78 protein-coding genes and 2 pseudogenes (1 of these 80 only partly in view) are annotated in these 99,904 nt (G+C 65.7%); 36 read left to right on the top strand and 44 right to left on the bottom strand.

The annotated features are described in order from the left end of the window. From C454_RS00780 to C454_RS00800, 5 genes are all read left to right on the top strand, one after another. Window positions 1-1,280: the 3' portion of a DUF1349 domain-containing protein gene (locus C454_RS00780; RefSeq protein ID WP_004971562.1), read on the top strand. It extends 820 nt beyond the left edge of the window; only the last 1,280 of its 2,100 coding nucleotides appear in the window; its start codon lies beyond the left edge, outside the window; its stop codon occupies window positions 1,278-1,280. A gap of 99 nt (window positions 1,281-1,379) precedes the next feature. Further along, complete coding sequence (locus tag C454_RS00785; RefSeq protein WP_004971564.1) at window positions 1,380-2,486, top strand: Gfo/Idh/MocA family protein; 1,107 nt, start codon at window positions 1,380-1,382, stop codon at window positions 2,484-2,486. Window positions 2,487-2,589: 103 nt separating this feature from the next. Next, a complete protein-coding gene (locus C454_RS00790) occupies window positions 2,590-3,357 on the top strand; it encodes an IclR family transcriptional regulator (protein WP_004971565.1) in 768 nt (255 codons plus the stop codon). A 693-nt stretch (window positions 3,358-4,050) separates the two neighbouring features. Beyond that, window positions 4,051-4,227: a hypothetical protein gene (locus tag C454_RS00795; protein ID WP_231608354.1), complete on the top strand. Its 177-nt coding sequence runs from the start codon at window positions 4,051-4,053 to the stop codon at window positions 4,225-4,227. Window positions 4,228-4,332: 105 nt separating this feature from the next. Beyond that, complete coding sequence (locus tag C454_RS00800; RefSeq protein WP_004971569.1) at window positions 4,333-4,734, top strand: hypothetical protein; 402 nt, start codon at window positions 4,333-4,335, stop codon at window positions 4,732-4,734. Between the two features lie 29 nt (window positions 4,735-4,763). Here the strand turns inward: C454_RS00800 and C454_RS00805 are convergent, their stop codons facing one another. From C454_RS00805 to C454_RS00825, 5 genes are all read right to left on the bottom strand, one after another. After that, a complete protein-coding gene (locus C454_RS00805; protein WP_004971570.1) occupies window positions 4,764-5,897 on the bottom strand; it encodes an ABC transporter ATP-binding protein in 1,134 nt (377 codons plus the stop codon). Window positions 5,898-5,907: 10 nt separating this feature from the next. Continuing rightward, on the bottom strand, window positions 5,908-6,774 hold the full coding sequence (locus C454_RS00810) for a carbohydrate ABC transporter permease (protein WP_004971572.1): 867 nt from the start codon (window positions 6,772-6,774) through the stop codon (window positions 5,908-5,910). A gap of 4 nt (window positions 6,775-6,778) precedes the next feature. After that, a complete protein-coding gene (locus C454_RS00815; RefSeq protein ID WP_049904871.1) occupies window positions 6,779-7,672 on the bottom strand; it encodes a carbohydrate ABC transporter permease in 894 nt (297 codons plus the stop codon). A gap of 22 nt (window positions 7,673-7,694) precedes the next feature. Then, window positions 7,695-9,119 carry an ABC transporter substrate-binding protein gene (locus C454_RS00820; RefSeq protein ID WP_004971577.1) on the bottom strand — a complete coding sequence of 475 codons (1,425 nt, stop codon included), beginning with the start codon at window positions 9,117-9,119 and terminating at the stop codon, window positions 7,695-7,697. 176 nt (window positions 9,120-9,295) lie between these two features. Further along, window positions 9,296-9,973 (bottom strand): glycerophosphodiester phosphodiesterase, encoded by a 678-nt coding sequence (locus C454_RS00825; RefSeq protein WP_004971579.1) that lies wholly within the window; start codon window positions 9,971-9,973, stop codon window positions 9,296-9,298. Between the two features lie 114 nt (window positions 9,974-10,087). Between C454_RS00825 and C454_RS00830 the strand changes: the two genes are divergently transcribed. Further along, complete coding sequence (locus tag C454_RS00830; protein ID WP_004971582.1) at window positions 10,088-10,852, top strand: inositol monophosphatase family protein; 765 nt, start codon at window positions 10,088-10,090, stop codon at window positions 10,850-10,852. A gap of 75 nt (window positions 10,853-10,927) precedes the next feature. Here the strand turns inward: C454_RS00830 and bioB are convergent, their stop codons facing one another. Next, the gene (gene bioB / locus C454_RS00835; protein WP_004971583.1) at window positions 10,928-11,986 is read right to left on the bottom strand and encodes a biotin synthase BioB; all 1,059 of its coding nucleotides are present in this window, start codon (window positions 11,984-11,986) and stop codon (window positions 10,928-10,930) included. Between the two features lie 140 nt (window positions 11,987-12,126). On the opposite strand from bioB, the gene C454_RS00840 reads away from it, so the two are divergent. From C454_RS00840 to C454_RS00850, 3 genes are all read left to right on the top strand, one after another. After that, on the top strand, window positions 12,127-14,259 hold the full coding sequence (locus tag C454_RS00840; protein WP_004971585.1) for a beta-glucosidase family protein: 2,133 nt from the start codon (window positions 12,127-12,129) through the stop codon (window positions 14,257-14,259). A gap of 205 nt (window positions 14,260-14,464) precedes the next feature. Continuing rightward, on the top strand, window positions 14,465-15,085 hold the full coding sequence (locus C454_RS00845) for a phage tail protein (RefSeq protein WP_004971587.1): 621 nt from the start codon (window positions 14,465-14,467) through the stop codon (window positions 15,083-15,085). Beyond that, window positions 15,082-15,609: a phage tail protein gene (locus C454_RS00850; RefSeq protein ID WP_004971588.1), complete on the top strand. Its 528-nt coding sequence runs from the start codon at window positions 15,082-15,084 to the stop codon at window positions 15,607-15,609. Before C454_RS00845 ends, C454_RS00850 begins: the two co-directional genes overlap by 4 nt. Window positions 15,610-15,631: 22 nt before the next feature. Here C454_RS00850 and C454_RS00855 read toward each other — a convergent pair whose 3' ends face one another. After that, on the bottom strand, window positions 15,632-15,829 hold the full coding sequence (locus C454_RS00855) for a hypothetical protein (protein WP_004971590.1): 198 nt from the start codon (window positions 15,827-15,829) through the stop codon (window positions 15,632-15,634). Window positions 15,830-15,981: 152 nt separating this feature from the next. Between C454_RS00855 and C454_RS00860 the strand changes: the two genes are divergently transcribed. Next, window positions 15,982-16,476 (top strand): TRAM domain-containing protein, encoded by a 495-nt coding sequence (locus C454_RS00860; RefSeq protein ID WP_004971593.1) that lies wholly within the window; start codon window positions 15,982-15,984, stop codon window positions 16,474-16,476. Between the two features lie 848 nt (window positions 16,477-17,324). On the opposite strand, the gene C454_RS00870 is transcribed toward C454_RS00860, so the two are convergent. The 8 genes from C454_RS00870 to C454_RS00905 form a co-directional block, all read right to left on the bottom strand. Next, window positions 17,325-18,353 carry a transcription initiation factor IIB gene (locus tag C454_RS00870; RefSeq protein WP_004971598.1) on the bottom strand — a complete coding sequence of 343 codons (1,029 nt, stop codon included), beginning with the start codon at window positions 18,351-18,353 and terminating at the stop codon, window positions 17,325-17,327. Window positions 18,354-18,454: 101 nt separating this feature from the next. After that, window positions 18,455-19,627 carry an ABC transporter permease gene (locus C454_RS00875; protein WP_004971600.1) on the bottom strand — a complete coding sequence of 391 codons (1,173 nt, stop codon included), beginning with the start codon at window positions 19,625-19,627 and terminating at the stop codon, window positions 18,455-18,457. Window positions 19,628-19,649: 22 nt separating this feature from the next. Further along, window positions 19,650-20,846 (bottom strand): ABC transporter permease, encoded by a 1,197-nt coding sequence (locus tag C454_RS00880; RefSeq protein WP_004971603.1) that lies wholly within the window; start codon window positions 20,844-20,846, stop codon window positions 19,650-19,652. Between the two features lie 49 nt (window positions 20,847-20,895). Beyond that, window positions 20,896-21,687: an ABC transporter ATP-binding protein gene (locus tag C454_RS00885; RefSeq protein WP_004971605.1), complete on the bottom strand. Its 792-nt coding sequence runs from the start codon at window positions 21,685-21,687 to the stop codon at window positions 20,896-20,898. Between the two features lie 6 nt (window positions 21,688-21,693). Beyond that, entirely contained in the window at window positions 21,694-22,878 is a 1,185-nt protein-coding gene (locus C454_RS00890) for a COG1361 family protein (protein WP_004971607.1), read from the bottom strand. A 232-nt stretch (window positions 22,879-23,110) separates the two neighbouring features. Next, on the bottom strand, window positions 23,111-23,416 hold the full coding sequence (locus C454_RS00895) for an SUI1 family translation initiation factor (protein WP_004971609.1): 306 nt from the start codon (window positions 23,414-23,416) through the stop codon (window positions 23,111-23,113). A gap of 97 nt (window positions 23,417-23,513) precedes the next feature. After that, window positions 23,514-24,287 carry a helix-turn-helix domain-containing protein gene (locus C454_RS00900; protein ID WP_004971611.1) on the bottom strand — a complete coding sequence of 258 codons (774 nt, stop codon included), beginning with the start codon at window positions 24,285-24,287 and terminating at the stop codon, window positions 23,514-23,516. 124 nt (window positions 24,288-24,411) lie between these two features. Continuing rightward, complete coding sequence (locus C454_RS00905) at window positions 24,412-25,989, bottom strand: helix-turn-helix transcriptional regulator (RefSeq protein WP_004971613.1); 1,578 nt, start codon at window positions 25,987-25,989, stop codon at window positions 24,412-24,414. 443 nt (window positions 25,990-26,432) lie between these two features. Here C454_RS00905 and C454_RS00910 point away from each other — a divergent pair, with 443 nt between their 5' ends. From C454_RS00910 to C454_RS20600, 3 genes are all read left to right on the top strand, one after another. After that, window positions 26,433-26,804, top strand: coding sequence for a hypothetical protein (locus tag C454_RS00910; protein ID WP_004971614.1), 372 nt, complete (start codon window positions 26,433-26,435; stop codon window positions 26,802-26,804). 373 nt (window positions 26,805-27,177) lie between these two features. Beyond that, window positions 27,178-27,795, top strand: a complete 618-nt coding sequence (locus C454_RS00915; protein WP_004971616.1) for a class I SAM-dependent methyltransferase — start codon at window positions 27,178-27,180, stop codon at window positions 27,793-27,795. A 117-nt stretch (window positions 27,796-27,912) separates the two neighbouring features. After that, window positions 27,913-28,074 (top strand): hypothetical protein, encoded by a 162-nt coding sequence (locus C454_RS20600; RefSeq protein ID WP_004971617.1) that lies wholly within the window; start codon window positions 27,913-27,915, stop codon window positions 28,072-28,074. Window positions 28,075-28,170: 96 nt separating this feature from the next. Here the strand turns inward: C454_RS20600 and C454_RS00920 are convergent, their stop codons facing one another. Beyond that, entirely contained in the window at window positions 28,171-29,172 is a 1,002-nt protein-coding gene (locus C454_RS00920; RefSeq protein ID WP_004971619.1) for an outer membrane protein assembly factor BamB family protein, read from the bottom strand. Between the two features lie 444 nt (window positions 29,173-29,616). Between C454_RS00920 and C454_RS00925 the strand changes: the two genes are divergently transcribed. After that, window positions 29,617-31,635, top strand: a complete 2,019-nt coding sequence (locus C454_RS00925; RefSeq protein ID WP_152421505.1) for a histidine kinase N-terminal 7TM domain-containing protein — start codon at window positions 29,617-29,619, stop codon at window positions 31,633-31,635. 37 nt (window positions 31,636-31,672) lie between these two features. On the opposite strand, the gene C454_RS00930 is transcribed toward C454_RS00925, so the two are convergent. Next, window positions 31,673-32,461, bottom strand: coding sequence for a helix-turn-helix transcriptional regulator (locus C454_RS00930; protein WP_004971626.1), 789 nt, complete (start codon window positions 32,459-32,461; stop codon window positions 31,673-31,675). A 196-nt stretch (window positions 32,462-32,657) separates the two neighbouring features. Between C454_RS00930 and C454_RS00935 the strand changes: the two genes are divergently transcribed. Beyond that, window positions 32,658-33,632, top strand: a complete 975-nt coding sequence (locus C454_RS00935; RefSeq protein ID WP_004971629.1) for a DMT family transporter — start codon at window positions 32,658-32,660, stop codon at window positions 33,630-33,632. A gap of 258 nt (window positions 33,633-33,890) precedes the next feature. Here the strand turns inward: C454_RS00935 and C454_RS00940 are convergent, their stop codons facing one another. Genes C454_RS00940 through C454_RS00950 form a run of 3 tightly spaced genes read right to left on the bottom strand, consistent with a single transcriptional unit; the run spans window position 33,891 to window position 36,416 of the window. Beyond that, entirely contained in the window at window positions 33,891-34,289 is a 399-nt protein-coding gene (locus C454_RS00940; RefSeq protein WP_004971631.1) for a hypothetical protein, read from the bottom strand. Then, complete coding sequence (locus tag C454_RS00945; RefSeq protein ID WP_004971632.1) at window positions 34,277-34,651, bottom strand: hypothetical protein; 375 nt, start codon at window positions 34,649-34,651, stop codon at window positions 34,277-34,279. The genes C454_RS00940 and C454_RS00945 overlap by 13 nt, the downstream gene beginning before the upstream one ends. Before the next feature lie 58 nt (window positions 34,652-34,709). Then, entirely contained in the window at window positions 34,710-36,416 is a 1,707-nt protein-coding gene (locus C454_RS00950) for a histidine kinase N-terminal 7TM domain-containing protein (RefSeq protein WP_049904872.1), read from the bottom strand. 202 nt (window positions 36,417-36,618) lie between these two features. Here C454_RS00950 and C454_RS00955 point away from each other — a divergent pair, with 202 nt between their 5' ends. From C454_RS00955 to C454_RS00975, 5 genes are all read left to right on the top strand, one after another. Next, the gene (locus tag C454_RS00955; RefSeq protein WP_004971635.1) at window positions 36,619-38,604 is read left to right on the top strand and encodes a helix-turn-helix domain-containing protein; all 1,986 of its coding nucleotides are present in this window, start codon (window positions 36,619-36,621) and stop codon (window positions 38,602-38,604) included. Between the two features lie 226 nt (window positions 38,605-38,830). Further along, window positions 38,831-39,454, top strand: coding sequence for a TasA family protein (locus C454_RS00960; protein WP_049904882.1), 624 nt, complete (start codon window positions 38,831-38,833; stop codon window positions 39,452-39,454). A gap of 105 nt (window positions 39,455-39,559) precedes the next feature. After that, a complete protein-coding gene (locus C454_RS00965) occupies window positions 39,560-41,014 on the top strand; it encodes a TasA family protein (protein ID WP_004971641.1) in 1,455 nt (484 codons plus the stop codon). Between the two features lie 3 nt (window positions 41,015-41,017). Beyond that, window positions 41,018-41,836: a signal peptidase I gene (locus tag C454_RS00970; RefSeq protein ID WP_004971643.1), complete on the top strand. Its 819-nt coding sequence runs from the start codon at window positions 41,018-41,020 to the stop codon at window positions 41,834-41,836. Window positions 41,837-41,843: 7 nt separating this feature from the next. Beyond that, window positions 41,844-43,697 (top strand): hypothetical protein, encoded by a 1,854-nt coding sequence (locus C454_RS00975; protein WP_004971645.1) that lies wholly within the window; start codon window positions 41,844-41,846, stop codon window positions 43,695-43,697. A gap of 26 nt (window positions 43,698-43,723) precedes the next feature. Here the strand turns inward: C454_RS00975 and C454_RS00980 are convergent, their stop codons facing one another. Continuing rightward, entirely contained in the window at window positions 43,724-44,080 is a 357-nt protein-coding gene (locus C454_RS00980) for a hypothetical protein (RefSeq protein WP_049904883.1), read from the bottom strand. 66 nt (window positions 44,081-44,146) lie between these two features. Beyond that, complete coding sequence (locus C454_RS00985) at window positions 44,147-45,169, bottom strand: LLM class flavin-dependent oxidoreductase (protein WP_004971649.1); 1,023 nt, start codon at window positions 45,167-45,169, stop codon at window positions 44,147-44,149. Between the two features lie 345 nt (window positions 45,170-45,514). On the opposite strand from C454_RS00985, the gene C454_RS00990 reads away from it, so the two are divergent. Both C454_RS00990 and gdhB read left to right on the top strand, forming a co-directional pair. Beyond that, window positions 45,515-46,693: a M24 family metallopeptidase gene (locus C454_RS00990; RefSeq protein WP_004971650.1), complete on the top strand. Its 1,179-nt coding sequence runs from the start codon at window positions 45,515-45,517 to the stop codon at window positions 46,691-46,693. A gap of 26 nt (window positions 46,694-46,719) precedes the next feature. After that, entirely contained in the window at window positions 46,720-48,027 is a 1,308-nt protein-coding gene (gene gdhB, locus C454_RS00995; RefSeq protein WP_004971653.1) for a glutamate dehydrogenase GdhB, read from the top strand. A gap of 82 nt (window positions 48,028-48,109) precedes the next feature. Here gdhB and C454_RS01000 read toward each other — a convergent pair whose 3' ends face one another. Together C454_RS01000 and C454_RS01005 are read right to left on the bottom strand one after the other, a co-directional pair. Continuing rightward, window positions 48,110-51,244: an FAD-binding and (Fe-S)-binding domain-containing protein gene (locus tag C454_RS01000; RefSeq protein ID WP_004971656.1), complete on the bottom strand. Its 3,135-nt coding sequence runs from the start codon at window positions 51,242-51,244 to the stop codon at window positions 48,110-48,112. A 6-nt stretch (window positions 51,245-51,250) separates the two neighbouring features. Further along, window positions 51,251-52,219: a D-2-hydroxyacid dehydrogenase gene (locus C454_RS01005; RefSeq protein ID WP_004971658.1), complete on the bottom strand. Its 969-nt coding sequence runs from the start codon at window positions 52,217-52,219 to the stop codon at window positions 51,251-51,253. 129 nt (window positions 52,220-52,348) lie between these two features. Here C454_RS01005 and C454_RS01010 point away from each other — a divergent pair, with 129 nt between their 5' ends. Continuing rightward, a complete protein-coding gene (locus C454_RS01010) occupies window positions 52,349-53,656 on the top strand; it encodes an amidohydrolase (protein WP_004971660.1) in 1,308 nt (435 codons plus the stop codon). Next, window positions 53,653-54,951, top strand: a complete 1,299-nt coding sequence (locus C454_RS01015) for a threonine ammonia-lyase (RefSeq protein WP_004971663.1) — start codon at window positions 53,653-53,655, stop codon at window positions 54,949-54,951. Before C454_RS01010 ends, C454_RS01015 begins: the two co-directional genes overlap by 4 nt. 75 nt (window positions 54,952-55,026) lie before the next feature. Here the strand turns inward: C454_RS01015 and C454_RS01020 are convergent, their stop codons facing one another. Continuing rightward, window positions 55,027-56,385: an aminotransferase class III-fold pyridoxal phosphate-dependent enzyme gene (locus C454_RS01020; RefSeq protein WP_004971664.1), complete on the bottom strand. Its 1,359-nt coding sequence runs from the start codon at window positions 56,383-56,385 to the stop codon at window positions 55,027-55,029. 186 nt (window positions 56,386-56,571) lie between these two features. Continuing rightward, window positions 56,572-58,206, bottom strand: a complete 1,635-nt coding sequence (locus tag C454_RS01025; RefSeq protein ID WP_004971666.1) for a BCCT family transporter — start codon at window positions 58,204-58,206, stop codon at window positions 56,572-56,574. 441 nt (window positions 58,207-58,647) lie between these two features. Between C454_RS01025 and C454_RS01030 the strand changes: the two genes are divergently transcribed. Then, entirely contained in the window at window positions 58,648-59,301 is a 654-nt protein-coding gene (locus C454_RS01030) for a hypothetical protein (protein WP_004971668.1), read from the top strand. A 63-nt stretch (window positions 59,302-59,364) separates the two neighbouring features. Here the strand turns inward: C454_RS01030 and C454_RS01035 are convergent, their stop codons facing one another. Next, entirely contained in the window at window positions 59,365-59,751 is a 387-nt protein-coding gene (locus C454_RS01035; RefSeq protein WP_004971670.1) for a Rid family detoxifying hydrolase, read from the bottom strand. 18 nt (window positions 59,752-59,769) lie between these two features. Beyond that, a complete protein-coding gene (locus C454_RS01040; protein ID WP_004971673.1) occupies window positions 59,770-61,149 on the bottom strand; it encodes an aspartate aminotransferase family protein in 1,380 nt (459 codons plus the stop codon). 158 nt (window positions 61,150-61,307) lie between these two features. On the opposite strand from C454_RS01040, the gene C454_RS01045 reads away from it, so the two are divergent. After that, window positions 61,308-62,975: an aldehyde ferredoxin oxidoreductase family protein gene (locus C454_RS01045; RefSeq protein WP_004971675.1), complete on the top strand. Its 1,668-nt coding sequence runs from the start codon at window positions 61,308-61,310 to the stop codon at window positions 62,973-62,975. A gap of 68 nt (window positions 62,976-63,043) precedes the next feature. Here C454_RS01045 and C454_RS01050 read toward each other — a convergent pair whose 3' ends face one another. The 3 genes from C454_RS01050 to C454_RS01060 all read right to left on the bottom strand — a co-directional run bounded on the left by C454_RS01050 (window position 63,044) and on the right by C454_RS01060 (window position 66,485). Next, a complete protein-coding gene (locus tag C454_RS01050; protein ID WP_049904874.1) occupies window positions 63,044-63,841 on the bottom strand; it encodes an IclR family transcriptional regulator in 798 nt (265 codons plus the stop codon). A gap of 656 nt (window positions 63,842-64,497) precedes the next feature. Continuing rightward, the gene (locus C454_RS01055; protein ID WP_004971678.1) at window positions 64,498-65,301 is read right to left on the bottom strand and encodes an inositol monophosphatase family protein; all 804 of its coding nucleotides are present in this window, start codon (window positions 65,299-65,301) and stop codon (window positions 64,498-64,500) included. Window positions 65,302-66,038: 737 nt separating this feature from the next. Beyond that, the gene (locus C454_RS01060) at window positions 66,039-66,485 is read right to left on the bottom strand and encodes a universal stress protein (RefSeq protein WP_004971680.1); all 447 of its coding nucleotides are present in this window, start codon (window positions 66,483-66,485) and stop codon (window positions 66,039-66,041) included. Between the two features lie 153 nt (window positions 66,486-66,638). On the opposite strand from C454_RS01060, the gene C454_RS01065 reads away from it, so the two are divergent. Beyond that, complete coding sequence (locus C454_RS01065) at window positions 66,639-68,033, top strand: GntP family permease (RefSeq protein WP_049904875.1); 1,395 nt, start codon at window positions 66,639-66,641, stop codon at window positions 68,031-68,033. Between the two features lie 72 nt (window positions 68,034-68,105). Then, window positions 68,106-68,231: a hypothetical protein gene (locus tag C454_RS21095; RefSeq protein ID WP_269433872.1), complete on the top strand. Its 126-nt coding sequence runs from the start codon at window positions 68,106-68,108 to the stop codon at window positions 68,229-68,231. Window positions 68,232-68,249: 18 nt separating this feature from the next. Here the strand turns inward: C454_RS21095 and C454_RS01070 are convergent, their stop codons facing one another. The 3 genes and pseudogenes from C454_RS01070 to C454_RS01080 all read right to left on the bottom strand — a co-directional run bounded on the left by C454_RS01070 (window position 68,250) and on the right by C454_RS01080 (window position 75,007). After that, window positions 68,250-69,128 (bottom strand): RICIN domain-containing protein, encoded by an 879-nt coding sequence (locus C454_RS01070; protein ID WP_338072486.1) that lies wholly within the window; start codon window positions 69,126-69,128, stop codon window positions 68,250-68,252. Window positions 69,129-69,136: 8 nt separating this feature from the next. Then, window positions 69,137-69,919 (bottom strand): annotated as a pseudogene (locus C454_RS01075) (family 43 glycosylhydrolase); the annotation flags it as partial. A 243-nt stretch (window positions 69,920-70,162) separates the two neighbouring features. Continuing rightward, window positions 70,163-75,007 (bottom strand): glycoside hydrolase family 2 TIM barrel-domain containing protein, encoded by a 4,845-nt coding sequence (locus C454_RS01080; protein ID WP_152421504.1) that lies wholly within the window; start codon window positions 75,005-75,007, stop codon window positions 70,163-70,165. Window positions 75,008-75,393: 386 nt separating this feature from the next. Between C454_RS01080 and C454_RS01085 the strand changes: the two genes are divergently transcribed. Next, on the top strand, window positions 75,394-76,947 hold the full coding sequence (locus C454_RS01085; RefSeq protein WP_239639844.1) for a family 43 glycosylhydrolase: 1,554 nt from the start codon (window positions 75,394-75,396) through the stop codon (window positions 76,945-76,947). A gap of 1,238 nt (window positions 76,948-78,185) precedes the next feature. Then, window positions 78,186-78,797, top strand: a complete 612-nt coding sequence (locus C454_RS01090) for a molybdenum cofactor guanylyltransferase (RefSeq protein ID WP_049904886.1) — start codon at window positions 78,186-78,188, stop codon at window positions 78,795-78,797. Here the strand turns inward: C454_RS01090 and yqeC are convergent. Then, window positions 78,794-79,525 carry a selenium cofactor biosynthesis protein YqeC gene (yqeC, locus tag C454_RS01095; protein WP_004971690.1) on the bottom strand — a complete coding sequence of 244 codons (732 nt, stop codon included), beginning with the start codon at window positions 79,523-79,525 and terminating at the stop codon, window positions 78,794-78,796. The two genes, C454_RS01090 and yqeC, sit on opposite strands and share 4 nt — an antisense overlap. Before the next feature lie 51 nt (window positions 79,526-79,576). Beyond that, window positions 79,577-81,331: an aldehyde ferredoxin oxidoreductase family protein gene (locus C454_RS01100; RefSeq protein ID WP_004971693.1), complete on the bottom strand. Its 1,755-nt coding sequence runs from the start codon at window positions 81,329-81,331 to the stop codon at window positions 79,577-79,579. Window positions 81,332-81,609: 278 nt separating this feature from the next. Here C454_RS01100 and C454_RS01105 point away from each other — a divergent pair, with 278 nt between their 5' ends. Beyond that, entirely contained in the window at window positions 81,610-82,749 is a 1,140-nt protein-coding gene (locus tag C454_RS01105; RefSeq protein WP_049904887.1) for a CobW family GTP-binding protein, read from the top strand. Here C454_RS01105 and C454_RS20605 read toward each other — a convergent pair whose 3' ends face one another. The 3 genes from C454_RS20605 to C454_RS01115 all read right to left on the bottom strand — a co-directional run bounded on the left by C454_RS20605 (window position 82,750) and on the right by C454_RS01115 (window position 84,784). Then, window positions 82,750-82,911: a hypothetical protein gene (locus tag C454_RS20605; RefSeq protein ID WP_004971696.1), complete on the bottom strand. Its 162-nt coding sequence runs from the start codon at window positions 82,909-82,911 to the stop codon at window positions 82,750-82,752. It abuts the gene before it with no gap. Window positions 82,912-82,979: 68 nt separating this feature from the next. Beyond that, window positions 82,980-84,137 (bottom strand): glutathione-independent formaldehyde dehydrogenase, encoded by a 1,158-nt coding sequence (locus tag C454_RS01110; RefSeq protein WP_004971697.1) that lies wholly within the window; start codon window positions 84,135-84,137, stop codon window positions 82,980-82,982. 371 nt (window positions 84,138-84,508) lie between these two features. Further along, window positions 84,509-84,784, bottom strand: a complete 276-nt coding sequence (locus C454_RS01115) for a hypothetical protein (protein WP_004971699.1) — start codon at window positions 84,782-84,784, stop codon at window positions 84,509-84,511. Between the two features lie 202 nt (window positions 84,785-84,986). Between C454_RS01115 and C454_RS01120 the strand changes: the two genes are divergently transcribed. The 4 genes from C454_RS01120 to C454_RS01135 all read left to right on the top strand — a co-directional run bounded on the left by C454_RS01120 (window position 84,987) and on the right by C454_RS01135 (window position 94,354). Further along, window positions 84,987-86,507: an NADH-ubiquinone oxidoreductase-F iron-sulfur binding region domain-containing protein gene (locus tag C454_RS01120; RefSeq protein ID WP_049904876.1), complete on the top strand. Its 1,521-nt coding sequence runs from the start codon at window positions 84,987-84,989 to the stop codon at window positions 86,505-86,507. After that, window positions 86,504-89,830: a formate dehydrogenase subunit alpha gene (fdhF, locus tag C454_RS01125; RefSeq protein ID WP_004971702.1), complete on the top strand. Its 3,327-nt coding sequence runs from the start codon at window positions 86,504-86,506 to the stop codon at window positions 89,828-89,830. Before C454_RS01120 ends, fdhF begins: the two co-directional genes overlap by 4 nt. Before the next feature lie 1,575 nt (window positions 89,831-91,405). After that, complete coding sequence (locus C454_RS01130; RefSeq protein ID WP_004971704.1) at window positions 91,406-92,941, top strand: alpha-N-arabinofuranosidase; 1,536 nt, start codon at window positions 91,406-91,408, stop codon at window positions 92,939-92,941. Between the two features lie 78 nt (window positions 92,942-93,019). Next, window positions 93,020-94,354, top strand: coding sequence for a sialidase family protein (locus C454_RS01135; protein ID WP_004971706.1), 1,335 nt, complete (start codon window positions 93,020-93,022; stop codon window positions 94,352-94,354). A 2-nt stretch (window positions 94,355-94,356) separates the two neighbouring features. Here the strand turns inward: C454_RS01135 and C454_RS01140 are convergent, their stop codons facing one another. The 4 genes from C454_RS01140 to C454_RS01155 form a co-directional block, all read right to left on the bottom strand. Continuing rightward, window positions 94,357-95,067, bottom strand: a complete 711-nt coding sequence (locus tag C454_RS01140) for a hypothetical protein (RefSeq protein WP_004971709.1) — start codon at window positions 95,065-95,067, stop codon at window positions 94,357-94,359. Continuing rightward, window positions 95,064-95,939, bottom strand: coding sequence for a carbohydrate ABC transporter permease (locus C454_RS01145; RefSeq protein WP_004971711.1), 876 nt, complete (start codon window positions 95,937-95,939; stop codon window positions 95,064-95,066). Before C454_RS01145 ends, C454_RS01140 begins: the two co-directional genes overlap by 4 nt. Beyond that, complete coding sequence (locus tag C454_RS01150; RefSeq protein ID WP_004971713.1) at window positions 95,932-96,807, bottom strand: carbohydrate ABC transporter permease; 876 nt, start codon at window positions 96,805-96,807, stop codon at window positions 95,932-95,934. The genes C454_RS01145 and C454_RS01150 overlap by 8 nt, the downstream gene beginning before the upstream one ends. Before the next feature lie 63 nt (window positions 96,808-96,870). Next, window positions 96,871-98,250 carry an ABC transporter substrate-binding protein gene (locus C454_RS01155; RefSeq protein ID WP_004971714.1) on the bottom strand — a complete coding sequence of 460 codons (1,380 nt, stop codon included), beginning with the start codon at window positions 98,248-98,250 and terminating at the stop codon, window positions 96,871-96,873. A 206-nt stretch (window positions 98,251-98,456) separates the two neighbouring features. Between C454_RS01155 and C454_RS01160 the strand changes: the two genes are divergently transcribed. Beyond that, window positions 98,457-99,593 carry an ABC transporter ATP-binding protein gene (locus tag C454_RS01160; protein WP_081605168.1) on the top strand — a complete coding sequence of 379 codons (1,137 nt, stop codon included), beginning with the start codon at window positions 98,457-98,459 and terminating at the stop codon, window positions 99,591-99,593. 181 nt (window positions 99,594-99,774) lie between these two features. Here C454_RS01160 and C454_RS21210 read toward each other — a convergent pair. Next, window positions 99,775-99,904, bottom strand: a pseudogene (locus C454_RS21210) (fumarylacetoacetate hydrolase family protein); the annotation flags it as partial.

Here is a 99,904-nt window from a genome sequence, read left to right on the forward strand (position 1 = left end):
TCGACGCCGACGACCTGACGCGGCGTCGCTACTACGAGGTTCGCGCGGTGGCGGACACGGCCGACGGCGACACCGCTCGGGGCTCGGTGTCCACGTTCAACACGCCGAACCCGTCGAACAGCAAGGTTCCGGCCCACGCCGGCCCGGACAGCGCGTCCCACTTCGGTCCGAGCGACGGGTTCGCCGAGGCCGCACCGTGGCTCGACGACGACACCCCGGTCATCGTGATAACCGAGCCGACCCGCCGCCAACTCGAAAAGGCGGTCACCATCGATGGCGAGCGACTGGTCGTCTTCGAGACCAGCGGAACGATCGACCTCGGCGTGCGCGACCTCCCGATTCCGTACGACAAGTGCTACATCGCGGGCCAGACCGCGCCCTCGCCGGGGGTCACGTTAGTCAAGGGTCGGGTGAATATCGGGGCGAGCGACTGCGTCCTCCAGCACGTTCGAGTCCGACTCGGCGACGCGGGCATCGAGGACGCGACCGAGGACTGGGCGCTCGACACGGTCAACACGGCCGACGAGACGACGAACAACGTCATCGACCACGTCTCCGCCTCGTGGAGCGTCGACGAGTGCCTCTCGGTCGGCTACGAGACCGCGGAGACGACCGTCTCGAACTGTCTCGTCGCCGAGGCGCTCGACGACTCGGTCCACCCGAAGGGCGAACACGGCTACGGGTCGCTCATCGGTAACGACGCGAAGAACGTCGCCATGCTGGGGAACGTCTGGGCGTTCAACACCGACCGCCATCCCAGACTCAAGGAGGGAACCGAGAGCGTCGTCGTCAACAACGTGATGTACGACTTCGAAGACGGCACCTGGCTTGACCCCGACACCGAGGCGAGCATCGTCGGCAACGCCTACCTTCGACCCAACTCGGACAAGGCGAACGTCTTCACCGAGGACGACGTGGACACCGCCGTGGCGTACCTCGAAGACAACCTCACCGACGGCGACGTGCCGATGGTCGACGAGAACGTGACTGTCGTCGATGAACGGCCGCTGTGGCCCGACGGACTGACGGCGATGTCGTCGGCCCGGACGCTCGACCACGACCTCGCGAACGTCGGCGCGCGCCCGGCCGACCGGACGGCGACCGACGAGCGAATCCTCGAAAACGTCGAAGCCGGGGAGAGCTACCTCGTCGACAGTCAGGAACAGGTCGGCGGCTACCCGGACCTTCCGGTCAACAGCCACGAGCTGAACGTCCCCAACGGCGGGACTCGCCCGTGGCTCCGGTCGTGGTCTCGTCGGGTCGAGACACCGTCACACTAACCGCACGGGGCCGACGCACCGTCTGTCACCGCATCGTCCGCCGACGACTATCTTGCTTGTATCCGCACATTTTTAAATCATTTTCGGTGAACTACGTGTATGGGTACGAATATCGGATACATCGGTATCGACCACCACCACCGGGACCCCTACTTCGCGGTCGCGAGCGAGTTGGACGCGACGATTACCGCGGTCTGCGAGCCCGGCCGGCGGGTCGACGTGGAGAACATCGCGGCGATGGACGACCGGCCCGACGAAATCACGACCGAGGGACAGGACATGGCGGACCTCGTCGGCGGCGCGGCGGTCTACGAGGACCCGCACGAACTCGTCTCCGACGCCGACGTCGACGTGGCGTGGATAACCTACCGGAGCGACGAGACGCCGGCAATCATCGAGAGCGCCGTCGAGAACGGCGTTCACGTCGTCAGCGAGAAACCCATCGCTCGGACCGCCGCGGACCTCGAAGACATCGCCGAGCGGGCCAACGAGCTCGGCGTCACCGTCTCGCCGACGATGTACTACCGGCGCAACCCCGTCGCGATGGCGCTCCGCGACCGAGTTTCGGAGGGCTTCTTCGGCGACGTGTGGACGCTGGACGGCCGCTTCAACGCCAGCCAGCTCTCCTACCGGGACACCGACCACTACCTCTACGACCGGGAGACGAGTCGCGGCGGCGCGCTCCAGTGGATCGGCCCGCACTGGGTCGACGTGATGCCGTGGATTCTCGACGACCCCATCGCGCGGGTGAACGCCCGGTTCCACGACGCGGTCGAGGCGGACGTGGAAGCGGGGGCCGTCCTCCAGTTCGAGACCGAAAGCGGGACGCTCGGGACGTACCACACCGGCTACTACCTGAGCGACCGCGGCAAGGACACGCACCTCGGGCTCTACGGCACCGAGGGACAGGCGCTGACGCCGCTGCACCACGACTCGCTGCAGCACGAACCGACGGTCCCCCTCGACATCACCTCGGAACACCCCGACTGGACCGCCGCGCCCAAGCGGACCGTCGAGTTCGAGTTCACCTACGACCGGTTCCCGGCGTGGGGCGACTTCGTGCAGGACTACTTCGAGGACTACTTCGCGGGCTACGAGACCGGCGACGTGCCCGCGACGGTCGACGACGCCGTGCAACTGCTGCGCGTCCTCGATGCGGCCTACGAGTCCGGCGAGCGCGGCGGCTGGGTCGAAGTCGAGGGGTGAACGCGCTCGACGCCGCCGCGCCCGCCGGGCCACCCTGCGCCGCGGGGTCGACCAGCCGTTCGGCTATCCTGAACTTTAAATATATAGCCGAAAATATTGAGTCATGCCAACGGATGACTCGCCCAAGACGCTCCGGACGACCGCCACCTCGATAGAGATTCTGAAGCAACTCGAAGCGATAGACGGCGCGCGAGTCTCCGAAATCGCCGAGCGGATGGACAAGCCCAAGAGCACGATTCACGGCCACCTCGCGACGCTCAAGCAGGAGCAGTTCGTCATCAAGGAGGGTGATTTCTACTTCATCGGCCCGGAACTGCTCCGACTGGGGAACCAAGTCCGGACGCGGGAGCCGGCGTTCGTTCTCGCGCGGCAGTTCACGGAGCGACTGTTCGAAGAGACCCGCCTCCGGTCGATTTTCACCGTCGAGATGGGGGGAAAGGCCGTCTTCCTGCACACCGCGTCGGGGAGTAAGATGGGGTGGTCCCACGAGCAACTCGGCAACCGACTGTTCCTGCACAACACCGCCGTCGGAAAGGCGATTCTCGCGGAACTCCCGGAGCCGCGCATCGAACAGATAGTCGACCGGTGGGGCCTCCCGCAGGAGACGGAAAACACCACCACCGACCGCGAGGCGCTGTTCGAGGAGTTAGAGCGCGTCCGCGACCAGGGCTACGCCGTCAACCGCGCCGAGAACTTCAACGAACTCTACGCTATCGGCGTCGCCGCGACGCGCCGCTCGGGCGACGTTATCGGCGGGTTCAGCGTCACGGGGCCGGCCCACTCGGTGACCGGCGAGGACAGGAAAGCCGAGCTCGCGCACACGGTCAAAGACATCGTCAGCGAGTTCGAACTGGAACTCGCGCTCGCGTGACTCGGGCGGGACCGACCCGGGTCGCTCGCCGCCGCCGACCGCTCTCCGGCCGTTCGGGACTGTCGAACATTATATACTCGCGATAGTTACAGCCGCTCTCCCCGCTGGATTATTACTGCGAATCAACAAATTACGCTCGTACGTCTGTAATATATTTTCGTAACGCGCCGCCGTGCTGAGCGAGCGTTCGGACGCAGTGACTGCACGTGCTCGATTACGCCCGGCGCAATTTCACTATCGGATAATTTACTTATTAATATTCCTATCAGAATCCAGTAATTTCTGAACACCGAGGCGTTATCTATCGACTCGCGTCCGACGGCATCCGAGAAACCACTACTCGGTCGCTGAAACGGCGAAGGCTAGCAGATAACCCGCCCGGACCGATTTTCGGCTCGGGCTCTCGGCACCGGTCGACACTGCCCCGAACCGCCACGGCTCGGCTCGCCACCGAGAACAATCCGTGAACGCCGAATAAACGGTCATTACGGCTCGTTCGTCTCTCTTCGTTGTCTCCCTGTACTTCGGAACCACGAATCGAGGTTCGAGATATCGTCTCGTGAAATAACACTTCTATATGTATATCGAATATTTTACTATTATTTCGGTGTCCGCTCTCGGAATCCGCCGTGTTCGCTCGACGGCCGCCACCTTTTCTTCCGAGGAGTCGTTACCACCGATGCTATGGGCGTGATGAGCAAGCTTCGACGGCTGCTCGGCCTCGTAGAGGGACACGAAGACGACGTCGCCAAACAGATCGGAAAGCGAACGAAGGTGAGCGAGGAGAAGGCGAAGAAAGGCATCGAGAAGGCGACTGACGCGGTCGAAAGCGGTTCTGACGGCGGCTCGGGAGACCGGAGTAGCTACTGACCGACGGTGGCGTGACGAGCCGTGATGGGCGGCCGGCCGGGAGGGTGCCCGCACCTGCACGCGTTTCGGCGAACCACTCATACCGTTCGGCCGCACACACGGGTTATGCCCGAATCTCGCACGCCGTCGCTCGACGGACGAGTCTTCAAATCGGTCGCCAACGCCGAGGGCGGCGACGTCGGCGGCGACACCTACTTCTGGTTCGACCAGTCCGACGACCTGATTCACGCGACGTACCGCGGCGGAACCGTCAGGTTGGGCCACCTCGTCGGCCTCCGCCTCGACGACACGCTCGACTTCCGGTACTCCCACGTCACCGAGGACGGGACGACCGCGACCGGCCACTCGACCGACCGCATCGAGCGACTGGACGACGGTCGCCTCCGTCTCCACGAGGACTGGTCGTGGGACTCGAAACCGGGCTCCGGGACGAGCGTCCTCGAAGAGCTCACCGACGAGGAGCGGACGGGGCTGGACCTGTCGCCTGACTCCTTCGACGGACGGTAGTGACGGGGCCCGTGCCTGCCTCGCCCTCGTCAATCAGCTAGGGCGCTCTCAGTCACCTGCTCGGGTACTGACGAGTGGTACACGGCGTCTCCGTCCGAATCGAACAGGTGGAGTCGGTCCGTATCGACGGCGAGTTCGACGATGTCGCCGGCCGCAATTCGGCTCCGCGGCTCGACCTTGACTCGAATCTCCTCGTCGCCGAGGCGACAGTGCAAAAGCAGTAGCTCTCCGAGCGGTTCGGTGACCGTCACCTCGGCGGTGAACGACTCTGACGCCGCGGCACGGTTCGAGACGAGGGACACGTCTTCGGGCCTGACCCCGAGCGTGAGTCCGTCGTCGTCGATGCCGTCGAGTCCGGAGCCGGCGGGAAGTGTGAGCGAAAGCCCCGGTGCCGTTGCGACGTGTTCATCTCCTCGCTGTCGGACCGACGCGGGGATAAAGTTCATCGCGGGCTCGCCGACGAACCCCGCGACGAACTGGTTCGACGGGTAGTCGTACAGCTCCTGGGGGGCAGCGACCTGCTGGAGCCTCCCGTCTTCGAGCACGGCGACCCTGTCGCCGAGCGTCATCGCCTCCGTCTGGTCGTGGGTGACGTAGACGGTCGTCGTTTCGAGGTCGCGGTGGAGCTTGAGCAACTCGGCGCGCATCTGGACCCGCAGTTTCGCGTCGAGGTTCGAAAGCGGCTCGTCCATCAGGAACACGTCCGGTTCGCGGACGAGCGCGCGGCCGATAGCGACTCGCTGTCGCTCCCCGCCCGAGAGTTCCTTCGGTTTCCGGTCGCGGAGATGCGCGATGTCGAGCGTCTCGGTGGCCTCTTCGACGCGTCGCTCGATTTCGTCGCCGGAGAACTCGCTCGCAGACTTCATGCCGAACTTCATGTTCTCGGCCGCCGTCATATGGGGGTACAGCGCGTAGTTCTGAAACACCATTGCGATGCTTCGGTCCTTCGGCGGTACCTCGTTGACGACGCGGTCGCCGATGGCGATAGAGCCGTCCGTCACCGATTCGAGGCCGGCGAGCATCCGGAGCGTCGTCGATTTCCCGCACCCCGAGGGGCCGACGACGACGAGGAACTCGCCGTCGTCTATTTCGAGGTCGATACCCTTCACGGCGCGCACGTCGTCGTACGTCTTCCGCAGGTTCTGAATCGTGATGTCTGACATGGTGAGTTCGCTATTTCTGTTGGATGGTGAGTGTCCGCAGGAGCGGCCGGTGAAGCACGATGAGCACGACGAGCGGCGGGAGCAACGCGAGGACCGCGCCAGCCATGATGAGCCCCCACTGCGTCAGCCCCGCCTGCGCGGAACCCTGGAGGTACCGAATCCCGACCTGGACGACCTGACTGCTCTTGTCGGTCACGACGACCAGCGGCCAGAGGAACTGGTTCCACGTGTAGATGAACGTGATAACGCACACCCCGGCTATCATCCCCCTCGACATCGGGATGAGCACCCTGAACAGGAAGGTGAGCGGCCCGACGCCGTCGAGGCGTGCGACCTCGACGAGCGAGGCCGAGATTCCCATGAACTGCTGGCGAAAGAGGAAGACGGCCGTCGCGCTCGCGACGTACGGCCCGGTCAACGCCAGGAGAGAGTTCGTCCAGCCGAGGTCGGCCATCAACTGGAACAGCGGGACGATTCGAACCGGCACCGGCAACAACAGCGTCAGCAGGATGAACATGAACACCGCCCGCTCGTACGGGAAGCGGTAGTAGACGAGCGCGAGCGCCGCGAACAACGAGAGCGTGACCTTGCCGACGACGACGATGACGCTCATCACGAACGAGTTCAGCATGTACGTGCTGAAGTCGTAGTTCACGAGCGCGTCCGAGTAGTTCGAAAGCCCCTTCGACCCGAGGCCGAGGTTCGTCACCTGATACACCTCCGTCGTCGACTGCGTGCTCATGATAACCGCGAGCAACAGCGGCGACGCCATCAGGAGAATCGAGAAGACGATGCCGCCGTGCAGCAGCACGTCGTCGGGTAGTCGGTGGACGAGCCGTCTCGCGTCGATGTTCGTGGTGTCTGTTTCTGTTGCCATCTCGTTATCCTCCGTACCGCCCGTACCCCGACGCGAACCGAAGCTGGAGGTACATCAGAATCGACACGACGACGAACAGAATCACGGACTGCGCGGACGCCAGCCCGAGGCTGTTGAACTGGAAGGCGTCGCGGTAGAGCTTGAATATCAGGAAGTTCGTGGCGTCGCTGGGACCGCCGCTCGTCATCAGGTCCACGAGCGGGAACGTCGAGAAGAACGCGTATATCGTGTTCATGATGACGAGGAACGTCATGGTCGGTGCGATCATCGGCACGTACACCTTGTACAGCATCCTGAACCGACCGACACCGTCGATACGGGCGTTCTCAGTCAGTATCTCGGGGATGTTGTTCAGCGCGGCGACGATGAAGATGATGTTGTAGCCGAGCTGCTTCCAGACCGCGACGACCGCGAGTATCGCAAACGCCTGCGGGCCGTCGTTGAACCAGTCCAGCGTAAAGGGCGTCAGAAGTTCGAGGTAGTGGGTGAAGATGCCGAGGTTCGGGTGCAGGATGAAGTTCAGGAGAATCGCGGCGACCGCCGGCGGGAGCGCGTACGGCCAAATCGCGGCGACGAGATACACGGACGACCGGACGTCGACGGAGAATATCAGGTAGCCTATCAGCAGCGAGACGCCGAGCGTTCCGAAGACGACGACCGCCGCGAACGCGACCGTGATGAGGAAGCTGTACCGGTAGACGTCCGAGGTGAGCAGGCTGACGAAGTTCCCGAGCCCGGTCCACGTCTGTCGCTGTCCGAGAAACAGCGTCTCGTAGAGGCTGAGCCGGAACGTCTCGAGCGCGGGGTAGTACAGGAACGCGACGAGGACCGCCGCCGTCGGGAGTAACAACAGCGCCGCCTGAAGCGTCGAATCGTACGGTTTTGTGGCAGTAGACATGTAAATAACGTGTCGGGGGAGCCTACTCGCTCCCGTCGTAGTTGCCGTTGTAGCCGGCGAGCGCCTCGCCGACCTGCGTGTCCATCCGCGACAGCCCCTCCTCGACGCCGAGTTGGTCGTTGATGATGCTGACCGATATCTCCTCGTTGATGGACCGGGTCTTGGGGAAGACGCCCATCACCGCGCCGCGCGTCGCGGGCGTATCCTCGGTGTCCTGAAGCTGGTCGAACGCCGTGCTGAAGTTGGGGTTGTTCTCGAACCAGCCGTCGTTCGTGAGCTGGTCGATGGCGCTCTGCCGAACCGGGAAATAGCCGCTGTTGCGGTGCCAGCGCGCCTGTTGTTCGGTCTGCGTGACGTAGGCGATGAACTCGCCCGCGGCCTGCTTCTTCTCGTCGGCGAGGGCGTCGGGAACCCACAGCGACCCCCCGCCGATGACGACGCCGGTGTTCGCGCCGTCGGGGGTCGGAAGGTAGCCGGAACCGAGTTCGAAGCCGTTCTCCTTCGCCCCGGACTGCATCGAGACGATGTTCGACGTGGAGTCCCACAGCATCGGCACCTTCTGGGTGAGAAACGCCTGCCGCGCCTCTCCCCACGCCTCGATACCGGGGTTGAGATAGAGCCCGTCTTGGGCCATCTGCTTCCACCAGGAGTAGACGCTACGCCCCGCCTCGGAGTTGAAGAACGTCTGGTCGGGGCGACCGGCGCGGCCGTTTTCCTGGTTCACGAGCACCTGGTCCTGCTTCGCGAACTGCTGTTCGATCTGCATCCACGTGTGGTTCGGCCAGCTGATTCCGCTTTCCATGGCGGTCTGGTCGACGATGGTCTGTGCGGCCTGCCGGACTTCCGCGAGGCTCCGCGGCGGGCTTTCGGGGTCGAGTCCGGCCGCCTCGAACGCGCTCTTGTTGTACAGCATGATGGTGTTCGAGGAGTTGAACGGCATCGAGTTCAGCGTCCCGTCCATGCGGTAGTAGTTCAAGACCGACGGCAGGAAGTCGTCGAGGTCGATTTTGTCTTCCGGGAGAATCTCCTCGACCGGCGTGAACGAACCGCTGTCGAGCGCGAGTCGCGTCCCGACCTCGAATATCTGGACGATTCCCGGCGGGTCGCCGGCCCGCGACGCTTGCAGCGACTGATTGAGGTTCTGTCGGTAACCGCCGTTGTTGACCGCCTCGATGGTGATTCCGTCGTGCTGTTGTGAGAACTCGCTGGCCATGTCTTCCAGCGTCTGGCCGAGTTCACCCCCGAAGATATGCCAGAACGAGACGCTCACGTCTTGTGCGCCGGACGAGCCGGCCGTCGTTCCCGACTGTTCGGCGCTCCCGCCCCCGGTCTGGGTGGGTGAGTCGCCTCCGCCGGAACAGCCCGCGAGTCCCGCGACGCCGACGGCCCCCGCCGTTGCGAGGAATCCGCGCCGACTGGTTGTGCGTCCGATAGCTCGGTTCGTCATTTCGGCTCGCCCGCCGTCAGGGCCATTTCCAGGCATGTACCGGAACATATCCGAACACATAATTTAAATTTTACCATTATATCCCAAATAATTAGACATATGTTGTTCTCTGGTGTGGCTCGTACCGCTCTGATTGGGGTATAAAAATCTCGGCGGCACCGAGCGTCGAGTCGGAATCACGGACGCGGCTCCGTGGTGACGACGTCCCATCGGTCGACGGTGAGGGCGTCGACGCCGACCGACCGGAGGGTCGTCGCAGTCGGTTCGTCGTCGACGGTCCACGCGTCGACGAGCAGCCCGGCGTCGTGCGCGCGCTCGACGAGGTCCGACGAGGTGCAGAGCTCGTGTTCGACGTGAACGAACTCGCAGCCCCGCTCGGTCGCCCACGCCAACTCCGCGGAAACGTCGTCGTGGAACGAGTAGCCGATATCAGCCGCTGACGGCGTCCCCAGGGCGACGCCGACCGCTTCGCGCGACGGGGACGAAAAGACGACCCGCTCGTCGAGTCGCTCGACGGCCGCTAAGGCGTCTTCGACGAGCCCCGGGTCGCGGGTATCGAGGTTCATGCCGGTGCCCGCGGGCCACTCGTCGACCACCCGCTCGAAGCGCGGAATCGTCGCTTCCGACCCGCCGACTCGAAGCGCCGTGAGGTCGTCGACGGCGGTTTCGGCGAGTTTCCCCGCGACCGTCGTCAGCCGCGACAGGTCGTCGTCGTGAAACGCCACCAGCTCCCCCGAGCCACAGCGCATCACGTCCACCTCGACGAGGTCGACGTGGGGTGCGGACTGCTTGACCGCGGGAATTGTGTTCTCTGGATACTGGCCCGCACAGCCTCGATGCCCGATAGTGAGCATACGACACGTCGCCGACAGTTACTTATCAACCATGCTATGATATCCCCGTACTGAACAGATCACTATTGAGACAACATAGCAGCCACAATATACGAGCCCCGACCAAACCGGTGTATGGGTGACGACCGCTACCTGTGGACCGCGATTCGGGCGGCTGAGGTCGCCGGCGACGAGCTACGGGCCCGATTCGAGTCGGGTTCACGCGAGCGGTCCCGCGGCCCCCCGGCGGACGAGGCCGCCGAAGAGCGCATCATCGAAGTGATATCAACCGCGTTTCCGGACGACAACGTCGTCTCCGAGGAGTGCTCTCCGGAGTTCCGCCCGAAGCCGCGTTGGGTCATCGACCCGCTCGACGGGACGGTCAATTTCCACAACGGCGTGCCGCACTTCTCCGTCTCCGTCATGTACGAGGGTGCGACACGGCCCGACGTCGGCGTCGTCAACTACGTCCCGGCGGACCAGCTGTACGTCGCGGTCGAGGGCGAAGGCGCGTTCGTCAACGGACGGGAACTCTCGGTCTCGAACGCCGCGGAGCTGTCGGACGCGCTCGTCGTGACCGGATTCGACTCGCTGGCCCGAGCGAACGGCGACGGCGCGTATCTCGAAGCGCTCTGCGAGTCGACGCAGGGCGTTCGCCGGATGGGGTCGGCCGCCGCGGAGTTGGCGCTCGTCGCCGCCGGCCGCTTCGACGTGTACTTCGAGCAGAACCTCGATATGTGGGACACGCGGACCGGCCCGCTCCTCGTCCGCGAGGCCGGCGGCGAGGTGACGCACGTCGAAGCGATAGACGACGTGACCGGCGACACCGTCGTCGCGTCCAATCAGGACCTCCACCGGCAGGTCATCTCGCTCATGTCTCGGCACAGCGCCCTCGGGTGAGCGACGCGTCTCGGACTGGTGGTCTGGACGTTTGGCAGCCCGGCAGTTTGGCGATTCGGCGGTTCGTCCGCCCCCTCAGTCGTCTCCCGACTCCCGGCGCTTGACTGTCTCCGGGTCGAAGTCGTTGACCGCGCGGTTCGGTTCGAGGCCCGCCCGCTCGACCACTTCGATGTCGGCCGCCGGCGATTGCCCGTCGGTCGTGAGGTAGTCGCCGGTGAGGATGCCGTCCGCCCCGGCCTCGAACGGCAGGTGTTGCTCGTCGGGCGCGAGGTTGACCTCTCGCCCGCCGGTCAAGCGGACGCGCGCGTCGGGGTGGAGCAGTCGGTAGACCGCGACGGTCTTGACGAGTTCCGTCGTCGTGATGTCGGCGTGGTCGGCGTCGCCGAGCGGCGTCCCGGAGACGGGATTGAGCACGTTCACCGGGAGCGATTCGACGCCGACTTTCTGGAGTTCGATAGCGGCGTCGACGCGGTCGGCCGGCGTCTCGCCCATCCCGAGGATGACGCCGGCACAGAGGTCCATCCCCGCGTCTTTGGCCCGGCGGAGCGTCACGAGTCGGTCCTCGAAGTCGTGGGTCCCGACCACCTCGTCGAAGTACCGCGGCGAGGTTTCGATGTTGTGGTTGTAGTGATTCACGCCCTCGTCGGCGAGGATTCGCGCTTCCTCCTCGGTGAGCAGGCCGAGCGAGGCGTCGACTTCGACGCTCGTCTCGTCGCGGACGAGTCGAATCGCCTCCAGCACCTCCGCCCACTCGTCGGGCCGGCGTTCCTTCGAGACGCCCTTCTCGGCGACGACGATGCCGAACCGCTGTGCGCCGTCGCGTTCGGCCCGCCGCGCGGCGTCCAACACCGCCTCCGGCCCGAGAAAGCCGTGCGTTTCGACGCCGGTGTCGAAGTGCGCCGACTGCGCGCAGAAGCCGCAGTCCTCGGCGCAGTCGCCGGCCTTCGCGTTGACGATGGAGCAGGCGTCGACGGTCCCGTCGGAGCGGACGGAACGGACGTAGTCGGCCCCCGCCGCGAGGGGCTCGACCGGCTGCGCGATGAGCGCTACCCCGTCGGTCCGGTCGAGTTCCTCGCCGCCGAGCACTCGCCGCACCGCGTCGTCGACAGTCGGGTTCCCAGTCTCGTAAACCATATCTTATTTCTAAGTTGACGAGTTCAAAAACCCGTTGCCTCGTCGACATTCACCCCCCGGTCGTCGGCTCCCCGACGAGGTGCCTGCCCCGCTGGCATCATAACACTATTCGAGCCACTGACGAAACTCGTACTAGTTCTATGGCTCTCTCGGACACCGACGTCGCCGACGTGGTCGACTCGCTCTCCCTCGACGAGAAGTGCTCGCTCGTTTACGGTGCGGTCGACCCCGAGGGGACGGCGACGGGCTACGTCCCCGGCGTCCCCCGACTCGACATCCCCGAACTTCGCCTCGCCGACGGGCCGCTCGGGATTCGCATCCCCGGTCGCTCGTCGACCGCGTTTCCGGCTTCCATCGCCGTGGCGTCGACGTTCGACCCCGAACTCGCGCGGCGACAGGGCGTCGCGATGGCCCGCGAGGCCAAAGCCAGCGGCCAGCACGCGGTTCTCGGCCCCGGACTGAACCTCGTTCGCGTCCCCAACTGCGGGCGCAACTTCGAGTACTACTCCGAGGACCCGGTCGTGACGGCCGATTTCGCCGCCGCGGCCGTGGAGGGACTCCAGTCGGAGGACGTCATCGCCACGCCGAAGCACTACGTCGCCAACAACCAGGAGACGAAGCGACTCGTCGTCAGCGCCGAGGTCGGCGAGCGGGCGCTCCGAGAGCTCTATCTCCCCGGGTTCGAGGCGGCCGTCGAGGCGGGCGCGGGCTCGGTCATGACCGCGTACAACCGCGTCAACGGGACGCACATGAGCGACCACCGGCGGCTCGTCACCGAGGTACTGAAAGACGAGTGGGGCTTCGACGGCTACGTCGTCTCCGACTGGTTCGGCACCGCGAGCGCCGTCGGCGCGGCCACCGCCGGCCTCGACCTCGAAATGCCGGGCATCTCGCTCGAAGCGCTCCACGAGGCGTTCGGGATCGACCCCGACACCGAGATGCTTGAGGAGGGAGACGACGAGAGCATCCCGGCCGGCGAGACCACGACGCCCAAGTTCGCGACCGAACTGAAATCCGCGGTCGAGTCCGGCGCGGTCCCGGCCGACCGCCTCGACGACATGGTCGCGAGAATCCTCGGGCAGATGGCCCGCATCGGCCTCTTCGACGGCGAGTGGGGCGACGGCGGCGCGCTCGACACGCCCGACCACCGCGACCTCGCCGAGACGCTCGCCGCCCGCGGGACCGTCCTCCTGAAGAACGACGACGGGGCGCTCCCGCTCTCTGACGACGCCGACGTCGCGCTCGTCGGCCCCGGCGTCGCGGAGGCGATGCTCGGCGGCGGCGGCTCCTCCGAAGTCACCCCCGCCCGCGAGGTCTCGGCGCTCGAAGGAATCCGCGCCCGAACCGACGGCGCGGTCGCGTTCGAACCCGGCGTCGAACGCGTCGTCACGCCTTCGTTCTTCGACGACGAGAGCGCGGACGCCGCGGGTGACACCGACGACTTCCCCGGCGGGAAGACGCCCGACATCGACGCGGCGGCCGACTGCGCCCGCGAGGCCGACGTCGCGGTCGTCGTCGTCAGGGACGCGACCACGGAGGGCGCGGACCGCGAGACGCTCCGACTCCCCGGCGGACAGGACGAACTCGTCGAGGCCGTCGCCGACGCCGCCGACCGAACCGTCGTCGTCGTCCAGTCCGGCGGCCCGGTCGAACTGCCGTGGCGCGACTCGGTCGACGCCGTCGTCGAGTCGTGGTACCCCGGACAGGCCGACGGCGACGCGCTTGCGTCGGTCCTCTACGGTGACGCCGACCCCTCGGGCCGTCTCCCGGTCACGTTCGCACCCGAGGACTCGTACCCCACGAACGCCGAGGAACGATTCCCGGGCGTCGACGACGAGGCGCGGTACGACGAGGGCGTCTTCGTCGGCTACCGGCACTTCGACGCCGCTGGCTCGGACGGCGAGCCGACCTACCCCTTCGGCCACGGGCTCTCGTATGCGACCTTCGAGTACGGCGAGGCGGAGGTGCGCGGCGACGACGCGGTCGCGGTCGAGGTGACGAACGCGTCCGACCGCGACGGGAGAGAGGTCGTGCAGGCGTACGTCCGGCCGCCGACCGTCGCGGGCGTCGAGCGCCCGACGCGAGAACTCGCCGGCTACGCGGCCGTCGAACTCGCCGCCGACGTGACCGAGACGGTCGAACTCTCGCTGTCCGAGCACGCGTTCCGCAGATACGACGACTCCGAAGGGTGGACCGTCGATGCGGGTGAGTACGTCGTGGAGGTCGGTCGCTCGTCCCGCGATGTCCGAGCCGAGACGACGGTGTCGCGGTAGGCCGTCGGCACTCGGCGGCGAACTCCCGTGGAGCGTTCGTCCCCGTTGAGTGGCTCTTGTGCGCTGTCCCGTGGGTTTTCGCACGTAGGGTACACGTTCATTAGCCGCCCCCACGAGTCTCGATTGCTATGTTCTCACGTGCCAATACCTTGCGGACCGCCGCGGCCCGGTCGTCGGCGCTCGTTTTCCTCGGAGGTCGCTGACGATGGCCACTCGGACAGACCCGTACCGACAGCTACGGTTCATCCTCGAAATTGGTGGACTCGTGACCTCCGGCTTCAGCCGCTGTGACCTCCCGTCGGCGACCTCCGCGGTCGTCGAGTACCGCGAGGGGGTGGACCCGCCGACGCCGCGGAAACTCCCCGGTCTGAACGAGTACGGGCCGCTCGTGCTCGAAGTCGGTGTGACCGACCGGTCGCTCGAACTGTCCGAGTGGCGGACGCTCGTCGAGCAGGGCAAGATGGCCGAAGCCCGGCGCGACGCCGCGGTCGTGCTGCTGGACGCGACCGGGAACCCCGCCGCTCGCTGGGTTTTCCGCGAGGCGTGGCCCTCGCGGTACGACGCGCCCCGGTTGGACGCGATGACCTCCGAAGTCGCCGTCGAGCGCCTCGTCGTCGTCCACGAGGGGTTCGCTCGCATCGCGGTCGAAACCGGTGACGACGAGGACGAAGAGAGTGAGAGCGACGGCGGTACCGAGAGCGACGGCAGCTCGACCCCGTCGCTCCCGGACCTCGACTTCCCGGTCGGCGAGGGACTGCCGCAGGGAATCGACGAACCGCGACTGAAGACGAGCCGCGCCGGCGACGAGGGGCCCGACGAGACGTGACCGCGGCCGAGTCGAACCCCTACGGCGCACACCGCTTTCGGGTTCGGTGCGACGCGCTCCCGAAACTGGGGTTCTCGGAGGTGCGCGGGCTCTCGGTGGCGGTCGAGCAGCCGACCAGTGGTGAGCCGCGGTCCGAATCGCCGCCGTCCGAGACCGACCGCCTCGACCGCCGGGGCCGACACCCGCGGAAGCGACCGACTCCGCGACCGCGGCCACGGTCGCCGCCGAACCGAGCGACCAGTTCACCGCCGCTCGAACTCTGCCGAGGCGTCACCGACGACCGGTCGCTGTGGGCGTGGTTCCGAGCCTGGGTCGACGGCGAGACGACCCCGCAGGACGTTCGCATCTGCCTGCTCGATGCGACCGGCGAGCCGGTTCGCGGGTGGGTCTGCCGGGCGGCGACGCCGGTCAGGTGGACCGGGCCGCACCTCGTCGCCGACGCGGCCGCCGTGGCGACGGAGTCGCTCGAACTGACCCACGAGGGAATCGACGCCCTCGCCGACCTCGACGAGTGCGCCGACTGAACTGGCGGGCTCGCGCGCCGGCTCACGGAGCGGCGTCGCTCGGCTCCATAGCCGTCTGCTCGTCGTCGGACGCCAGCATCGCCTCGTGCTTGCCGCGGTAGTACAGCCACCCGAAGACGAGCAGCGTCAGTGGAAAGAACACGAGGGCGACGAGCGCGGCCGGCGGGAACAGGACGAACAGCGCGAACGTCTGCCACGAAACGAGCGTGTCGCGTGCCATACTCGAAATTCAAACCACGTTGTCATGTGTCTTCGGGCGCGCCCGAGGTCCGTCACAAGCCGGGTCTCGGTCGGTTCCACTGGTCTCTGTTGCCCGATACGAGTGCGGTATTTTCACCACCTTTTATTTGGTTTGACGCGAAGTAGGGGGAAGTGACTGATATCTCAGATTCTCTTCGGCTCCTTTTCGAGACTTCGGTCGAGCGAGACGGCGACCGTTACGTGGTGTCGATTCCGAGCGAACTCGTCGAAAGCGGGTCGATTTCGACGGAGGAACTGTACCGCGTCGCGCTGTTGACGAGTCCGGGCACCGCGTCGACGGCCGAGGTTTCGGCCGAACCGACGGCAGCGAAGACGACCGACGGCCGCGGCATCAGTTCGGACGGCGAGCGGGAACCGGAGGCCTCGGCGTCGGATTCCCGCGAGGCGCGTTCACAGCCGCGAAAACCGCCCGTCGCGGAGGGCGACGTCCGAGCCGTCATCATCGACACGCTCGGCGACCAGGGCGACGGCATCGCGAAGGTCGAACGCGGATTCGTCATCATCGTCCCCGGCACGGAGCCCGGCGACCGCGTCGAGGTCGAAATCACCGACGTGAAACAGACCGTCGCGTTCGCGGAACCGGTCGACGGCGCGGGCGCCAACTGACCCGTCGAGACCGACCGCGGCTTTCGCCCCGCGACGTTGGCATATTCCAACCGGGCTCCCATTAGGTTCTGAGCCGTAGCCGTCGGTACCGCCACATGTCCGAACGAACGCTCCGTCACGCCTCTTCTCCACGTGACGACACACGAACCGAGTCCCCCCGAGCCGACCGCCCGGCGTTCGAATCGAGCGGCGACGCCGACGCCGACGCTGACGGCGGCCCAGACGCGCGGGCGCAGTCGACGCCCGCGAACCGATGGCGCTCGACCGTCCGACAGGGAATCGCGCTGTGGGCGCTCATCGCGGTCGGCTGGGNTGTGACGACACACGAACCGAGTCCCCCCGAGCCGACCGCCCGGCGTTCGAATCGAGCGCGAGCGGCGACGCCGACGCCGACGCTGACGGCGGCCCAGACGCGCGGGCGCAGTCGACGCCCGCGAACCGATGGCGCTCGACCGTCCGACAGGGAATCGCGCTGTGGGCGCTCATCGCGGTCGGCTGGGTGATTCTCCCTGCCGACCACCCGGTGCAGATTGCTATCGCCGTCAGCGGCGTATACGCCTCGTTTCTCCTGCCGACGGCGCTCTACTTCGACTTCCGAGAGCGACGCGCCGAGTCGAACGCCGTAACCTTCCGTGAGGTCGCACGCGCGTTCGCCGCCCGCGCCCGCTGCGCCCTGCCGGGACGTCGCGGTGCGACTCGCTCGTCGTGTCCGTGCAATCGCTGACGGGTCCGAGAACGTTACCGCGTCCTCGCGGTCGAGCCCCAACGGTCCGAACGCGCCGGCTGAAAACGAACCGGACCGAATCGAATCGAAGAGAAAAGCGGCTTTTAGCGCCCGAAACTCCGCGTTACGCGGTCGAACCCACGGTCATCTCGCCCGACTTCTGGGTCGCTTCGAGGAGCTCGCGGTAGCGGTTCCTGATGGTCACCTCGCTGATGTCGGTCACGTCGCTCACCTCGGACTGCGTCAGTTCCTCGTCGGCGAGCAGTCCGCCGGCGTAGATGGCCGCCGCCGCGAGGCCGACGGGGCTCTTGCCGCTGTGGATGCCCTGTCGCTTCGCGTTGTCGAGGAGCGACCGAGCGCGGCGCTCCACGTCGTCGGTCACGTCGAGTTCGGAGACGAACCGCGGGAGGTACTGCGCCGGGTCCGCCGGCTTCATGTCCAGGCCCAGTTCGCGGGAGACGTAGCGGTACGTCCGCGTGAGCTCCATCTTGTCGACGCGGGAGACGCGCCGGACCTCGTCGAGGGAGCGCGGAACGCCGGCCTGTCGGGCCGCGGCGTAGATGGCGGCCGTGGCGACGCCCTCGATGGAGCGGCCGGGGAGCAGGTCGTCGTCGAGCGCGCGGCGGTAGATGACCGAGGCGGTCTCGCGGACGGTGTCCGGAAGCCCGAGCGCCGAGCCCATCCGCTCGACCTCACCGAGCGCCTGCTTGAGATTGCGCTCCTTCGAATCTCGGGTGCGGAACCGCTCGTTCCACGTGCGCAGTCGCTGCATCTTCTGGCGCTGTCCCGACGACAGGGAGTTGCCGTAGGCGTCTTTGTTCTGCCAGCCGATGTTGGTCGACAGCCCCTTGTCGTGCATCATGTTCGTCGTCGGCGACCCGACGCGGGACTTCTGGTCGCGCTCCGCGGCGTCGAACGCGCGCCACTCCGGGCCGCGGTCGATTTCGTCCTCGCGGAGGATTTCGCCCGTCTCGGGGTCGACCCACTCGCCGTGTTGCTCGTCGTAGACGAGGTCGGTCCGGTCTGCGACCGCCGCCTCGGACGACTCGGCCTCGTCTTCGTCGCGCTCGTCGCCGGACCGTCGGGCCTCTGGCTCCGCCGTCGGTGCCGACTCGTCCCGCATCGAACGCCAGTCGACGTGTTTCGTGTCCATTGAGTATCGGTCTATTCCGTATCGAGGGTAATGGGCCCTCGGTTGGAATGTGCCAAACACCGTCGATTCGAGGCACTGCGGCCGGAAACGATTCCGACCGCTCAGCCCCGGAGCGCGTCGATAGGCCGCTCGTTCGCCGCCCGCCATGCGGGGTACGCGCCGGCGAGCAGGCTGGTCAGGATGCCGAACCCGACCGCCCCGGCCAAGTACAGGAGCGCCGACTGCGTGAAGGCGAAGGGGTCGCCGAGGAACAGCGCGTTCGCCACCATCGCCACGACAACGGCGATGGCGAGTCCGACCGCCGAGCCGAGCGCGCCCAGAAGCACCGCCTCGACGAGGAGAATCCGGACGATATCGACCTTGCCGTAGCCGACCGCCCGCAGGACGCCGATCTCCTCGCGGCGCTTGATGACGGCCATCAGCATCGTGTTCGCAATCGAGACGCCGGCGACGAGAAGCGAGATGGAGCCGAGGCCCGCGAGGAACGCGTTGATACCGTTCACGAGCGTCTTGAGCAGGCGGACGAGCGAGGTGAGTTCGAACACCAACAGCCTGTCTTTCCGGTCGTTGAAGCGGTCCCGGAGCGCCTCGGCGACGGCTTCGGCCCTGTCCGTCGACTCCGTCATCACCTCGACACGGCTGTACTGTCGGTCCCCGGTCTCCTCGATGGGGAGGAACAGCCCGCCCCCTCCGAACGACTGGCTCTCGACGAGTACCGCGACGACGCGGTAGGTGTGTTCGGTCTCGACGGTTCCGCTCGCCGTCTCCGTCTCGGAGACGAGTTTGAGGCGCTCGCCGAGTTCGACGCCGCGGTCGGCCGCGAACTCGTGGGAGACGACGACGCTCTGCCGCCAGTTGTCGGGGATTCCGCCCCGTTCGACCTCGTGTAACTGTCTGGGGTCGTCGATGTAGGTGACTGACACCCCGTCGCGGGTGCCGTCGCTCGTTATCAGCTCCATGCTGCCGGGTTCCGTCGCCACGACCGCGGCCGCCCCGACCGTCTCGTCTATCGCTTTGACGTCCTCTCTGTCGAAGTGCGACGCTTCCATGTCGGCCCCCGGCGAGACGTAGACGCTCGTCGCGCCCTGGGCTTGGATGCTCTGCAGTTGGCTCTGCTTGAACGCCGCGCCGCCCGCGCCGATTGCGCCGATTGCGACGACGCCGATGAGTATCGAGGCCGCCGCGAGTATCGACCGGACCTTCGCCCGCGAGATGTTCCGACGGGCGATGACGAGCCGCGGGAACCGCCCGGCGATTCGGTGGCGCAGGCTCATCGTCTCTCGCCCCACGTTCGCGTCATTCTAACGCCTCCACGGGCCGCTTGTTCGCGGATTTCCACGCGGGGTAGACGCCGGCGAAAAGCGACGTGAGGACGCCGAACAGCGCCCCGAGACCGACGTATCGAAGCCCCGCGGCCGTGAACGCCAGCGGGTCCCCGACGAGGAACTGGTTGAGCCCCATCCCGATGCCGAGCGCGAGCGGGACGCCGATTGCGGCACCGACGAGCCCGAGGATGGTCGCCTCGGCGAGAAGCAGGCTCACGACCGCCCGCTTGGGATAGCCGACCGCCCGCATGACGCCGATTTCGCGCTCGCGCTCTATCGCCGTCATCAACATCGTGTTCGCGATGGTGACCGCGGCGACGAGGAGCGAAATCGAGCCGACGCCGATGAGGAACTGGTTTATCATCTCGAACGTCTGCCCGAAGCGCTCCCGCTGTTCTTGGACCTCCGAGACGGCGATGGTCCGCCGCCGGGTGTTGAACTCCGTTTCGAGGCTCTCGGCCGCCTCGTCTATCGACGCCGTCTGCGGGTCGACTCTGACGATGACCGAACCGTACTCCGACTCGGAGTCTTCGAGCTGGCTGAGGCGGTCGAACGGGAGGAACACCGAGCGGTCGGCCTGTAGCTGGTCGGCGAACCCCTGCGGTTCGAGCACCGCAGCGACGCGGAACGTCCGCTCGAAGCTCCCGTTTATCGTCACCGTCAGCTGGTCGCCCGTCTCCACGTCGTTGTTGTCGGCGAACCGGGAGCCGACGACGACCTGCTGTCGCCAGCTATCGGGTATCGACCCCGATTGCGCCTCGTAGAACGTCCCGAGGGCCGCCAGTCCCTTCACCTGCGCCGAGGGGGAGGTCTCTCCCGACGACGTGCGGACGACGGTGTCCCAGCGCTGGATGACGGGGTGTACCGTCGCGCCCGAGGTCACCTGTCGCATTCGACTGACGTCCTTGTCCGAGATGCCGCCGACGATGTCTCCGTCGTCGTTCTGGTAGTAGACGGGGCTGACGGTGGCGGTCCCGCCGAACCCCTCGTACGCCTCCATCTGGTCCTGTTTGAACGCCTCGCCGCCCGCGCCGATGGTCCCGATGGCGACGACGCCGATGACGATGGCGACGACGGCCAGCGTGGTTCGCGCGCTGGCGCGCGACAGGTTCCGGCGGGCCAGTACGACCGTCGGGAACCGGGCGGTCACCCGGCGGAGCCAACTCACGGGGACGCACCTCGAACAAGAACGGCTCGCGGCCGCCGCTTCGAGACGCTCACGCTCCGTGCCCCCCGTCAGCAGCCGTCTCGCCCGCGTCCTCGATGACGCCGTCGACGAGGTTCACCACGCGGTCGGCCTCCTCGGCGACGTAGGCGTCGTGGGTGACCGTGACGATGGCCACGTCCTCCTCGGCTCGGAGTTCGTCGAACAGGGCGAGAATTTCGTCGCCGGTGTCGCGGTCGAGGTTCCCCGTCGGCTCGTCGGCCAACAGGAGCGCGGGGTCGTTGATGAGCGACCGCGCGATGGCGACGCGCTGTTTCTGTCCCCCCGACAGCTCGTCGGGGTAGTGGTCGAGCCGGTCGCCGAGACCGACCCGCCGAAGCAGTGTTTTCGCTCGCTCGCGCGTCTTCACCGGGGTCTTGTCGAGCATCCGCGGCATCTCGACGTTCTCCAGCGCCGTCAGCGTCGGAATCAGGTAGAAGCTCTGGAACACGAAGCCGATGGCGCGCTTCCGCTTTCGGGTTCGGTCCGCGTCGGAGAACGTCGACACGTCCTGTCCCCGAAGGCTGACCGCGCCGTCGGTCGGCACGTCGAGGAGGCCCAGCAGGTTGAGGAGCGTGGACTTCCCGCTCCCCGAGGGGCCGACGATGGCGACGAAATCGGACGGCGCGATGCCGAAATCGATGCCTTTCAGCGCCCGGACGGTCTGGGTCCCCGTCTGGTACTCCTTCGTGACGTCTTCGCCGCGGAGTATCAGGTCGCCGCCGCCCGCGGCGTCACCCGGTCGGTCCCCGCGGGCGGTCTCCGTCGGCTTCGCCCCCTCGGAGTCGGAGGTTTCCCATGTCATCTGTCGTCAGCTCCGCCAGCGATAGACGACCGCACCCACGAGGAGGACCGCGGCGGCGCCGCCCACCGGGAGGAGCGGGAACCCGCCGGACCCCGAGTCCGGCACGGGGCGACGCATCATCTGACGGTCGACGCTGACCGACGTGGTGACCGACTTCTCGACGCCGCCGACGCTGTACCGAACCTCGACGGGAACCGAAGAGACGTTGCCCTGTGCGGCGGTTCGGAGGGTGAACGACGAGAAGTCGCTCCCGTCGATGCTCCCGATGAAGTAGTTGCTTCGCTCGACGCTCGACGAGTCCGCGACGGAGACGACGACTCCCTCGACGGCGTCAGAGCCGACGTTCCCGGCGGTCGCCGAGATTTCGAGCGCGCCCCCGGCCTGCGTCGCCTGCACGTCGGTCAGGATGACCTGTCCGGGGTTCGTCGGAGAGCTAAACGCGGGGAGATACGTGCGGGTGAGTTCGTGTTTCTCGCCGCGGTTCGAGTACTGGAGCGTCACGTTCACCGGGTACGACCCGGCCTCGTCGACCCGCGCGGGGAAGGTGAACGTCGTGGCGTTGCCCGCCTCCAGCCGCGGATTCACGCGCTCGGTGACGCTGAAGTTCACCTCCGACGACGAGGAGACGACCCGCAGTTGTCGAATGTCCTCGGTGAGTCCGTTCGAGACGGTGACGTTCACGGAGCGAGTGGCACCGGGAACGGCCTCCTCGGTCGAGAGCTCGATCTGCGGGCGGGAGACCTCCTTCACGTCGACGGTCACCGGGTACCGAACCCGGACGTGCGAGCCGTCGTTCTGTCTGCCGACGAGCACGACGCGGAGGTTTTTCGACCCGGGCTCGTCGAACGAGACGGCGACCGGGATGGTGATGCTCGACCCGATGGTTATCGTTCCCACGTCTTCGATGCGCGCGATGTCGGTGGGGCTTCCCTGTCGGCGGACGTAGACGTCGGTGACGTCGACGACGCTCGGGCTGTTCTCGCCGTTCCGAATCGTCACTTCGAGGTCGGTCTGTTCGCCGGGCGTCGGCTCCGCCGGCGCGACCGCCACGTCGGAGATTCCGATGTGCGCCTCGGCCGCCTTCGCCGGCCCCGTCGCCAGCGGAACCGTGACCGCAGAGAGCACGACGACCGCGACGAAGAGCCACGAGAGAACCGAGCCGACGCCGTCGTTCGGTTCCCGCGGACTCATCCGTTTCTCCTCACACGATAATGTTGTTTTGTTGCCACCATTGGCTAGTCGGACTGACCAGCCCCACATAAGTTCCTTGGTTTACATGTCTGTTGCCGAACCAGTCTTCCTGCTGGGTTGACACTCGGTCGCTTCCCGAGAAAAACGCGGCCGGGGTGGCGCGAGGTGAGGTGCAGTGAGGTGCAGTAAGGTCAGGTAAGGTGGTGGCGACTTCGACGGGCGACGCTCGGAATCAGGTCTCGACGCCGAAGCCCTCGTCGCGGAGCGCGGCTTCGAGGCGCTCGCCGTGTTCGCCCTGTAGCTCGATGCGCCCGTCGTCGGTCACGGTCCCGCCGACCGCGAGCCGTCGCTTCAGGGTCGACGCGAGGGCGTCCAGTTCGTCGGTCGGGAGGTCGAGGCCGTCGACCACCGTCACGGGCTTACCGTACCGTCGGGTGTCGACGCGAATCGACGCGCGCTGGTCCGCCCGCGCGAGGTCGTCGCCGATTCCGAGGTCGTCCGGCAGGCCGGTGATGTCGCTGAAAGTGTCCTTTCCCACGTATTCGAGTACGCGTCCGCGGCGTATCAGGGTGTGGTTGGAATGTTCCAACTCCTCTGTGAGCGCGTCCCGCGAGGTGGTCGCCCCGATTCGTCGGTCACGCGCTCGCTTCGAGCTTTTCGGGGTCGACGCGCTCTTCGACCTCGGTGCCGAGCGTGCCGGTGACGAACTGCCGGGCCAGCCACGCCTCGGCGCGGGTCAGGCGGTACTGGAGCGTCGAGTTCGGGATGTCGAGTTCCTCGGAAATCTCTTGGACGGTGTGCTGGCGCGGCGTCTCGTAGTAGCCGAACTCGACGGCGGCTTCGAGCGCCGCCTGCTGTTCCGGTGGGAGGCCGTCGGCGGAGACGCCCTCTTCGAGCCAGCATTCGGGTTCGCTGATGCGCTGGACGCTCAGCGAGAGGCCGTCGCTGAGGCTGTCTTTGACCTCCTCGTAAATCTCGCTCACCGTGTCGTCGTCGGAGATGAGCAGTCGCCACTGGTTTTGGGCCCCTCGGCGCTCGGCCTGCATCAGGAGACCGTCGCCGATGTGCTTCGCGGCGACGTGCGGAATCGACTGAATCCCGTCGCCCTCCTCGCGGCAGGAGTAGACGATGCGCCCGTTGGGCGTCTCCGAGAGCACCTCGTAGTCCCACTCGACGACCGGCGCGCCGCACATCCCGAGGACGCCGTTGCACCGGGTGGCCTGTTCGATGACCTCGTCGAACGCTTCGAGCGCCTCCGTCGGCCCGGTGAGGCGGTCGAGTCGCCACATCGACTCGCTCGTGGCGTGTATCGCCATGGTCTTGGAGTGTAAGTCCGGGTTCTCGATGAAGAGGTCCATCACCTCGTCGGCACCCCGCTCGTACTCGACGGTGAAGACGAATTCGCGCATTGGATTCGAGGTAGTCGCCGAAGACCTATAGCCTTGGTTGGTATGTTCCAACCTCAGTTCGCCGCCCGGGACCGCGGGCTCGGGGCCCGAACTTCGGTCGCTCGCCCCGCTCAGGACTCTCGAATCAGGACTCGTCGAACGGCGACCGGGCGTGTTCGGGCACGTTCTCGGGGCGGGCGATGAGGTTCTCCCGGCCGAGGTTTATCTTGGCGACGCTGCCCTCGTCGGCCATCCGCGAGAGGACGCGGCTCACTTTCGACTTCGACCAGCCCGTTCCCTCGACGACCTTCGACTGCCGGAGTTGACCGCCGTTGTCGTCGAGGAGTTTGAGAATGCGCGTCTCGTCGTCGAGGAGTTCCTCCGGGCCGGGATAGGCGTCGGCGGTCGGCTCCGGGCGAACCGGGCCGTCGCTCCCGCCCGTTTGGACTGCGTCCGCCGCCGCCCCGTCGCGCCGGCCGCCGGTGCGGTCGGTCGCGCGCGAGCGAACGTCCGACAGCAGCGCCCGCACGTCGCTTCCGCGGACTCGCGCGCCGACGGCGACCAGGACGACCGCGACGGCCGCGACCGCGAGGACGAGTAGCCAGCCGTCGCCGCCGAGCCCCAGCGACCCGACGACCGACCCCGGCGCGGCGTTCGGGTCCGACCCCGCTTCGACCTCCGCGCCGTCTCCGCGCCCGTCGCCGTCGGTGTCGCCGCGGTTCGGGTCGGTCCCGAGGACGTTGACCTCGCGGCCGTCGTCGAGACCGTCGCCGTCGGTGTCGGCCTCGGTCGGGTTCGTCTCGTATCGGTTGACTTCGGGGCCGTCTTCGAGTCCGTCGCCGTCGGTGTCGGCGGCGGTCGGGTCCGTCTCGTGGACGTTGACCTCGGGCCCGTCTTCGAGGCCGTCGCCGTCGGTGTCGGCCTCGGTCGGATTCGTCTCGTAATCGTTGACTTCCGCGCCGTCGTCGAGTCCGTCGCCGTCGGTGTCGGCGGTCGTCGGGTCCGTGCCGTGGGTCGTCACTTCCGCGCCGTCGTCGAGGCCGTCGCCGTCGGTGTCGGTTTCGGTCGGATTGCTCCCCTGCTCGTTGACCTCGACGCCGTCGCTGAGTTCGTCCCCGTCGGTGTCCGTGTTCGTCGGGTCGGTCTCGTAGCGGTTCACCTCCTCGCCGTCGGGCACGCCGTCGGTATCGGTGTCGGCGACGAGCACGTCCGTACCGCGGTCGAGTTCGTCCCGGTTGCCGAGGCCGTCGCCGTCGGCGTCCCCGGCCGGCGCGAGCACCGTGATGCCGTGGCTCGCCTGCGCGACCGGCTCGCCGCCCCCGCCGGGTCTGACGACGGCGGTCAAAGTTCGGTCGCCGGTCGCGTTCACCGGCCACGTCGTGAAGCCGAACTCGACGCGCCGCTCGTCGCTCGCGTTCGCCCCCGCGCTCCCGAGCGGTTCGCACGCCAACAGCATCGTCGAGCCGTCGTCGAGGTCGGTCTGTAGGCAGACCTCGTAGTCGTCGCTGTCGGATGCGACGGCCACCGAAACCGTCGACGGCTGCCACGAGGCGACGTACGTCCGGCCGTTCTCGGTCGCGACGACGCCCGCGCCGGCGTGGTCGACCGCACCCACCTCGACGCCGTCCGCCGCGGCGACGGCGACCGGTGAGAGGCCTGCCGCGACGACGAGCAACGTCGCGACGAGCGCCCACCCGACCCGCGAGACGCGTTTGACTGGCATGTGTTCGTTCCTTATCTGTCGACTCTGCTAGTGTATAATGTTTTGTTTATCTGTTCATTGGGTATTTTTGCAACTCTTTTGAAAGTCAATTTGCCGAGAATGTTCCCAAATAGTGAATTATGTGCCGGTCGTCGCGGTGCGGACGCGGCGTCGGTCTCGGCCGTCGTCGCTGAGATTCACGGGCGCGTCTCTCGCCTCTCGACGGGCCTCGGTCGCCGCTTGTCGCCGCTCGCACTCGCGCCTTGTCGTCTCTCGCCCGGTCGCCCCTCTGACGTGAGGTAACCGACGTACAGAACCGCTTTCGTCGGCGCTCGCCGCGCCGGAAAACGTTCCGTTAATCCGACTGAAACGGTCGAAACGGTCAGGCGAAACGGTTGCTCGGGAGAGAACGGTCGGGACGACTCTTCCCCATTATCATCCGCCGAGCGATACTGCTGACTGCGATGCGCGAAACCCTCACTCGACGGCAGTTCGGTGCCGGAGTCGCCGCGGCGACCGTCGCCCTCGCCGGCTGTACGGACACGGGCGGGAGCGGCGGCCCGGTGAACGGGACGAACGGTACGGACGCCGAACCCGCGGTCGGCGGCACCGAGACGACCGCAGAGACCGGTGGTGTCGAAGCGACAACCGAAGACGAGACCACGACGGAAGAAACGACGATGGAAACCACCGAGACGACGACGATGGAGACGACCGACTCGTCGCTCGACAACTCGACGACGGCGAACGAGACGGCCGAAAACGAGACCACGGCGAACGAGACATCGACGAACGAGACGACCGAAAACGAAACGACGACCGACGACTCGGCGTGACGGCCGCGGTCGACCCGATGACCCGCTGACGCCCGCGTCGCGACCGAGGCACGGCACGCTCGACTGGTACACCCGACTGCTCGTGCCCGCACCGGCGCTCACCCTCTCCAGCCCTCCACGGCACACTCGGACCCGGTCCCCCCGCGGGACATCCGAATCCCCCTGACGCACCCCCCAAACTCGGTCCCCCTGACGCAGCCCTTCGCCCGTGCCCTCCAGCACGCCTTCACCGCGCCCTCCAGCACGCCTTCACCGCGCCCTCCAGCGCACCCAACCCAGTCGGAGTCACCCGATTTTCGGAACGTCCCTCACACGTCGTACACGGCGGCGCGCACTCCGCGGAACATTTACCCGCCCGTTCGCTACTCGGGGTATGGACGCAGACGACAACCACCGCGGATGGGCCGAGCGCTCCGGCGACTTCTCGCCGGAGTACTACGCCCAAATCGGCCCGAACGAGGTCAGCGAGACGCTCGCGACCGTGTTCGAGCACTACGCGGCGGAAGACGCGTCGGTTCTCGAACTCGGCTGTAGTTCCGGTCGCCACCTCGCACACCTCCGCGACCGCGGCTACGAGGACCTCACCGGCATCGACATCAACGACGACTCCTTCGAGGTGATGGCCGAGTACTTCCCCGAACTCGTCGACACCGGCACGTTCCTCACCGGCGCAATCGAGGACCTGCTCCCCGACTTCCCCGACGACAAGTTCGACGTTATCTACTCCGTCGAGACGCTCCAGCACGTCCACCCCGACGACACGTGGGTGTTCGAGGAAATCGCCCGCGTCTCGTCGGACCTCGTGATAACCGCCGAGAACGAGGGTAACGGACCGACTCGCGGACGCTCCGGCTCGGAGGTGAGCTACGTCAACGACGACTTCCCGCTGTATCACCGCAACTGGAAAGACGAGTTCTCCGACCTCGGCCTCGCGCAGCTCCTCTGCGAACCGGGCAAGCGCGACACGGTTCGCGTCTTTCGGGTTCTCTAACACTGTCGCCGTCGCCCCCGTCTCAGCGGCCGATACCGCGCCATCGACAGCCCTCCTCTCGCTCTTGTCGCACTCACAAATTGTTTCAATGAAGCCGGCGAACTGAGCGTGCTGACCATGTACACGATGTCCAGCGACGACTTCAGCGTTCACCTGCGCGACTGCGACGAGGCCGGCTCCGGGATTCCAATCACCAGCCTCCCGGACGAAGTCACCTCTCTGGACGACCTGCCGTGTTCCTGCTGGGACGAGTTCGACTCGTTCGACGAACTCGAGTGACGGCCGGGGCGCGAGGGCATCGTTCGGTCGTGGTTTCGGACGCCGACGCACCGCGCGCTCGGCGGGGCTCGTTTTGACGGCGACGGTTCCTGTGAGTCACGAGTCCGGCGAGAGCGCCCAGAGCGTCCCCTCGACCGTCTGTGCAAACGCCTGCGTCCCGGCCGCGCCGAGGAGATAGCCGTCCGCCGAGAGCGTCGTCTCGAACGGGTGGAAAAACGACGCGCCGCGAGACCACCGAATCCGGCCCGCGCGGGTCCCGACGACGAACGCCTCGTCGGTCGAGGCGGTTCGCTCGACCGGGCTGTCGAAGCGGACTTCGTACCGCTCCGAGCCGTCCCGAACCGCGAGTTCGTACAGCGTCCCGAAGGTGTCCGACGGCGGTTCGTCCGTCCCCTCGGCGACCAGAACCGTCGAGCCCCGCTCGTGGACGCCGACCACCTGCGCGCCGGCCCCGAACGAGGTGCGCCACCGGAGCGACCCGTCGGCCGCGTCGAGCATGGCGATGTCGCCGCCGCCACCGGCGTAGACGCTATCGCCGGCCGGAATCGGCCCCACGTCGGCCCAGCCCCAGCGGTCCGGTCGCCACGCCCACCGGAGGCTCCCGTCCTCGGGGGCCATCGCGAAGACGCCCTCGTCGTCGCCGTAGTAGACCGCTCGCTCGTCGGCGAACAGTTGGTCCTGCGGGGCGACGACGACGGTGAAGCCGACGCCGTCGACCGCCGATTGTTCCCAGCGGACCGCGCCGTCGTCGGTCGCAAGCGCCGCGAGCGTCCCGTTCGCCGCGTAGAGAGTGTCGCCCGCGATGGCCATCGCAGAGCCGATGTTCCCGACGGTCTGGGACCACCGTTGATTCCCGTCCGCGGCGTCGAACGCGTAGATTCGCCCGCGGCCCGACCCGAGTCGCTCGCCCGCGTACACCGACCCGCCGTCGGCGAGCAAGCCCGTCGGCCGGCCGAAATCGATGTCCCACAGGCGCTCGCCGCTCTCTCGGTCGAACGCGACGACTCGCCCCTCGTCGATGTCGCCGTCCCGATGGCCGATGACGGCGACGACCCCGTCGGTGGTTGCCGGCGGCGAGAGGACGCTCGGTTCGGGCACGGAGGCGGACCAGTCCGTCCCGTCGGGCGACCGGAACTGTCGGAGCGACGAACAGCCGGCGAGTCCACTTGCGAGGGCGGTGCCAGCGGCGGCGAGAAACGCGCGACGCGACGAGGAGCCGGAATCGGAGGAAACACGAGATGGAGGTGACGAAGGCGAGGGCATACGTCGGCTTCTCGCAGGTCGCCGATAGGTATTGTGGGTCGGCTGATGGGGCGACGACAGGGCAGCATCCCGGCGATGCGTCTCTACAACTGGCCGAGGTCGAGCGACTCCACCGCTTCGATAACTTCTGTGGTGATTGTGTAATCTCCTCTCTGAGCATCTGAATGCGCTTATTTCCGGATTTTACAATCCATATATCATATAATATATGGAAAGCTTCTAAGTATTCAAATATAGTATTATAACTGAATAACTGTGGATACTATCGCATCCCCTCCGGTGCTTGTCCTCCTCTTGGCGGGGGCGATGTCTATCGGTATCGCAAGTATCGGGTGGAAGTTCCGCAGTGAGTTTATCGGGAAGTGGTTCATCGGCATGACGCTGAGCGCCGGGTTGTGGTCGCTGTTCGAAGCCGCATTTCTCCTCTCTCACTCACGTCCCATGTTGACCGCCTGGTACACTCTCATCTGGATAGCCTACGAGTTCACGATTTTCTTTACGGCGTTGTTCGTCTTCGAAATCGCGGGCTACGAGCAGTGGGTCTCTCGACGAACTGCGGTTTTGTTCGGGGTCTGGCCCGCGTTCACCATCGTCGGAGCGGTGACCAACGGACTGGGAGTACACTCGCTCATCTGGCACTCCTTCTCGGTCACTGGTTTCGCTGGCGGCACTTTGAGAGACGTCTCCTACGGACCCTGGTTCTGGGGTGACTTGACGTATGCCCTCCTCGTAATCGGACTCCTGATATCTCTCCTCGGTATTCACGCCGTTCGAAGCAGTCAAATATACCGAAAACAGGCACTCGTTCTACTCGTGGGAATCGCCATCCCCGCCGCCGTCGAGGTGGTTTATCTGTTGGTTCCGTTCTGGCCCACGACTCCGGTTCCGATTTCGTTCGCCGCGACTTCGGTGCTGTTCGCAATCGGGCTGTCCCGCTATCGAATCCTCGATATCGTTCCGATTGCTCGCCACCTCGTCATCGAACGGATGGCCGACCCGGTCCTCGTGGTCGACCGACAAGACAGACTCGTCGACCTGAACCCGGCCGCGAGGGCGCTGTTCTCCACCTCGCCGTCGGTGGTTGGGTCGTCGGTGCGTGAGGCGCTCGGCTCGGAGACTGCTCGTGCGCTCTGTGACGGCCGAGAACTCCGCGTCACCGACCAACACGACGAACCGCATCACTTCGAAGTGGACACCGCCACCGTAACCGACGGACGGGGAATCGTCCGGGGGACGCTCCACATCCTTCACGATATTACCGAGCGGCGCGTTCGCGAACGGTGGTTCCGCGCCCTCACGGAAAACGCGTCTGACCTCATCTTCGTGACCGACGCCGACGGGTCTATCAGTTACATGAGTGACTCTGCCAGACAGACGCTGCGCGTCGGCACCGACGCGTCCGAACCGGAAACCCTCTACGACTACCTGCATCCTGCGGACTGCGACCTCGCTCGCGAGGCGTTTGAGAGGGTTCGCGAACAGCCCACGGCGGATACCACCGTCGAGCTTCGGTTCCACAGCGCGGCCCGCGGGTGGCGCGCCTTTAGCGTCCGGTGCCGGAACCTCCTCGATGATTCGGTTGTGGGGGGTGTCGTCGTGAACGCCCACGACATCGCGGAACGGAAGAAGCACGAACAGCAACTAGAGGAGTTCGCGTCGGTCGTCTCTCACGACCTCCGAAATCCGTTGAACGTTGCGAACGGGTTCCTCGACATCGTCAAAGAGTCAGCGGGCGAACCGAACCCAGAAGATATCGAGCGCATCGAACGGGCCCACGAGAGAATGAACGAGATAATCACGGACGTTCTCGCGGTCGCTCGGGGCAGTAAGAAGGTCGAAGCACTCGAACCGGTGTCTCTCGACACGGTGGCATCGGCGGCGTGGACGAACGTCGACACCAAGTCGGGATCGCTCGAAGTCGTGGGAGACACGTCGTTCGAGGCCGACCGGACTCGGCTTCTTCAGTTGCTAGAGAACTTGTTCCGCAACGCCGTGGAACACGGCGGTGACGGGGTGACTGTCACCGTCGGCGCAACTGCCGATGGGTTCTACGTCGAGGACGACGGCCCCGGCGTCCCACCCGAAACACGTCCCAGACTCTTCGAGTCCGGCTACACGACGACCACGAACGGGACCGGCTTCGGCCTCGCAATCGTCCGCGCTGTCGCCGAAGCTCACGATTGGACGGTCGCCTACGAGGACGGCCAGACCGGTGGCGCGAGGTTCGTCGTCCGAGGCGTCCAGTCACTGCCTCGACCCGTTCGGGAGCCCAACGCGTCCTCGTCCGACGAATCGTGACCGCTGGTGGACTTCGAATCGGCGTGCGTACCGGTTGTTACAGGCGGTCGAGGTCGAGCGGCTCCGCCGCCTCCCAGTAGCGCTCGAACAGCTCGTCGGCCCACGCGAGCACTTCGGGTTCGGTCACGTCGATAGAGGCTTGGAGGATGCCGTTGTCGTCGCGGAGGAACAGGTGGACGGTCGCGTCGGCGATGGTCGCGGCCATCGGAATCGGCTCGTCGGTGATGCGGACGGCGGCCGCGTCGGCGTCGAGGAGGTCGCGGAGCTGTTCGCGCAGTTGGGAGTCGTGGGCGAGCGCGTCGATGGCGTCCGCCGAGAAGACGCCCTCGAACCGCTGGTCGCCGGCGGCGGTCCGCTCCCTGACGATGTCGAGGTTCTGCTCGTTGAACGCGTAGGAGAAGATGCGCACGTCCTCGGCCTCGCTCAGGAGGGACACCGCGCGCTTGACGGGCGCGTTCGGCCGGACCTGACTCGGCGTGGTAATCGTGGCCCCGGTGAGGTGTTCGAGGTCGAACGTGATGGCGTCGGTCGGGAGCCACTCGACGACCGGCCGGAGTTTGGCGTCGGTGTCGAGGATGTCGACGAGGCCGTCGAATCCCCGCGAGACGAGTTCGCCGGTCACCGTCGCCCGGTACGCGCCGTCCTCGCGGACGAGCCACGACCGGTCTTCGAAGTCGCTGAGAATCCGGCCCATCGTCGGCTGCGACGCCCCGGTCCGCTCGACCAACTCGCGCCGGGAGTGCGGCCGCTCGGCGAGGTATCTGAGCGCGTCGACGCGGTTCTGCGAGAGCGCGAGGAACTCTATTTCGTCCAGTGCCGACTCCATGCGACGGGGTTGTACTCGCCTCGGTAAACCTCTTTCGCGTCGTGAAAGAATTTCATATCCTGAATCACGCTCGCCGGCCGCGGACTTTTCTTGCCGTGAATTGATTTCTGAATCAAAATATACGTGGTGAAGTCGTACGTGTATCCAAGATGCGTTCACTTCACTCTGCGTTCGGTCTCTCGGTCGGAGGTGCGGAATGGTGACGGCGGCGCGCCGGCGATTCGTCCTGTTCGCGTTGACGGCGCTCTTCTTCGGCGGGACGTTCGTCGCCGCGAAGGCGGGCCTCGACTACCTCCCGCCGCTCCTGTTCGTCGCCCTCCGGTTCGACATCGCGGCGGTGTTGCTCGTCGGCTACGTCGTCGCGACCCGGCCGCGCGCCGAACTGCTCCCGCGGTCCGTCCGCGACGTGGTCGGCATCCTCGCCACCGGCGTGTTCGTCATCGGCCTCGCCAACGCACTCCTGTTCGTCGGACAGGAGCACGTCTCCAGCGGCGTCGGCTCGATTATCTTCAGCCTCAACCCGATTCTGACGCCCGTGTTCGCCATGGCGCTCCTCGCCGACGAACGACTCTCCACCCGGGGCGCGTTCGGGATGCTCATCGGCCTCCTCGGCGTCGGCCTCGTCGTCGGCGTCGACCCCGCGAACCTGCTCGGCGGCGAGGCGCTCTGGAAGGGCGTCGTCTTCCTCGGCGCGGTCAGCGGCGCGCTCGGGACGGTCCTCATCCGGTGGGCCGACACGTCGCTTTCGAGCACCGTCCGCACGGCGTGGGCGCTCCCCGTCAGCGCGGCGCTCACCCACGGCATGAGCGTCGCCTCCGGCGAGTCGTTCGCCGCGGCCACGTGGTCGCCGACGGCCCTCCTCGCGCTCGCCTACGTCGGCGTCTTCGCCGGCGCGGTGGCCTACCTCACCTACTTCGGCTTCCTCGACGATGTGGGCCCGATTCGCGGCAACCTCGTCTTCTACGCCGTGCCCATCGTCGCGACGCTCGGGGGGACGGTGCTCCTCGGCGAGTCGATTTCGACGCTCACCGTCGTCGGCTTCGCGACCATCTTCACCGGTTTCGCCGTCCTCGCGACGGAATCGCTCCTCGGCGAGGTCGCGCGCGTCTACGGGAAAATCGAGTCTCGCGTGGTCAGTCTCGTCGGGCACGGGGCTCCGGGACGCGACTGAGTCGCGGACGGGTCACTCGCGGAAGTAGGACTGAGAGGGGTAGAGATGTAGGGGCGGACCCATCGGGCGGCAGTCCGAGGGGGCAGGGTCGGAGTACCGTTGGCACGGGATGGGCCGCCTGCCTGAGATGTTATGTCACCTGTCCGTCGACCAGACAGCGTCGAGCGGACACGTGAGAGTTGTCTGCCACCTAAGTAGTCTTTCTGGCCCGGTTCTCAAAAACGGCCGACTGCGTCGGCTTTCACCCGTCCGTCCGTGCTATCGATACGAGAGCGCGACCGCTCCGAGCGCGGAAATCAGACAGAAGTGTCCGACGCCGACGAGGAACAACGCGTTCGAACTGGACGTGTCGACGACGACGAACGCCGCAAACGCCGCGATAGCGAGGACGAACAGGACACCCCCGAGATAGCGGTCGTACCGCGGGTCGTAGTCGATTTCGGCCAGACGCAGGAGCGGTCCCGGCTCGGGCGGCTCGTCGCTCCGAGCGTCGCGGACTTTCCCGCGAAGGTGCAGAAGCACCATGCCGGTCGCGCTGGTCCAGACGGCCCCGCCCGCGAGGTCGACCTGCGGGTCGTCGAAGGCGACGACGAGTCCCACGACGAGCGACGCGACGGCTATCGCCCCTGACACGGTCGTCTCGCTCAGCCTCGCCATTCGAAATCGAGCCGGAGATGGCTCGTTCCGTGTCGGTAGTTGTACGCCTCGACGACGACGCCGAGCGCCGAGAGGACGGCGAGGACGCCCCACAGGAGATTCGACAGCGCGCCGCTGGCGTACCCGCCGGCGAACAGGAGCGTCGTGTACACCGCGGAGGCGAGCGGGAAGATTGGATGCTCGCGGACGGCGTCGACTGCGCCGGCGAACATGTAGACGAGCGTGAGCAGTCCCATGACCGCGAGCGCCGGACTGACCGACTCGTCGGTGAGAGACAGTAGAGCGACGAGCACGACGGCGACGACCGCGAAAACGGCCAGTCGCCACCGGCTGACACCGACGTGGAGAACGGCGGAGGGCATTCCACTCATATCTCTCTGCTGACCTTTTGAGTGTTGGGACTGTGCGGTCGTCCCGCTCTCAGGCCCTCCGCAGGCGGACGACGAAAACCGCGCCGCGGGGGTCGTTGTCCTCGACCCACACGTCGCCGCCGTAGCCGCTCACGATGGTGTCGACGAGGTAGAGTCCGAGGCCGGTTCCGGGGCTTTCGAGGCCCTTCTCGCCGCGGCCGAACACCACCTCTTTTCGGGCGTCGGGGATGCCCGGTCCGTTGTCGGCGATTCGGACGAGCGCCTCGCCGTCCCGGACCTCGACCGACACGTCGATTTCGGTCGGGTCGGCGTCGTTGTGCCGCACCGCGTTCGTGAGGAGATTGCGGAAGACGGTCCCCAGCATGTCGTCGGCCACGACGGTCACGTCCGGCGGCTCGCCGGGGAGCGAGACCGCGGCCTCGGACGTTCCGTCGCGAACCGCGCTCGCCTCGGCCCACAGCGGCCCGGCGAGCGTCGTCGGCCGGTTCGTCTCCTCGTCGTCGAGCATCGTCGCCATGAGGTTCCGGGCGTTCTCGGTGAGTTCGGTTGCGTGCTCGCCGTTCCTGATTATCGTGTCGAGGCGCTCGCGAACCACGTCGTCGTCGACCGACTCCTCGACCAACTGGGCGTTGCCGAGGATGACGGCCATGTCGTTTCGGATGTCGTGGCGGATTATCTGGTTGAGCAGGGTGAGCTTCTCGTTCTGGGAGAGAATCGTCTGCTTTTGTCGGTGTAGCTCGGTCACGTCGCGGAGGACGATGACCCACCCGATGGTCTGGTCGCCCCGTTCGAGCCGCTGGGACCGGGCGCTGAGGTACACCGTCTCGCCGTCCGCTCGCGTGGTTTCCACGCTGTCGTTGCTCTCGGTCGTCAGGTCGAGGTCCGGCGAGACCCCCGTGAGCGGGTCGCCGACGGCCGCGCCGAAGCGCTCCAACAGCGCCGCGCCGCGGTCGTTGACGTGGACGATTCGCTCGTCGGCGTCGAGGACGAACACCCCGTCGGGCGACTCCTCCATCGCGGTCGTGTAGGCGATGGGCGGCAGGTCGAGAAACCGGTAGCGGAAGAGCGCGACGCCGATGGCGGCCGACGTGACGGCCGCCGAAGTTGGCACGAGGTTCACGCCGTCGCTACTGAACGGGGGAACTCCGAGCGTGGCGCAGGCCACGAAAGCGAACGGGGCGACGAGGCCGACGCTCACCAGCACCGCCTGCGGGATGTACGGCCGGCCGAGCCGAACCGCCTCGTAGAGGATGAGCGCGATGGCCAGCACGGAGAGCACCGCGTTGTAGAGCAACTGCAACACCACGTGGCCGAGGCCGACGTCGACCCGCATGACGACGACGCCGTTCGTCTCGACGAGGCGCGTCCCCTCGATGGCGAGGTCGTGGGGATTCGCGAACAGGAGCGCCAGAAAGACCACCGGAACGGCCATGAGCGCCGCGACCACCCCGGGCGTGACTCGGCGAATCCGGTCGGTGTGAAGGAGCGTAAAGAGGAGCGCGAGCGCGCCGAGCGGCGCGACGCCGAAGTAGAGAAACCGGTAGAAAAGCAGCTTCAGCGACGGGTCGGTCTGTAGGAGTTTGAGTGCCGAAAACCCGGTCCAGAGGACGAGCCCGACGTTCACGGCGAAGAACGCGCCGAGGTCGGACGACCGCCCGTGGTGCCGCATGTGCCGAAGGCTGTAGACTCCCAACAGGGCCGAGGTAATCATCGCAAAGAGGGTCGGCAGCGCGAAGACGGTGTATTGCCACCCCATCTCTCACCGCCCCCAAGCGCCGCTCGCGTCCATCGGTGCGTGTTCTGTTCCCGCTCTGGTATTTAGATGTACTTGTTCGGAAGCCGGTTCCCGCCTCGATGTCTGCGTAAACGGTCTTTTTGTTCCCAGTTTCTTCGATTTCCTCGGGCTCGTCACCCGAACTGTTTATGCCGGTCGATGCGTCACGGACGGCCGAACCGCCGTGACCGAGACGACAGACGAGACGAGCGCGGACCCCGCAACGGTCCTCCTCGTCGACGACAACCGCGACTGGCTGACGCTCGTCGTGCAGCGACTCCGCGAGGAGGCGCCCGACTTCGACGTTCGGGCGGCCAACAGCGTCGACGGGGCGCTCGACCGCCTCACCGACGACGTCGAGTGCGTCGTCAGCGACTACTACATGCCCGGACGAACTGGCATCGAACTGCTGGCGGCGGTCCGCGAAGACCGACCGGACCTCCCGTTTCTCCTCTTTACCGGCGCCGGAAACGAGGGGCTCGCCAGCAGCGCGCTGTCGGCCGGCGCGGACGACTACATCGTCAAGACGAGCGTCGCCGAGAGCGCCGCGGCGCTCACCACGCGCGTCCGAACGGCCGTCGACAAGCACCGGACGGAGCGCGCGCTCGCGGAGAGCGAAGCGCGCTACCGGACGCTCGTCGAGAACGTCCGCGACGCCATCTTCGTCGCCCGCGACGGCGGCGTCGTCCTCGTCAACGATGCGGCGACGACGCTCACCGGCTACGACCGCGCGGCGCTCCTCGCCGGCGACATCGTCGAGACGGTCGTCCACCCGGACGACCGGGTCCGCGTCCGCGACGCGCTCGACCTGTCGGCCCCGCAGTCGCTCGACATCCGCATCCGCACCCGAAACGGCGAGACCCGCCACTGCATCCTCGACGTGGATCACGTCGTCGACGACGGCCTGCCCGGCAGTATCGGCGTCCTCCGCGACATCACGGCGCAGGTCCACCATCAGCGCCGACTCGAACGCGAGCGCGACACGAAGGAGGCGATTCGCGAGATTCTCGTCCGACAGTCCTCGCGGGTGGAGGTCGCGGAGGCGTTCTGCCGGTACATCGGGAGCGACCCCGACACCGCCGTGGCGTGGGTTGGCGAGCGGACCGCCGGCGGCGGACTCGACCCGCTCGCGGTCGAAGGTGACGGGTCGTACCTCCGGGCCGCCGGCGTTCTCGACGCCGACGCGGCCGCGCGGCGCGACTCGACCGAACCGAGCCTGACCGCCTTCCGCGAGGGAGGAACAGCCGTTCGCACAGTCGGCGCAGAAGCGTCACGCCCCGGGACCCCCGACGCCGATTCCGACCGGCGCTGGGTCGAGGCCGCGTCCGCGGCCGGAATCGAAACCGCGGTCGCAGTCTCGCTCCGACACGGCGGCGTCGACTACGGCGTCCTCGGCGTCTACCGCCGCGGTGACGACGACGACCGCGAGCGCCGACGGCTCGAAGAACTGGCGGAGACGCTCGGGTACGCCCTCAGCACCGCCGAGAGCCGGGAGGCGCTCGTGGCCGACGAGGTCGTCCGCGTCCGACTCAGCGTCCGCGACGACGGCGCGGGGGTTCTGGCGGTCGGCGACGCCCTCGGTCGGGACGCGGAACTCGTCGTCCACACGGTGTTGCCCCGCGGCGACAGCGAGCGCTACTTCGTGACGGTTCGCGGGGCGACCGAGGCCGCGGTGACCGACGCGCTGGCGAGCCTCGACGGCGTGACGCCCGGCGGCGTGGCGGCCGAGGACGAGGTTGTCAGGGCGCAGTTCGACACGGCCGCGCCCTCTCTCGGGACGGCTATCGCCGACGCGGGCGGCGTCCTCCATCGCGTCGTCGTGGCCGACGGCGAGGCGACGGTCGTCGTCGACCTCCCCCGGCGGCGACCGGCCGGCCCGTTCGTCGAGGCGCTCGCGGCCGGGTTCGACAGCGTCGTCATGACCGCGCGGAACCACCGCTCCGTCGAGTCCGATATCGGGGCCAGCGTGTTGGCCGGACTCACCGACCGACAGCGCGAGTCGCTCGAAGTCGCGTACCGAACGGGCTACTTCGAACGTCCGAAGCGCCGCAGCGCCGCCGAGGTCGCCGAGGCCATCGGCGTCTCGCGGTCGACGTTCACCCAACACCTCAGGGCGGCCCAGCGGAAGGTCTTCGCCGAGCTGTTCGACGGCGAGCCCGGCGACGCGTAGCCGAGCCGAGCTGAGCCGAGTCGAGCCGAGTCGAGTCGAGCATCACAGTCGACCTCGGCCGGACGACCCCGTGTCGAGGGCTATCACGTCACCCGGTTTTTGCCGGATACCGCATAGTGGTGGTATCGGATTATTCCCGCCTAATCGAGTAGCTATCTCTGAAGGTCACCCCACCCAGAACGTCACGGAAGGGAGTGGGTGTATGGTGGGCCGCACGGAGAAACCGATGCCAGAGAAAGTATTCAAACTCACACGACGCCGCGCCCTCGGGGGACTCCTCACGATTGGTGCGGGAAGCGCCGCAGCCGGAGTGGGCACGTTCGCCCTCTTCAACGACACCGAATCGAGCACCGAGAACACGCTCCAGGCGGGGACGCTGAGCCTCGCCGACGGAGCCAGTTCCGCGAGCTTCAGCGCCACGGGCCTCGCGCCCGGCGACGAGACCGACACCTTCGAGGTGGACCTCGAAAACGACGGGACGCTCGACGGGAGCCTCGACATCGACCTCGCGCTGACCGAAAACGACAGCGACGCCACGGCCGGCGACGACGGCGACGCGGACGCCTCGGTGGCGGACCTCGCGGGCGTCCTCGACGTGACGACGTTCGAAGTCGGGAGCCTCGACGTGCTCGCCGACCGCTTCGGCGGGTCGGCCACCCTCGCGGACGTCGTCGACAACAACAGCGGCGAGGACGACGACTCCAACGTCCGAGACATCGCGCTCGCGTCCGGCGAGACCAAGACGTTCTCGTTCGCGCTGGAGATGCAGGAGAGCGCCGGCAACGAGTTCCAGGCCGACGGCCTCGACGTCCAGTTCGACTTCGAGCTGAACCAGCGGGACAGCCAGTAACCACACCCGCGTTCGCGGGCGACGCAGACGACGCGACCCGGTCGCAGCCGACCGAGTTCACCTCTTTCGTCCCGACCCGCCGGACGCACTCACCGACGCCACTCGATGCCGAAACAGACACCAACGCTGACGCTCACCCGACGCCGGTTCCTCGGCGGCCTCTTCACGATTAGCGCCGGGAGCGCCGCGGCGGGCGTCGGCACGTACTCGGCGTTTTCCGACTCCGAGCGCGCCGACGCGTCGTTCGGCGTCGGCACGCTCGACCTGACGGTCGACGGCGACGACGAGCGACTCACGTTCCTCGAAGAGTCCGGTCTCGCACCCGGCGACAGCGGCACCGCGTCGGTGACGCTCCGCAACCGCGGGTCGCTCGCGGGCTTCCTCGACATCGACGTGCTCGGCGTCACCGACGACGAGAACGGCCAGTCGGAGCCCCCGTCGCAGAACGACCCCCGCGTCGGCGACGGCGAACTCGCGCAGACGCTCGAAGTCCGCGCGTGGCTCGAAGCCCCAGACGGGTCGAAGACGTTCCTCTGCGGCAGTTCCGACTACGCGACCCTCGACTCGATTTTCGTCGCGGACGAGACGTTCGACCTCGACTACGAACTCGGCCCCGGCGAGTCCGTCGAGTTCGTCATCGCGTGGCGGCTCCCGGCGAGCGCCGGCAACGAGGTCGCCTCGGACGTCGCGGGCGTCGACCTCCGGTTCGCGCTCGACCAGCGGGCCGACGACGACGGCGACGCGACTTGCGAGGTCGACGACGATGACGACGATGACGACGATGACGACGATGACGACGACTCGGCGTCCGGCTCCGGCGACGCCCGAACCGCGATGGGCGGGTGGGACTGGGCGACGCTCGCCCGCTACGGCGACCCCGACGACGGCTCCGTTCACGGCAACTCGGAGCCCGAGAACTACGAAGTCGCGGTGCTGAAGCGCGCCGGAAGCTCCGAGACCCGCGTCCACAAGCAGAACGGCCACTGGCAGCACGCGTGGACCTCGGGACGGACCGAGTCGTTCCGCGTCGACTTCGACGGCAGCAAGGTGACGATGACCGTCGGCGGCACCGAGTACCCGGACAAGAACGGGCGGAAGGCGCAGGGCGTCGGCGCGGACGACGTGGTCGCGCTCGGCGTCACGGTCTCCGCCTCGGCCGCCGGGTCGTCGGTCGCGGTCTCGGACCTCGAACTCTCCGCGGACGGAGAGACGAGCGCCCTCGCCGACGTCTCGGTCGACGCGACCGGCACGAGCCACGTCCGCATCGACCGCGAGATTGACGGCTCGTTCTCGCTCACGGGGACGCTCCGGTTCTCGTGGGACGCTGACGAGGATATCGACCCCGACGACCTCGTGGTTCGGGTCGACGTCAAGACGGGCGACGATGACGGCGACGACGGTCACCACGACGACGGAGATGGCGACGATGACGATCACGGTCACGACGGTGACGGTGGCTCCGACAGCGATGACGACGAGGACGACGAGAACGACGAAGACAGTGATGGTGTTGACGATGAAGCGGATGATGACGACGGAGACGACGATGGAGACGACTGACCGATGAACTGGTCCCGTCTCGCCGCGGCGGCTCGCGTTCTCGGCGGCGTCGTCCTCCTCGTCGCCGTCGCCCTCGTCGTCGTGCTCGCCGCCCCGCAGGTATTCGGCGCTGAGGCCAGCTACACCGTCCTCTCGGGGAGCATGTCGCCGACGTTCGACGCCGGCGACGTGGTGGTCGTCCGCGACGTTCCGCCCACGGACATCTCGGAGGGTGATATCATCACCTACCGGGAGGCCGGTAGCGCCATCACCGACGAGCGGACCGACCGCGTGACCCACCGGGTCGTCGCGGTGGACCGAAGCGGCGACAGTCCGGTGTTCCGGACGAAGGGCGACGCCAACGAGGACGTCGACTCGGACCCCGTCGCGGCCGACCGCGTGGTCGGGAGCGTCTGGTTCCACGTGCCGTACCTCGGACTCGCCTCGCAGTTCGCCCAGTCGAAACTCGGCTTGGTCCTGTTCGTCATCCTCCCCGGCGCGCTCCTCGTCGTGACCGAACTCTACTCGCTGTACACTGACGCGCTGGTCGAGGTCGACGGCGACGAGTCCGACGCCGACGAGCGCGCCGGCCACGACGGTTCGCCCGGCGAAGGGGCCGGTATCGACGCCGGCTACGTCAGCGCCTCGGACGGCGGCGTCACGCTCTACCCGGAGCGGACGGGGGTCCGCCTCTCGGACCCCGTCGCCGTCGTCGAATCGTCTCCCTCGTCTTCGGTCTCCGACCCCTCGACCGACGATATCGAGTGGGTGACCGACCCTGCCGACCGCGATGCGGCGGCGACGGCGGCCGACGAGACGCCCGCATCCGAGGACGGGCGGTGATTCCCTCGTGAGCGGCCCGGACGACGCGGACGCGCTCGACTGGACTCCGGAGCGGTCGCCCGAACTGATTCTCGCCGACGCGACCCGGTGCCGCCGCCTCGTCGACGAGGCGGAAGCCGACCGCGACGCGAACGACTGTGACACGGACGACTTCGACGAGGTCGACTTCGAGCGCCTCGAACGCGGCGACCGCGTCCTCTGTCTCCCCGGCGAGCGCCTGCCCGTTCACGGGGTCGTCCGAGAGGTTCGCCGCTGGGACTCGCGGTCGGCGTCGTTCCTCGATGACGCCGCCCCGGCGACCATCGAGCGTACTTCAATCGACGAGGACGACGGCCCGCGAACCGACGAGCGCCCGGTCGCCGTCGGCGACGAGGTCGAAGCCGGCGACCGACCCACCGAGACGGCGCTGGTGGTCGAGTACCGCCCGCCGCGAGCGGGTCTGCTCCCGATTCCGCTGTCGCTCGCCTCGCTCTTTTCGGCGAAACTTCTCGGCACGCTCTCGCCGCGACTCTCTCACGTCCTCGGCCGACTGGTCATCGTCTTCGTGGTTGTCGGCATCGTGCTGGTCGGAACCGGCTTGGCCGCCCCCGGAAGCATCGACCGCTTCCTCGACGACAGCGGCATCAACGACGCGCTCTCCGACCTCCGAGGTGACGGTGACCCCGAGCCGTCGCCGCCGGAGGTTACCGTGACGCCTCCCTCGCCGACGCCGGACGCCCCGCCCGACGAGACGAACCAGTCCGGCGACACGCCGACACCAACACCCACGCCGACCACGAGTGCGACGCCCACGCCGACCACGACGACGGACCCCGAATCGACGGAGACGCCCACGCCCACGCCGACGAATACTCCCGAGCCGACCACTACGGCGCGCTCTACGGGCGGCGGGGGTGGAGGCGGTGGCGGCTCCGGTGGCGCCAGCCAAACGACGACCACGACCACGGCCGTATCGTCGCCCGCGCCCGACCCGACGCTGACGGTCGAGGCCGCCGACCCGCCGACGGTCCGAAGCGCCGACGGAACGGCCGGGACGCTCAGCGGCCCCGTGACCGGGTCGCTCTCGTGGACCGGTGCGGTCGACAGCGTGGTTCTCGTGGTGAACACGTGGGCACCGGACGACGGCTGGCAGGAGGAGCGACGCGTCACCATCCGGGGGTCGAGTCCCGTGGACGTCGCCGACGCGCTCGGCTCCGACGTGACCTACGCCGACGGCGACCGAACCGCGGGCTTCGCCGCCAGCGACGACGGCGAGACAGCCGTCACGACTGGCTACGTCTCCGTGACGGCGGTGTTCTTCCGCGGCTCGACCGAGGTCGCCCGAACCGAGGAGACCGCGTCGTTCGACGTGACCGTCGAGAACACCGCCGGGAGCGCCCCGGAGGGCGTCGACCTCGAACTCGGCTCCGGCGGGGCCGGCGTCTCGCTTCTCGACACGCAGTCGGTCGCGCCCGGCACCGCGGGCAACTCGACGGGGACGCTCGCTAACCGCGGCCGCGACCCCGGCACGCTGACGCTGGCGTCGATGCCCTTCGAATCCGCTGAAAACGGCCGCTCAGGCCCCGAACTGTCGGTCGATTCGACGGGTGGAGCCGACGAGGGCGAACTCCACGAGGCGCTCGCCGTCCGGCTTCGCGTCGAGCGGGCGAACGGGTCGAGCACCTACGTACTCGGCGACGAGACGACGTATCTCGACTTCGCCGAGGTGTGGAACGAGTCCGTCGCGCTCGGCCGACTCGACGGCGGGGAATCCCTGTCGCTCGTCGTCGAGTGGCGGATTCGGGAGTCGGCAGGCAACGAGATACAGACCGACAGCGTCGACGTGGAGTTCGTCTTCACGCTCGAACAGGCGACCGACTGAGCGCTCCTCAACCCGTTTTCAGCTGTTCACCCGACGAAGAGTCTGAGGTTGAACGCCGTGGCGAACGCCCCGATGACGGAGAGCGTGACCGGCGGCAGGTAGTACAGCACCTTATCGCCCACGCGAGCGCCGTAGACGCAGATTCCGAGACAGAGGAAGAAGACCGCGAGCTTCGGGAGGACGAGCCCCCAATGGCCGAGGGCGTCCGTGCTCGCCACGAGGAGGGCGTTCGCCTCGTCGAAGCGGCGCTCGTAGTAGAGAATCGTCAGCGTCGTGACGATGTCGCCGACGCCGTAGGTCGCGAGCGCGATGAGCCAGAGGAGTGAGAACTCCCTCGCGTCGAAGGGCGTGTCCGTGAGTCGAAGATACCGTACGCGTGACACACCCTCCATTTCGGGGACCGCAATATGAATCGTCCGGGGCGATAGACTGTCGCGGAAGCTGACGCGTCAGACGAGTCCGACGCCCTCGGCGAGCAGTTCGTGCGAGCGGAGGCCGTCTTCGTGGTCGCCGACGACGTGCTGAATCATCATCTCGTCGGCCCCGACGCGCTCGGCGAGCTGGTCCAACAGCCCCGAAACCGTCTCGGGACTGCCGGAGATCGCCCGCGGCCACTCCTTCGCCCCGAGGGTCGCGGGCGTGGGTTCGGGGACGCCGCCGAGTTCGTCTATCGCCTCCTCGACGGTCGGTCTCGTGCCGACCTCGCCGCGACGCATCCGCTTGTACGTCGCCTCGGCCACCGCGCGGAGTCGCGCCGCCTCCTCGTCGGTCTCGGCGCAGACGGCGTTCACCGCGACCATCCCGTGGGGTTCGTCGATGCCGCCGTCCAGTGGCGACGCCCGGAAGCTCTCTCGGTACTCCTCGAAGGAGTGGACGGCGAACTGCGGTCTGATGAAGCCCGCGAAGCAGTAGGGCAATCCGAGTTCGCCCGCGATGGTCGCGCTCGACGGACTCGACCCGAGCACCCACGGGACCGGCGGGTCGCCGTTGCCTCGCGGAATTTCGAGGTCGGCGTAGGGGTGCTCGTCGGGGTAGTCGTCGTAGAGGTGGTTGACGACGGCCTCGACCTTCTCGGCGTGGTCGCCGTCGGGGTCCTCGACGTGCCGGTCCGTCCCGAGCGCCTGGTCCGATGCGGGCGACCCGTTCGCCCGGCCGAGCCCAGCGTCGATGCGGCCGGGGGCGAGTCCGTCGAGCGCGCCGAACTGCTCTGCGACCTTGAACGGGCTGTAGTGGTTGAGCAACACCGCGCCGGAGCCGAGCCGAATCGAGTCGGTCTCCGCGGCGAGGTGGCCGAGCAACACCTCGGGCGTCGTTCCCGCGAGGGTGCTCGCCATGCCGTGGTGCTCGGCGACCCAGAAGCGCGAGTAACCCAGTCGCTCGGCTTGCGCGGCGGCCTCGACGGTGTTCGCGTAGGCGTCGGTCGCGGTCCCGCCTCGCGGAACCGGGGAGAGGTCGACGATAGAGAGGTCCATACCCCGCCTCCGAGACTGCGAGGAATAACGATTGGGCTCCCAGCAGATGCGTACTGTTCTCGGTGAGTCGGAGGCACATTAGTATTGCTTGTCTAACACTTCACTGACTGTTTGAATATTCTGGTAATTTTGAATAATCTAGATTATCTAGGAAATTGAATGCTCTAGAGCGTTCTACTTAGTATATCTGTGAAAATGGTGTCTGCGGTCATTTGAGCCGACAACCAATCTTGTTTTATCTATACACTATCCTCGTCTCCTACGCCGTCGGCGTACACAGAATCCGTGACCATTGTCCACAAAAAATTTTTACGGGCCCTATCCGATGGTTCGATAGAGGTTCCCATGCCAAGAGCCGTATTCGACAGCGCCGAGTACGACAGACGCATCGCCCGGACCAAAGAGCGGATGGCCGAACGCGGGCTGGACGCGCTCTTCGTGAGCGACCCCGCGAACATGAACTATCTCACCGGCTACGACGGGTGGTCGTTCTACGTCCATCAGGGGGTCGTGGTCACGCGGGACCGCGACGAACCCGTGTGGGTCGGTCGCGACATGGACGCCAACGGCGCTCGCGCGACAACCACGTTGAGCGAGGAGAGCATCCGGCCGTACAGCGACGACCACGTGCAGTCGCCCCACGACCTCCACCCGATGGACTTCGTCGCGGCCGTGCTGGAGGACCTCGGCGTCGGCGACGCGCGCGTCGGCCTCGAGATGGACGCCTACTACTTCACCGCGAAGTCCTACACGCGCCTGCAGCAGAACCTCCCCGAGGCGAGTTTCGAGGACACGACGCTCCTCGTGAACCGCGTGCGCATCAAGAAGTCCGACGCCGAACTCGACTACATGCGCGAGGCGGCCCGCATCTCCGAGAACGCGATGCAGGCCGGCCTCGACGTCATCGAGGAGGGCGTCCCCGAGTACGAGGCCGCAGAGGCCATCTACTCGGCGCTCATCGAGGGAACCGACGACTACGGCGGCGACTACCCGTCTATCGTCCCGCTGATGCCCTCGGGCGACCACACGGGGACGCCGCACCTCACGTGGACCGACCGCGAGTTCGAGGACGGCGACCCGGTCATCATCGAACTCTCCGGCTGTCGGCACCGCTACCACTCGCCGCTCGCCCGGACGACGTTCGTCGGCGACCCCCCGGAAGAGCTGTCCCGGCGGGCCGACATCGTCGTCGAGGGGATGGAAGCCGCCCTCGACGCGGTCGAACCCGGCGTGACCTGCGAGGCCGTCGAGAAGGCGTGGCGCGACACCATCGCCGAGTACGGCATCGAGAAGAAAGACCGCATCGGCTACTCGATGGGCCTCGGCTACCCGCCGGACTGGGGCGAGCACACCGCGAGCCTCCGCCCCGGCGACGAGACCGTCCTCGAAGAGAACATGACGTTCCACACCATCCCCGGCCTCTGGTTCGACGACTTCGGCGTCGAACTCAGCGAGACGTTCGTCGTCACGGCCGACGGGGCGGAGCCGCTGGCCGACTTCCCCCGCCGGCTATTCACAACTTAATTATGACTCCGGGTCACAGCCCTCATATGATGACCGAAGATGGCAAAAATCGAAACGGCGAAGCGGTCGCCGACGGCGGCTCGGAGTCAGAACCCGAATCGGCGCTGGCGACGGCGCGCAGACAGCTCGAACGCGCGGCGAGCCACGCCGACGTCGACGACGGCGTCGTCGCGCGCCTGAAGCACCCGACGCGGGTCCAGCAGGTCTCGGTCCCGCTCCGCCGCGACGACGGCTCGCTCGACGTGTTCACCGGCTTCCGCGCCCAGCACGACGACGTGCGCGGGCCGTACAAGGGCGGCCTCCGCTACCACCCGGAAGTGACCGCCGACGAGTGCATCGGGCTCTCGATGTGGATGACCTGGAAGTGCGCCGTGATGGACCTCCCGTTCGGCGGCGGCAAGGGCGGCGTCGCGGTCGACCCCAAGACGCTCTCCGACGAGGAGCGCGAGCGACTCACGCGACGGTTCGCCGAGGAGATTCGGAACGTCGTCGGGCCGAAGAAGGACGTTCCCGCGCCCGACATGGGAACCGGTCCGCAGGAGATGGCGTGGTTCATGGACGCCTACTCGATGCAGCAGGGCGAGACGACGCCCGGCGTCGTGACGGGCAAGCCGCCGGTCATCGGCGGCTCCTACGGCCGCGAGGAGGCCCCCGGTCGCTCCGTCGCCATCGTCACCCGCGAAGCCATCGACTTCTACGACTGGGACATCGAAGACACCACCGTCGCGGTCCAAGGGTTCGGGTCCGTCGGCGCGAACGCCGCCCGCCTCCTCGACGAGTGGGGCGCGAAGGTGGTCGCCGTCTCCGACGTGGACGGCGCGATTTACGACCCCGACGGCCTCGACACGCAGGACGTCGAGGGTCACGACGAGCGCCCCGGCATGGTGTCGGGCTACGACGCCCCCGAGTCGCTCACGAACGAGGAACTGCTCGAACTCGACGTGGACGTGCTCATCCCGGCGGCCATCGGGAACGTCATCACGACCGAAAACGTCGACGCCATCTCGGCGGACATGGTCGTCGAGGGCGCGAACGGGCCGACGACGTTCGCGGCCGACGCCGTCCTCGAAGAGCGCGAGATTCCCGTGGTCCCCGACATCCTCGCCAACGCCGGCGGCGTGACGGTCTCGTACTTCGAGTGGCTGCAGGACATCAACCGCCGCCAGTGGTCGCTCGAACGCGTCCACGAGGAACTCGAAGCCGAGATGCTCAAGGCGTGGAACGCGGTCCGCGAACACGTCGAAGAGCGCGACCTGACGTGGCGCGACGCGGCGTACGTCGTCGCGCTCTCCCGCATCGGCGGCGCGAAGGAGACGCGGGGCCTCTGGCCCTGAACGGCTGAGCGTCGAGCGAAATTCGAAGCGACCCGCGACCTGAGGGCCGCGGCGCGGCCCGTTTTCTTTTTCGGCGCGCTTCTCAGTCAGCGACCGCTTCGGCGACCTTCTCTATCGGGTGCGGCGGGTCGTCGGCCGCGCCGTCCATGTCTTCGAGTTGGGTCCGACAGGACGCGCCGGGCGCGACGACCGTGTCGCCGCGGCTCTCGCCGATTTGGTCCGAGAGGATGTCGCCGATGGCCTTCGACAGCGAGTGGTGTTCGGCCTCGTAGCCGAAGCTCCCGGCCATGCCGCAACAGCCGGAATCGAGCGGGTCCACGTCGTAGCCGGCGCGCCGGAGGACGCCCACCGCGTGGTGGTCCTTGCGCGTCGCCTTCTGGTGACAGTGGCCGTGGTACGTCAGCGTCTCGGCCGACGCTGAGGCGTCGATGTTTTCCACGAGGCACTTCGCGTCGAGGTACTCCATGATGCCGTAGGTCTCGGCGGCGACGGTCTCGGCCGCGTCGCTCGAAAGCAGGTCGAGGTAGTCCGACTGGAACATGACCGCGTCCGAGGGCTCGACGAGCACGACGCTCCAGCCGGCTTCGACGCGGGGCGCGAGCGCGTCGACGTTCGTCTCGGCGCGCGCCCGCGACCGGTCGAGGAAGCCCTTCGAGTGGGCCGGGCGGCCGGTGGCGGTCACGTCGTCCGGAATCGAGACGTGGACGTTCGCGGCTTCGAGCACGCGAATCGCGGCCTTCCCCGCGTCGGGGTGGTTGTAGTTGGTGTAGCTGTCGGGGAACACGAGCACCTTGTCGGTGGCCTCGGCCTCGGGGACGCGAGCGCCGCCCCGCGCCTCGAACCAGTCTTCCAGCGATTCGCGGTGGAACGTCGGGAGCGACCGCTCTCTGGCGATGCCGACGGTCTTCTCCATGACCGTCCGCGCGCCCGGCACCTTCGCCGCCCAGTTCGAAAGCGGAGCGAGCCGCGAGCCCAACGCGTTCAGCCGGTCCACCTCGGCGAACAGGCGGTCTCGGAGAGTCGCGCCGTGAGACTGGTGGTGGGCGTGTTCGACCTCGGCTTTGAGCTTCGCCATGTCCACCTCGCTGGGGCAGTCGCGGGCGCAGCCCTTACAGCCGACACAGAGGTCCAGCACCTCGCGCATGAACTCGGTGTCCGTCGCGTCGGCGTCGAGGTCGCCGCTCATGGCCTGCCGGAGCATGTTGGCGCGACCGCGGGTCGACAGCCCCTCTTCCTCCGTGGCGCGGTAGGTCGGACACATCACGCCGCCGGTGGTCGACTGGGCGCCCCGACAGCCGCCGCAGCCGTGGCAGAGTTCCGCCATCCCCTGAAAGCCGTTTTCGGTGTCCCACTCGAGTTCGGGGTCGAAGCCGGCGTCGAACTCGTAGTCGGGGTCGAACCGGAGATTCTCGGTCATCGACACGTCGCCGCAGACCTGCCCCGGATTGAGGAGCCAGTCGGGGTCGAACGCGGTCTTGAGGTCGCGGAAGGCGTTCCAGAGGCGGTCGCCGTACAGTTTGCGGTTCCACTGGGTCCGCGCGCGGCCGTCGCCGTGTTCGCCCGACACCGACCCGCCGGCCTCGACGACGAAGTCCGTCACCTCGTCGGCGATGGTCTCGAACGAGTCGAGGCCGTCGAGCGTCTTCGTGTTGACGAGCGGGCGGACGTGCAGCACGCCCGGGCCCGCGTGGGCGTAGAAACTCGTGTTGGCGTCGTGGTCGTCGATGACCTCGCGGAACCGCTCGACGTAGCCCGGCAGTTCGTCGGCCGGCACGGCGCAGTCCTCGATGAAGGAGATGTGTTTCTCGTCGGTCGTCCGCGAGAGCAGGATGGGTGCGGCGGCCTTGCGCATCTCCCAGAGCCCCGCGCGGGCCGCCTCGTCGTGGGCTTCCAGCGCGTCGAACGCGCGGGCGTCGTCGGCGACGCCGACGCCGTCGGATGGGGTCGTTTCCGGCGTCACCGAGGGTGCGCGGGCCGTCAGCAGGTCGGCGACTTTCCGCCGGCCGTCCGCGTCGGAGTCGGCGTAGAACTCGACCAGCAGGGCCGCGCGGGTCCCGTCGGGGAGCGACGCGGCCACGTCGTGGAACTCAGCGGTGTCGAGCGCGAGGTCGATGAGCACGTCGTCGATGAGTTCGACCGCCGCCGGGTCGTGGTCGAGGATGGGGGCCACGTCGGCGGCGGCGTCGAACACGTCCTCGTAGGTGAGGAGCGCGACGGCCTTCGTCTCCGGGAGCGGTTCGAGCGAGACGGTCGCCTCGGTCACGACGGCGAGGGTCCCCTCGCTCCCGGCGAGCAGACGCGCGAGGTTCACGGTCCCCGACTCGCAGTCCGGGTCGGTTCCGGTCCCGTCGGCCAGCGGGCGCTCCCCGCGGGCCTCATCGACCAGCGCGTCGAGGTTGTAGCCGGAGACGTTGCGCTTGAGGTCCGGGTAGCGGGCGTCTATCTCCTCGCGTTCCTCGTCGAGCACGCGGACGACCTCGGCGTAGATTCGAGGGAGAAGCGGACTCTCCGGGCCGTCGGCCCCCCACGCGTCGCTCTCGGCGTCGGCCTTCTCCCGGAGTTCGGCCACGCGCACCTCGCCGAAGCGGTGGACGCTCCCGTCGGCGAGGACGACCTCGCACTCCTCGACGTAGTAGTCGGTCTTACCGTACTTCAGGGAGTGCGCGCCGGTGGAGTTGTTACCGATAGCGCCCCCGAGGACGCTCCGGTCGCCCGCGGCGGGGTCCGGGCCGAACGTGAGACCATGGTCGGCCGCGGAGTTATTGAGGTCCGCGAGCGTGACCCCGGCCTGCGCGGTCGCCGTCGCCGCCTCGGCGTCCACCGACTTGACCCCGTCCATGTGCCGCGAGAGGTCGAGGACGACCGCCTCGTTGACGGCCTGTCCGGCGAGGCTCGTGCCGCCGCCGCGGGGGAGGACGGGAATCTCGCGGTCGGCGCAGTACTCCACGACGGCCGCCACGTCGGCGGTCGAGGTCGGCATGACGACGCCGACGGGGAGCACCTCGTACGCCGAGGCGTCGGTCGCGTACAGCTGTCGGGTGTACTCGTCGAACCGCACGCCGCCGTCGACGAGGCGTTCGAGGTCGCTCACGAGCGCCTCGCGGTCGGTGTCGCCGCCGACGTAGTCGTAGTCGGCGCGCGGGTCGTCGCCGGGGTCGACTGCCGGGTCGGTCTGCTGGTCGGCGCGAGAGTCGTCGGGACGTTCCTGCGTCGCCATCGGGAGTCAGTTCGACTCGGCGGCCAGCACTTGGTTCTCCAACTCCTCGCCCTCGTCGAGTCGCCCGAGGTTCCCGGCGACGATGTCGGCGAGGCGGTCCCAGTGTTTCGGCGTGTGGCCGCCCGTGTGGGGCGTGATGAGGCAGTTCTCCAGCCCCCACAGCGGGTGGTCGGCGGGAAGCGGCTCGGGGTCGGTCACGTCCAGCGCGGCCCCGCGAATCTTGTTCGACCGAAGCGCCGATACGAGCGCGTCGGTGTCGACGATGCCGCCGCGGGCGGCGTTGACGAGCACCGCGTCGGCCGGCATCGTGGCGAACTCCGCCTCGCCGATGAGCCCGCGGGTCAGGTCGTTCAGCGGACACGCGACCACGACGTACTCGCTCCGGGAGAGCGCGTCGTGAATCGCGTCGGGTTCGAAGCCGGCGACCTCGTCGGTCGGGCCGCCCTTCGACGGGGTGTAGCGGATGCCGATAGTCTCGACTTCGAAGCCCTGCAACCGCTGGGCGACGGCCTGCCCGATGGAGCCGAGGCCGATAATCGTCACCGTGCTGTCGGTGAACTCGCCGGACTGGAAGTGCCGCCACTCGGCGCGCTCTTTGCGCCGCCAGCCCTCGTGGAGGCGGCGGGCGAACACGAGCATGTTGCCGATGGCCTGCTCGGCGATTCCGGGCGCGTGGATGCCGCCGGCGTTGGTGACGGCGACGCCGTGTTCCGCGAGCGCGTCCATCGGGACGTGGTCGGTCCCGGCGAACGTGCAGGCGAACAGTTCGAGGCGGTCGGCGCGGTCCAGCAGGTCCTCGTCTATCGTGATGCCCGTGACCACGCGGGCGTCGGCGACGAGTTCGCGTTCCTGTTTCGGCGTCCGGGCGAGCGTCACGGTCCGGTCCGGGAGGCGCTCGCGGAGCGCGTCGGCGTACGATTCCATCGAAAGGCCCTCGGTCCCCTCGCGGAGGACGACGATGTCTGTCTCGGTCATGGTGTGAGTCGCGCGCGTCGCGGGCGCGGTTGCTACATCGATTGGGTGACGTTCCCTTAGTCTTTTTGTGTAGCCGGTGTCCACGGATACCGTTTATGCTTAAGTGGGTGGCGAGTGGTACGTGTACGCATGGCCGACGCCGTTCGAGCGCGACTAGCGGAGCTTCGCAGAGACCTCCACCGCCACCCCGAACCCGGCTGGTGCGAGTTCCGGACGACCGCGCGGCTCGTCGAGGAACTGCGCGCCATCGGCGTGGACGAACTCGCCGTCGGCGCGGACGCCTACGACCCCGACGACCGGATGGCGGTCCCGAGCGACGACCGACTCGACGAGTGGTACGAGCGGGCGCTCGACAGCGGGGTCGACCCGGACCTCCTCGAACCGCTCCGCGGCGGGACGACCGGCTGCGTCGCCGTCCTCGACCGCGGCGAGGGGCCGACGGTCGGTCTCCGCGTCGACATCGACGGGCTGTTCATCGAGGAGTCGGACGACGCGGGTCACGACCCCGCGGCCGAGGGCTTCCGCTCGGAGACGGGCGAGACGATGCACGCCTGCGGCCACGACACTCACATGACGTGGGGACTGGCGACGCTCGAAGCCGTCACGGAAAGCGACTTCTCCGGCCGCCTCGTCGTGTTCTTCCAGCCCGCGGAGGAGATTTCGGGGGGCGGCGCGCCCATGGCGAAAAGCGAGTACGCCGCCGGCATCGACTACCTCTTCGCGGTCCACGTCGGCCTCGACCACCCGACGGGCGAGGTCGTCGCCGGCATCGAGAAACCGCTCGCCATGTGCCACATCGACGCGGAAATCGAGGGGACGACCGCCCACGCCGGGAAAGCGCCGGAGGCCGGCGCGAACGCCATCCACGCGCTCGGCACCGCCATCGAGAGCGTCTACGGGATTCCGCGGCACTCCGACGGGATGACCCGCGTCAACGTCGGCCGGGTCGAAGGCGGCACCGCGAGCAACGTCATCGCCGACGAGGTTGAGGCCGTCGCCGAGGCGCGCGGTGAGACGACCGAACTCATGGAGTACGCCAAGGCCGAACTCCGCCGGCGGTTCGAGAAGGCCGCCGAACTGCACGACTGCGAGGCGACGGTCGACGTGGTCAGCGAGAGCCCGCGGGCCGACAGCGACCCCGAGCTCGTGGAGGCGGTCGCCGACGCCGCCGAGGGCGTGCGCGGCGTCGACCGCGTCGTGCCGACCGCCGACTTCGGCGCGAGCGAGGACGCCACGTTCCTCATGGAGCGCGTCCAACGCGACGGCGGCCTCGCGTGCTACTCCATCGTCGGCACCGACCATCCGACGAGCCACCACACCGCGACGTTCGACGTGGACGAGCGCAGTCTCGAAACCGGCGTCGAGGTGCTCACGCGGTCGATTCTCTCGGTCGCGGGAGTCGAGTCGGCACCGGAACTCGCGGGAGAGAACCGATGAGCGACGGCCGCGTCACCGGCGAGTCGGCTCCCCCGGCGTCCGAAATCGTCACCGCCGAGGACGTGGCGGACGCCCACGAGCGACTCGACGGCGTGGTCCACCGGACACCGCTCGATAGCTCGCGGACCATCGCCGGCCGCTGCGGGGCCGAGCGGGTCGACCTCAAACTGGAGAACGTCCAGCGGACGGGGTCGTTCAAGATTCGCGGCGCGTACAACGCGATGGCGCAGCTCCCCGAGTCGGTGCGCGAGCGGGGGGTCGTCGCCTCCAGCGCCGGCAACCACGCGCAGGGCGTCGCGCTCGCCGGCGACCTGCTCGGCATCGACACGACCATCGTCGTCCCCGAAATCACGCCGGCGGTCAAAATCGACGCGACCCGCGGCTACGGCGCGGACGTCGTCGTCGAGGGCGACCTGTACGAGGAGTCGTACGAACACGCCCTGCGACTCGCCGACGAGGAGGGACTGGAGTTCGTCCACCCCTTCGACGACGCGGCCGTCATCGCCGGACAGGGGACCGTCGGGCGGGAACTCGCGGCTGACGCGCCCGACGTGGACACGGTTCTCGTCTCCATCGGCGGCGGCGGCCTCATCTCCGGCATCGCCACCGCGCTGAAGGCGCGGGACCCCGACGTGCGCGTCGTCGGCGTCCAACCCGAGGGGGCGGCCCACGCCAAACCCTCGCTGGAGGCCGACGAGATTCGCATGCTCTCGGAGGTCGATACCGTCGCCGAGGGTATCGCCGATGCGCGGCTGTTAGAGCGGACGTTCGCGGTCGTCCGCGACCGCGTCGACGACGTGGTCTCGGTCGACGACGCGGACCTCGCGGTCGCCACGGCGGTCCTCGCCGAGCGGGCGAAGACGGTCGCCGAACCGGCCGGCGCGGCCCCGGTCGCCGCGCTGCTGTCGGGCGCGGTCGACGTCGAGGGCGAGCGCGTCGCGGCCGTCGTCTCCGGCGGCAACGTCGGCCTCTCGGAACACGCCGAACTGACCCGCGTCGGGATGGAGGCGCTCGGCCGCGCCGCCGAAGCGCGCCTCGAAACCGACGGCTGGCCGGCGGTTCTCGGCGACCTCTCCGAGGCCGTCGCCGCGTCCGGGGCCGAACTCGATAGCGTCGAGCGCGCCGCCCGAACCGCCGCCGACGAACCGAATCGGGTTCCGGTCGAGGTTCGTCTCGACGGGAGCGGTCCGGACCACCTCGCGGACGCGCTCGATTCGCTGGCCGCGCTCGACGGCGTCGAAGTCGTCTCACACTCGCTGGACGAGCGCGTCGGCGAGTCCGGTGACTCGGCCTGAGTAGTCCGGAAAAACGGGACAGACCGCGTCTCGGGTCCGTTCTTTCTCACGCTGTCCGTCCGGCGAAACCCACGCTCACGCGACCGCTTCGGTCGCCACGGCGTCCATCGCCTCGCAGAAGATGCCCACGCCCATCTCGATTTCGCGCTCGCTGGAGTCGAGCGGGGGCAGGAGGCGAATCGTCTTCTTCCCGCAGCCGAGGGTGAGCAGGCCGCGGTCGAGCGCCGCTTCGACGACGGCGTCGCGGCGCTGTTTGGTGTCGAACTCGACGGCGAGCATGAGGCCCTTGCCGCGCACGTCGACCACGTGGTCGGGCGCGTCGTCGGCGAGGAGCTCCTTCGCCTGCCGGCCGCGCTCGGTCGCGTTGTCGAGCAGGTCGTACTCCTCGATGGCGTCGAGCGTGAGCGCGCCCTGCATCGACGCGAGCAGGTCGCCGCCGCCGAACGTCGACCCGAGGCGGTTCTTCTCGGTCGGGAAGACGTCGGACCGCGAGACGGTCGCGCCGACGCGGAGCCCCTTCGCGCTGGCGATGACGTCGGGTTCGATGGGGTAGTGGTCGGCGGCCCACATCTCGCCCGTCCGCCCGACGCCCGACTGAATCTCGTCCACGACGAGCGGGATGTCGTAGGTGTCGCAGACGTCGCCCACCTCGGCCATGAACTCCTCGCTCGGGAAGCGGTAGCCGCCGACGCCCTGAATCGGTTCGAGAATCGCGAACGCGACCTCGTCGGGGTTGACGTGGCCGCCCTCCGGCGAGAGCGAGTTCCGCAACTGCGACCCGCCGCCCGCGAAGAAACCGCAGTCGCAAGAGTCCGCCGAACAGCCCGAGTCCGCGCAGAACGGAACCGTCTCGATGCCCGCGACTTGCGGGTAGTGGCGGGTGTAGACCTCTTTCGATTTCGTGAGCGAGAGCGTCCCGAGGGTCCGGCCGTGGAAGCTCCCCTCGAAGGCGTAGCCGTACTTCGCGGGGGCCTTGTGGTCGTGCGTTATCTTCATCGCGTTCTCGACGGCCTCGGCCCCGGAGTTCGACAGGAACACCGTGTCCATCCCGTAGTGAGAGGAGACGTCGGTGAGCTTGTCCATCAGGTGGCTCGACCCGGGGAACTCGGCGGTTTCGGGGTCCGGTCCCGCGCCGAAGTACATGTCCTGTCCGGCGATTTTCATCGGTTCGACGAGGTCGAACTCCCGGAGCTTCGACAGCACCTTCTCGTTGTTGTAGCCGAGCGGCGCGGCCCCGATGTGGCAGGTGAAGTCCAAGAGGACGTTGCCGTCCACGTCGGTGACGAACGGGCCGTCGGCCTCGGCGGTCACGTCCCAGACGAACTCGTGGGAGTACTCGCTGGGCGCGGCGTGCTTGTGATGGAACTCGACCCACTGCTTCGCGTTGGGTCCGGGCAGCGCTGCTGCGTCCGGTTCTGCGGTATCCCGATCCATACACAGGATTTGTTGATACCGTACATTAAAACTTGGTATCATAGAGGCTACCACGCGTCACGGCTCGCGGTCCGCCTCGGCGACCGCGCCGGCGGCGCTCTCGGTCGGTACCGGTCTTCAGAGAATGGAGATGGACGGCGACGGGGACAGAGACGGGGACGGAACCGCGTTCGGCTGGAGTCGGCGTCAGTCGTCGTCGTGGCTGGAGACGTTCGCGGCCGGTGCCTGCCCGCCGGTCGACTCCGACTTCCCCCAGAGGTTCGTCTCGTCTTGGAGGAGCAGGCTTCCGTAGTCGTCTTGGAAGGTCCGGATGAGCCCGAGCGTCGCTATCACGCAGATGACCGCGAACGGCGCGCCCGTGATAATCGCCGCGGACTGCAGGGCGTTCACGCCGCCGACGACCATCAGGATGGACGCCACCGCGCCCTGGAGGACGGCCCAGAAGATGCGGTTGAGCGCGGAGGGTTCCTTTTTGCCGCCGGTCGTCATCATCGACACCGCCAGCGTCGACGAGTCGGCGGAGGTGACGAAGAACGTCGTCACGAGCACGAGGAACCCGAACAGGAGCAGCGGTCCGACGATGGGGAGATTGCCGAAGAGGACGTACCCCGAGACCGCTTCGCCGTACTCGGAGACCGGCCCGAGGACGTTCGCCGCGCCCGTGTGCTGCATGATGACGCCCGCGCCGCCGACGATGGCGAACCACGGGACCGTCGCGAGCGAGGTCGCGCCGATACCGGCGAACGCGACCTCACGGACGCTCCGACCGCGCGAGATGCGGGCGATGAACAGGCCCGCGAAGGGCGACCACGCCAGCGGCCAGAGCCAGTAGAAGACGGTCCACGCGTTGACCCACTTCCCTGCGCTGGCCGTGGTGGCCTGCGTGAACAGGCTCATCTGGAAGAAGTCGCCGATGAAGCCGCCGGTCGCCTGCGTGCCGAGTTCGAGGATGCGGAAGGTCGGCCCGAACACCAGCGTCGCGACCATCAACAGGGAGAACACGACCATGTTGAAGTTCGAGAGCCGGCGAATCCCCTTGTCGACGCCCAGCACCAACGAGATGGTGAAGATGACGACCATGCCCGTGATGACGAGGATGGTCCCCACGTCGCCGAGTTGGATGCCCCACTGGAAGTTCAGTCCGGTGATGAACTGGCTCCCGATGAAGCCCAGCGAGGTCGCGACGCCGCCGAGGGTCGCGAACACGGCGAGAATATCGACGGTTTTCCCTATCGCGCCGTCGACGTTGTCCGCGCCGAGCACCGGCGTCAGGACCGCCGACACGCGAAGCGGCGCGTCGTAGTTGTAGACGAAGTAGCCGATGGCGAGCCCCATCACGGTGAAACACGACCACTGGGTCAGACTCCAATGGAAGATGGAGTACTGGACCGCCAGCGGCATCGCCGCCGCGGACTGGGCCTCGGCCCCGTACAGCGGCGGGACCGTCGAGTAGTGGAACAGCGCCTCAGCGGGCCCCCAGAAGACGATACCCGCCGCGAGCCCGGCGGAGTACATCATCGCGAAGTAGGAGAGGAACCCGTACTCTGGGTCCTCGTCACCGAGCTTCAGGTTCCCCCACGGCCCGAATATCACGAAGCCCAAGAACAGGACGAACCCGAGCATCGCCAACAGGAAGAACCAGTTGAACGTGGCGAGAATCCACCGGCGAATCCCGAGGACGAAGTCGTAGGAAGCCTCGGGATTGAGGCTGAACGCGCCGACGAAGAGCAGCGTTATCGCCGCGCCGAACGCGAACACCACCGGCTCGATTTCGTCGAGGAAGCGCCCGACCGCGCCGTCAGCGGAACTCACGGCTGACACCCCCCCTGTGCGACCGCTCCGTTCGACCCCGTCCGACCGGGGCCGTCACCTCCCGACTGACTGGCCGGGGCCCGCGCCCCGAACTGTGCGTCACGACGACCGTTGCACGCGTGTGCTATGTTGTGGTCTGACATACTCTCGCTCCGACGGACACCATGCTACGTGATGTCCCACATCACGACAAGTGCAAACATTACCAATAAAATTTGTGGTTATCGGTGACGCCGAGAACGAAATCCGTTTACAAACGGTCGGAAAGTCGGACGTCGACCCGCTGCAGTCGTGCGCTTTCCTCGCTGCGTAGCGCCTCCCACCGCCCTCGACCGGTGCGTTCACACGAACTGTAGACGAGACTTCGGAATACCTCGGCTATCGGCCCGATACGTCCGGATATTCGGTCCGTTCGTAACGCTTAATCGAATTCGTACACGCGTTCTGTATATGGCAAACGACGCCGACGGAACGGACGGCACCGACGACCTCGCCTACGCCGCCGACCGCGGCCGCGGCATCCTGACGCCGAGCGACCGCGAGTTCCTGCTCGGTCGGAAGACCGACTACACCGACCACTCGAAAAAGCAGAAGCGCAACCGGATTCGACGCCGCCTCCGCAACGCGATACTCGATTTCACCATCCTCTTCGAGTCGCTCGAAGACCGCGACCGCGAGACGGTGTTCAACCCCGACGCCGCCGACCGCGAGGCGTACACCCGGGGCATCACCGACATGCTCGCGTTCCTCCACCTCGGGACGATGGGCTACTACACCCCGTTCAAGGACATGCTCTCCGAGGGCGTCAACAAGGCCGAACAGGAACTCGCCGGCTCCGACTACCGGATGGTCACGGTCGACTTCAACGTCGAACCGGTCGGCCAAATCGACGTCGACGCCGTCATCGACAAACTCGAACGCGGCGCGTTCGACCAGCTCACGGACGAGGAGCTACAGGCGTTCGTCAGGCTCCTCGCGGAGTCCGACGACTTCTCTGCGACCGACCTGCGCGCCGACATGAAAGCGCAGATGTCGGCGTTCCTCGAGCGAATCGACGCCGCGAACGAGCGGCGCGACCGCCGGGTCGACGAACTGAACGACTGAACCGCGGTCCGCCACCCCTGAATAAACCCGGGGTCGCGCGGTTGCGCCCCCGCGAGCCGCGGCCTATCCGAGATACGCTATCGCGTCCATCTCGACGCGAACGTCGCCGGGCAGGCGCGCGACCTCGACGCAGACGCGGGCCGGCGGCACCTCGTCGAACCGCGCGCCGTACGCCTCGTTGACCCGCTCGTAGTCGTCGAGGTCGGTGACGTACACCGTCAGTTTCACCGCGTCGTCGAGGCCGTCGCCGCCGGCCTCGGAGACGACGGCCGCGATGTTGTCGAGCACGCGGTCGGTCTGTTCCTCGATGTCGCCGTCGACCTCCTCGTTCGTCTCGGGGTCGACCGGGCCGTAGCCCGAGACGTAGAGCGTGTCGCCGGCGACGACGCCCTGCGAGTAGGGGTTGTCCGTGCGCGGGGCGTCGTCCGTGATGACTCGTTCGGGTGGCATCGTGGTGTTCGACCGTGATTAGACTCGTTGCGTTTCGGCCGTGACCGCTTCGATGCCGTCGGTGATGACGTCGAGCGCCGTCTCCGCGAGGTCGCGGGTGAGCACGAGCGGCGGGAGCAGTCGCAGGACGTTCCCGTGCCGGCCGGCCTTCCAGACTAACACGCCGCGCTCGAAGCAGTACTGTTGGAGCGCGTCGGCCGCGTCGCCGTCGGGCTTGCCCTCGGCGTCGACGAACTCCGCGCCGATGAACAGCCCCTTCCCGCGAACGTCCACGATTCGGGGGTTGTCCTCCGCGACCTCCGAGAGCCGGCCGCGGATGTACTGGCCGAGGTCGCGGGCGTGCGCGAGGAGGTCGTGTTGCTGGATGTACTCGATGGCGCGGGTGCCGGCGCGCATCCCGACGACGTGGCCGCGGTACGTGCCCGCGTGGTCGCCCGACCCCCACGTGTCGAGGTCCTCGTGGTAGATGGTCGCCGACAGCGGGAAGCCGGTCCCGCCGAGCGCCTTCGCCGAGGTCATCACGTCCGGCGTGACGCCGTACCACTCGCTGGCCCACCACTTACCGGAGCGACCGAGGCCGCTTTGAATCTCGTCGAACACGAGCGGCACGTCGTTGTCGTCGGCGATGTCGCGGAGGCCCTTCAGGAAGCCCTTCGGCGGGGTGACGACGCCGCCTTCGCCCTGAATCGGTTCGACGAAGATACCCGCCGGGTTGGCGAGGCCGCCGTAGGGGTCCTCGAAGATGGCCTTGACCTCTTCGAGACAGTGGTCTACCGCCTCCTGCGGTCCCTTGCCCATCTCGATAGTGTTCGGGTAGGGCGCGTGGACCACGTCGGGGAGCAGCGGCGAGTAGTCGCCCTTGAACTTCTTGTTGCCGGTGAGACTCATCGCGCCGCTCGTCGCGCCGTGGTACGCGCCGCGGAAGGCGACGAGCCCGGTCCCCTCGGTGTTGTACTTGGCGAGTTTGATGGACGCCTCGATGGCGTCGCTCCCGGTCGGCCCGCCGAAGACGACGCGGTTGTTGCCGCGCAGTCCCCCGGGCGCGATTTCGTCCAACTTCTCGATGAGGTCGAGTCGGGCCTCCGTCGGGAAGTCGACGGTGTGGACGAACTTGTCGGTCTGCTCGTGGACGGCCTCCAACACGTACGGGTTCGAGTGACCCACGTTGAGCACGCCGATGCCGGCGAACATGTCGATGAAGGTGTTGCCGTCGGCGTCACGCACCGTCGCTCCCTTCCCGCTTTCGAACGCGATGGGAATGTCCTCGGGATACGAGACGGCACTACTGTCGATTCGCTGCTGTTTTTCGAGGAGTCGCGTCGATTTCGGCCCCGGAACGTCGCCCACGTTCGGCGCGTCGTCGAAGTGCAACTCGTGAATCGGCGGACCTGCGACCATACCTCAACCCATGTAGAACAGTCATAAATAATTTGTCCACGCTTCCTATTGATGACGTACACAGTATTCGGTTTCGGGACTGGTATTCCACGGTGATTTGGTTAGCGACGTAACAATAACCACAATGGATTTGTGCGAGGCAAGTCCTTCTTTTTCTAATGTTACACGCAAAAGGTCCGCTGCTCACGGTCGACTTAGGGGACGAGACCAGTCGGACGGAAGACATCGACGAGATTCTCGAATCCTACGTCGGCGGCCGCGGGGTGGCCACCCGCCTCGCCCACGAGCGCGTCTCATTCGACGTTGACCCCTTCAGCCCGGAGAACCGGGTTTACTTCAGCACCGGTCCCATGCAGTCCTCGAACATGAGTTTCACCGGCCGCACGAACTGCACCAGCGTCTCGCCGCTGACCGGCGGCCTCTGCTCGTCGAACGCGGGCGGGTTCGTCTCGCGGAACTTCGCGGACGCGGGCTACTCGGCGGTCGAACTCACGGGCGCGAGCGACGAGTTGGTCGTCCTCCACGTCACAGACGAGGGCGTCGAGTTCGAGTCCGTCCCGGACCTCGCCGGCGCGACGGTCCCCGAGACGGTCGCGTACCTCGACGACGAACACGGCATCGAAGCCGACCGGACGATGGTCGTCGGTCCCGCCGGCGAGAACCTCGTGCGCTTCGCCTCCATCATGACGAGCGAGGAGCGCGCGTTCGGCCGCGGCGGTCTCGGTGCCGTCCTCGGGTCGAAGAACGTGAAGGCGCTCACCTTCGGCGGCGACTCCGCGCCCGACATCGAGATTCCGTCGTCGCAGATGGAGATTCACCGCGAGGCCGCCACCGACGACCACATCATGAAGCGGCAGGGGACCGTCGCCGTGCTGGACCTCGCCAACGAGATGGACGGCCTCCCGTCGTACTACTTCTCCGAGCGCCACTTCGAGGGCGCGGAGGGAATCAACGGCGACGCCGTCGAGAAGAAGAAGTACAAGAAGGGCACCTGTTCCGCCTGCGCGTTCGCGTGCAAACTCCCCACGAGAGACGAGGAGGCGGGCGTGGAAACCGAGGGCCCCGAGTTCGAAGTCACCATGGCGTTCGGGTCGAACTCCGGCGTCGACGACATCGTCGAGGTGATGAAGTCGAACGAGCTGTGCGACCGCTACGGCCTCGACGCCATCTCGGCCGGCAACACCGTCGCGGCCTACCTCGCCAGCGAAGACGAGTTCGGCAACACCGACCTCATCCACGACCTCGTGGAGAAAATCGCGCTCCGGGAGGGAATCGGCGACGACCTCGCCGAGGGCATCGCCCGCGTCCACGACGACCTCGGCGTCGAGAACTGGACGGTCAAGGGGATGGACTTCGCCGCCCACGAGGGGCGCGTCCTCCACGGACAGGGTCTGTCGTACGCCGTCGCCAACCGCGGCGCGGACCACATGTACGCGGTGTTCTACTCCCAGGAGTACCCGCTCGTCGGCAAGGACGACGCCTACCCGCCGGAGGGGTTCGAGGGCAAGCCCAAGCGCCTCATCGAGAAGGAAAACCAGATGGCGCTCAACGACAGCGGCATCGTCTGCAAGTTCTCGCGGGACTTCATGACCCCCGAGCGCTACGAGATGCTGTTCGGCGCCGACTTCGAGGACCTGCTGGCCGTCGGCGACCGCATCGTCACGCTCGAACGGCACTTCAACAACCAGCGCGGCTTCGACCGCGGCGACGACACGCTCCCGTACGCCGACGAGTTAGACGGGTTCGAAGCGGCGCTCGAAGCGTACTACGAGCGTCGCGGGTGGACTGACGACGGCGTCGTCCCGTCGGGCAACGTCCCGGCGTAACGCGCTCGACTGACCGACTCGGTCGGTCCGACGAACGTTTCTCACGTCTCACTTTTCGCTTCTCACACTCACGCTTCGTTCGCCTCGTCCGCTTGAGTCCGATATAGTTCCGCGACGCCCTGTTCGAACCGCTCGGCGGCGCGTTCGAGCAGTTCCACCTGCGTCGCCCGCGTCTCCTCGTCGATGACGTAGGCGGGACCGCTCAGATTTAGCGACCCGTACACCTCGCCCCGCGGCGACTTCACGGCCTTTCCGATGGCCCAAAAGCCCTCGACCGCCTCGCTGCTGTTCTCGGCGTACCCTTGCTCGCGGACCGTCGCCAGCTCCGCGAACAGTTCCTCTTCGGTCGTGATGGAGTCGTCCGTCGCCGCCGGCAGTCCCCAGCGGTCGATGATTTCCCGCACCCGCGTCTCCGGGTACTCGGCGATAATCGCCTTCCCCGAACACGTCGTGTGGACGTGAAACGGACTGCCGTCGATGAGAAAGCGCGGCGAGTTCGCGAACTCGAGGTCGCCGTACAACGAGACGATTCGGCCGTGTTCTTCGACCGCGAAGTCCGCGTCCATCGACGACTCGCTGTCGAGCCACGAGACGGTCTCTTGGGCGACCCTGTAGTAGTCCTTGCGCGTCCTGACGTAGTCGCCGAGGTGACAGAACTTCGCCCCGAGGTGGTACTCGTTGTCGACGTTCACGACGTAGCCGTACTCCGCGAGCGTTTTGAGGTGGGCATGGACGGTGCTCTTCGCGAGGTCCGTCGCCTCGACCAACTCGCCCATCGTCGCTCCCTCCAGTTCGAGGATGTGGTCGACGAGCGCCAGCGAGGCGGCGGTCGTCTTGAGCACGCCGGACGGGTCGTGTCTATTCATGGAGGGGAATCCACGGTCAGGGGTTAAAGATGTACCTCCGTTTGTTGGGGCCAGTCATACCGACCAGCGACTGAGACTCGATGCTGAACACCCGGGGGGTAGGCGACCGGTCCTTTCTGCTCGGCGACGCAGTCGGTTCCGGACAGTCGAACGTTTATACGTGCTCTCTGAGGTTGATAATAGTTAACACACGCCTTAACGATGCTTACGAAGGATACAGATTGGAATTATCCGTTTTTCGACGGGGAACCGACTTGCCTCTATATACGTATTCGGAAGTTAGGAACGTCGAGTCTCCCGAGACGCGTGAGCTTCGGATTTACGGGCGATTGAAGGCTTGAGACCGCTTCGCTCGTCACGGCTTTCGGACGCGTGAACGTTTAAGTGAGGGCGCGGACCGGGGCGATGCCACCGAACTACCACTCGCACCCCGCGTCGGCGGTCCGCGGTCTCGGCGTTCGTTCTCGGTCGGTTCACGGCGAACTCCCGTCCGTAGCCTCGTGACAGGATTATTATGTTCGTGGAGTCTCTCGGGGGTTACGTCTCTCGCCGACGGGGTTTCTACCCATTTTCATTACAGACATAACCGTGTAATTCTGACGCCCCCGGCCACCCGTCACGAAGTCTGTCCGGTCGGGCGGTGGTGGGCGGCGCTGCTATCGCGTCGCCTCGAACGCCGCCTGCGCCGCTTCGAGTACCTCGTCGTGTGCGTGCCCGTTCGACGCGACGAGACCCGGCTGTCCCGGCCCCCACCTGTTTCCGTCGAGGTCGGTTACCGTTCCGCCCGCGCGTTCGACGAGGTAGACCCCGGCCACGGTGTCCCACGCGTTCGGCTGTTCGTCGAGCCCGACGACCGCGTCTATCGACCCGTCGGCGAGTCGCGAAAGCGTCAGTTGCGTCGTCCCGAGCTTCCGCATCTCGCCGAACGTGCCGAAGATGTCTCCAGCGAGTCGCTCGATTCCCGGTCGGTCACCGTCCTGATACCGGAGCGTCGAGGAGACGAGAAACGCGCTGGTGTTCGACTCGTCGTTGACGGTGATCGGGCGCCCGTTTCGCTCGACTCTCTCCTCCGTGGCGATGTAGGTATCTCCCGTCTCGGGGGAGACGTTCACCGCCGCAATCGGCGTCTGGTCTCTGACGACGGCGACGCTCGTCACCCACTCGCGGGCACCTCGGGTGTAGTTTTGCGTCCCGTCTATCGGGTCGATAATCCAGGCGTATCCCGACTCGGGGACGGTCTTCAGTTCGTCTTCTTCCTCGCCGACGACCGCGTCGTCGGGGAACCGCTCTCGAATCGTCGAGATGACCCGCCGTTGTGTCTCGCGGTCGACTTCCGTGACGAGGTCTATCGCGTCGCCTTTCTGCTCGATATCGAGTTTGGTTCTGAAACGCGCCGACGCGTGGTCGGCACCTCTCTCCGCGGCGTCGATTGCGACTTCCTCGCGGGGGTCCGTGTCCATAGCGACTATGTACTACACGGCGAGAAAAAGCCTCGGACAGCGGTCAAGTCTTCGCGGTCTTTCGGCGAATACGCGACGGGAGTTAGCTGTCGGGTAGTTTCTCTCCGGGCGAGTGTACGCGTTCTGAGGGTCACAACACGCCGACTCGCGGTATCTCGACCGTTCTTCCTCTCAGAACGATCATCCGCGATTTGACACGAGTACGGCACCCCCAAGAGCGGGGCTCTGCGCCCAACCGTGGCCCTTCGTCCGAGGCCACGCGTTAGCTCGCGGCCGAAACCGGCCTCTGTAGCGCCTCATTCGCGACTCCACCATCTCTGTGATGAATCTCCAAGTGAGGTCGCTGCTCGTGGGGGGCGTGCCGACAGGTGAGGCCGAAGGATTCGATACATTCTGTCTTCTTGCGCGTCTCGCGACTCCCGACGCAGCGGTCTCTTCAGCGCCTAAAATGTCGATACTCGAATGAATCTGGCCCATTCTATTACACATATAATTTTGTAACGTTTACTCGTGTGTGGGCGATAAAAATTCTCAGATAGCAAACGTGATGTTGGCAATCGGTGCCGCTGGTCGAGGGTCGCTTTCGCTTTCGCGTGAGTCGGCTAGCGGAGGTCCCGAAGGAGAACGGAATCGCTGTAATTCGCCTGTTCACGTGCGCGCTTCACCAACCGAACAGTCCGCGATTGAGCTCCCTCACCGAGCGAGAGATACTCACTGACGGTTCCGGGAGGCGAGGTTCACCGAGTGGCGACGGTGACGAATCCGTCGAACTCGAGGATGACTCGCTGCGTGGTGTCACCGAAGATGGCCTTACCCGCCGGCGACCGTTGACGTCCGGAGAGGAAGATGTGGTCGCACTCGTTTTCCGCTGCCGCATCGAGTACTTCGGTGGCTTTGTCGCCGAGGGAACCGACCGCCTGATACTCCACCTCGAAATCAGCGAGCACTTCGCGACCGAGGTCTCGAGCGAACTCCGTCGCCCCCGCCCGCGCGTCGTCGTGTGTGTAACTCCCCGAGGACCTCAGGAGCGTCTCCATCGTCCCGCGTCGGGCTTTGTACTCGTCTTCCGTCGTCACGTGAATGAGGACGACGTCGGCGCTCATCCCCTCGGCAATCGAACCGGCCTCGCGGACGACCTTCTTCGAGGTTTCCGATGGGTCTACGACGGCTAGTACTCGTTCCATGTCGCCTACACGCGAGCCCTCTTTGAAGAAACTACGGGCTGTTGACGTACAGACGCCTTCCGAAGGCCACGCAGTTCCGAAGGCCGCAAACGAAGTTATTCATTGACATATAGTAACGATTATTAACTAACATGATTGAATGACAGACGGATCATGACGGTGGAGTTTGTCCATAGTCCGCTACTCACGTTCGTAGTCGGGCTCATACTAGTTGTACTGTTCCTCGTCGTGTGGGACCTCCCCGCGTTCGTGGGGTTGGGCCTCGCCGCGTTCTCCGTCGGCATCGTCAACTCGGTGTTCGTCTCGGACTTCGCTCTCGTCGATGCGGCGACGAGAACGGCGGCGGCGTTCGGAAACGGGATGGAAGGTATCGGTATCCCGATCCTCATGGCGGCGATCATCGGCAAGTCGATGCTCGAAAGCGGGTCCGCTCAACGTGTCGTGCGGACGTTCCAATCGCTCGTCGGAAGGGATAACTCGGAATTCGCGCTGTGGGGAAGTAGCACGGTCCTCTCGATTCCGGTGTTCTTCGACAGCGTCCTGTTCCTTCTGGCGCCGCTCGCCCGCTCGATGCGAGCACGCCGCGGAAAGAACTACGTGTTGTACCTCATCGCCGTGGGCGCCGGCGGCTCTGCGGCGCACGTGTTCATTCCACCGACTCCCGGTCCGCTGGCAGTCGCCAGCGAAGTGGGCGTCGACCTCGGCATGACGATGGCTGTCGGTGTGGCCGTCGCGATTCCCTCGGCGACGATGTCCGGTCTCGTCTTCGGCCACTGGGCCAACGCTCGGATGGATATCCCGCTCCGAGACTCGATGGGGACGACGACCGAAGAACTCGAAGAACGGGCACAGCAGAGCAGTAGCTCGCTTCCGGGGACGTTCGAAGCCGCGCTCCCGATACTCCTCGCGGTCGCGTTAGTGAGTTCGCTGACGATTCTCAACACGCTCGAACCGATTTACCCGTCGCTCGCGGCTGTCAGACCGGGAATCGCGTTCATCGGAGACAAGAACGTCGCCATGACTATCGCTGGGCTTACAGCGGCGCTCACGTACCTCCGCTGGTCCGACCTTTCGCGTTCGCTGTGGGAAGACGAACTCACCGAGGCCCTGAAGAGCGGCGGGAACATCGCCGCAATCACCGCGATGGGTGGCGCGTTCGGCGCGCTGCTCGCCGCGTCGGGAATCGGCCCGTACATCGCCGATAGCCTCCGTGGCATCGGTATCGGACTGCTGGTGACCGCGTGGCTTATCGCCGCCATCGTCCGAATCGCACAGGGGTCAGCAACCGCCGCGATGCTGACGACCGCGGGTATCATGGCACCGCTGACGAGTCAGCTCAACGTACACCCCGCGTACCTCGTCATGGCGATCGGCTCGGGCGGCATCATCTGTTCGTGGTACAACGACTCCGGCTTCTGGCTGATGAAGGAAATCGGCGGTCTGACACAGATGGAGACGCTGAAAACGTGGACGACGCTGACGACGATTATCTCGGTTACGGGAATCGTCTCGATTCTCGTCTTCTCGACTGTCGTCCCGCTCGCGTGAATCTCGGCCGTCGAAACCGAGCGTCACACGGAAGCGACGCACGCACCGAGACCGCAGTCGCGTACTCTTTTCGTGGCCGATGGACGGTCCGCGCCGCCCGAGGACGTGGTCGGGTCCTCTCTCTTTTCCGCCAGCGACGACGCGTCGGTCGTCACCGACCACTTGCTGTACGTCGACGGCGGCTACGCCGTGCTGTGACCCCGGTCGGTCGCTCGGTCAGACCGAGGTGAACGTCCACAGCTGGTGTTCGCCGCCGTTGTCGCTCCACTGCTGGACGTTGTCGCCGTCGGCGGTGCCCGCGCTCGCCACCTCGGCGAGTAGCCCGCTGTTCGCGTTGACGAGGCGGTACTCGCCGCCGCCCGCGTCCTCGATAGTCCAGGCCTGACACGGGTGGGTGCTGTTGCTGTACTGCTGGATGTTGTCGCCCTCCGCCGTGCCGGCGTTCGCGACCTCCAACCAGAGGCCACTGTTGACGTTCGTGATCGCGTAGGTACCGTCACCGTTCGCCGTGACGTCCCAGTCCTGACACGCGTTCCCGGTGTCGGCGTACTGGCGGACGTTGTCGCCGTCGGTCGTCCCGGCGTTGGCGACTTCGAGCAGTTTGCCGCTGTTGACGTTCGCGATGTGGTAGGTGCCGTCGGCGATGGGGCCGCTCTCACAGCCCGAGGGCTCGCCGGGTACGGGGGCCTCGCTGCTCGGCACGCCGTTGCAGGCGATGACCGGCCAGTCGTTGTTGTCCCACTCGATGCGGTCTTGCATCATGTAGCGCGTCCCGTCGTCGGCGGTCGCCTCCACGTGGTAGAAGCACCACCAGTCGCCGTCGGGGCCCCGGAAGACGTCGTTGTGCCCCGGACCCGTGAATTCGCTGTTGCCCTGGAGGATGGGGACTCCCTGGTGGGTCTCGGTGAGGTCCCGCAGGTCCGTGCCGTTCTGGTTGTAGTACGGTCCCGTGAACGACGTCGCGCGGCCGCATTCGAGGCGGTAGGTGCTGTCGTAACCCTCACAGCACTGCCCCGAGGAGTAAAAGAGGTACCAGTACCCGTTGTCCTGGAGCATCNGTAGTACGGTCCCGTGAACGACGTCGCGCGGCCGCATTCGAGGCGGTAGGTGCTGTCGTAACCCTCACAGCACTGCCCCGAGGAGTAAAAGAGGTACCAGTACCCGTTGTCCTGGAGCATCACCGGCCCCTCGATCATCTGGCCCGCCATTTGGAACTCGGTGCCGGGGACGATATCGTCCATCGCGCCGTTCATCTGGACGGCGTAGATGCCTTCGTAGCTGCCCCAGACCAGCCACGGCTGGCCGTCGACGATCACCGTGTCCGCGTCGATGCAGTTCGTCAGGTCGAGGTCGCCGCTCTCGATGACCGGTCCCCGGTCGGTGAAGGGGCCGTCGGGCGTGTCCGAGGTGGCCAGGCCGATTCCGGCGTTGTCGCTCCCCCAGACCGACAGCGAATAGTACAGGTGATACTGGCCGTCGTGGTATCGGACGTCGGGTGCCCAGCAGCCCGGGTCCGACTCCGTGGGGTGCCAGCCCGGCGTCTCCGTGAGCGCCGGCGCGATGTACGACCAGTTGTACATGTCCGTCGACTCCGCGATGGGGATGATGTCTTGGGGCGTCTCCGTTCCGTACGCGTAGTAGGTTCCGTTGTCCTCGATGATCGACACGTCGCCGAACCCGATCGGCCCGACCGGGTTGTGGTAGTGCGTGGAACTCTCGTCCGCACTGGCCGTCCCGCTCAGTCCGAGGCCGCCGACGGTCGCCACCGCTCCCGCTCCGAGCGATTTGAGTACTGTCCGTCTATCGATGTTGTTGTCGCCATGACGTTTCGTCATGTCTTCTAGCGCACAGGTTGTACGTATATAATGTTTGTTGATAACACACATGCTAGCTCGGTCGGAACCGCGATGAGAGGACCGACGGCAGCACGGCAGACTGAACAGCAGTTCGGAAGGGAAGCTACGAACGATATCGGGTTGATCCTCCTGCGATACCGACGACGCTCTTCGCCCTGCGACTCTCGGGCCGATCTCTGGCTCCGGTTCGGTTCTCGACACCGAGTTCGCGTCTGCTGCGCCCCGTTCTGTTACGAGCGGGCAGAACGAGGACCGAAGACCGAGGCCCGAACGCTACTCCTGAGCGTCGGGGAGCCGTCGGTTCGCAAGCGCCATCGGGTCGTCGCTGTCGGGGTCGAAGGGCCGAAGGACGACGCCGAACGAAGTCGACTCGACCGGAACCTGATACCGGTCGAGTGGTTCGGTCGGGGTTCCCCCGAGGCCGGTCACCCGGTGGTCGAGGTTGAACCCGACGGACCCGCGTTCCTCCAGTTCGGATTGGTGTTCGGCCGCCGCGAGATTCGCCCACTGTTCGAGGCTGACGTTCGCGTCCTCGGCTCCGAACGTCCCGAGGAGAGACACCTCGCCGTCCGAGAGCGTCGCCCACCGCGTCTGGGCCTTGTTCCCGTTGTCGGTCGGGGGGAGGTAGGGGACGTACTGCTCGTCCACGGTTCCCTCGTAGCGCCCGATTGGGACGCCCCACTTGCGGTCGGGGTAGGTCTCCAGCTCGCCGCGACCGTACCACTCGAAGTCGCCGAATCGCTCGGGGAGTTCGAGTTGGACGCCGACCTTCGGCAGCCAGCCCTCGACCGTCTCGCGAAGCCCCTCGTTGGGGCGGGCCTCCACGTCGACAGCGACATCGCCGCTCCCGTAGACGCGGTAGTGATAGCTGGTGGCGAAGCCCGGACCGTTCGCATCTTCGACGCTACTGAACTCGTCGAGCGGCAACCACGCCACCGCGCCGTCGAGCGGCGTGTCCGCGGCGAGCCCCCCGAGTTCGTCTTCGGAGAGCGCGCGGTCGTAGATGCGAACCTCGTCGAGTGCGGTCCCGTCGGCGACGCTCGAACCGACCTGCGCCGGCGCGTCGATGTGTTGCAGCGTCCCTTCGTAGGACCCGGTTCCGAGGCGTTCCCCGTCGACGAACAGCGTCATCTCGCTGCCGTCCCAGACGCCCGCGACGTGATGCCAGCCCTCCGTCCAGTCGTCTGGGACCGGTCCGTCGGCGACGTGCCAGCCGTCGGCGTTGAACACGAACTCCAGATACCCGTCACGACCGCTCTCGCGGCGCTTGAGCAGATACTGTCGTCCGCCCTTGGAGACGTAGACCTGCGCCGCGCCACCGTCCTGTGGCTCGCCGGGGTGGACCCAGAACTCGATTGTGAGCCCCGCGTCGGTGATGTCGAGGCTCTCCGACTGTCCGAGCGAGAGCGTGCTGTCGTTCGTGAACTCGACGGCCTGCCCGGAAGCACCGGTGACGATTCGGGCCTCACCCGTGAGCACGCCGTCGTTGCCGTGTTCGGAACGGTCCGGCGTCTCAAGCCGACGGGACGGCTCGGCGCCCTCGGCGAAGCCCTCGACTGCGACCTCGACCAGCGACTCGTCGAGACGCTCGACGTCGACAGACTCCACGGAGTGCGTCAGTTCGTCGAGACCCGCCTCGTACCACGAGAGCGCGGGGGCGCTCCCCCACTGCTGAATCTCGTTCATCACCGGGGCGCGCCACGAATTGAACAGCGGGCCGCGTTCGAGCAGTTCGGTTCCCTCGTACGCCATCGAAGACAGCGTCCCCGCGTCGTCGGCAACCACGTACTCGAAGCCGTCACCGGAGATGGTGATATCGCCGGCTTCGTCGACCGATAGCGGTCCCATCGAATCGAGCGACGCGGATTCCGGTTCTGGCGCGCCGACGGGGACTTCTAACTGCTCGAACGCGACTTCGTGACCTGCGTCGGCGTAGGCGGTGCTTTCGGCCAGCGTGAATCGCACCGTTAGTCGGTACTCGACGCCCGCCCCGGGAGCGGACGGCGCTTGGACGGGGAGGCCGACGCGACGGGTCTCACCCGGACCGATGTCCACGTCGAAGCCACCGGTGCGGAGCGTTTCGCCGTCGGCGGTCAGTTCCCACCGCCCCTCGACGGCGTCGAGGGACGTGAAGTTGTAGCGGTTCGAGATGTAAATCTCGCCCGCCGCAACGTCGGCGTCGGCGACGCCGACCGGCTGGTGGCTGTGTTTGAGTTGCCACAGTTCGGGCTGCGGGTCTCGGTCGGACCAGACCAATCCGTTGAGACAGAACGCACCGTCGGGGCCGTCGCTATGGTAGAACTGGAACGGCTCGCCGTCCGCCGTGGTGTCGTTCAGGTCCTGGTTGACCCAGTCCCAGATGAACCCGCCGACGAGGCTCTTGTCTCGCAGCAGGTCGGCGAAGTCGTACGCGACGAGCGCGCCGTCCCTTCGCTCGCCGTCGGCATCGCTCGTCTCGTCGGGGTTCACGGCGCGGTCGTAGATGCCGACGCCGTCGACCGCGAGGTCGCCCTCGCCGCCGACTCGGACTGGTTCCGAACCGGCGGGAAGTCCCGAGCCGGAGCGATTCGACGTGCCTGCGCGCTCGCCGTCGACGTAAATCGCGAGCGCGTTCGAGTCAGCGACGCCGACGATGGTCGTCCAGTCGCCGAGGCCGCCGTCGGGAATCGGGGACGTGGCCGTGCCCTCGCCGGCTCCGACCGAGAATTCGATTTCACCGTTCGAAAGCGTCAGCGCGTACCTGCCTTCGTCGACGACGATGGGGACGTCGCCCATCCCGGCACTATCGGCGACGGAAATCGTCGCGCCGACCGTGAACTCGCCGTCGTGTTCGAGCCCGGAGTTTCGTCGGATTTCAATCGCGTCGCCCGCGCCGAGTTCGACCGCCCCGTCGGTGTTCCCACCCGGTGCCGCGTCCGGCCCGGGGACGACGTCCGGCGACCCGACGAGCACGCCGGGGGTGTCGGACCCTGCCCGGTCGGTCGCTTCCCGGACTGGCGGCTTTATGTGCTCGTTCCACATCTCGTGGACGAGTCCCAGGCTGTTGCCCATCGCGTGGTTGTACTCACCCATCACCACGGGACGGAGTCCGTCACCGATGTACGACCCGTCGCCGACCGACAGCAGCGTCTCGATGTCGGCGTACCGTGGTCCGAGCATGTCGCTGTACTCGACGTTCCAGCCGCCGCCGTTGGGTTGGTGATAGAGCAGGCGGTCGGACGCTAGCCCCTCCGGAGTTCCGTCGAATGACTCGACGGTTCCGACGCCGCTCACGTCGGCGGTATCCTCGGGGATGTACTCGTCAGAGTCGGCCGCTAGCGACGCCATCTCGAGGTGTTCGGCACCCGTTCCGGCCTCGTTGCCGGTCGACCAACTGAAAATCGAGGCGTGATTTCGGTCTCGAAGCACCATTCGGCGGAACTGCGCGACCGCCTGGTCGTGGTAGACCTCCGTGTTCGCGAGCAGTTCCTGCCACCAGTGGCTCTCGACGCAGACTTCGTCTTGCAGGTAGAGTCCGTACTCGTCTGCGAGCCGGTACAGCGACGGGTCGTTCGGGTAGTGGGAGGTCCGGACCGCGTTGATGTTGAACCGCCGCATCGTCTCGATGTCCTCCCGAACGCGCTCGATCGGGACCGTTCGCCCGAAGTCGGGGTCGGTCTCGTGGCGGTTCACGCCCTGAATATCGACCGACTCACCGTTGACCAGAACCTCGGCACCGTGTCGTCCGCGGGTCGTCTCGTAGGTCCGGAAGCCGACTTTCTCCAGCATCGCCTCCGTCGGCTCGCTGCCGACGGGCGCGAGCTCCAGCGCGAGTTGGTAGAGGTTCGGATGCTCGGCCGACCACTTCGCGGGGTCCGTTACGTCGGCATCGAGCGTGACTACCGCGCCGTCTTCGTCCACGGCCGCGGTCGACGAGAGGGTCGTAACCTTGCGCCCGCGCGGCGGCCCGCGGCCGGACCCGGCGTTGTCCGGCGGGCCGCGACCCTCCGGTTCGTCGCGCCCCTTCCCCTTCCCGTTGTCTCGACCTGCCGCGTTCGTACCGTTCCCGCGCGGTGGTCCGCGCCCCGGTTTCGTGCGGGCGGTCTCGTAGAGGTGCGCGCGGACCTCGTACTCTCCCGCGGGCGCATCGCCGTAGTTCGCGATTTCGGCGTCGATACGAAGTTCGCCGTCTTCGTAGTCGTCGTCGAGGTCGGTGCGCGCGTAAAAGTCCCTGAGGTGTACCGTCGGCGTCGCGAACAAGTAGACGCTTCGGAAGATGCCGGCGTACCGGAACATGTCGATCGTCTCCAGCGCCTCGCTGTCGGACCAGTGATACACCTGCACCGTGACCTGGTGGTCTCCGCCGGCCTCGACGTGGCTGCTGACGTCGAACTCGGCGGGCGTCATCGACCCCGTCCGGAAGCCGACGTACTCGCCGTCGACCCACACGAAGAAGGCCTGCTTGACGCCTTCGAAGTGGAGGAACGTCTCGCGTCCGTCCCACGCCTCTGGCACTGCGAACGACCGTCGGTACGTGCCCACGGGGTTGAGGCCGTCGTCGTCGATGCCCGGAACGTCGACGGTGCCGTTCCCGTCGGGCACTAAATCGCCATCTTGACCCGGCTCGTAGGCCTCCCAGGTGATGGCATTGTTCGCGTAAATCCGCTGACCGTAGCCCTGGGTCTGCCAAACGCCGGGAACGGCTATCGACTCCCACTCGTCGCTCGTAAGGCCGTCGTACGAATCGGGAAGGTCGGCAGGCCTCTCGTGGAACGCGAACTGCCACTCCCCGTCGAGTAGCCGGACGTACTCCGACTCCGCGAATCGCGATTCGAGTTCGGTAAACGGTTCGTCCGCCGTCCGGGCCGCGTGCACGGACCCGTAGGGAACGGCGGTCGTAACGTGCGTCGGCTCGACGTTCTCGGCGACTATCTCGGGGTCTTCGAGGTACGCCGCGAGATTCGGGACTCGGCCGGGCGACCCCGGCGCGTCCGTCTCCGCCGCGGCACCGGATTGCGAACCGGCTCCCATGGCTACCGCGGCCATTCCGGTCGCCTGCAAGAACTTCCGTCGCGTCGGCGTGAGCCGACTATCGGGTGACTGTTCGGGTTGTGTCTTCCGCCGATTTGAGTGTGTCATGGTGCTTCGATGTGCGGTAGGAGGTCTAGAGCGCTCGTCAACCGCCTTCCTGACGCGCAGTTGAGGAACTACGACCGTCAAACTATAATCATATACAGTTAACTTAATTCTAATGGCAGTATCACATAGAACCAATAGAAAATGTGCGAAGTATTATCTGGTTGATGACTACTTGTCACTGAATAGCCGACTCGGCTCGCAATCACGCCGTGTTAGATAACTGCTATTTCGAAGCCACTCTCGCCTCGTGGCTCATGATGTGGCCTCTCCGCGCCTGTCGGTCGAGAAGCCGGTTCCACTATCGTGTTCACCCGGAGTGAGAAGAAACGAGCCAGACAATAACAGTAAAAAGCATTATGTATGTGTGTCTATAGTTTAGCAGTTGCATGGCAGATGATGACAGTGGCATGAACAGGCGGAACGTCTTGAAAAGCATCGGTATCGGCGCTCTCGGTTCGACTCTTGCAGTGGCGGGGAGCGGGTCAGTCTCTGCGACGACGGACGATTCGACACACTACCACAACGCACTGTACGGTCCTCACTTCCCCGACCCGACGATTCACCGGGACGGAAACGGAACCTGGTGGGCCTACGGAACGAACATGAATCGGAACAACGACTCCGACGAGTTGCTCGTCCCGATTCTGCGCTCTGACAACCTCCACGAGTGGACCTACGTCGGCGAAGCCTTCGACTCCCGTCCGGGCTGGACGTACGGGTCCATCTGGGCACCGGACATCCACTACTACGACGGAGAGTGGGTGATGTTCTACTCGCTTTCACCCCGCCCGTGGGAGAGCGGTGAGTTCGGTATCGGCCTCGCGAAGTCCGACACGCCGGACGGGCCCTTCACTGACTACGGCCAGATTATCGGTGACAACGACCACGCCGGCGGCGGGTCCATCGACGGGTATTTCGTCGACTACAACGGCACGCCGTATCTGTTCTGGGGGAGCTTCCAGGGAATCTATCTGGTGGAGCTCACCTCGGACCTACAGGACTGGAAGCCGGGGACGCTCCAACAGGTCGCCGGTGACGCCTACGAGGGGTCGACAGTCTTCTACCGCAACGGCTACTGGTACCTGTTTGTCGCAACCGGGACCTGCTGTAACGGCTACAGCAGCACCTACGAGGTGGAAGTCGGGCGCTCGACGAACTTCTTCGGACCGTACACCGACGTGTCCGGAACGGACATGATGAACTACAACAGCGACAACGCCGGCATCGCGCAACTCACCTCGAACGGTCGGTTCGTCGCGCCCGCCCACGGAGACATCACGACGGACGACAACGGGCAGGACTGGTTCGTATATCACGCCTACGACCGTACTGGTCCGGAGTACGTAGACGGCGTTCCGGCCCGGCAGTTCTTCATCGACCGCGTCGAGTGGACAGACGACGACTGGCCCGTCATCGCCGGCGATAAGACGCCCAGTCTTCAGTCGGTCGAACCGAACACCAACGACAGCGGCATCCTCGCCGACGGGATTTACGAGATTCAGAACGTCAACAGCGGGAAAGTGATGGAAGTCGCAGATGCCAGTACGAGCGACGGTGCGAACGTTCGGCAGTGGACCGCGAACGACTGCACCTGCCAGCGGTGGTGGGTCGAGTACATCGGCGGCGGCGAGTACCGCATCGTCAACGAGAACAGCAACCGCGCACTCGACGTGCCGGACGGGACGACCACGGACGGCGCGAGTCTCCAGCAGTGGCCGTGGTACACCGGTGCACCCCAGAAGTGGAACATTATCGACAACGGTGACGGGACCTACCGCATCAAAAATATCGCTACTGATGACGTTGCTGAGGTGTACAACGCCGGGACTACTGACGGAGACGACGTCGTCCAGTGGCCGTGGAACGGTGGGGACCAGCAGCGGTGGAACTTCAACTTCATCGGCGGCGTCCAACCGCTCTGGGACGGCCGCCCGTGGTGATCGGCACCGCTACGTCACGACGACAGCGATCCAGCACTGCAGCCTTCGACCCCGCGTTGCAATGACTGCCGCTTAGTGTGGCTCGCAATTCGGCGCATCGTCGCTGCACCGACGCGCCGTTTCTCCGTTCGAACTGGAATCGGTTTTCCCTCCTCTCCCGTGTTCACTTACTACGCTACAATATTTCGCGGCTCACTGAGTTCCCGCTGAAAGCTGGGACTGATGGAGAGAGGGACTGTCACCGGTCATCTGCTGGAGGGTGCGTTGAGCTAATTTCCGGTACTGGTTCCACAGACTAATTTGTGGACCATCCAGTTCGCTTTTCGTGAGTGGTGGCGCCGTCTATTGGTGAACTGTCTCAGTCGACCTCTGACAATCGCAGAGAACTACCTCGTGTAACCCATTTTTTGACCCTGTTTCGCCCGTAATAACGTCGAACCTCTCGACAAAGCCGCGCAAAAATTCTCACTCCCCGAAACTGCGTGGCCGAACCGATATCTGATTTTATATAGCGGTATATGATTCATTTGCTCGCCACCGACTTCCCCGCCAATGCTACTAAAGCTCATTGTCTACTACAGACAACGACGCTAGTATTCAATTCAAATATATTTCACAATCGCTGATTGTCTCGAAAATCACGGATTCAGATTCGGATTGGTCGGCGGAGCCCCGGTTTGGGTGCTCCGACCCGGGGGTTGTGGACCGAACGAGCAACTCGCAGGTGAGACACGAATGTAGTGACGATCTGTTCCAGTGCGTCGCCAGAGTATGCGACTCGATGTTGAACTATCGGGCGGTTAGTTCTGGAAATAGCTTCTTCGGCTCTCACAGTTCTATTCTGCGGGGTTTGGTGTGTGCCCATCTCCTGTTTTCACTCGTCTTGTACCGCAATACGATAGTCGCGGATTTCATAAATTGTATAGCGCAATATCGTCTGTCTCCCTGACCGCTGATTCGGAATCCGTTCTGGATTCTCAGCCAATTTTAAATGAATTAAAACATAGAATAACACAGCTATCTGTGTAATGGTTCCAGTACGTTCTCGCCCCCTCACATGTCCCGAAATCAAACGTTCAGACTCCTCAAGAGGTATCAAACACACAGAATGGACCGGATTCGAGCGACGGTAGCATGGAATACAGCGCGGTACGATGCTGAAACCAGTACGAACTGACCAGATCGATATCCGGTTCGTAGCACAACTGCTTTGCACAACGAAGATGAACACGCTTAGTATGCGAACCGGTGTCATCATCGCCGGAGGGTACTCGACGCGGTTCGGTGCGGAGGACAAAGCAGTGGCGTCTCTCGCTGGGACCCCTCTCATCCGTCGCGTCGCCGACCAGATGGTCGATGTAATCGATAGCCTCGTCGTCAACTGCCGACCGGAACAGACCGCTGCACTCCGAACCGCGCTCGACGGTTACGACCGCCCGATAACGATTGCAGAAGACGCAGCGTGCGACGAGGGTCCGATGTCGGGAATCATGACCGGGCTGCGGGCCGTGGAGACGGAGTACGCGTTCGTCGCCGCATGCGATATGCCCTTTCTCGAACCCGCGCTCATCGACGGACTGTTCGAGCGGGCGGCCGGCCACGACGCCGCCGTGCCGCGGGTCGGTGACGGCTGGTTCCAGCCTACTCACGCGGTGTACCGAGCCTCGGCGATGGCCGACGCTTGTGAAACCGCGCTAGCTGAAGGGAGCCACAAAATCATCGACCCGCTGTTCACGCTCGACTACGTCGTCGTTGGGGAGGACGAGGTGCGCGAGTACGCGAGCCTCGATACCTTCGAGAACATCAACACCCCCGAAGAGCTCGCTCACGCGGCGGAGCGGTTGCGCTAGCGCTCCACGAGGCGGACGACGGGTTCGGAGGCCGTTAACTGCGTCAGTACGACGCGTGGGACGTCCGACTGTGCCAGAACGGCCGAAGCGATTTCCCGTGCGACAGCCTCGAGGGCCGCGTCGTCAACCTTGTTCAGCACGGGAATCACTGTCGCACCGTCGGGGACGCCCGCGTGGCCGCCGCGTTCGCTGGTGAGTACTGTTGCGACGTCGGACGGGCGGATCGTGTCGCCGAGTTCGAGGTCGGTGAGAGCGGCGACCCGTTCCGGGCGGTGGACGCACGCTTCGGTGAGTGGCTCACCGACGGCGTGGACGCTGGCGATGGGAAGGACGGTGTCGGCGGTCGTCGGGAGCCGTGGTTCGCGGTCTCCCGGGGCCTTGAACTCGCGCATCCGTGCACCGTCGGCCTTCACCAGCACGGTGTCGGTGGCGTCCGATTCTCCGATGGCGTCGACTACGCCGGGGTCGTACCCGCGGTAACGGTTGTCGCGGTCGCGGTCGGGAACGACGCCCACCGGCCAGTCCGTCGTGCGTTCGAGCGCGGCGACCGGGCGCTCGGTCACGACCACGTCGGCGACGTGCTGGTCGAAGATGGGGATGCGGACCGTGGCCGTCACGACGGCGCGGTCGAGCCGACGCGCAAGCGCGTACAGCGTGGACTTCTTCCCGCCCGCGCCGACGACGCAGACCACGCCGCTTCGAGCGCGGAGCGCATCAGAGAGCTTCATATTCGTTCCACGGGGAGTACACAGTTCGTCGTCCAGCCGTTCGCGTGGTATTCAATCATGGAGTGGGTCGAAGTCCTCGGTGAGTTCAGTAAGGTCGAGGCGGTCGATAGTCCGAGTCGTCGGCACGCCGTTTTCGTTCCAGCCGCGGCGGCGGTAGTACGCGTCGAGCATCGAGTCGAACTCGTCGCGCTCGACGACTGCACCAGCGCGCGGTCCCGTCGCAAGCGGCTCTTGGAGCGCGGCCGGCAGCGTGTCGTCCTCGCGGGAGATACCTTCACGGACGTTGAACAGGCGCGTCACGTTCCAAACCCGTTCGCCGACTGTGGCGAGTTCCCCGGCGGTTTCGAGACCGACCGATTCGAGCCATTCCCGGCCGAGGTCGTCGAGCGCGTCGCCGAAAAAGTCATCGGCGATAAGACTCCAGAGTACCGACCGCTGGTCCTGTTCGCGAATGACCTCCGCCGCGGTCCGGTCGGCTCCCCAGTTCCCGTCGAACACCTCGCGCTCGATGGGGCGCGCCCGCCGGTGGCACGCACCCCGGTCGCTGGTCGCGTACGCGAGCGCCATGCTCTGCGCGCCGCGCGGATCGTAGGCCGGGAGCGCCATCGACTTCACCGTGGGGACGAGGTCTCGCCCGCCGAACCGCGTCGCCGCCGCTTCGACCCCGTCCGCGAGCGCGTCGCCGAGGGCTGACTCGCGTTCCGCAATCTCCTGCAAGAGGGCGCGTGCTCCGTCGGGCTCACCGAACGAGAGCGAGCGGTCGAGTACGTCGGTGGCGTTAGCCTTAATCGTCCACGCGACTGCACTGCCCGCGCTAATGAGGTCCATCCCGAGGCGGTCGCAGGTCTGTCCCAATACAGCGACGGCGTCGAAGTCGTCGATGTCGAGTCCCGCCCCGAGCGACATCGCGGTGGCGCCGCGTGGGACGTAGTCTCCTTCCTCCGTGGCCACGCGATACCCTCCCGGAGTCGCCGCGTCGGCGTATTCGCGACCGACGGCTCGGTCTTCGACTGTCGTGATGCCTAACTCGTCCGCCGATTCGAACTGTCCGTCGCTCCAGCCTCGCGTCGAGAGCGCGCCGATTTCGTTCGCGAAGTCGATCGTCTCGACGGTCCCGCTGGCCCGTAGCCACTGTCCGGTAGAGGTCTCTCGGTACTTCGTCGCGTAGGCCTCTCGCAGGTCGTCTAACCCGTCAGGTGGGTCTCCTTTCGCGATGATCGCCTTCAGCCGCTTCGAACCCATCACCGCTCCCGCTCCCCCTCGGCCCGCGTGGTGGTCGCCGGCGTCGGAGGCGACCGTGGCATATGCGACCTGTCGTTCTCCCGCGGGGCCGATACACGCGACGGACGCATCCGGGAACGCTCGGGCCGTTTCGACCGTACTGGCACCCCACGTCTCGGCAGGTACGATTGTAGCGCCGCCGTCTTCGATGACGAGGTGCACGGGGTCGGACGCGATGCCCGTGACGAACAGGCCCATGTGCGACCCGAGCGCGCCGGCCAGAGAGTCGGGGAACTCACCTCCCGCGTACGAGTCGAGAAAACACCCCGTCAACGGGGATTTCGTGATGGCGGCGTATCTCGACTCGCCCGGCAGATAGCCCGAGAGCGGGCCGAGCATGAACAGAATCGCGTTTTCTTCGCCGAGCGGGTCGACGCCGGCGTCGAGTTCGTCGTAGAGATAGCGGGCACCCAACCCTTTTCCGCCGACGTATCGCTGTCGCCACTCGTCCGGAATCGGCGTACTCTCGACCGAGCCGGCGGACAAGTCGACTGTGAGGAGTCGGTCAGAGATCGGAGGTGCCATCTGGTCGTTCGTCAGTACCGGCGACCAAAAAGATGCTGCCGTTCTCGCGGGCCGTTGAGCGATTTCGAGGAGCGAACGCCTCCGACAAAGACGCACGGCTCGGTTTGTTCGGTGTTCGAGGTGTCCAACACGACCGGACAGGAACCCAAAAATGTCAATTATGGGTTATGATGTGTTTCACCGACGGTAGTTCGGAGAACGGCGGGTTCTATAGCCTGTTTGGGTCGGTCGGCCCAGTCTTCAATACGACCACCCGCGAGGCGTCATACATCATCGATATGTCCACAGCGGAAATACCGATTACGGTCGTTAGCGGTCCACTCGGGGCGGGTAAAACGACGTTGGTCAATCGACTCCTGAACGACCCCGGTGACAGAGACATCGCCGTCGTCGTCAACGACATGGGCGAATTGAACGTCGACGCGGAGTTAGTCGCGTCAGAGGCTGACGATGGGGTCGTCGACCTCTCGAACGGCTGTATCTGCTGCCGGTTGCAGGACGACCTCGTGACTGAGGTGACGCGGTTGGCGGAGAAGCGCTCGTTCGACTATCTCCTCATCGAAGCCTCGGGAATCAGCGAACCGCTCCCGATTGCGCGGGCGCTGACGGGCGAGTCGAACGAGGGCGGTCTGCCGGAACGACTCCGGTTGGATACCACGGTCTCGGTCATCGACGCCTACGGGTTTTGGAAGGCGTTCGACCCGGAAGAATCGCTTCCGGACGCCGCCCCCGACCCGGAACGGCCGTTGACGGAGGTGCTCGTAGAGCAGGTCGAATTCTGTGACGTGCTGTTGCTGAACAAATGTGATATGGTCCCCGATGATGCGTTGGACGCCGTCGAAGCGGAGGTTCGAGAACTCCAGCCGCGTGCGACCCTCCACCGGACGACCTACAGCGAAGTCGACCCGACGCGGGTTCTCGATACGGGGCGCTTCGATTTCGAAGCGGCGAAGCGCCACCAGGGCTGGAAACAAGCCCTCACGGGGGACGGGACCGAGGCGGAGGCGGACCACGAGCACGACCACGGCCACGACCACGAGCATACTCACGACGGAGACGTCTCGGCCGCGACGACCCACGGCGTCGAGTCTTTCGTCTACCGTCGGGACCGTCCGTTTCATCCGCACCGCCTCGACGCGTGGCTCGATGACTGGCAGGGGAACGTCGTCCGTGCGAAAGGGTTCGCGTGGGTTGCGAGTCGCCCCGAGACGGTTCTCGGCGTGAGTCAGGCGGGGCCGTCGGTACAGGCCGGTCCCATCGGCCGGTGGGAAGACGAGGACCCCGAGACGCGACTCGTGTTCATCGGCCGCGACCTCGACGAGGGCACACTGACCCGAGAACTCGACGAGTGTCTGACGACGACGGACGAGCGAGCGGCGGAGTATCCCGACGACCCGTTTCCTCGCGGCCCCGCCTGATCAGGTCGCGCCGAAATCGACCTCTTTTCGCAGTTCGTCCCACGATTCGTGGAAGCCGTAGGTAGATTCCGACTCACTGCTGACGTCCGTCTGGTACACCTCGTCGTACTCCAGCAACTGGGTCCAGCCGTCGTGGTATCGGTAACTACAGTACTGACACATAGAACACGTTACCGGACTCCCCGGCAAAGGAGTGTCGGTGAGGGGGGCGGTTGAGAGACTCCGCTACGTCAGGGCTCCAGCAGTACCTTCGTGACTCCCTCTTCGCGGTTGTCGAACTTCTCGTACATCTCGGGCGCGTCGTCGAGGCCGACGCGGTGGGAGACGACCCAACTCGGGTCGGCGCGGCCTTCGATTATCATGTCCCGGAGTTTACGGTTGTACTCCTTGACGTTACACTGGCCGGTTCCGAGGGCTTGGCCCTTCTCGAAGAGGAGGCCGAAGTCGATGCCGAGGCGGCCCTGAGCGGCCATCTCGTCGGGAGCGCCGGGGTCGTCGGGCACGTAGAGACCGGGGATACCGAGTTCGCCGGTCGGGCGGACCGTCCGAATGAGGTTGTTGATGACGACCGCCGGGTTCTCGCGGGCGGGGTCGTACGCGGAGTCGGCTTCCTTGTCCGGGTCGATAGCCTGATAGCCGACCGCGTCGACGCCCTTGTCGACGCCGCCGCCGTGAATCTCTTTGATCTGTTCGACGGGGTCGCCCTCCTCGAAGTTGATGGGAGTGGCGTCGCAGTGTTCCTCGGCGAGCGCGAGGCGACTGGGAACGCGGTCGACGACGTAAATCTCGGCAGCGCCCTTGAGCTTGGCGCTGTAGGCGGCCATCAGGCCGACCGGTCCGGCACCGTAGATAGCGACGGAGTCACCGGCCTCGAGATTGGCGAGTTCCGTGCCGTGCCAGCCCGTCGGGAAGATGTCCGCGAGCAGCGCGAACGAGTCCTCGTGCTCCCGTCCGTCCGGTAGCTTGAGCGCGTTGAAGTCGGCGTACGGAATGCGGAGCTTCTCGGCCTGCCCTCCTTGATAGGGTCCCATGGCGACGTACCCGTACGCTCCCCCGGCGAACCCCGGATTAACGTTCGTACAGAAGCCGGTGTAGCCGTTCTCACAGTTCTCACAGAAGCCACAGGCGACGTTGAACGGTGCGACGACGCGGTCGCCGACTTCGAGGCTACTGACGGCCTCGCCGACCTCTTCGACGATACCCATATTCTCGTGGCCGAACACGATTCCCGGCTCCGCGGCCGTCCGTCCCTCGTACATGTGGAGGTCGGACCCGCAGATACAGGTCGTCGTGATGTCGATGACGACGTCGTTTGGATGTTCGATCTGGGGCTCTTCGACTTCTTCGACTGCGACTTCTCGTTCGCCTTTGTAGACGACTGCGTTCATAGACATTGTGCGGACTCCACTCGGCCTCTGCGAACGGTTGCTATTTATATCTCGGGTCGATTCGGTCTTCTTGATATCGGACACTTCACGCTTGAGGAGGGTTTAGTAGCGCATTCTCAAAATATCAGAAAAATTATTATATGTGTTTTCTATGTTGAACCCGGTTCGATCGCTCGCTCACAGGAACTCGAGTTCGAATTCGACGGTCGCGGCCGAACTCGGCACTATCTGTCCGACCAACTGTCGCAGGACCGTACCACAACCAACTGCGCCGGCGGTCTGCATCTCACGTGCGAGCCGAGATATCCCACAAGAACTCTGCTTTCTTACATGATGTGCGGGGCGTTCGAACCCGGTACCAGAGCCCGTGACTACCTCAATCGCATGTTCTCGGCTCGCTCCGCCGCGAGGTCGGTAATCTCCTCGACGTCGCTATCGGAGCGGTCCGCGAGGACCCGAACCAGCATCCCGAGTTGGACGGCCGCAGTCTCGCGTAACTCCGACGCCTCTTCGGTATCGTTGGCGAAGTAGTACTCGTGTCGACCGTCGTGGTGGACGAGTCCGGTGTACACGGACAGGACGTCGTCTTCGCGAGTCGCATCGGCCGCCTTCTCTCGAACGTCGTCGAACCGTGGGTTCGTCATCATCACGGTAGACGGCACGTCGCCGCCTTAGCTCTTTGCTCCGCTCGCTGTTGCGTCTGGAACAACCACCCGCCGTGAAACTGCCCCAGTCCAACCGTGCGAGAGCCGACTTCGCGTTCGGCTTACTGAACGTGTCGAGGCCACGCTCCAACGAGGGCGGGTTGAGGTGATTTTTTAACCCTACCGTGTCTCTTCATCCGTGAGAATGAATCGCACAGGAAACGGACTCCAAACGCCGGTACTCCGGGTCTCGGGAGCCGGGCAAACGGAGCACGGAGAGCGTGTCTTGAGTACCGCACGCACTACCGCTGACTCCGTCTCGGTCCTCCGAACGGGCCCCACCGGAATCAGCGAGTACGACCCGTTGGTTCTCGCGACCGGCGCGGGGCGGACCGCGTTCTTCCCGGCTCCGGAGGGACCGAGGGTCCGAGACCTCGTTGCCGACATGGAGGAAGGCGAGTTACCGACGGACGGTGCCGCGGCAGTCGTCGAACACGACGTCGAGACGACGACGCTTCCGGTTCCGACGGACGGGCCGCTCGCGGTGGGGCAACGGAGCGTCCTCGGTCCCTGTGGGTGGGTCGACCCGCTGGACCCGACGGCGTGTCAGTTTCACTCGCTCGACAGGGACGCGGGCGCAATCGCGAACGCTGGGCTCGTCGGTCGAGGCAGAGGAGATGCCACCGCCGACGAACCGGTCGCGGACGCCTGGCGACGCGCACGAGAGACCGACGGCGACCCAGTCGTCGTCGTGAACGCAAACGACGCGGACGACCGGCAGCGGGCGGACCAAACGCTCCTCGCCGGGTCGCCGATGTCGGTGCTCGACGGCGTGGCGGCCGTCGCCGAGTACCTCGATACGACCGATGCGGTCATCCACCTCGCAGAGACCGACACCGAACTCCGGGAACGTCTTCAGCAGGCCATTGCGGCCGCCGCGGACGAACTACCGGTCGTTCCGGTACTCGTCGAAGGCCCGGACGAATACCGTGCCGGCGAACCGACGGCGGCGCTCGAAGCGATAGAGGGTGCGGATAGAATCGAGCCCCGTCTCCAGCCACCGTCGCCGGCCGAGTACGGGCTCTACGGTCGCCCCACGGTCATCCACACGCCGCGGACCTTCGCCCATATCCATCTCGCGCTCTCGGACTCGGAGGATACCAATCGAGACGAGTCTGAATCGGCGACGCGACTGCTGACTGTCACCGGCGACGTGACTGCTCCCGCGACGATAGAGTTGGACTCTGACGCCCACCTCTCGGCGGTTCGGAACGCCGTCGAACTGGAGGGTTCGTTCAAGATGGCCTGCGTCGGCGGGGTTTTTGGCGGAGTCACCCGGACGCTGGACACCGCGCCAACCGTCGCCGGACTGACTGCGGCTGGCCTCGGAACGGAGGGCGTCGTCGAACTGTTGAACGATGAGCGGTGTGCGGTTGCGACTGCCGGAGACCGAGCGCGCTTTGCCTCGGAAGCCAACAGCGGGCGGTGCGTTCCGGGACGGGAAGGGACCGTTCAACTCACCGAGCTGTTGCGAGCGGTCTACCAAGGCTCGTTCGACCGGGGGAAGATACGCGAACTCGGCCGGGTCATGGCTCAGTCGAGCAACTGCCTGCTCGGTGCCCACGCACCGCGTCCGGTACTGACTGCGATGGACGAGTTCGAATCGAGTTTCGAAGCACATGCTGACGGCCGCTGTCCGAGCGGCACCTGTACTGACAAACTATGAGTACTGACGACCCACTCCCGGGCGTCCCGGAGATAGACGACCCGCAGCACGAGACACCGGTCACGGCGGAGTTCGAGACCGGGACCGCGAACGACCCACCCGTCGGAACCGACGGCGAGAATCCGACGACAATCACGGTTAACGGAGCGCAGGTCACCGTTCCACCGGGATCGACCGTCATCGACGCCATGCAGGCCGTCGACGACGAGATAGTGAGCGTGGACCCCGGTGCCGACAGCCTCGACGAGGACGCCGACGTTCCGGCGCTCTGCTACTACGACCGCGAAGGCGACGCGAGCGACGAAATCGGCCCTCGGAGCGAGTGCCGAACCTGCATGGTCGAAACGGACGAACACGGGGTTGTCCCCTCCTGTTCGTTCCCGGCTGAGGACGGGCTGACGGTCGAGACCGACACGGCGACCGCCGAGGAGTGCCGGAGCGTCAACCTCGACCTCGTCCTCTCTAATCACAATCTGCGCTGTACCACCTGTAACGGGAACGGGCGCTGTGAACTACAGGAGACGGCCATCAGCGAGGGGGTCGACCACCCGCGCTACGGCGTCTTCGACGAGCGCAGCGAATACGAACCGCTCGACGACAGCTCCTCGTTCATTCAGATCGACCGCAACAAGTGCATCCTCTGTAACCGGTGCGTCGAGGGCTGTAACGACGTTCAGGTCGAAGGAGTGCTCCGTATCGAGGGCTCCGGAGCGGACACCCGAATCGGGTTCCAGTCCGACGCCGAGACGATGGCTGACTCCGACTGCGTCTCCTGCGGGCACTGTGCGACGGTCTGTCCGACCGGCGCGCTGACCGAGAAGGATATCGGCGGTGCCGGAACGCTCCCGCTGCCGGGATTCACACAGCGGAACTCCGTCGGGACCGTCATCGAACACGAGGAGGTAGAGACGCTCGACGACACGACGGCACCGAACCGTTCGCCCGCTCCCGGCGGTGCAGGGAGCGTTGGGGACGAAGCCAACGCAAGACAGGAGGTGCAAAGCGGTGTCGCCCGCTATATGGCTCAGAGCAAACGCCGGGCGTCCGACTTCCTCGGAAAATACGGTCGGAAGGCCGTACTCGCGGGCGAACACACCGCCGAGAACATCGCGGCGCAGACGCTGCCAGAGGGCCGGCTATTCGACATCGCGTCGCTCGTCAGCGACTACCGGTTGAGCAAGGTCGACAAAGCGGAGACGACGTGTGGGTTCTGTGCGGTCGGCTGTCGGTTCGAGATGTGGGGCAAAGACGGCAACGCCCTCGGCGTCCAACCCGTCGACGACCCGGACGACGCACCGGCCAACAACTTCTCGACGTGCGTGAAGGGGAAGTTCGGACACGAGTTCGCCAACAGCAAGAAGCGGCTCACGAAGCCACTGATTCGAAACGAGGACGGCGAGTTCGAGGCGGCCTCGTGGGACGAGGCGCTCGACCACGTCGCCAGCGAACTCCGCGGGATTCAGGACGAACACGGCGTCGACGCGGTTAGTTGCCTCGCGTCGTCGAAGGGGAGCAACGAGGAGGCGTATCTCGTCCAGAAGTTCGCGCGACAGGTGCTCGGCACGAAGAACATCGACAACTGCGCCCGACTCTGTCACTCGTCGACGGTGGCGGCACTCCAACAGACGCTCGGGTACGGTGCGATGACGAACCGCATCAACGAGGATATCGGCGAGGCCGACGCCTACCTCATCAGCGGGTCGAACACGACCGAATCGCATCCGGTGCTGGCGACCCGCATCAAGCAGAACGTCCGGGACGGGGCCGACCTCGTGGTGTTCGACCCCCGGAAGATCGGGATCGCCGAGCACGCCGACCAGTACACGAGAACGAGGCCCGGCTACGACGTGGCGTGGCTCAACGGGCTCATCCGATACCTCATCGAACACGACCTGCACGACGAGACGTTCATCGAACGGAATACGAAAGGGTTCGAGGAGGTCAAGCGGAAGGTCCAGGCGTTCACACCCGAGAAAGTCGAGGAACTGGCCGGCGTCCCACCGGCAGAACTGCAGTCGGCCGCCGAGACGCTCGCCGACGCCGAGAACGTCGTCTTCGGCTGGGCGATGGGCATGACCCAATCTAGCCACGGGACGGAAAACCTCCTCGCGATGGCCGACCTCGCGCTCACGCTCGGGCAGGTCGGGAAACCGGGTGCCGGACTCTCTCCCTTCCGGGGCCAGAACAACGTGCAGGGCGGCGGCGGCGACATGGGTACCCTGCCCGGCAGTCTCCCCGGGTACCAAGACCCGGCCGACGACGAGGTCGGCGAGAAGTTCGCCGAGGTGTGGGGCGAACGTCCGCCGGCAGAACCCGGACTCAAAGTCCCGGAGATGCTCAGCGAGGCCCACGAAGGCAATCTCCGCGGAATGTACATCGTCGGGGAGAACCCCGCGCTCTCGGAACCCGATATCCAGCACGCCGGTGAGGCGCTCGATAGCTTGGACTTCCTCGTCGTACAGGACATCTTCATGACGGAGACCGCAGAGCACGCGGACGTGGTTCTCCCGGCGGCGACCTCGCCGGAGAAACACGGCACCTTCACCAACACCGAACGTCGGGTGCAGCGGGTTCGAGCGTCCGCGGAGCCGCCCGGAAAGGCACGCCAGGACTGGGTGATAACGCAGGAGCTGGCGGCCAGGCTGGGCTACGACTGGGGCTACGACCACCCGCGGGAAGTCATGGACGAGATCAGCGACCTGACTCCCATCTATGGTGGCGTCAGTTACGAGCGTCTCGAATCGGGCGACGAGCACGGGCTCCAGTGGCCCTGCTGGGACGAAGACCATCCCGGCACGCCGTATCTCTACGACTACGAGGAGGGAGCGTTCAACTTCGACGACGGCCTCGCCCGCTTCGTGCCGGCAGACGGCGGCCATCCCGGTGAACTACCGGACGAGGAGTACCCCCTCACGCTCACGTCCGGGCGGGTCCTCTACCACTGGCACACCGGACAGATCACCCGACGTGTCGAGGGGCTTATGAGCCACGTCGGCGAGAGCTTCGTCGAAATCAATCCGACGACCGCCGCGGAACTCGGCGTCGCGGACGACGAGTACGTCAAGGTCGAGTCCCGCCGTGGTGACATCGTCGTCAAAGCCGTGGTGACCGACCGCGTCGGCGACGGGACGCTCTTCATCCCGATGCACTTCGCGGCCGGTGCGGTCAACAAACTCACTCAGGAGACCTTCGACCCGCAGGCCGGAATCCCGGAGTACAAAGTGTCGAGCGTGCGCGTCGAACCGCTCGGACCGGATGCCGACCCGGACGTGCTGCGGACTCCGGACGCAGGCGCTGGCAGCGCCGACAGCGGCAGCGACTGATTGCGGGGGTCGCTTCGTTTCGCCGGACTACTTTACATCACCTGGCGGCTTGCTGACTCCCGCTGAACGCTGGGATTTGTGGTGAGGTGGACTTCGCGCCTGTACTGCCGTTCTCGGCTCACGGGCGGCCCGAAGCTTCCAATAAAGTGTATAGCGCTATATCTATTCCCGAGCGGTGGTGTCCCACCCATCCTCCGGGGCTGTGAACGCGCCACCGGCGGTCGAGTTTGATTCTCCCAACAGACGCTCGTATTGTTGATTCTCTATCGGTTCACCCGTCTTCTCAATCTGCTCCGCGCGGGAGGACGTATCCACACGAGTCGCAGACGAAGGCGACGTCGTAAAACGAATCGTAGACGGCGAGGCTGTGACTACACTTTGGGCAACGCATGCATTTCCTTAGCCATTCGATAGTCACTTAACCCTTACTACGACGATTGTCGATACCACTCGGAGAGCGGTCGCGTTTAGTTCCGCTGTTAAGATTTGCAGAGAAAGAAAACGTAATGTGGGGATCAATCGTCGAGTCATATGGTCGATAGCGTAACCGACCAACGAGGCTAACGTATCAGTCATGTCATAGACGTGGCGTTATGGGCGGAGTAGGTCTGTCCCGGTCGACGCTCATGAACACCTGACAGCACTACTACGTCGAGCTCAACACACCACCCGCTGCCATCATTTTTCATCTAGCTTTGATAGCTTTAACCGCGAATCTCGCCTCCCGAGTTAGAACTCTTGTGTACGCTTGGAAGCCACGGGTCACCGACCAGTTGGACATTCCGACTTCTACCTGAGCTTACGCGATGACCCCGCTTTCGCGTTTCCCCCAACCGAGATATTGTTCTCAATACCAGAAAAATTAGCAAAACTTGCTCAGGTGTACGGGTTGAAACGCAGGAGTGTAGTGTCACTGAGTCGGCCACCTCCCTCTCCGTAAGCAAAAGCGCAGACTGACCCCGTCTGACGACGCTCCAGGAACACAGTCCGTGTTGCAGTCTGGAGACAATTACAGGGACGGAACTACTGTCTCCGTGAACTCGGATGCGCGATCGAGGACGAACGCCCGGAAGGCCCGCCGTATCGAACTCTCTGTTAAATCGGCCCGATAGTGTTCTGGGAACGGGTCGTATTTCGGCGTCGGCCGGTCGCGCCAGCGGCGATAGATTTCACGGGGAACTCTCCGGACGGAGTGCCGGATACGGCCAACGTCGCCGAGCTAACGGAACTAACTATTCACTACTATGCCCACGAGTTATTTGATGCTGTTCAGTATGCCGGAACAACATGCCGGATTCCTCGAACCCGCCCGGAGAGACCGGTTTCGTAGAGTATCCGCTGCTACCCTGATGTAGATTACACATTTAGGTTTGTAATCATTGTGCGCGGAACGATATTCACTCGTTCTGAAATAGGGAACCTTTGAGGGATCGAAATGAACGCGTTACTGACGGACTTGAGGCACCAGCGCTTCGACCTGCGCCCATCGCTTAACTGGATGGTTCGGCATCTGACCTCGTGCAAACAGGGAACAAGGCACAATAGTTATTTAACCGGGTACTGATGAGAGAACGTATGCAGAGTGAAGTACGCGTTAGCAGTCAGGAGCCGATAGACCATATCTCGGAGAACATCTACGGTCACTTCGCCGAACACCTCGGACGGTGTATCTACGGCGGTCTCTGGGTCGGCGACGACGATAGAGTCGAGACCGAGGACGGCATCCGAATGGACACCGTCTCGCTGCTCCGCGGACTGAACATGCCGGTGCTCCGTTGGCCGGGTGGCTGCTTCGCCGACGATTACCACTGGGAAGACGGTGTCGGCCCGCGAGAGGACCGTCCTCGCCGGCGGAACCTGTGGTGGACGCAGGGGCGAGAAAACGTCCCCGAGGAGTCCAACGAGTTCGGGACGGACGAGTTCCTCCGACTCTGCCAACTCCTCGACACGGACCCGTACATCGCGGTCAACGTCGGGTCGTCGACGCCGCAGGAGGCGCTCGACTGGATCGAATACTGCAACTCCGGCGGCGACACGGAACTCGCCGACAGGCGGCGAGAGAACGGGCAAGAAGAGCCGTACGGGGTGAAGTACTGGGGCATCGGGAACGAGAACTGGGGCTGTGGCGGTCGGTTCGCGCCGGACGAGTACGCCGACGAGTACCGCCGGTTCGCGAACTACTTCAACGGCTTCGACAAGCTGATGAACGAGGACTCGACCGAATTCATCGCCTGCGGGCACCTCACGGACGACTGGAACAAGGTCTTCTTCGACAGCCTCAACGGCGGGATGGAGTTCGGCCCCGGTTCGTTCCTCGGCATGGGGTCGCCGTTCAACCTGATGGACCACTTCTCCGTCCACCGCTACTATCAGGCGGGCGGTGACACCGACTTCACCGACGAGCAGTACTACAAGATTTTCGCGCGCGCACAGAAGGTCGGTGGCGACATCGACCGAGCCGCCGAGACGATTTCGGAGTACGTTCCGGAGGGAGAAATCGGAATCATCGTCGACGAGTGGGGCGTGTGGCATCCCGAGGCGAGAAGCGACAACGGACTGGAGCAGGAAAACACGGTCCGAGACGCGCTGACGACCGCCGGCGTGCTCGACCTCATCCACGCGCGGGCCGACGTCGTCTCGATGGCGAACATCGCACAGCTCGTCAACGTCCTGCAGTGCCTCGTCCAGACCGACGAGGAGGACGCCTGGCGGACGCCGACGTACCACGTCTTCGACCTGTACGAGAACCACGTCGGCCAGACGGCGCTCGAAACGAGCGTCGACACGGAGCAACGCGAAATCGACGGCGAGGACCACGACGTCCCGATGGTCTCGGCGTCGGCTTCTGAAGGCGACGGAGAGCTGTTCGTCACGGCCTCGAACCGCCGCCACGACGAGGCCGAACTGCTCACCGTCGACGTCGGGTCGTCGGCGTACTCGGTGTCCTCGGCCACCGTCCTGTTCGAGGGGAACGACATCCGGGAGTACTCGACGAAGGAGAACGCGGAGTCGTTCGAGGCCAGCAACCTGGCAGTCACCGACGAGGGCGACGGAACTATCACGTTCGAAGCGCCGCCGGCGTCCGTCGTCGGCCTGACCCTGACGGAGTAACGGAGCCGCCGTCGTTCTTTTTCGAGTTGACAGCGGGGATACAGTTATTATGGTGTCGTGTGAACACATAGCAGCGTCATGAGCGAACGCGATTCCATCCGCCAGCACAGCCGCCGGAAGTACCTCGCCGCGGTCGGAGCCGTGGGGGCCGCAGCAGTCGGGTCCACCGGCGTTATCGCGGGCAGCGGCCGCGACGACGAACAGACAGACGTCGAAGGAACGCTGTACTCACCCCCGTCGGACGCGCCCGTTCCCGGGTCGCTGTATCCCCGAGTCACGCGACTGAAACACGGGTCGGGAAAGGGCGGCGAGAAGCAGTTGCTCGCGACGTTCGAGTTCTACCCGTCGATGAGCGGCGGGTCGGAGCCGTATTTCCCCGTCTACCGGAGTACTGACGGGGGACGAACCTGGTCGAAGTTCTCCGAGATTCACGACACGAGCGGGAAGGACTGGGGGCTTCGATACCAGCCGACCCTGTTCGAACTCCCGCACGCGGTCGGTCCGTGGCCGGCCGGAACGGTCCTCGCCGCCGGGAACTCCATCCCGATCCTCGACGACCCCGAAGACGTCCCCGAGGGCGAGGTCGGCGAACTCGGCGAGACGAGCATCGACCTGTACGCCAGCACCGACCGCGGGGCGTCTTGGGAGTTCGTGAGCACCGTCGTCACGGGCGGCAAGGCCGTCCCCTACGACGGGAACAGCCCCGTCTGGGAGCCGGAGCTTGGGCTGGACGACGACGGGAATCTCGTCTGTTACTTCGCCGACGAGCGGATGGGGAGCGACGACGACTACAATCAGCTGGTCGCGTACAAGGCCTCCGAGGACGGCGGCCGGTCGTGGGGCGACGAGCAGTTCGTCGCGGCCATCCCGGACGAGACGACGCGCCCGGGGATGCCCACCGTCACCCCGCTGCCCAACGGCACGTACATGATGAGCTACGAGGTCATCGGGCCGGACTACCTGTACGGCGAGGTCCACGTCAAGACCTCGCCCGACGGGCGCGACTGGGGCGACCCGACGGACGCGGGAACCCTCGTCTCGACCGCCGACGGCCGGCGGTTCATCAACGGCCCGTACGTGACGTGGACCCGCGCCGGCGGCAAAGACGGGACGATACTCGTGTCCGGAAAACAGCTCGTCGACGGGAACCGCGAGCTCGCGGAGGGGAACGGCGAGGTCGTGCTCGCGAACTCGAACCTCGACGGGAGCGGCGACTGGGAGGCGGTCGACGCCCCGCTGTCGTTCGAGACGGAGGGCGACCTCGGTGGTCGGGCGTTCGTCGGTTGGACGACACCGCTGCTGCCCTCACGCCACGGAGATGAGCTACTGCAGCTCACGTCGGTCGCGGACGGGCCGAACCTCTGTGAGATCAGTTACGGCGTCCAGTCGCTAAAACTCGACGACGGGACGTAGCGTCACCGTCGAAACGTCGCGGAGAAATCGTTTCGCAGACTCTCACCGGAGACTGGGCGGTCGGTCGGAGCGGTCGAGTCCGCTGCGTCGGCCGCGTCCTCTTTTCGGTCGCGCGTCTGGGCGGCCAGTTCCGTGTGAAACGCGGCCACGAGCGCGGGAAACACGAGCGGGAGTGCGACCGTCAACACCGAACACACGACGAGTAGCGTCGCGGTCACGACACCGACCAGCACCGTCGCCACCGGCCGCTCGACGGACCACCGGTATCCGTCGGTGACAGCGTCGAACGCGTCGTCACCCTGCGCGAGCGCGACGAATGCCAGCGCGAAGACGACCCACGCGTGGTACGCGAGATAGAACCCGACCATCCCGAGAACGCCCGCGAGCGCCGACCCGGAGGCAGCGAACCGGCCGAGATAGAAGACGGCGAGAGCCGGGAACGCGACCATGAGCCCGCTGAAGAGGAACGCGTCGAGCCAGTAGTTCGAGAGCGTCGCTCTGACGGCGTCGCGGTCGATGTGACCCTGTTCGCGGACGGAGGCGACGGCCCTGTAGACGCCCAACGTCGCCGGGCCGAGCGTGACCAGGGGGATCGATGCGAGTACCCAGCCGACGCTGATGGCGACCATCTGAACCGGGTGATGGAACACCGTTCGGACCGCGGCGACGAGCGCGCGGTGGACGCCGACGGTGCCGTCCGCTGACTCGCTCATCCCGTCGCGCCCTGCATCTGCACTGCTCGCACGATCTGTCCCTGGAAGATGAGGTAGATGATGAACAGCGGCAAGGACCCCAGAATCGCGACGGCCATGTGGAGTCCGGGCGTGTCGATGTTCCCCTGATAGAGGTTCACCAGTCCGATGGGAAGCGTGTACGCCGTCTCGTTCGACAGCACGAGCAGCGGCCAGAGGAACGCGTTCCAGTTGTAGACGAACATGAACAGCGCCAGCGCCGAGAGAATCGGCTTCGCGAGCGGGAGGATGATGCGGGTGTACACCTGGAACGTGGTGAACCCGTCGAGCCTCGCCGCCTCCTCGTACTCGACCGGAATGTCCTTGAAGAACTGGTAGAGGAGGAACACGCCGAGCGGACTGGCCACGGCCGGCAGTATCACACCCCAGTAGGAGTTGATGAGGCCGAGGTCCGAGACGATTTGGTACAGCGGAACGATGTTCATGTAGTACGGAACCATGAAGCTCGCGAGGATAACCCCCATAACTAGCCCCTGTCCGGGCCAGTCGAGCCGCGTGAGCGAGAACGCGACCATCGAGTCGATGACGACGATGAGCAGCGTCGCACCGGCGGCGATGATGAAGGTGTTGATGGTCCACTCCACGACGAGCGTGTTGTTCAGTAGGTACTGGTAGTGTTCGAGCGTTATCGGCTCGCCCGCGAGCGGCGGTATCCAGTAGGGTCGCGGGTCGCGCAACAGCTCGGTCGGCTGGAAGGACCGAGAGAGCGTGTACAGGTACGGGACCGCCATGAGAACGGCGAGGCCGTAGAGGAACGCGTGAAGCAACACGTTCCGAACCGTGTCGCCGTTGAGCCGCGCGCGTATCGAGCTCTGCGATGTCGTTTCAGTCATTTGAGTCACCGATTACTTTGAAGTTCACGATTGCGATAATGATGAGGATTGCGACCAGCACGTACCCCATCGCCGCGCCGTAGCCGAACTGCTGTTGGGAGAAGGCGCTCCGGTACAGATAGTAGACGAGCGTGTCCGAGGTGTCCTTCGGGCCGCCCTGCGTCATCACGTACGGCTGTGCGAACACCTGGAACTGGAGGATGAACTGTACCATGACCACGAACACGACCGAGTTTCGCATCTGGGGGAGCGTGATATCCTTGAAGGCCCGCCAGCCGGTCGCACCGTCGAGGCGTGCGGCCTCGTAGAGCCGTTCGGGGATGCTCTGTCGGGCCGCCAGGAAGATGACGAAGTTGAACCCGACCAGCCACCAGACGGTCATGAACGCGAGCGCCGCCATGACGAGGTCCGGCGACGTGAGCCATCCCGGCGGGTTGTCGATGAAGAAGCCGAGATAGTAGTTTATCAGGCCGTAGCTCTGGGAGTACATCTGTCCCCAGACCAGCGTCACGACGGCGACGGTGAGGACGTACGGGCTGAAGTAGATGGCCCGGAGCGTACGCTTTCCGGCTACGTCTCGGTTCACGCCGAGCGCCATTATCAGCCCGAGGATGACCAGCGCTGGAACCGAGATGGCGACGAAGAGGAGCGTGCCCTCCATGGCGTTGTAAAACACCGGGTCGCGGAACAGTTCCACGTAGTTCTGGAGGCCGACCCACTCCGTCTGGGTGAGGTCGAACTTGTTCGGGTACGTGTGGAAGCTCATGTAGAGCCCCTTCAGGGCCGGCCAGATGAGGAACACCGTGAACACGGCGAGGTACGGAATCGACCACAGGACGCCCTCGATGGTCTCCTTGCGGAGACCCATGACTGTCTTGCTGTTCGTCGCGTTCTCACCTCCCATAATGCGTTCTGTTATCCCCATCTTCGATTACTCCGAGATGCCGTTGGAGACCGTCTGGATTCCGGAATCGATGGCTTCCTGTGGCTCAGAGTTCTGCGCCCAGATGTCGACGAGCCACGTGTACCAGTTCTGCGCGTTCGGGTCGCCGTTCGGGACCTTCGGGTGGTAGAAGTAGTCGCCGTCTTCGGCCATCTCGACGTACTTGTTGAGCGTCTTGTCGTAGTACGGGCTGTTCTGGAAGGCGTCGGACTCGTAGATGCTGTTCGCGGCGGGCAGGTGACCGGCTTCGGCACCCCACGAGGGGTTCTGCGTCGTCATCCAGTGGGCGACTTCAGCGGCGATCTCGGACTTGGCGTCACTCCGACCCTGCTTCTTCGGGAGGACGATGGAGTGGCCGTCCGCCCAGACTTTATCCTGCTGTTTGTTCGGGCCGACGGTCGGCTCGAAGAAGCCCCAGTTGAGTCCGTCGACGTTCGCTAAGGCCGCCACGTACCATGTCCCGTTCATCGCCATCGCGCACGTCCCGTTCTGGAAGGCGTTGTTCCCCCAGTTGGCCTCGCTCGTAGGCTTCGACCAGCCCATCTCGCCCGTCATGTCGGAGAACAACTGGGCGACGTTCTGGCCGGCCTCGTTGTCGAACGTCGGGTTCCACTCCTCGTCGTACAGGCTCCCACCCTGCTGTTTGACCCAACTACTCCACACGCGGTACGAACCGAACCCGTCGTTGTACGGCGACTGCGTGAACGCGTGGGCGTCAGTATTCTCGACGACCGCGTTACCCGCTTGCTGGAACTCCTCCCAGTTCGTCGGTGGGCTCTCTGGGTCCAGGCCGGCCTGCTCGAACAGGTCCTTGTTGTAGTACACGCCGAGGGGATGCATGTCCATCGGCAGCGCGTTCACGTTGCCGTCGACGGTGACGAGGTCCCAGTGGCTCGCGGTGTAATCGCTCTTGATCGACGCCGTATCGGCGTAGGTACCGATCGAGTCGACACCTCCGCTCCACGCCCGCAGATACGCGGCGTGCATGATGGCCATGTCGGGTGCCTCCCCACCGGAGAGGGCGGTGAACAGCTTGTTGTAGTACTCGTTCCACGGCGTTCGTTGTCGATTGATGGTCACCTCCGCGTCCGTGTCGAGCGGCTGTTCCTCGTTGAACTTGTTGACGATGCTCTCCATGATCGGCCCTTCGCCACCGCTGAACAGCTCCCAGAAGGTGATTTCGTAGGACTCGCTTCCCGTGTTGCCGGTACTGCCGCCGTCGCTGTTGTCACCGTTACCGCTGCCGCTTCCGCTGTCTCCACCGTTGTCGCCGTTGCCGGCACAGCCTGCGAGTGCGACGGTCCCCGCGACTCCGGCAGATTTGATAAACTTCCGACGGGTACTGCTAGTGATAGCTTCTCGAACCATGTGTCACATGTACATGCTGGGGTATGGATTAAACTATTTTCCGTGACTAATACTGCCGGTAGATGAAGCCGGACACATCACCCGTTCGTCTGCCCGTCGTGGCGGCGCGGAGAGTTCCGTTCAGAATGCGCTCGCGTACCCCAATGATGCAGCCTTGACCGGAAGTAACCACAACTATTATTAGTTCTCTTGGCAACCCACGCACTATGGGTACTGTTAGCATCGAAAACGTGCGGAAAGTCTACGGCGGCGACTCGGATATCGTCGCTGTCGACGACATCAGCTTCGAGATAGAAGACGGGGAGTTTCTGACTATCGTCGGTCCCTCGGGTTCGGGCAAGTCGACGTTGCTCCGTATGATTGCGGGTCTGGAAGATATCACAGAGGGGACGATACGTATCGGAGACCGGGTCGTCAACGGCGTACAGCCGCAGGACCGCGACGTCGCAATGGTGTTTCAGAACTACGCGCTGTACCCGCACATGACCGCGCGGAAGAACATGAGCTACGGGTTGCAGTTGACGACCGACCTCCCCGAAGACGAGATCAACCGACGGGTGATGGAGGCGGCGGAGATGATGGGTGTCACGGACCAACTGGACAAGCATCCCGGGAACCTCTCTGGCGGTCAGCAACAGCGCATCGCCACGGGCCGCGCCATCGTGCGCGAGCCGTCCGTCTTCCTGTTCGACGAGCCGCTCTCGAACTTGGACGCCAAGCTCAGACTGCACATGCGGACGGAACTTCAGCAGTTACAGGACACGCTCGGGACGACGACGGTGTACGTCACGCACGACCAGGAGGAGGCGATGACGATGTCCGACCGCATCGCTGTCGTCGACGGCGGCGAACTCCAGCAGATAGGGACGCCCGAGGAGATATACAACGAACCTCGGAACCTGTTCGTGGGCGACTTCGTCGGGAACCCGCCGATGAACCAGTTCGAAGTGCGGCTGTCGGGCACGTCGCTGGTCGCCGACGGCTTCAGTTACGACCTCTCCGAGAGGGTCCTCGAACACATCGAACAGTACGCCGACGGAGTGGACGAGTTCGTGCTCGGTATCCGCCCCGAGAACATCACCCTCACAGACAGCGACGAACCCAACGCGGTTCGAGCGTACCTCGACGTCCGCGAGCCGGTGGGGTCGGACAACTATCTCCACTTCGACATCGAGGGCGAGGAGTGTTGGGTCCGCGTGCCCGGAGACGTCAAACCCGACACGAACCAGGAGCTATCGCTCGCCTTCGACGAGGAGCGGCTGCATCTCTTTCGGCAATCGGACGGCATCAACATTCTCGCTCAAGAGGAACCGTCGTTAGAGGCGGCGGCGGCTGAACAGTAGTAGTGTTTTCGCGGAGCGAGACGCGAGCGACGCGTCGGTGAGATTCGTCGGTGAAGGCGGGAGTCGGAACTACGGTTCGACTCCGACGGGGAGCGGCGACGCCATCGATGCCTCTATCGACCTCCGTCGGTCCACCCCGTCGGCAGACTGAACTCTTCGAGGCTGTCGGTGGGTGTGGAGTTCATACGGTGGTGACGCCGTTCGAGAGGGTGCCGATATCTTCGACGGTGATGTCGACGCGGTCGCCTTCTTGGAGGTCGAACGGCTGTTCGGGGACGAGCGAGGTACCCGTGAGGATGACCGCAAGTTCG

Source organism: Haloferax gibbonsii ATCC 33959 (assembly GCF_000336775.1).
In the GTDB taxonomy this organism is placed as follows: domain Archaea; phylum Halobacteriota; class Halobacteria; order Halobacteriales; family Haloferacaceae; genus Haloferax; species Haloferax gibbonsii.

Excerpts from the sequence above, each read along its gene's own strand:
- C454_RS00785 (WP_004971564.1), top strand. The coding sequence starts at position 1,380 with ATGGGTACGAATATCGGATACATCGGTATCGACCACCACCACCGGGAC.
- C454_RS00790 (WP_004971565.1), top strand. The coding sequence starts at position 2,590 with ATGCCAACGGATGACTCGCCCAAGACGCTCCGGACGACCGCCACCTCG.
- C454_RS00795 (WP_231608354.1), top strand. The coding sequence starts at position 4,051 with ATGAGCAAGCTTCGACGGCTGCTCGGCCTCGTAGAGGGACACGAAGAC.
- C454_RS00800 (WP_004971569.1), top strand. The coding sequence starts at position 4,333 with ATGCCCGAATCTCGCACGCCGTCGCTCGACGGACGAGTCTTCAAATCG.
- C454_RS00805 (WP_004971570.1), bottom strand. The coding sequence starts at position 5,897 with ATGTCAGACATCACGATTCAGAACCTGCGGAAGACGTACGACGACGTG.
- C454_RS00810 (WP_004971572.1), bottom strand. The coding sequence starts at position 6,774 with ATGGCAACAGAAACAGACACCACGAACATCGACGCGAGACGGCTCGTC.
- C454_RS00815 (WP_049904871.1), bottom strand. The coding sequence starts at position 7,672 with ATGTCTACTGCCACAAAACCGTACGATTCGACGCTTCAGGCGGCGCTG.
- C454_RS00820 (WP_004971577.1), bottom strand. The coding sequence starts at position 9,119 with ATGACGAACCGAGCTATCGGACGCACAACCAGTCGGCGCGGATTCCTC.
- C454_RS00825 (WP_004971579.1), bottom strand. The coding sequence starts at position 9,973 with ATGCTCACTATCGGGCATCGAGGCTGTGCGGGCCAGTATCCAGAGAAC.
- C454_RS00830 (WP_004971582.1), top strand. The coding sequence starts at position 10,088 with ATGGGTGACGACCGCTACCTGTGGACCGCGATTCGGGCGGCTGAGGTC.
- bioB (WP_004971583.1), bottom strand. The coding sequence starts at position 11,986 with ATGGTTTACGAGACTGGGAACCCGACTGTCGACGACGCGGTGCGGCGA.
- C454_RS00840 (WP_004971585.1), top strand. The coding sequence starts at position 12,127 with ATGGCTCTCTCGGACACCGACGTCGCCGACGTGGTCGACTCGCTCTCC.
- C454_RS00845 (WP_004971587.1), top strand. The coding sequence starts at position 14,465 with ATGGCCACTCGGACAGACCCGTACCGACAGCTACGGTTCATCCTCGAA.
- C454_RS00855 (WP_004971590.1), bottom strand. The coding sequence starts at position 15,829 with ATGGCACGCGACACGCTCGTTTCGTGGCAGACGTTCGCGCTGTTCGTC.
- C454_RS00870 (WP_004971598.1), bottom strand. The coding sequence starts at position 18,353 with ATGGACACGAAACACGTCGACTGGCGTTCGATGCGGGACGAGTCGGCA.
- C454_RS00875 (WP_004971600.1), bottom strand. The coding sequence starts at position 19,627 with ATGAGCCTGCGCCACCGAATCGCCGGGCGGTTCCCGCGGCTCGTCATC.
- C454_RS00885 (WP_004971605.1), bottom strand. The coding sequence starts at position 21,687 with ATGACATGGGAAACCTCCGACTCCGAGGGGGCGAAGCCGACGGAGACC.
- C454_RS00890 (WP_004971607.1), bottom strand. The coding sequence starts at position 22,878 with ATGAGTCCGCGGGAACCGAACGACGGCGTCGGCTCGGTTCTCTCGTGG.
- C454_RS00900 (WP_004971611.1), bottom strand. The coding sequence starts at position 24,287 with ATGCGCGAATTCGTCTTCACCGTCGAGTACGAGCGGGGTGCCGACGAG.
- C454_RS00905 (WP_004971613.1), bottom strand. The coding sequence starts at position 25,989 with ATGCCAGTCAAACGCGTCTCGCGGGTCGGGTGGGCGCTCGTCGCGACG.
- C454_RS00910 (WP_004971614.1), top strand. The coding sequence starts at position 26,433 with ATGCGCGAAACCCTCACTCGACGGCAGTTCGGTGCCGGAGTCGCCGCG.
- C454_RS00915 (WP_004971616.1), top strand. The coding sequence starts at position 27,178 with ATGGACGCAGACGACAACCACCGCGGATGGGCCGAGCGCTCCGGCGAC.
- C454_RS20600 (WP_004971617.1), top strand. The coding sequence starts at position 27,913 with ATGTACACGATGTCCAGCGACGACTTCAGCGTTCACCTGCGCGACTGC.
- C454_RS00930 (WP_004971626.1), bottom strand. The coding sequence starts at position 32,461 with ATGGAGTCGGCACTGGACGAAATAGAGTTCCTCGCGCTCTCGCAGAAC.
- C454_RS00935 (WP_004971629.1), top strand. The coding sequence starts at position 32,658 with ATGGTGACGGCGGCGCGCCGGCGATTCGTCCTGTTCGCGTTGACGGCG.
- C454_RS00940 (WP_004971631.1), bottom strand. The coding sequence starts at position 34,289 with ATGGCGAGGCTGAGCGAGACGACCGTGTCAGGGGCGATAGCCGTCGCG.
- C454_RS00945 (WP_004971632.1), bottom strand. The coding sequence starts at position 34,651 with ATGCCCTCCGCCGTTCTCCACGTCGGTGTCAGCCGGTGGCGACTGGCC.
- C454_RS00950 (WP_049904872.1), bottom strand. The coding sequence starts at position 36,416 with ATGGGGTGGCAATACACCGTCTTCGCGCTGCCGACCCTCTTTGCGATG.
- C454_RS00960 (WP_049904882.1), top strand. The coding sequence starts at position 38,831 with ATGCCAGAGAAAGTATTCAAACTCACACGACGCCGCGCCCTCGGGGGA.
- C454_RS00965 (WP_004971641.1), top strand. The coding sequence starts at position 39,560 with ATGCCGAAACAGACACCAACGCTGACGCTCACCCGACGCCGGTTCCTC.
- C454_RS00970 (WP_004971643.1), top strand. The coding sequence starts at position 41,018 with ATGAACTGGTCCCGTCTCGCCGCGGCGGCTCGCGTTCTCGGCGGCGTC.
- C454_RS00985 (WP_004971649.1), bottom strand. The coding sequence starts at position 45,169 with ATGGACCTCTCTATCGTCGACCTCTCCCCGGTTCCGCGAGGCGGGACC.
- C454_RS00990 (WP_004971650.1), top strand. The coding sequence starts at position 45,515 with ATGCCAAGAGCCGTATTCGACAGCGCCGAGTACGACAGACGCATCGCC.
- gdhB (WP_004971653.1), top strand. The coding sequence starts at position 46,720 with ATGATGACCGAAGATGGCAAAAATCGAAACGGCGAAGCGGTCGCCGAC.
- C454_RS01000 (WP_004971656.1), bottom strand. The coding sequence starts at position 51,244 with ATGGCGACGCAGGAACGTCCCGACGACTCTCGCGCCGACCAGCAGACC.
- C454_RS01005 (WP_004971658.1), bottom strand. The coding sequence starts at position 52,219 with ATGACCGAGACAGACATCGTCGTCCTCCGCGAGGGGACCGAGGGCCTT.
- C454_RS01010 (WP_004971660.1), top strand. The coding sequence starts at position 52,349 with ATGGCCGACGCCGTTCGAGCGCGACTAGCGGAGCTTCGCAGAGACCTC.
- C454_RS01015 (WP_004971663.1), top strand. The coding sequence starts at position 53,653 with ATGAGCGACGGCCGCGTCACCGGCGAGTCGGCTCCCCCGGCGTCCGAA.
- C454_RS01020 (WP_004971664.1), bottom strand. The coding sequence starts at position 56,385 with ATGGATCGGGATACCGCAGAACCGGACGCAGCAGCGCTGCCCGGACCC.
- C454_RS01030 (WP_004971668.1), top strand. The coding sequence starts at position 58,648 with ATGGCAAACGACGCCGACGGAACGGACGGCACCGACGACCTCGCCTAC.
- C454_RS01035 (WP_004971670.1), bottom strand. The coding sequence starts at position 59,751 with ATGCCACCCGAACGAGTCATCACGGACGACGCCCCGCGCACGGACAAC.
- C454_RS01040 (WP_004971673.1), bottom strand. The coding sequence starts at position 61,149 with ATGGTCGCAGGTCCGCCGATTCACGAGTTGCACTTCGACGACGCGCCG.
- C454_RS01045 (WP_004971675.1), top strand. The coding sequence starts at position 61,308 with ATGTTACACGCAAAAGGTCCGCTGCTCACGGTCGACTTAGGGGACGAG.
- C454_RS01050 (WP_049904874.1), bottom strand. The coding sequence starts at position 63,841 with ATGAATAGACACGACCCGTCCGGCGTGCTCAAGACGACCGCCGCCTCG.
- C454_RS01055 (WP_004971678.1), bottom strand. The coding sequence starts at position 65,301 with ATGGACACGGACCCCCGCGAGGAAGTCGCAATCGACGCCGCGGAGAGA.
- C454_RS01060 (WP_004971680.1), bottom strand. The coding sequence starts at position 66,485 with ATGGAACGAGTACTAGCCGTCGTAGACCCATCGGAAACCTCGAAGAAG.
- C454_RS01065 (WP_049904875.1), top strand. The coding sequence starts at position 66,639 with ATGACGGTGGAGTTTGTCCATAGTCCGCTACTCACGTTCGTAGTCGGG.
- C454_RS01080 (WP_152421504.1), bottom strand. The coding sequence starts at position 75,007 with ATGACACACTCAAATCGGCGGAAGACACAACCCGAACAGTCACCCGAT.
- C454_RS01085 (WP_239639844.1), top strand. The coding sequence starts at position 75,394 with ATGGCAGATGATGACAGTGGCATGAACAGGCGGAACGTCTTGAAAAGC.
- C454_RS01090 (WP_049904886.1), top strand. The coding sequence starts at position 78,186 with ATGCGAACCGGTGTCATCATCGCCGGAGGGTACTCGACGCGGTTCGGT.
- yqeC (WP_004971690.1), bottom strand. The coding sequence starts at position 79,525 with ATGAAGCTCTCTGATGCGCTCCGCGCTCGAAGCGGCGTGGTCTGCGTC.
- C454_RS01100 (WP_004971693.1), bottom strand. The coding sequence starts at position 81,331 with ATGGCACCTCCGATCTCTGACCGACTCCTCACAGTCGACTTGTCCGCC.
- C454_RS01105 (WP_049904887.1), top strand. The coding sequence starts at position 81,610 with ATGTCCACAGCGGAAATACCGATTACGGTCGTTAGCGGTCCACTCGGG.
- C454_RS20605 (WP_004971696.1), bottom strand. The coding sequence starts at position 82,911 with ATGTGTCAGTACTGTAGTTACCGATACCACGACGGCTGGACCCAGTTG.
- C454_RS01110 (WP_004971697.1), bottom strand. The coding sequence starts at position 84,137 with ATGAACGCAGTCGTCTACAAAGGCGAACGAGAAGTCGCAGTCGAAGAA.
- C454_RS01115 (WP_004971699.1), bottom strand. The coding sequence starts at position 84,784 with ATGATGACGAACCCACGGTTCGACGACGTTCGAGAGAAGGCGGCCGAT.
- C454_RS01120 (WP_049904876.1), top strand. The coding sequence starts at position 84,987 with ATGAATCGCACAGGAAACGGACTCCAAACGCCGGTACTCCGGGTCTCG.
- fdhF (WP_004971702.1), top strand. The coding sequence starts at position 86,504 with ATGAGTACTGACGACCCACTCCCGGGCGTCCCGGAGATAGACGACCCG.
- C454_RS01130 (WP_004971704.1), top strand. The coding sequence starts at position 91,406 with ATGCAGAGTGAAGTACGCGTTAGCAGTCAGGAGCCGATAGACCATATC.
- C454_RS01135 (WP_004971706.1), top strand. The coding sequence starts at position 93,020 with ATGAGCGAACGCGATTCCATCCGCCAGCACAGCCGCCGGAAGTACCTC.
- C454_RS01140 (WP_004971709.1), bottom strand. The coding sequence starts at position 95,067 with ATGAGCGAGTCAGCGGACGGCACCGTCGGCGTCCACCGCGCGCTCGTC.
- C454_RS01145 (WP_004971711.1), bottom strand. The coding sequence starts at position 95,939 with ATGACTGAAACGACATCGCAGAGCTCGATACGCGCGCGGCTCAACGGC.
- C454_RS01150 (WP_004971713.1), bottom strand. The coding sequence starts at position 96,807 with ATGGGTCTCCGCAAGGAGACCATCGAGGGCGTCCTGTGGTCGATTCCG.
- C454_RS01155 (WP_004971714.1), bottom strand. The coding sequence starts at position 98,250 with ATGGTTCGAGAAGCTATCACTAGCAGTACCCGTCGGAAGTTTATCAAA.
- C454_RS01160 (WP_081605168.1), top strand. The coding sequence starts at position 98,457 with ATGGGTACTGTTAGCATCGAAAACGTGCGGAAAGTCTACGGCGGCGAC.